The sequence below is a fragment of the Thiopseudomonas denitrificans genome (assembly GCF_002866065.1).
Classification (GTDB): Bacteria; Pseudomonadota; Gammaproteobacteria; order Pseudomonadales; family Pseudomonadaceae; genus Thiopseudomonas; species Thiopseudomonas denitrificans.
Window position 1 is genome coordinate 115,344 of sequence record NZ_LNJZ01000007.1, and the last position, 112,767, is coordinate 228,110.

Consider the following 112,767-nt stretch of genomic DNA (forward strand, 5'->3'; position numbering starts at 1 on the left):
TTTGCCCTGGCTTTTCTGGGTAGCCAGTTCATTGGCAAACAACCGCTGATCCAGCGCATGATGGGCCATGCCCTGTCGTTGCCCGAGCCTGTATGGCGCAAGCTCAACATGGCCTGGGTCCTGTTTTTCATTGTGGCCGGTGCCGCCAACCTGTTTGTTGCCTTCACCTTCCATGACATCTGGGTCGATTTCAAGGTCTTCGGCAGCCTCGGCATGACCGTGCTGTTCCTGATTGGCCAGGGCTTTTACATTGCCCGCCACATCCAGACCCCGCCCGAAACACCTTCCCAAGGAGCCTGAACATGTTGTATGCAATTTTTGCCACTGACGTGAGCGATAGCCTGGAGCGACGCCTCGCTGCCCGCCCGGCCCACCTCGAGCGCCTGGAAAGCCTGCAGGAGCAAGGCCGTCTGGTACTGGCCGGGCCCACGCCGGCAATCGACAGTGTTGCGCCTGGCGATGCCGGCTTTAGCGGCAGCCTGGTGGTGGCCGAGTTCGCTTCGCTGGAGGCCGCACAGGCATGGGCGGATACCGATCCCTATGTTGCCGCCGGTGTTTACGCAGGCGTTCAGGTTCGTCCGTTTCTCAAGGTCTTTCCGCGTTGACAGGTGTTGCTGCCATGAACCATGTATTGCTCGTGGATGATGACCAGGAGCTTTGCAGCCTGCTCGGAGCCTGGCTGGAGCAGGATGGTTTCCAGGTCGAAATCTTGCACGATACCGCCAGCGCCCTGCTGCGCCTTGACGACAGCCAGCTGCCGGACGCCGTTGTCCTCGACGTGATGCTGCCGGATGGCAATGGTCTCGAGCTATTGCGCACCTTGCGCACCCGTCACAAGGGCTTGCCAGTGGTGATGCTGTCGGCTCGCGGGGAGCCGACCGACCGAATTCTCGGGCTGGAACTGGGAGCGGATGACTATCTCTCCAAGCCTTGTGATCCGCGCGAACTGACCGCCCGCCTCAAGGCTGTTCTGCGTCGTAGCCAGACAGCCGGTGGAGAGACGGCCCCCCCTGCCCTGTTGCATTATGCCGACCTGGAGTACAGCCCGGCCCGTGGCACCGCCATCCTCAACGGAGAAGAGATCAGCCTGACGGTTTCCGAAGGCAGGATTCTCGAGGTGTTGCTCAGCCGGCCGGAAGAACCGATTGAAAAGCACGAGCTGACCGAGCGTGCGCTGGAACGCAAGCTGACGTTGTATGATCGCAGCATCGACATGCACATCAGCAACTTGCGCCGTAAACTGGGTCCAAACGCCAATGGCGAGCCGCGTATCGTATCGATTCGCGGCCGCGGCTACCTCTATACCACGGCTGCCAGCGTGCCCTGAGCAGCCTGCCGGCTTTACTTCGCCTTTACACTGGCCTGACTGCACTTTACTCCCGTCAGGTCATACTGTCTCCCAAGCCGGAACACCGGACCCCGCACACAGGAGATTATCCCATGCGTATCAAACTGACCGCCCTTGCCCTTGCTGCCGTCCTGCCTTTTGCCGGTGCCCATGCTGCCGACACCAATCAGCATGACCGCAATCACTGGCAGAAAAATGACCAGCGCCGACTGCAGGCACTGAACCTTGATGAACGCCAGCGCCAGCAATTCGAAGAAAAACGCCAGGCTCACCGGGCCGAACAGCAAAAGCATCACAAGGAAATGCAGCAGCGGCGTCTGGAACAAAGCGACGCACACCAGCGCCAGATGCAGGCACAGCGCGACCGCCATCATGCCGAACTGCGCAACCTGCTGACTCCCGAACAGCGCATGGCCTTTGACCGCCAGCAAGAGAAAATGCAGGCCGGCCACAATCAGCGCCTTGAACAGCACAGCAAGCGTGGCCCGATGCACAAGAACATGCAGCAAAAGCACAAACAACATGCCCGCCACGACAAACAGCGCATGCATGACAAGAAACATGGCACCAAGGCATACGCCAACCGGAAGCACATGAACAAAGGCATGCATGGCGGCCATGGCAAACAACATCAACACAGCCGTAATCTGCGTTGAAACATCATGCCCCGGGCTAAAGCGGCGAACGGATAACCTGCCGGCTACACGAGAACTGCAGCAGCACCGGAGCACTGGAAGTCCGCTGCTGCCGGCATAAAACCGGCACTTTCTTTCATGCTAAGATACATTCCGCTTTCTCCCTCCCTCGGGCCAGTCAGCAGACACAGCCACAACCGCCGGCCAGCAAGCCGGCGATTTGCCGTAAGGACACAAGCATGAGATCAATTTTCTGGCGCATTCTCGGCGTCCTCTGGCTGGCACTGATCCTGACCGGAGCCCTGACCTTCCTCGTCACCCGTCTTTTCAACCAGGACAGCTGGTTGCTGTCGCAGCATCCGGGCCTGAAAAACCTCTCGGCCCAGTGGCTCGAGCACTATAGCCGGGCCCAGCTGAAACCGGCACAGCAGGTGTTGCAGCAGGCCCGCCGCGCCCACCATATCGATGTGCAGGTCTTTGCCGAAGACGGCCAGATGATCGCCAGCAATGGCCGCATGCGCGGCAACGAAAGGGCCAATGAAATTGAGGAGCTGCATCGCTCGACCTGGCGCCGCCTGACACAGGAAGTCAGCCTCAACCCAGAACAGAACCTGCTGTTTGTTTACCGGATGCCGCCAATGGAAATCAGCAAATGGCAAAGAAGCCGCATCACCGGCCCCGGTGCCATGCTGATCATTGCCGTGCTGGTGATTACCCTGGCCAGCCTGCTGCTGACCCTGTCCATCACCCGCCCACTGACGCGCTTGCGCAATGCCGTCCACGAACTGGGCGAAACCGCCTACCAGCAGGACAGCCTGGCCAGGATGGCCAGGCGTCGTGACGAGTTTGGTGTACTGGCCAGAGACTTCAACCGTATGGGACAACGGCTGCAGGGCTTGCTCAGCAGCCAGAGGCAGCTGCTGCGGGATGTCTCACACGAACTGCGTTCGCCGCTGGCGCGCTTGCAGGTAGGCCTTGCCCTGACCGAGCGGGCCACCGAAGAAAAACGCAAAGAGCTATGGCCCAGGCTGCGTCTGGAGTGCGAGCGGCTCGACAGCCTGATCGATGAAATACTGACGCTTGCCCGCATCACCCGGGAGCAACCCAATCCCGAACAGGTACAGCTATTGCCCCTGCTGACCGGGCTGGTGGAAGACGCCAGACTGCTTGAGCCCGAACAGCAGATACAACTGGACTGTCCGGCCGGGCTGGAACTGCATACCGATGCGCGGACTCTCGAACGCGTGCTGGACAACCTGATGCGCAACGCCCTGCGTTTCAATCCGGTCGGCAAGGCGATCAGCCTCAGCGCAAGAATGCAACCCGACGGGCAAGGAATCCTGCTGCAGATCAGGGATCAAGGGCCCGGAGCGCCGGCGGATCTTCTGGATCGTCTTGCCGAGCCCTTTGTCCGCGCTGCCGGGCAATCCGCCAATGGCTATGGGCTGGGTCTGACCATAGCCCTGCGCTGTGTTGAGCAGCTAAAAGGCCGGCTGGAGCTTGGCAACCATATCGAAGGCGGCTTTGTTGCCAGCATCCATTTGCCGGCAGGCCGCATCGAATAATTGAATGAACGATTGAAACCGTATTGTTGACGGGCGTTTCAGGCCAGCAGTCAAGCCTGTGGCCGGGTGGGCTCCAGTCCAGGGGGCGGCCAATGGCCGACAAAGGCAGCCGGAGCCGGGCGCGAAGCCGGCTTGGCCGGCTGGGAGGGTGTTCCCAGATACATGAAACCAATCAGTTTTTCATTCTCTTGCAGGCCCAGCCCGTTAGCCACGACCGCGTTGTTGCAAAACTCGCCGGAACGCCAGAATGCTCCCAGCCCCATGGCCTGAGCCGCCAACAGAATGCCATGCCCGGCACAGCCAGCCGCGATGATCTGCTCAAACTCGGGCACCTTCGGGTGTTCCTGCAAACAGGCAATCAGGACGATAATCATCGGAGCCCGTAGCGGCATGGCCTGCGCGCGCCTGAGCTGCTCGGTGCTGGCAGCGGGGTTGTTCTGCAACAAGGCACTGGCATACAGTTCACCGAGTTCGACCAACCCCTGCCCTTCAACCACCAAAAAGCGCCACGGCCGGATCTGGCCATGATCGGGAGCGCACAGCGCAGCCCGGAACAATAACTCAAGCTGTTCCGCGCTGGGCGCGGGCTGCTGCAAGCGTGGACTGGACGTGCGTTCAAGAAGTAACTGTAGCGCCTGATTCATCGTTTCGACCCGAGTAAGACATGAAAACAAGATTGCACGGCAACTGCTGTTTGCACCTGCCAGTGATGACGCCAAAAGGTGGCTGCCCGTTTGTGGGGCTCGTCTCCGGCTACGTCCCTGATCCGCCCGCCTCTTGGCCTTGCAACCAAAGGAGCGTAGCATGTGGGCGCCTCGCCAAGTGTAACATCATGTAAAATCGGCGGCACTGTAGATTCGGACACATTACGGCCTGCTTGCAGTTGATAGAGTTCACATGAACAACAAACGATATAATTACGCCTTTCTTGCCAACTGGGGTCTTGTCCTGAACGGCGAGGGGCTGCAGCACAAGCATGGCAGCATGTACCTGCAACGGGTCATGGCATTTACCGGACTGGCGCTGGTCTTGCTTTGCGGCTGGCTGGAGCAAAGCTTTTCACAGAGTGCCACGTTCTTTGCCCTGTATCTGCTGCTATATCCCCACACCAGCCAGATTGCTGCCACCCTGATATGCCGGCGCGCGGGGAATATACCGGCCAACCCGGCCCTCCTGTCCGTTGATGCGTTGCATCTCGGCATCGCCATCAGCCTGTCCGGTTTTGCCCTGGTCCCTGCCCTAGCATCCGTTTGCCTGTTGTTTTTTTATCTCCTGCTGCGCCGTGAAGCATGGTATGCCCTGCCCGGATTGTTGCTGTTGATCCTCGGCAGCAGTAGCGGCTTGTTGCTGGCTGTGCCGGTCAACCTCGATACTCCCCCGCTCACCACCGCCCTGAGCATGGCACTGCTACTCCTGCAACTGGCTGTTTGTGCCCTGCTCTTGCAGCGACATGCCCAGAACATCCAGCTGTTACGCGAGGAAATGCAGGCAAGCCAGGACCGGCATGACAACCTGTCACGGGACCTGGCCAAATATCTGTCGCCCCAGGTATGGCATCTGGTTTTCAGGAAAAACAATACCCTGTCAGACCCCTTCAAAACCCAGCGCAAGAAACTGACCGTATTTTTTTCCGACATCAAGGGCTTCACCGACCTGTCCGAAGAAATGGAGCCCGAAGACCTGACCGACATACTCAACGGTTATCTGAGTGAAATGACGGCGATTGCCATCAAGCACGGCGGCACCGTGGACAAATTCATTGGTGACAGCATCATGGTATTCTTTGGCGACACCCGGTCCCGCGGGGCCCGGCACGATGCCATTTCTGCCGTATCGATGGCCATCGAAATGCGCAAGCACATGAGCACCCTGCGCCAGCGCTGGCAGGCCAAGGGTATCCACAAGCGCCTGGAAATCCGCATGGGGCTGAATACCGGCTATTGCACGGTTGGTACCTTTGGTGCCGAGTCACGCATGGATTACACCGTCATCGGGCGGGAGGTGAACCTGGCCAGCCGGCTGGAAAGCGCGGCCGGGGCCGATGAAATCCTGATTTCCGGTGAGACCTATACCCTGATCAAGGACAAGATCATGGGACGCGACAAGGGACAGATCCAGGTCAAGGGCTTTGCCCGCCCGGTTTCCATTTACCAGGTCATGGACTATCGCCGTGACCTGGGACCGGCCCGCAGCTACCTGGCACACGAGCTGCCGGGCTTTTCGATGCAACTGGACACTGCCAACCTGGAGCTGGAAAACATCGATCATGTGGTCCGGGTACTTAACGAGGCTCTGGCACAGTTACAGGAATGATCCGTCTGGCAATCGTCAGGCCGACAGCACCCGGGCCAGCACCTTGCCTACCTTTTCCATGCCGCCGGACAGTGCGCGCTCAATCTGGTGCATGCTGATCAGCCCCGCAGCCTTGCCGGCAGCCGGGTTGACAACCAGTGCCAGCGAGGCATAGCCCAGCCCCAGCTCGCGGGCCAGCGCGGCTTCCGGCATGCCGGTCATGCCGACAATGTCACAGCCGTCACGCTCCAGGCGCCGGATTTCAGCCACGGTCTCCAGGCGCGGCCCCTGGGTACAGCCATAGACTCCGTGGTTTTTACAGGCAAAACCATGGGCAGCAACGGCAGCGATCAGGCGCTTGCGCAGGTTCGCATCATAGGGATGGCTGAAGTCGATATGGGTGACTTGCTCCAGCTCATCCTCGAAAAACGTATGTTTGCGGCCCCAGGTGTAATCGATAATCTGGTCCGGCACGCAGAAATGCCCGGTTTCAAGCCCGGTGGCAATCGAGCCAACCGCATTGATCGCGATGATCTGGTCTGCACCGGCCTGGCGCAGGGCCCAGATATTGGCGCGATAATTGACCTGGTGGGGTGGAATCCGGTGAGGATGGCCATGACGGGCCAGAAACATGACCTGTCGGCCGGCATACTTGCCGGACAGGATGGCCGAAGAAGTTGGCCCGTAAGGAGTTTCAATCACTTCCGCATTGCGGATCACCAGCCCGTCCAGCCGGGTCAGCCCGGTGCCACCGATAATTGCGTAGGTTGTTGTCATTGTTGTGTTCCTTCTTTGCATGAATTTTTCTGGCTTGCCTGCACCTGCACGGGGCAACTCACCCTGCATCACGGCAACGCAGCCAACGCCGTGCAAACATCAAGCGGGTATTTTTTGTACCAGCTGGCGAGCCCGTGACCAGACAGGCCAGTCAATGGTTTCAGAATACAGCTGGCGAGCACGCATGCAGGCCAACCGGGCCGCCGGCAACGCTTTTTCCTGTTGCAGGCAGCTCAGGGACTGCTCGGCCCCGGCCCGGTCATTGCAGACCAGAATCATGTCGCAACCGGCACTGATTGCTGCCAAGGTCCTCTGGCGCATGTCACCAGCCACGTGGGCACCGGCCATCGACAGATCGTCACTGAAAATCACGCCCTTGAAGACCAGCTCCGCACGCAGGACCTGCTGCAGCCAGAAACGCGAGAAACCGGCGGGCTGCTCATCAACCTGAGAGTAAATGATGTGGGCCGGCATCACGCCGTCCATTCGCCCGACCAGACCTGCAAAGGTCTGCAGGTCGCTGGTACGGATGCTGGCAAGGCTGCGCTCGTCAACCGGAATGTCAAAGTGCGAGTCGGCCGCAACCCAGCCATGACCGGGAAAATGTTTGCCGACCGTTGCCATGCCGGCCCGGCGCATGCCGTCCATGAAGGCACCGCCAAGCCTGATGACTTGCGCGGGGTCCTTGCCAAAGGCACGATGACCGATCACGCTGTTGTGGCCATAGTCCAGATCAAGAACCGGTGCAAAACTGAAGTCGATGCCAACGGCCAGCACTTCTGCCGCCATCAGCCAGCCGGCCTGCAGGGCTGCGGTGACAGGATCATCGGCAGCGGCAATGGCATGCATTGATGGCAGCCGGGTAAAACCGCGGCGCAGGCGTTGTACCCGGCCACCCTCCTGGTCAACGGCAATCAGCATGTCGGGACGCAGCTGGCGAATGCTGCGGCACAGCTCGGCCACCTGCTGCGGATGTTCAATATTGCGGCTGAACAGGATGACGCCGCCAACTTGTGGCTGGCGCAGGATGGCACGGTCTTCGGCGGTCAGCCAGAAACCCTCGACATCCAGCATGAGGGAGCCCTGCATAGAATGTGTTTCCTTGCACGAATGCCGCAGGTGCAAGGTTACTCGCTGATGTGAACCAGGGTGCCTGCAGCAACTTGATTGAAGAGCTCTATCAGCTCGTGGTTATCCATGCGGATGCAGCCATGGGAGACCGGCTGCCCCAGCAACTCCAGTTCTGGCGTGCCATGGATATAAATATAACGTTGAAAGGTATCAACATCACCGAGGCGATTATGGCCCAGTTCGCAGCCGCTTAACCAGAGGATGCGCGTTAAAATCCAGTCCCGGTGCGGATTTTCCGCATAAACCCCAGCAGTACAGATTTCGCCAGTCCAGCGACGCCCCCTGAGAACCGCATTGACCGGCAAGCCCTGACCGACTTTCGCCCTGATGTAATGCTTTCCCCGTGGGGTACACCCGGAGTTTTTCTGCTCGCCGGGACCGGCCAGGGCAGTTGAAATCCGGTGTGTGCTGACCAGTCGCTCACCGTCATAGGCTGTCATGCGTTGCTGGCCAATGGACACAAACAACGCATCAACCTGCCCTTCTCCTGTCTCGTTACGATTACACGACATCTGTTTGTTCCGCTTCCCGGGGCGGCTGCCGGGTCAGTTCCAGGCCAGCTCCCGGAGCCTGCATGCCGGCAGCCAGGAAGGGCAGCATCAGGCGCATCACCTGCTCCGTGGAGACCCGGGTAGAAAAATCGGATTCACTGATGGCGCGCAGCGCCTTGATGCCGGACATGCTGAAAGCAACGGTACCGATCATGAAGTGTACCCGCCAGAACAGTTCGACCGGTGAAATCTGCGGCCCGGTCTGCTGCAGCAATCCCATGTAACGCCGCCAGGTGGTACCGTAACGCTCGTTGAGAAAACGCCGCAAGTGCCCCTGGCTTTCCGTAAAGGCCATGCCAAGCAGACGCATGAAAATGGACAGGTCGTGACCGCTGCGCGGCTTGAGCACCAGAGTCTGCTCTACCAACAACTGCAGCAGGGAGCCCAGCGTAATGGTTTCGCCATCCCCGTTCTGGTGCTGATCCAGGGCACTGTCCAGACTTGCACAGAACGGATCGAGAAAGCGGGCAAACACCGCTTGGATCAGTGATTTTTTCGATCCGAAATGATAGTTCACAGCCGCCAGGTTAACCTGTGCCTTGCCGGTTATCTGTCTGAGCGAAGTTTCAGCAAAGCCTTTTTCGGCAAACAGGCTTTCTGCCGCATCCAGGATGCGTTCAACGGTGTCGGGTTGCGCCATATGTAAGTCCTGACAGAAATTCAAACATTTGTTTGAACGCAATCTTACGTCAAATCTTCTGCGCGGTACAATCTGCCAGCATTTCAGTTTTCGATCAGGGCAAGGGCCATTTCCATCCGGTCCTCGATCGAGCCTTCCAGCTCGGCCAGCCGGTCGGTACGCAGGCATTTTTGCAGCGCGGGAATGGGCTGGTTCCTGAAGGCCCGATAACGCCCCTGGTCAGTCCCGTAATGCATCAGGTTGGCAGCCAGCACGACATCGATATAATCAGGAAGCTGCCCCGGACTGTCTCGCATGATCCGCTCATGATAAAACGCAATCTGGATCAGCACATCAGGCATGCTCCAGTGTTTGAGCAGGATGGCGCCTACATAAGGATGCAGGATCAGCTCGAATTGCAGGCGTTCATCCATGCTGAATTCAGGATTGCTGTACAGGTACTCGCGCAGCGGAAGCTTGCCGATATCGTGCAGCAGACCGCCCAGGGAGGCCAGTTCCGGGTCCAGATGGTCAAACTGGTCGGCAATTGAATGCGACAGCGAGCTGATGCGCAAACTGCTGGCAACAAAGCCTTCCAGCCGCCCGACATCACGACTCTTGCTCATGGTTTGCAGAATCGCCATTTGGGTCACCAGTGAACCGACCAGACTGAAGCCGAGGTTGACTATGGCATGATGCAGAGAGCTGACCTTGTTGCCGCGTGACATGATCGAACTGTTGGCGACCTTGAGCAAACGGGCAGCCATGGCGGCATCCTTGCTGATTTGCTGTTCCAGCGCGGTTATACTGCAATCCGCGTTGCCCAGCAGCTGGCGTACGCGCACGGCCACTTCCGGCAATGATGGCAGGATCATCCGGTTGGCAGCAATGTCATGTTCGATCTGCTTCAGCAGTTGCAATGCCCGTTCTTTCACGTGTAACTCCAGATCCTGGCGAACAAATCCCGCGAAACCGGCCACGGTTGCCTGCAACCGGTCATAGTGCACAGCACAAGCGCCCTCCAGCCCGGGCCTGATTCAGGGCGATGGTGCCCCGGAAGTTCTGGCAACAGTATAGACGAACTTCAACATCTTGATGTACAAAAGATTTTTCATTAGCCACGTTTATTTGACGTCAATAAACAGGGCCTGCTGTACACAGCAATACCAGTGGAGAAAATAATGCCCGAAATGATCAGACAGCGCACCGAGGAATGTTATGTTTTGGCAGAGCGTCATTATGGCCGCAGCTTTGAGCGCCCGGACATCTGCCTCGACCTGCGTGGCCAGTCAGCAGGCATGGCTTATCCGCAAGTCAACCGGCTGCGCTTCAACCCGCTGCTCTATCGTGAAAACAGCCGGCATTTCCTGCAACAGACGGTTGCCCACGAGGTGGCACACCTGCTTGCCTACCGGCTGCACGGCAAAAATATCCGGCCACATGGCACGCAATGGCAAAACATCATGCTGCAGGTATTCGGCCTGCCAGCGGAGCGCTGCCACAGTTACCGGCTACCACCTGCCTGGAAAACCCTGTACGCCTATGCCTGCCGTTGCCGTCAGCATGACTTCAGCGCCCAGCGGCATGCACGGGTCAGGAAAGGACAGTGCTATCTGTGCAAGGCCTGCAGGCAGCCGCTGGTATTCACCGGAAAGATGGAGCGCAAGTTAATTCAGCGGTAACAGGATACGGAAGCTGGCGCCACCCAGCGTCGACTCCTCAATCTGCAGCTGACCGTCATAGCTTTCGATGATGTCCTTGACCACTGCGGTACCTATTCCCTGCCCCGGATTCTGGGTATCCAGTCGCGCACCCCGTTGCAGGATGCGCTCACGCTGGCTGGCCGGCACACCGGGGCCGTCATCCTCGATAACCAGTTCATAATGGCTTCCGCTTTTGCCGGCGCTGATGCGGATATGCCCCAGACACAGGCGGTAGGCGTTTTCCAGCAGGTTGCCCAGCATCTCGTACAGGGCGCCCTGCTCGACCGGCATGCGCAGCTCTGCCGGATAGATCTGCTCCACCCGGATCTGCTTGTCGTGATAGACCTTGTTCAGGGCATCCAGCAGTGTCTGCACCACAGGAGCCAGCCGGACTCGGTGACGCAACAGGCCGCTTTTGCGCAAACTGGCCCGCTGCAGCTGATAACCGATCTGCTGACTCATGCGGCCGACCTGTGTTTGCAGGGTGCGGGCCTGCTCCGCATTGGCCGGTTGCTGTGACAATACCTCACCCACGCCCTGCAAGACCGCCAGCGGTGTTTTCAGGCTGTGCGCCAGGTCATCCAGCGAGTGCATGTATTTCTGGCTTTGCTGACGTTCGCTGTCGAGCAGCCGGTTGAGCGACCGGGTCAGGCGCAGCAACTCGTTGGGGTGCTCATCACTCAGCGCCTTGCGTTGGCCATTTTCAACTTCATCCAGTTCACGGCTCAGGTGACGCAAGCTGCGGGTACCCCAGCCCAGCCCCAGCCACAAAAAACCGAGCAGGAACACCAGCGAACCGGCCAGCCACACATACAGCTGGCGCTTCAGGCTCTTGTACATCGGACGGTAGTCGCGTACGGCCTGCATGGTGATGATGCTGTAGGCGGCACTGCTGCCGCGCAGCAAGTCTATTTCGACGTCATAGACAAAAAAAGCCTGTCCCTGCTGGTCCCAGGCACGGGTAAAGACATGACCACGCCCGTCATAGCGCGGCTGGTAGTCAACCTTGTGTTCACTGGCCGAGCGCGAACGCCAGACCAGCTGTCCCTGGCTGTCATAAATGAAGCCCAGCTGGCGGGCCGGCAACACCGGAAACTCCTCGTCGGGCAGCTTGTCGGGCATATGCAACTGGCCATCAACCACCCGGGCAGCGGAAATCAGCGCGCTGGCATCGGCCGCCAGCCGCTGTTCGACAGCCTGTTCCAGGGCGCGGGTAAAGATTTGCTGCAATGCCGGGTACAAACCGAGCAAAAACACAAACACCATGACAGTGGCGCCCAGCATCAGCCGGGCGCGCAGGGAGAATCCTTTGTTGCTGTCAGAGCTCATCGGCAAGGCTCGTTGAAGATATAGCCCTGCCCGCGTACCGTCTCAATCGGTTTGAAGCCACTGCCGCCTTCCAGTTTGCGCCGCAAACGGCCGACCAGCACCTCGACCACGTTGGCGTCGCGCTCCTCGTCGTTCGGGTACAGCTGTTCCATCAGGCGTTCCTTGGCGATCACCTGCTGGTGGTTACGCATCAGGTATTCCAGGATCCGGTATTCATAGGCGGTCAGTTGCAGGGGTTCGCCTTCGATGCTGGCCTGTTTGCGGTTCAGGTCAAGCTCCAGGATGCCGGCCTCAATGGTGGACTGGACAAAGCCCGACGAGCGGCGCAGCAAGGCATTGAGCCGCGCCTCCAGCTCTTCAAACTGGAAGGGCTTGACCACATAATCATCCGCGCCGGCCGCCAGACCCTCGACCTTGTGCTGCCAGTTGCCACGAGCGGTCAGGATCAGGACGGGAAAGCCGTGCCCCAGCCGGCGCAGCTCCCTGATCAGTGCCATGCCATCCATGCCCGGTAATCCGAGATCGACAATGGCCAGGTCATGATTGAATTCGGCAACCCGGAATAGCGCTTCCTCGGCATCCCCGACTGCATCAACCACGTGGCCCGCTTCAGTCAGGCGTGTATGCAGGTGATGGCGCAACAGTGCCTCATCTTCAACCACCAGCAACTTCATGTTCTTTCCACCTTAATTTTCCGGCTGTAATACAACAGCGTGTCGCCCGACGACAACAGCCCGGTTTTCAGGCCTGTCCCGCCACGGCAAACAGCCACAAAGCACCCGCAACATCATGCCAAAAAGCAACTGAACCCGTGCTGAACCGGTAACACTATTCGTCGCGACGCAGCTCGTCCGGTATCGGCAGGCTGTCACCCAGAGGACGCGGGCGCTTGCCCTTGCCGGCGTGGAACTGGCGCAACTGGTAGACATAGGCCAGCACCTGGGCCACCGCCATGTACAGCCCGGCGGGAATCTCCTCGTCCAGCTCTGTGGAATAGTACAGCGCCCGCGCCAGCGGGGGCGATTCAAGCACAATGATCTGGTGCTGGTTGGCAATCTCGCGGATTTTCAGTGCCAGGTTGTCGCCGCCCTTGGCCAGCAGCACCGGTGCCCGGTTGCCATCTTCGTCATACTTAAGGGCCACCGAGAAGTGAGTCGGGTTGGTGATTACCACGTCGGCTTCCGGCACCGCTTCCATCATGCGCCGCTGTGCCATTTCCATCTGCAGGCGACGGATGCGCCCCTTGACCTCGGGCTTGCCTTCAGAGTCCTTGTGTTCGTCCTTGACTTCCTGCTTGGTCATTTTCAGTTTCTGCTTGCTGTCCCACATCTGGAACGGCACATCGACCGCGGCAATCAGGATCATTGCGCAGGCCAGCCACAAGGAACACCAGCCAATGGTTTGCATGGCACTGAGGATGGCATGCTCCAGTGGCTGATGAGCCAGGGCAAACAACCCTTCCTGTGCCCTTGACAGCACCAGCAGCGCCACCATCAATACCACCAGGAATTTGGCCAATGCCTTGGCCAGCTCGACCAGCGACTTGACCGAAAACATGCGCTTGAGCCCGGATAGCGGATTCAAACGGCTGAACTTGGGCGTTAGCGGCTCCATGGTGAACAGGAAGCCGCCCAGGGCGACCGGGCCAATCACCGCTGCTGCCAGCAAGACCAGAAACAACGGCCACAATCCCTCAGCCGCACTCTTGGCCGCAAACAGCAGGTGCAGGGCCATGTATCTTTCGCTGTACAGCAGCTCGCGTGGCAAGTCGAAGTTGAGCTGCATCACCTCCAGCATCTTGGTGCCAAGATGGGCACCAAACAGCAGCATGCCGGCGGTCCCGCCTAGCAGGATGGCCAGCGTATTCAGCTCGCGCGAGCGGGCGATTTCCCCTTTTTCACGGGCCTGCTGTTTGCGCTTGGCCGTGGGGTCTTCGCTCTTTTCCGCACCGCTTTCGTTTTCTGCCATGTTTTACCCGTATACGGCTGCGACCATGCCGGCAAGCGGCTCAGCTGCGCACCAGCCCCCGCATCAGCAGCAGCGTTTCGCTGGTCATGCGCTCAAAGTGGGCCAGTATGTCGGCGGTGGAGATCCAGAAGATGATCATGCCCAGAATCAGGGTCATCGGAAAACCGATGGTAAAAATATTCAGCTGTGGTGCGGCCCGGGTCATCACGCCAAAGGCGATATTGATCACCAGCAAGGCGCTGATCGCCGGCAATGCCAGCAACAGCGCGGCGCCGATCACCCAGCTCAGGCGGCCGGCCAGCAGGGCAAAGTTGTCCAGTGGCAGACCGCTACCCACCGGCAAGGTGACAAAACTTTCGGCCAGCACTTCAAACACCACCAGATGCCCGTTCATGGCCAGAAACAGCAGAGTAACCAGCATCAGCAAAAACTGGCCCAGCACCGGTACCGAAACGCCGGTGGCCGGGTCCATCATCGATGCGAAGCCAAGCCCCATCTGCATCGAAACCAGCTGACCGGTAAAGACGAAGACATGAAACAGCAGCTGCAGGGAAAAACCCAGCAACGCCCCGATCAGGATCTGTTCGCCAATCAGCAAAACCACCTGCAGGCTGAGCGCTTCCACAGCCGGCATATCGGGCAACACCGGAGCCAGTGCCACTGTGATCGCCAGCGCCATGTACAGGCGCACCCGTGCCGGAACCATCTGGGTGCCGATTACCGGCATGACCATCAGCACACTGGCAATACGAAACAGCGGCAGCAAAAAACTGCTGATCCAGCCGCCTATTTCCGCACTGCCCAATTCGATCATTACTGCGCCCTAGCCGATCAGGTAAGGAATGTTTTCCATGATTTTCTGGGTGAAATCCAGCCAGCGCCCCACCAGCCAGGGCCCCATCACCATTAATGTGGCAAAGCTGACCAGCAAGCGCGGCAAGAAGCTCAGGGTCTGTTCGTTGATTTGCGTCGCTGCCTGGAACATGGCGACAAACAGGCCAATGATCAGGCTTGGCGTGATGATCACCGCCACCGCCATGGCCATCAGCCAGAGGCCTTCTCGAAACAGGTCTACCGCAATTTCGGGTGTCATGTCTTCGGTCTCCCTAGAGCGTGCCAAAGCTGTTGGCCAGCGTACCTATTATCAGCGTCCAGCCATCGACCAGCACAAACAGCATGATCTTGAACGGCAACGAAATGATCAGCGGCGACAACATCATCATGCCCATCGACATCAGGATACTGGCCACCACCACATCCACGATCAGGAACGGGATGAAAATCATGAAGCCGATCTGGAAGGCGGTTTTCAGCTCCGAGGTGACAAACGCCGGAATCAGGATGGTCAGTGGCGTGGCCTCGGCAGACTCGATATCGGTGCGTTTGGCAATGCGGATGAACAGCTCCAGATCGGTTTCCCGGGTTTGCGCCAGCATGAACGCCTTGATCGGAACTTCTGCCCGGTTCAGCGCCTCCTGTGCGCTGATCTGCTCGCTCATGTAAGGTTGCAGCGCCTCGTCATTGATGCGCTCGAATACCGGCGCCATGACGAAAATGGTCAGGAACATCGCCAGCCCGAGCAGGATCTGGTTGGAAGGCGTCTGCTGCAGACCCAGTGCCTGGCGCAAAATGGAGAACACGATGATGATGCGGGTGAAACTGGTCATCAGCATGACAAAAGCCGGGATGAAACCCAGCGCAGTCATGATCAGCAGGATTTGCAGACTGACCGAATACTCCTGCTGGCCCTGGGCATCAGTGCTCAGGGTGATGGCCGAGATCGCCAGCGGATTACCCTCGGCAGCCAAGCCCCAGGAACTGAATAGCAGCCCGCCCAGCAGGAAAACAGCATGTAACCAGCGTGTCATCAGGTTTCCTTGTCTTTGTCTGGCCCGCCCTGATGCAATGCCTGCTTCAGACGCCGGGCAAATTCGCCAACGGTTTGCGTGTCCTGAATGGCCGCCTCAACCGGTTCCTGCAACACATGCAAGGTTTCAATGCTGCCTGGGGTAAGCCCGAGCAACACTTGCTCCTTGCCGACCTGCACCAGCAACAGGCGCTCCCGCGGGCCGAGCGAACGGGTTGCCACCAGCTGGATGGTATCGCTGCCGTGACCACCGGGCAGCCGCTGCTGCACCCTGCGGGTCAGCCAGGCCAATAGAAAAATCAGCCCGATAACCAGCAACAAACCAAGCAACAACTGCAGCATCTGGCTGCCCATGTCTGCCGTGCCGGTTGTACGGCCCAGCACCACGGCCGGCTCGCGCAAGCCCTTGGCAGTGCTGCCAGCCTGCTCCGCCCACGCCTGCGGCCAGCATGCCAACATGCCGGACAGAACGGTCGTGTACTGCAGCAGACGATATTTCATGCCGGCCTCGACTCAACGCAAACGCTTGATGCGTTCGCTGGGGCTGATGACATCCGTCAGGCGGATACCGAACTTCTCGTTCACCACCACCACTTCGCCATGGGCGATCAGGGTACCGTTGACCAGTACATCCAGCGGCTCCCCGGCCAGGCGGTCCAGCTCGACCACCGATCCCTGGTTCAGCTGCAACAGGTTGCGAATGGTGATGTCGGTACTGCCGACTTCCATGGAAATGGCTACCGGGATATCCAGAATCACATCCAGATTGGGGCCATCCATGCTGACCGGTGCTTCGGCGTCTTCAGGCCCTTGGCCGAATTCCTGCATTGGTGCGGCAGCCGGCGCGGAAGCCTGGGCCAGCATGGCATCGATATCATCCTGGCTGGAATCTCCCGCCTCGGCCAGCGCGGCAGCCCATTCGTCAGCCAGCGCCTGTTCTTCGCTGGTTACTTCGTCATGTTCGTCTGTCATTCTCAACCTGCCTGTTCAATTCAGCGTGACCGTTCTACCGGTCCAAGTACCTGCAAAGCCAGATTGCCCTTGTGGGAACCCAGCTGCACCTTGAATGTAGGAACGCCATTGGCACGCAACAGCATGCGTTCAGGCATTTCCACGGGAATCACATCACCCGGCTGCATGGCCAGGATATCGCGCAGACGCAACTCGCTGCGCACCACGGTGGAACGGATGGGAACGCGCACGTCCAGTATGTCTTCACGGATCGACTTGCTCCAGCGCTCGTCGTGGCCATCCAGATCGGACTGGAAGCCCGCATCAAGCATTTCACGAATCGGCTCGATCATCGAATACGGAAAGGTGATCTGGATCTCGCCGCCGCCGCCATCCAGTTCGACATGGAAACTGGAAACCACCACCACCTCGCTCGGGTTGACGATGTTGGCCAGCGCCGGGTTGACCTCGGAGTTCATGTACTCGAAATCCACATCCAGCACCGCATGCCAGGCTTCCTTCAGGTCTACAAATGCCTGCTCCAGCACCATGCGCACCACCCGCAACTCGGTGGGCGTGAATTCTCGGCCCTCGATCTTGGCATGGCGGCCGTCACCACCAAAGAAGTTGTCCACCAGCTTGAACACCAGTCGCGAATCAAGCACGAACAGGCAGGTGCCGCGCAGCGGCTTCATTCGCACCAGGTTAAGGCTGGTCGGCACATACAGCGTATGAACATACTCGCCGAACTTCATTACCTGCACGCCGCCGACCGAAACATCCGCCGTGCGGCGCAACAGGTTGAACATGCTGATGCGGGTGTAGCGGGCAAAGCGCTCGTTGATCATTTCCAGCGTCGGCATGCGCCCACGGACAATCCGGTCCTGGCTGGTCAGATCATAGCTCTTGATGCCACCAACGCCGGTGTCCTCTTCCGTTTCCACCAGTCCGTCATCAACGCCGTGCAGCAGCGCATCGATTTCATCCTGTGACAACAGGTCCTGAACGGCCATAATTGCCTCCGCCTCTGCTTACTGCATGACAAAATTGGTAAATAGAACCTGCTCCACCACCGGAGCCCCGACTTCCCGCATCGCCAACGCCTGGACGGTGGCCGTTACCTTCTGTTTGAGCATGTCCAGCCCCAGCGGGGTATTGAGCTCGGCGAAATCCTGGCTGGAAAACAGCATCACCAACTGGTTGCGCAGCGCCGGCATGTGCACTTTCAGCATCGCCAGCTGCTCCGGGTTGCGCGCCATCAGCGCCAGGCTCACCTGCATGTAGCGGGTGCGTCCGTCGGCATGAAAATTGACGACAAACGGCGGCATCAGGTCTTCATAAAGTGCCGGCAGCCTTGGTGCGGCAGCCGGCTGGACAGCCGTCTCCTCCTGTACCGGGCGGTTCTTGCCAAGAAAGAACCAGGTCCCGGCGGCAGACAGCCCGATTGCCAGCAGCAACGCTACAGCAACGATAACAATCAGTTTCAGCCTGTTTTTCTTGGCTGGTGCCGCCTGATCTGCGGCTGCCCCGGACGCTTTGGCCATATCTTTGTTCCGTTATGCTCAATTCAGGAGGCTAGTGTACCCAAACACCAGCCTTTAACCATAAACCGCGGGCAAATCCGCTCGCGCTAAACATAATAGCTGACCAGCCCGGCATGGCCCTGCTCTTGTTGTTCCAGCTCACTGACCGCTACCAGCTCTTCTTCACCCGCTTCAGCACCATGGTCGGCAATCCGGCGGCTGCTCTCCTGCTGCTGATGCTGCTTTGACTGGTCCGCCACCTCGACATCCACATTATGCATGCCCTGCTGCTCGAGCATTTCCCGCAGGCGGTGCATCTGCCCGTCCAGCGAGTCACGCACTCCGGCATGAGCACTGTTGAACGTGATCTGCGTATGTTCCTGTCCGACCTGGACACGGATATCAAGGCGACCCAATTCGGCAGGGTTCAGCTTGATTTCCGCCGACTTCAGATTCTGTGATGACATCCACATCACCTTGTCGGTCAGTTCCTTGCTCCAGCCCGGTTGCTGCATGTTCAGGGGCTGGCCCTGCAGCTGGCGCGCCGCCTGCGCCGACTGGACCGCTTCACTGCGCATCAGCGTATCAGTACGGGTCTCACCCGCAGAAACACCACGCTCGGCGGCCTGAATCGTCGTGGCTCCAGTCTCCAGTCGCTCAGCTCTTGCCGCTGTACCGGCCAGTAACTGGCTGCCCGGCGACAATCCTTCCTCAAGCAAATCGGCAACAAGCTCTACCGCCTCCGTTTCGGCTCCGGTTTTCGTGGCAACTGCAGAAAGGTTGCCCCCTTCAGCAGCTCCCGCCCCCTGACGCAGAGTGCCCGCGTCAACTGACTGGGTAGTCGCCTCCTGTATCGTGCGGGCCTGTTGCGTCACCGCCAGCAGACTGCCTGCGGCCATGATACCCTCTGTAGCCTCCCCCACATCCTGCTTGAACACGGAGACTTCCTCACCCGACTGTTCTTGCGCCAGCAAAATTTGCTCCAGCAAGGGATCAAGCAAACCCGGCACCGCAAGAAAACCGTCATTATCTTCATCCACACCGGGAGCGGGGTCTGCTTCTTTGCCATCCCCGGTGGCGCCCCCGTCATCCTTTTGACGCAACCCCTCTTTGTCCCCAGGCTCGCCGGACACGGATACGGAAGCTTTTTCGCGCGAATCGCTTGCCGGCTCACGCACCGGCTCAGACTCATCACGGCGGTTTTCCGCACGCCGCTGTTCTGGCTGCCGGACGCTTTCGTCCCTGCTGCGCACCGGCGGAGCCGGCCTGACATCAGCGGCCTGGCGCTGTTGTACCAGAATACGGGTAAAGTCCTGGCCACCGGCTGGCGGACGTGAAATGGCGCTCGCACCGGTATCAGGCACGGCGGATCGTCCAGCGCCTTGCGTGGTTGCAGGCTGCAATAAGAAATCGGCCATCATGGTCATGATTTTTCCTCCTCTGACGGGTCAGGAACCATCAAGCAATTTCCAGGCCAGGCACTCAGATATTCATTGCATCAATGAAACGCGGAACCGCCTGCTCATCGATTTTCAGGCTGGTGAAATCGAACAGGCTGCGGTCGGCCAGCTGCGAGGGAATGACATTTTGCAGGGCGCGAAACATGACCTCGGTACGGCCGGGTGTTTTCTGCTCCCACTCCTGCAACATGGCCTTGACCACCTGACGCTGCAGATTCTCCTGTGAGCCGCACAGGTTGCACGGAATGATCGGGAACTCCTTTAGCCCGGCGTACTCGGCGATATCGCTTTCCTTGCAATAGGCCAGCGGACGAATCACCACGTTACGGCCGTCATCCGACAGCAGTTTGGGCGGCATGGCTTTCAGGGTGCCGCCGTAGAACAGGTTAAGGAAAAAGGTTTCCAGAATGTCGTCACGGTGATGACCAAGCGCCATCTTGGTCGCACCAATTTCGTCAGCAAAGGTATACAGGGTACCCCGGCGCAGGCGCGAGCACAGCGAACAGGTGGTCTTGCCCTCGGGGATCTTCTCTTTCACCACCGAGTAGGTATCTTTCTCTATGATGTGATAATCCACACCCAGCTCGCTCAAGTAACCCGGCAGCACATCTTCGGGAAAGCCGGGTTGTTTCTGGTCCAGGTTGACGGCCACCAGCTCGAATTTGACCGGCGCAACTTTTTGCAGATAGAGCAGGATGTCCAGCATCGCATAGCTGTCCTTGCCGCCGGACAGACAGACCATGACCTTGTCTCCGTCCTCGATCATGTTGAAATCGCCGACGGCCTCACCGGCCAGGCGGCGCAAGCGCTTTTGCAATTTGTTGTGTTTGACGGACAGGCTGCTCATGACCACATTCACCCAGAATGAAAACCGCGCATTTTACCCTGATTTGCCCGATTGGCCAGTACCTGTCGCGGCTTTCTTGTCTCTGGACAAAGCACACGCCAGCTGTTTTGATGACGCCATGAACCACCATGACAGCCTGCCCGGCTTTCTGCTGCAACAATTGCGTCTGCAACCAGAAGGACTGAGCGAATACCAATTGATCAACCTGCTGCGCCAACAGCAGTGGCCACTGTTTGCTGAAGCGGATCTGCGCGATCCGCTGAGCCTGTTTCGCACCCACTTCACCCTGTTCAACGCCCTGTACCGGCTGGATGAGCAACTGGTGGCAGATCAGCTGCAGCTGGACATCAGCCCGCTCTGCATCCGTCTGTTGCCACGCAGTGCCAGCCAGCCCGAGCTGACCAGAACAGACCCGCTGCGCAGCTACTACCTGGACCTGCAGCAGCTGAACGAAACCGACCGGGAGCAGGTAGCCGCCATGCTCGATGGCAGCTTCAGCCGTATCCATGAAAAGGACGAGCAAACTGCAGCACTGGCCTGCCTCGGTTTCGTTGGCGTCCAGCCGTTACCCACGACCGGCGAAATCAGGCAAGCCTATCGTCGGCTGGCCAGCCGGCACCACCCCGACCGGGGCGGTTGCAACCAGCGCCTGCAACAAATCAACCAGGCCATGGCACTGCTGAAAAGACATCAACTGGCCTGATGACAGTGCCAGCAGAGCACTCGATCACCCGGAACTCATATCCACAAGAGCTGTGGATAACCATGTGCACAACCTGAAAGCAAAGCGGTCTGCGCTGCTACAGTCATGCCCTTCAGTCAAATTGACCGCTTTTTGACCAGCCAGACTTTAACCCATACCAATCAATGAGTTATGAAAGTCAATATTTGATGACGACGAGTTTTCATGCACAGCATGCGACAAATTGCAAATAATTTGCCGCATGTGTACAACCTTCGCATGTCAAGGCTTTTTAGCAAGGTTTTTCGTGACTAATGGCCAATTCAGAGCGGGCCTGGATGAATTCCAGTTGCTGCAACAGCATCGCCACTTTCGGCATGTCGCCACCTGCTGTGCGAGCCGCCTGCAAGGGCGCACGATAAATGGCCTGCAACTCCAGCGTTTTGCCACCGGTATAGTCACCGTGCATGCTCGGGTAATAGTTATCCATCTGCCTGGTGCTCTTGAGCATGGCAGGCATCAGTTTTTCCGGCAGCACGTAGCCACAGGTTGCAGCAGCATCCACCACTTCCTGCATCAGGTCGGTAATCAGGGCCAGACAGGACGGATTGTCCATCATGCTGCTGGTGTTGGCATCCAGCACTACCGACAAGCCGTTGTAGGGCACGTTCCAGACCAGCTTTTGCCAGCGTGCCAGCTCAGCATCTGTCACTTCAGATGGCACCTTCGCGGCTGCAAACAGTTCCGCCAGTTCTGCAGCCAGTGCCGCACCCTGCTCTGCACTGGCTGCGCCACTGTGATAACCGATATTGATGGCGCCACCGCCCTGATGCCAGATCTGGCCGGGAGCGGTACGCCGCACCTGTATGAAGCACAGGCCGGCAAACAATGACATCTGTGCCGGCACCAGTGCCCGCATCTGCTCCTCGTTGCCATAGCCGTTCTGCAGCAAGACAACCTTGACTGCAGGATTGGGCAAGCGGTTGAGCAGCCGCGCAACCTCGGCATTGCCTGTGGTCTTGGTGCTTACCAGTATCCAGTCGCAACCATCGAGTTCTTCCACCTGGCTGCATACCTGCACCTGATGCTGTATATCACCAAGGCTTTCGCTGCGCAGGCTCATGCCATCACGGCGCAGCTCTTCCTGCCCGCTACGGACCAGAAAACGCACATCCAGTCCCGAGTTTTGCAGCATCAGGCCATAAAAACCGCCAATGCCGCCTGTTCCGATAACACCGATCCGGGGCTTGCTGGTATTTGTCATGCTGTCCTCCAGGGATATCTGTTGTTCACGCACCAGAGGTGCAAAATCAGTAAAACTGTCTGAAAAGCGTACCGGTTGGTCAGAAGGCCGTCACCAGCTTCAGCATCACCTTGTCACCACCAAAACGGTTGCGTACCTTGCTCTCGTGGTTCCACTGACCGGAAACCATCATGCCGCTTTTGGTGGTATAGCTGACCGTAGGGCCGTAGGAGAACACCTGGCCCTTGCGTCCCTTGCTCCAGGCCGGCGAGCTGGCCAGCGTGCTGCCGTCCACCTTGTCGTTGGTGGTCTGCTTCAGGTAATACCCGGACACGCCAACACCCCACTGGCCAATATGCTTGCCCAGCAGATAGTCCATATGGAATTCCTGACCGGACCTGTAATCCATCTTCGGCGCACCGGGTTCCGGACGGAAGTCCTTGTTCTTGGTCTTGATGTTGTACATGAACTTGCCTGAGGCTTCCCAACCATCATCATGCAGCCAGGTTACCGCCAACAGCGGCTCGAAGCTCCAGTAATTGGCACCGACACTGCGGCGTGCATCTTTGGAGTCATAGGCTCCGGTCGGCAGATTGATGTCCAGACCAAAGGCCCAGTGCAGATTGTCCCGGTGCCAGGCCAGGATCAGCGGGTTGATGGTGACGTCGCCCAGCGCGTTGCGCGACTTGGAAGCCCCGCCCAGGCGCAGATTCTGGTGAACCAGCGGCACGATCACGTGCCAGCCATAATCGGCACCAAAAATCTTCTTGTCAGTCATGTGGATGTAACGCTGGGCGGTAAACCATGCCCCCACCTTGGCACCGCTGACCTTCTTGCCACTGCCATCACGCAATTTGCCGCCATAATGGCCGGTGTAGTTGATGAAGTAATTCCCCTTGGGCGGAACCGCTCCGGCCATCCAGGTTTCGGCGCCATTGGGGTACTGGTCGCCGCCCTCTTTGGCATACGCCATCCCGGTGGCAATCATGCTGATTGCCGCTACGCAGCCCAGCAATGGTTTGACGTGACGTTTAGTCATTTCCTACTCCTGTATATTTTTTTGTTTTTATCCTACAGCTGCAAGCAGCTACCAGGCAGAGGCCCTGACAGTGGCTGAGTTGCTCAACGCACAGAGCAGCCCCCTGTCTAATGAAAATGCAATATGTGTGCCGTCCCCGGGCAAAGACATTCTATAGCAGCCAGAAAGCGGAAAGATGTCCGATCTTCGTACAAAACACAGGTTATTTGCCCGTCCGGGGATTCCGCAATACCCGCGCCCCGGTCCGGGAAACCCGACCAGCTTCAGCAAATGCTCAACCCGCATTGCAGCAGGCCAGCAAATGATCAAGACGACCGGCACGCAAAGCGCTGCACGGGTTTGTGAAAGATCGGAGAGGTTGAAGAAAAACCTGCAATATGGCACCGGCATTGCCGGGAGCGACCGGCAGCAACGAGAACGCCACATGAGCATCATCGCTCATGTGGACTGGATGGTTACCTAAAGATCAGAGGCTGACCAGTTGCTGGTCTGGCAGATAACGCTTGGCCTGCAGGTAGGCCTTGTTCCAGTACGGCGCATCAAGGCTGTCGATACGGACCTTGCCACCGGTGGATGGGGCATGCACGAAGCGATTGTCCCCGACATAGATGCCGGCATGGCTGACACGACGGCCACCATTGGTGGCAAAGAACACTATATCGCCACTGCGCAGGTTGTTCCGTGCAATGACCGGGGCTTTCACCTGCATCATCTCGGTGGTGCTGCGTGGCAGCTTGATGTTCATTGAGTGGTTGAACACATAACCGATCAGGCCACTGCAGTCGAAACCTGTCTGTGGCGAGCTGCCACCCCAGCGGTATGGCGTGCCGATTTGCGCCATGGCGCGCAGCAGCACGTCATCGGCCATTTGCGAGCGGGTAATCAGACTGTCCATTTCATCGGCAACCGAAGCAGTTTGCGGCGCAATCGCTACGGATTGCTGCCTGGCTTCAGCCGACGGGACGCTGGCTTGCTGCTGTGTGGCGCAGGCCGCCGTCAGCAACAGCGAGGAAACAACGGAAATGCGTAGGGACCAATGCATAGTTTTGTCTTCTTCTTATGGCGATACAAACGACTCAGGCAAAGTCGTCATGCTGCATTGCCAACAACCGGCTATGTGTCCTGCGAAAGGCAAATGACAGATAACCCTGTGTGTAAAGTTCGTCAAAAGGCACATTGGCCTCAACATAGACAGGGACTTTACCTTCATAGCATTCATCAATCAAGGCTATAAAGCGTCGCACTGCATCATCTTTGCGCGCCAATGAGGGTAAAACCCGGTCTCCGGCCACCACCCTGCTGGCGGCATCCTCGGTTCCACGGGCTATCTTTGCCGCCTGTTGTTCACCACCCAGCTCCGGTACCCTGCCCAGCAGCAAGCAGTCATAGCGCTGGCACAACTCGATGAAATCCTGGGCAAAAAACGGTTGTTCACACAGCTGGGCAAAGTCGCACCAGACTAGGCGTCCGGCCTGGCCACGTATGTGCAGCTGCCGTCCGTTCAACTCAATCGGACCGTCACTGTGCATCTGGTCACCAGCCAGCCTGGCAAACAGCGTGGGCATTGCTTCGGGCTGTCCTGGCGGACAATGCAGATAGCGCGGCAATTGCTGCATGTCCTGCAGGCCATGCAGACGGTGGTCCTGGCTGCCGTCAACCGCAAGCACCCGCATGTGGCGCCTGATCGCGGCAATCGTCGGCAGCAGTTGCTCGCGGTTGAAACCGTCGGGATACAGCTCTTCCGGCGGCTGGTTGGAGGTCATGACCACCGCCATGTCGCGCCTGAACAGTGCCTGCATCAGCGGACCCAGCAGCATGGCATCGGCAATGTCGCTGATGAAGAACTCATCAAAACAAAGCACCCTGATTTGCCCGGCCAACTCGTCTGCCACCCTCTCCAGCGGCTCTGCAGTGCCGGTCAGCTGGTGCAGGCGCCGGTGCAAGTCCCTCATGAAGTGATGGAAATGCTGGCGACGACCGGGAACCGGCAAGTTGACATAGAAGCAGTCCATCAGCCAGGTCTTGCCCCTCCCGACCGGGCCCCACAAGTAAACCCCGGCTCCGGCATAACGGCCTTCGCGGAGCGCCTGGTAGCTTTCCTGCAATCTGGCCACTGCCTGTTGCTGCGCAGCATCAGCAACAAAACCTTGCTCCAGTGCTTCTGCATACCACTGCCCGGGCGATCTGCTATCCGTCATATACTTCCTGCACTCCTTATCATTTCACTGCAATCATGCCCCGTCCGCTTGACCGAGCCATCAATACAGGGTCAAAACCATTCCCCACACCTGCCGCATTCTTTTATGCATCTGGTGGCAAGGCGCTGCAAAATCTTGCAAATTAAAATACACTCTGACGCTGCACGGGGTTGCACAGACATCCGGCGGCATGACAGCCGGCCAGTACAGCGGCCCGTTTTTCCAGTAGTTGCCAGCGAGATAACAATGAACAGCACAACCAGTTTTGCTGCCATGCCCGACGAACAGGGTTACTTCGGTGCCTATGGCGGCCAATATGTACCGCCTGAACTGAAACAGGTGATGGACGATATTAACAGTGCCTACGAAGAAATTCGCCAGATGCCCGAATTTCAGCAAGAGCTGGCCAGCCTGTTTGCCGACTACGTGGGCCGTCCCAGCCCGATTTTCCATGCCCGGCGTTTGTCCGAACAACTCGGTGGCGCGCAGATCCTGCTCAAGCGTGAAGACCTCAACCACACCGGCGCGCACAAGATCAACCACTGTCTGGGCGAAGCGCTGTTGGCCAAGCACATGGGCAAGAAAAAGGTCATTGCCGAAACCGGTGCCGGCCAACACGGTGTGGCACTGGCCACCGCCTGTGCACTGGTGGGCATCCCCTGCGAGATCCACATGGGCCAGGTGGATATCGAGAAAGAGCACCCCAACGTGGTCAAGATGAAAATCCTCGGTTGCGACCTGATTCCGGTTACCCGTGGTACCGCCACATTGAAAGATGCCGTCGACAGCGCTTTCGAGGAATACCTGAAAAACCCGCAGGACTTCATCTACGCTATCGGCTCTGTGGTCGGTCCGCATCCTTTTCCGAAAATGGTGCGGGACTTCCAGTCCATCATCGGCAACGAAGCACGCGAGCAGTGCCTGAACAAGTACAAGCGCCTGCCGGATGTGGTCACTGCCTGTGTCGGTGGCGGCTCCAATGCCATCGGCATGTTTACCGCTTTCCTCAATGATAGCCAGGTCAGGCTGGTCGGTGTGGAACCGGCCGGTGAAGGCCTGGATACCGACCGCCATGCGGCCACCCTGACCATGGGCAAGCCCGGTGTGATTCATGGCATGGCCTGTTACGTACTGGCCGACGAAGAAGGCAACCCCGACCCTGTGCACTCGATTGCCTCCGGCCTGGACTATCCCGGCATCGGACCACAGCACAGCTATCTGAAAGACCTGGGCCGGGTGCAGTATGACAGTGTCACCGACAAGGAAACCCTGGACGCCTTCATGCGTCTGTCACGGGTCGAGGGCATCATTCCCGCACTGGAAAGTGCCCACGCGGTGGCCTGGGCCATCCGCAGCGCCCCCACCCTGCAGCCGCACCAGCAGATTCTGGTCAACCTGTCCGGTCGTGGCGACAAGGATGTCGATTACGTGGCTGGCCTGCTGGGGCTGTAATTTCGTGATTGGCCGTACAGCAGTGCGGTCAATTGCTATCCCACTGCTCTTGCAGGTCCGAATTTATTCGGACAAGATTCGCCGCATCACCAAGCGGCGGGGGTTGTGTGCGAATGAATTCGCACCTACAAAAAGCGCACGGTGACAGAATCCAGGGGGTACAACTGCTTCTGTAGGTCCGAATTTATTCGGACAAGATTCGCCGCATCTCCAAGCGGCGGGGGTTGTGTGCGAATGAATTCGCACCTACAGGTGCTACTGTAGGTCCGGATTTATCCGGACAAGCCCGGCATGATCAGGCCCGGAAATACGTGTGCGAATGAATTCGCACCTACAAAAAGCGCACGGGGACAGAATCCAGGGGGTACAACTGCTTCTGTAGGGCCGAATTTATTCGGACAAGATTCGTCGCATCACCGAGCGGCGAGGGTTGTGTGCGAATGAATTCGCACCTACAAAAAGCGCACGGGGACAGAATCCAGGGGGTACAACTGCTTCTGTAGGTCCGAATTTATTCGGACAAGATTCGTCGCATCACCGAGCGGCGAGGGTTGTGTGCGAATGAATTCGCACCTACAAAAAGCGCACGGTTACAGGATGCAACGGACAGGCCAGGCGATCTTTAATCGTGGTTTACTGTCCATGCCAGCATGGCCGACAGCTGGCACAGGGGGCGGCCGCTGTCTCTATGCAGCTGGTTGAAGGCTGCCTGCACATCCCGCAGCGCGCCCTGGCTGGTCGGGTTACGATCAATCACGCCATGACCAACCAACGCAGCCACCACATCGGTGGTGATCAGGAAGGTATCCTTGCCGGCCATGCGCAGGAAGCCGGGGGTCGAGTAACCGCCCAGCTGGTAACCGCGCTTGCGCAACAAGAACCACAAACTGACAATATCATCAACCGGCCACTGCGCCAGAAAGCGGCCAAAGCCACCGTACTCACGGCTGATATCCAGCACCAGCTGGGCATTGTGCGGAATGCTGCGCAGCTTGCCCAGGTGACGAATCAATGCCTTGTTTTGCATGTGCTGCTCGATGTGCTCGGCGCTGAGCAGCACCATTTTTTCCGGATCGAAACCCCAGAAGGCCTCCTCGAATGCCGGCCAGCGGGCATCGACCATGGCATGGCGCAAACCGGCGCGGAAGATTCGCTGGGTCATCAGTGACAGGTAGCGACTATCGGGAACCGCGATCAGCTGTTCTTCGGTCAACGGGACCGGCAAGCTGTCTTCCAGCGCCTGGATGCTGCCTTTGCGGCGCAGCACATAGTCATACAGCCACTGATAACGGATCGTCATGATATGTCTCCGGGTTTGGGTCGATTGAGATGACCAGCGCGCGCCGCCATTTCGTCCATGGCTTTTTGCTCTTGCCGGTCAGCCATCTGCCTGGCCTGGTCATGATAGCGCTGTACCAGTTTTTTTAAACCCTCTAGCCGCGCGTAAGCCTGCCGCCACTGTTCGCGGGCTTTCTCCACATTGCGGGCATGCCACTGGACACTGCTGCGCTGCTGCTCGATGGCGGTTTCCAGCTGGGACAAAAAGCGCTGGTAATTCATCAGCCACTCGCCACTCACACCCGTCTGGCCACGAGTGATCCATTGCTGCTGGTAATCGTTGCGATATTGCTCAAGCCCGGCCAACTGTTGCTCGGCCTGTTGCAGCTGAACCTGGAGTTTGGCCAGCTTGGCCGCCGCGTCACGCTCGGCCTGCCCGGCCATTTCGACCACTGGTGCCAGGCGTCCGGCTTTTTTCAGCATGCCGGGTTAGCCCTGCTGTTGCGGTGCGGCAACAATTGCCGCCAGCCGCTCGACGCTGGTCGCCAGGTCTTCCGACTCCTGCAGCCCCTGACGCAGGAACTCCGACATCACCGGATAGCGCTCGATGGCCAGATCGGTATCAGGATCACCGCCCGGCACATAGGCACCGACACTGATCAGATCGCGGCTTTGCTGATAACGGGTCCACAGCTGCTTGAAGCGCTGGGCGTTTCTCATATGTTCGGGGCTGGTCACCTGTGGCATCACCCGACTGACCGAGGCACTGATGTCGATGGCCGGATAATGCCCTTCCTCGGCCAGCGTCCGCGATAGCACGAAGTGGCCGTCCAGCACCCCCCGCGCGGCATCGGCAATCGGGTCCTGCTGGTCATCACCCTCCGAGAGTACGGTATAAAAGGCGGTAATCGAGCCACCACCGGGCTCGGCATTACCGGCCCGCTCCACCAGCGCCGGCAGCTTGGCAAACACCGAGGGCGGATAGCCCTTGGTTGCAGGCGGCTCGCCAATGGCTAGGGCGATTTCCCGTTGCGCCTGGGCATAACGTGTCAGCGAGTCCATCAGCAAGAGAACGTTGTATTTCTTGTCACGAAAATATTCGGCAATGCGGGTGCAGTACATGGCGGCCCGCAGGCGTAACAGGGGCGCATCATCCGCCGGCGAAGCGACCACGACTGCCCGCTTGAGGTCATCTTCACCGAGAATGTCCTCGATGAATTCCTTGACCTCCCTGCCCCGTTCACCGATCAGGCCGACCACGACGATGTCGGCTTTGGTGAAGCGTGTCATCATGCCCAGCAGGACCGACTTGCCCACACCGGTACCGGCAAACAGACCCAGCCGCTGGCCACGGCCCACGGTCAGGGTGCTGTTGATGCAGCGCAAACCGACATCCAGCGGCTCGCTGATCGGGTTGCGCAGCAGCGGGTTGATGCTTGGCCCGATCATCGGCACCCAGTCGTCCGCCTTGATGCGCGGGCCGCCGTCCAGCGGGCGACCGGCACCGTCCAGTACCCGGCCGAGCATGTTGCCGCTCATTGGTACCATGTCGGTGCCTGCCATCGGCACCACCCGCGCGCCCGGCGCGATACCCTCGACACTGCCGACCGGCATCAGGAACACCTTGTCACCGGCAAAGCCCATCACCTCGGCCTCCACCTCGACAGCGTTATGGGTATCGGCATTGATCACCATGCAGCGGCTGCCGACCGCCGCGCGCAGGCCCTTGGCCTCCAGGGTCAGGCCGACCATGCGCAGCAGGCGTCCCTCAACCGGTGGCTGGACCGGCAGGCTCAGCGCCGGTTTGTAGGCTGCCAGCCGGCTGGCAATTGCGGTACGCTCAAGCTTCATCGCTGATTCCGTCCTGCCCGGCGTCAGCGGCTGGCAAAGCCTGCCCGGCAATTCGCTGGCCGCTTTCCGGCTCATCGCCGGCTGTCAGGTCAAAGTTTTGCTGCATGTCCGCTGGCACTGGCTCGGAACGCAACTGGCGTCGCTGCTCCAGCAGTTGCTGGATCAGGGTTTGCAAGCGGGTTTCGATGCTGGCATCGATCCGGCTATGCAGGGTTTCAACCCGGCAACCGCCGGGCAGCAGGTTGTCGTCTTCAAGAATCCGCCAGTCTTCCTCATGACGGTCACGCAAGCTCTTGATTTCGGCAAAATCCTGCGGGTTGACATGGATACGCACCTGGCCGTCATCCATTGGCAGCAGCTTCATGGCTTCACGCAACGCCCGGCCAATCTGGGCCGAGTCCATTTTCAACTCGCGCTGGATGACTTCCCGGCTGACGTGGCACACCAGGTCCAGCAACATGTGCTCAATCGCCTGGTCCTGCTGGCCGATCGGGTCAAACAGCTGTTGCATCAGGCTTTCCAGTGCCTGCAAGCGCGGTTTCAGGGCCGCTTCCGCTTCCTGCTGGGCACGCAGCTGGCCAGCGTGAAAGCCGTCTTTTTCGCCGGTACTGAAGCCTTCGTTGTAGGCATCCTGACGTACCGCCTCAACCTCTTCCAGCGTGAGCGGCTGCACCTCATCAAGCTCGACATCCTCGATCTCGACTTCAGGCTCCGCTTCAGCCCCTTCCTCATCATCAACCTCCGGAGCATCCGGATGCTGGATGACATTGGCCGCGTCATCATCAAAAGACGGCATCTGCCAGCGCGTGAACGCAGCGCCCTGCAGATCGCGAAGCAGCTCGCTGGACGGGTCTTTATTGCTCATGGCTTAAATCATCTCTTCGCCGCCCTTGCCGCCAAGCACGATTTCGCCGGCATCGGCCATGCGGCGGGCAATGGTAAGGATTTCTTTTTGTGCAGTTTCGACTTCACTGACACGCACCGGACCCTTGGCATCCAGGTCATCACGCAGCAACTCGGAAGCCCGTTTGGACATGTTGCGAAACACCTTTTCCTTGATCGCCTCATCGGCACCCTTGAGGGCCAGCACCAGGACATCCGAGGAGACTTCGCGCAACAACGACTGGATGCCACGATCATCGACATCGGCCAGGTTGTCGAAGACGAACATCAGGTCCTCGATCTGGCTGGACAGGTCACCATCCAGTTCACGGATGGAGTCGAGCAGCGGCCCTTCCACCGAGCTGTCAAGAAAGTTCATGATATCGGCGGCACGCTTGACGCCACCCATGGTGGTGCGACTGGTGTTGGCACTGCCGGAAAACTGTTTTTCCAGAATGGCGTTGAGTTCGTTGAGGGCGGCCGGCTGAATGGTGTTGAGGGCAGATACACGCAAGATGATGTCGAGACGAACCTTGTGGTCAAAATGCGACAACACCTCGCCGGCCTGGTCCGGGTCGAGATAAGCCACCACAATCGCCTGGATCTGCGGGTGCTCGTAGCGGATCACATCAGCCACCGCCCGCGGCTCCATCCATTTCAGGCTGTCCAGACCACTGGTGTTGCCTCCCAGCAGGATGCGGTCGATCAGGTTGCCGGCCTTGTCCTCGCCCAGCGCCTGGGTCAGCATCTTGCGGATATAGGCATCGGCGCCAACCCCAAGCCCGGTCTGCTCGCCCACCAGCTCGACGAATTCGCTCATCACTTGCTCGACCTGCTCGCGGTGCACGTTGGTCATTTGCGCCATCGCCAAACCGACCCGCTGTACTTCCTTGGGTCCCATGTGGCGCAGCACCTGGGCAGCATCAGCCTCGCCCAGCGACAGCAGCAGGATGGCAGCTTTTTCCACCTTGTTCAGCTTGGCTGTTGATTTGCTATCAGTCATCGCTATTGATCCATTCCTTGACGACCTGGGCCACGCGTCCCGGATCATCGGCTACCAGATTCTTGATGGCGCCAAGCTGCGCATCATAGCCTTCGCTCGGGCTGGGCAGCAGGATATGCTGCCCGTCGCTGCCAAGACTCAGTTTGTCATCGGACAGCTGGGCATCAATATCATCCAGACCACCGGCTTCACCCAGCCCGGTCCCGCCAACAGCCAGTTGCAGTTCTTTGGACTTGTTTATACCCAAAATATTGTTCATCAGCGGACGCAGCACACCAAACACCAGAATCACGATGAACAGTATGCCCAGCACCTGCTTCATGATATCCCAGAACCATGGCTGGCTATAGAAGGGCGGCTCCACATATTCAAGGTCAGGCAAGGGCACAAAAGGCGCATTGATCACGCTGACGCTGTCACCACGGCTGGCACTATAGCCGACGGCATCCTGTACCAGGCGGGTAAAGCGGTCCAGATCCTGGTCACTCCAGGGCAGGCGTACCACCTGCCCTTCGGCATCCAGAGTGACCCGGTCATCCACTACCACTGCCACCGACAGGCGCTGCAAACGCCCCTGGTCCTGCTTGACGTAACTGATGGAGCGGTCCACCTCGAAATTGCGGGTGGATTGCTCGCGCTTGTCGGCCGGGTATGGCGCCAGCATCGGCATGCCGGTAGCCGGATCGATGATTTGCTGCCCGTTGGCGTCCAGCAGCGGCTGACCGGCAGCCACCGGACCATCCGCCACGGCACCGGCAAGCGCCTGTTCGGGTGCTGTCGCAGCGCCCGGAGGCTGGTTGCTCAGGGCGCCGGGAATGCCTTGCGGTCCGAGACTGGAAGAGCGCTGTTCAACCAGCGATTGCTCGCTGCGTAACGCCTGCTGATCGGGGTTGAAGGTTTCAGAGGTGGACTCGACGGCGCTGAAATCGATATTGGCTGACACTTCCGCCTTGTAGCGGCCTTCGCCCAGCACCGGCTGCAGAATGTTGTGTACCCGCTGGGTGAACAGCGACTCCATGCGCCTGGTGTAATCGAACTGCTTGCCGGCACGGGTCATCTCGGACAGTTCCTGCTGGTCCGAGAGCAGGTTGCCCTTCTGGTCGACGACTGTGACCTGGTCTTTTTGCAGCTCGGGCACACTGGTGGCAACCAGGTTGATGATCGCCATCACCTGGCTCGGCTCAAGGCTGGCACCCTGCTGCAAATCGACCAGCACCGAAGCACTCGGCTTGCGTTCGTCACGCACGAACACCGAGCTTTTCGGAATCGCCAGGTGGACACGGGCATTGCGAACGTTATGCAGACTGGCCACAGTGCGTGCCAGTTCGCCTTCCAGTCCGCGCCGGAAACGGGCCGTTTCCATGAACTGGCTGGTACCCAGCCCCTGCTCCTGGTCAAGAATCTCGAAGCCCAGCGGCTTGCTGTCCGCGGTGACGCCGGCTGTGGCCAGACGCAGGCGAGCCTCACCCAGATCACCGGCCTTGACCAGCAGGGCACCCGAGCTCGGTTCCACCTTGTACTTGATGCCGGCCTGATTCAGGCTGTCGACCACGGCACCGGCATCCATGCCGCTCAGGTTGGTCAGCAGCGGACGATAGTCCGGCTCCTGTGACCAGAGCACCACGGCAAAGCCGATCGCCACACTGGCAGCCAGACCGATCATCAGGGCGACCTGACGCAGACCCGGCATGTGGATGAGATTGTCCATGAATGCCAGTCCGGGAACACTGGAGCGGCCCGGTGCGCCGTCTCGCGCTACCGGAGCGAGAGCATTATCAGTTGTGTCAACCATGATTTATCCGCCCTTAAACTGGCATTTGCATGATGTCTTGATAGGCCTGGACCAGCTTGTTGCGTACCTGTGTCATACCCTGGAAGGAGACGCTGGCCTTCTGCGATGCAATCATTACGTCCGTCAGGTCCACACCGCTTTCACCCATTTCGAAAGCCGTTGCCAGCTGGTTGGCGCTTTGCTGCACATCGTTGACCTTGTTGACCGCCTGACCCAGCAGCTCGGAAAAGCTTGGCCCCTTGACAACCGGAGCTTCGGCCGGCTGGGCAACGGGCTTCTGGCGGGCCATGGCTTCGGTCTGCATGGCACGCATTTCAAGCATCAAGCGATTGAATTCAACACCCTGGATCATTTCGGTACCTCGTCGTCTTTTTGACGCCTAGCGTCTCTTTGACTAGAGGAGAGCAATAACCGGGCCAACCTTCCCGGCGCGGCTCCAGGGCGGGCAATTCTAGCGGTAAACAGGGCACAGGGCTACCCTGCGCCAAGGATCGCCATTCATCCCTGCAACCCTGCCCGGCCAGCGTTCACTGCCGCATGCCGCGCCCGCTGATCAGCAACCGCGCACTAAATGCGTACAGTGCCACGGCTGTGGCCAGCATGAAGGCAATGGCAGTATCCGGTGCAATATCGGAAACACCCAGGATTCCGTAACGGAAGGCGTTCACCATGTGCAGGATCGGATTGGCCAACGACAGTTTCTGCCAGAACTCGCCCAGCAGGCTGATCGAGTAGAAGACCCCGCCAAGGTAGGTCAGCGGCGTGAGGACAAACGACGGCACGATCGATATATCATCAAAACTGCGGGCAAAAACCGCATTGATGAAGCCGCCAAGCGAAAACACCACCGCCGTCAGCGTAATGACAAACACCGTGATGCCCAGGTGGTGGACGGTCAGTTCGGTGAAAAATAGCGACAACAAGGTTACGATCACCGCCACCATCAGTCCGCGCATCACCCCGCCCATGACAAAGCCGATCAGGATGGTGTGCGGTGATACCGGTGAAACCAGAAGCTCCTCGATCGAACGCTGGAACTTGGCGCTGAAAAAGCTCGACACCACATTGCTGTAGGCGTTGGTGATCACTGACATCATGATCAGGCCGGGCACGATGTACTGCATGTAGCTAAAACCGTCCATCTCGCCGATGCGGCTGCCGATCAGGTTACCGAAGATGACAAAATACAGCACCATGGTGATCGCCGGCGGCAGCAGGGTTTGCGGCCAGATACGCAAAAACCGTCGGGCCTCGCGATGCACGATGGTGTACAGCGCCGTCAGGTTGGAAGCAAGCTCGTGACTCATCCCTGTTCTCCTTGCGGGCCGTTCTCGACCAGTGAGACAAACAGCTCCTCCAGACGATTGCTCTTGTTGCGCAGGCTCACCACTTCAACCCCCTGCCCGCTCAATTGGCTGAACAGTCCGGTCAGGCCGCGCTCCTTGTCCACCTGCACTTCCAGCGTGCAGTCATCAGGCTGTTGCGACGGATAGCCATCCAGCTCAAGCCTGGTCTGTACCGGCTGTTTCAGGTCCAGCACCAGGGTTTCCACCTGCAACTGGGCCAGCAGCTGGCGCATGCTGGTGTTTTCCACAATCTGGCCATGATCGATGATGGCGATATTGCGGCACAGCTGCTCGGCCTCTTCCAGGTAATGGGTGGTCAGGATGATGGTGGTGCCCTGCTCGTTGAGACGGGTCAGGTATTCCCACATGGAACGGCGCATTTCAATATCGACACCGGCGGTCGGCTCATCGAGAATCAGCAAGCGCGGCTGGTGCATCAGCGCCCGGGCAATCATCAGGCGGCGCTTCATGCCGCCTGACAGCAGACGCGCCTGGGTATGGCGCTTGTCCCACAGTTCCAGCTGCCTGAGCAGCTGTTCGGCACGGGCCAGAGCTTCCTTGCGCTTGATGCCGTAGTAACCGGCCTGTACCACCAGAATGTTCAGCACCAGTTCGAACTGGTTGAAGTTGAACTCCTGCGGCACAATGCCCAGGCAGCGCTTGAGCTGCAGCGGGTGGCTATCCAGATCGTGGCCAAACACCTCGACAGTGCCAGAGGTCTTGGTCACCAGCGTCGACAGGATGCCGATGGTAGTGGATTTGCCGGCCCCGTTGGGGCCCAAAAGGGCAAAGAAATCGCCTTCGCGTACGTGCAGGTCGATGCCCCGGAGGGCGACAAAACCATTGCGGTAGGTTTTGTTCAGCCCCTGGATGGATAATGCATAACTCATGAATTGATGAACTGCCCAGGGCACTTGACAATGCCCTGCCTTAATCTTGATGAATGTTAAACATGCAGTGCAAACAGCATCCCGCAGCTCAAAATGCCGGGGATGCTGTCGCTGTCCCCCGACTGCTCCAGCGCCATCTCGGCCAGCTGATAGAAATGGGAGCGCTGCAGCAGCATATACAGGCCGTCACGCACATGGATGCAAGGCACCGCCTCGGCATTGCCGGCAGGCCGGAAGCATAGCGGATGTTCAGACCCAAGCACTACCACATCGCCAACATTGCTGGTGACAACCACCTGTTGATGGGGGCCGGGATCACGAACTTCAAGCTGCCGGCTGACAAAGGGCAGCCCGTCGACGGTAATGGAATACTTCTCTACCGGCGTCACCAGGTAATAACAGCCTTGCTCCAGCCGCAAGATCCCGGCAAACAGCTTCACCAGTACCTCACGAACCATCGGTTCGCCCTGGTAAAACCAGTTGCCGTCACGGCCAATACACATGTCCAGATGTCCGCTCAGGGGCGGATTCCAGTCGGCTTCAGCCTTGCCTTTACCGGCAGGCAGCGCACCGGCCAGCGTATCGAGTTTGTCGGTCATTCTGCTTCCGTGAGTACTCTGTCAATGAGGGTAACCGCCAAGCCCCTGCAGACGACGGGCATAATCCAGCATGGGCTCACGCAGAAAATCTTCAGGCCTGTTGTGTCTTGACGTCAGCAAGCCCGAACGAACGGGAATATGCGCATTGTCCAACAGATAGGCGTGGGCACGGTCGTACAGCATGAACTGAATCACTGCCTTGTCCATCAGCTTGCGGTCTTGCGCCTGCGCCAGTCGTACATACAGCAGATAATCGGCACGTTCCTGTGCGGCTGCGGCAAAGGCCTCATCCAGCCCCAGGGGTACCGGAGAACGACGCATGCGCGGAAAATACTCGACAAAGGCCTTGTAGGTTTCCAGCGCCAGAATGTTGGCTTCAACCTCGTCAGGATCACGATCCACCGGTGGAAAATGACTCTGCACGATATAAATCAGCGCATCACGCTCGATCCGCAGATTATGCGCACGCTCGACATGATGCCTGTCCAGCAAACCGGCATCAGCCAGCTGATAACGGCCCTCATAAGCCAGATCACTGGTCTTCATGCAGCCGGTCAAAACCAGCAAAAACAACAGTATGACGGGCATCGGGCATTCTCCTGGGCGTCAAAAAACAACTGGTTCCAATACTCGGGAGTATTCAAGCAGTTTTTGCGCCAACTTCACTCATGCGTCGTCAGCTACGCGCGGAGCCTCATCACGCCGGCGCTTGTTGCCCATGCGCACGCCAATGTCCATGAGGAACTGGAAAAAGCCCTCCTGGTCTTCCAGCACGGAGCTCCAGAATGGCGAGTGATACAGTGCTACCGCACCGTGCACCAGTGCCCAGGCGGCACAGTAGTGAAAATAAGGCGGAACATCTTCCAGCTTGCCCTCACTGATGCGATCCTCGATCAAGCGGGTCAGGCGCTCGAAGTTCGAGGCGCGGATGCTGTGCAGCTGCTCGACCATTTCCGGTGCCTGGCGCCCTTTGACAATGCGTTCCTCAAGCCGGTCAAACAGGCGGTAACGCTCGGGATCACCCATGCGGAAGGCAAAATAAGCACGCGACAAGGCTTCCTTGTCCTTGGCCACACTGTCAGAGTGAAACAGCTGGTTGAGCTCACGCTCGTAGTCGAGCATCAGACGCAAGTAGATTTCCGTCTTTGACTTGAAGTGTTTGTAAATGGTGCCTTTGCCGATACCGACCGCATCGGCGATCATTTCCACCGTGACAGTATCCTCGCCCTGCTCAAGAAACAGCTGCAGCGCCGTATCGAGAATTTCCTGCTCGCGGCGGCGAAACTCACGAACTTTACGAGATTCTTTTTCCACTTTCAGACTCTCCGGTCAAATCAGGTAATCCATTATGCATTTTCTATCGAAAAAATACGACCTGAATACAAAAACCGTATTTTGACCCCGCCGGGGCAAGCCTGGCCACAAGCCGGACCTGTCTTGTACGAAAGGAAAGTAATTAGTTGCAAACCGTGCTGTACGCTACGCTCTTGCAGCTACGGCACGCGAAGGCGGAACGCCTGTTTGAGCAGCGACAAGTCAGTCGTACATCTGCTTCTTCTTCCACAAGTCTTCATCGTCCCCTGTCATCGACTCTGACAGCTCGCTGGCCTGGGCAGATGCCTTTTGATCGTGTTCCATCACGATCCGGTTGGTTTTTTCCAGCAGGGCCTGAAAACCCTGCAGGCGTTCCTTGAAAGGCTGCAGATTTTTCTGACGCTTGATCAGGCCGACTGCGCGCTCGAACACCAGCCTGGCCTGGCGGGGCAAGCCCCGTTGCAGGTGGTTCTGGCCGGCGGTGTGAAAGTAATCCAGATACAGGTTTACCAGCTGGTCCTGCAGATGGGACAGCCATTGCCGGGCATTTTCTGCTGGCAGCAGGCCCTCCTGATGCGCCCGGCGCAATTGGGCATACAGGCTTTCCAGCTGAAAACGAACCTCCTTGACCTGCTCTTCACTGTGCAGGGCGACGGTGGTGTTGGCCAGTTCATAAGCGGCCCCCTCGGCGATACGCTCACGCAAGGCTTCTTCGCGTGTGCGCATTTTCTTGTCATCAGGAACCTCTTTCAGGAATTCCTTGATAAAGCCCAGTTCAAGCTCGTGTAGCCCCTGTTTGAGGGAAACATTGAGGTACTGTCCCGGCAAGGTATCAGACAGACTGGCCAGTCGCGCTTGTCTCTCGGCCAGAGTGGAACGGCGCCGGGCGCGCTCCAGTTTGTTTTTTTCATGCTGGTTGCTCAGATAACCCACCAGCAGCAAGGCAAAAATTCCGCCAATAACCAGGGCAATAATGAAAGCAGATGACATCAGCAGATCCTGTTCATGACTGGCAAAGCAGCCTGGGTTTGGGCCTTGCCGGGATTATCCGGCCTCAACTGCGCAACAGTTGCAGCACATCCTCCAGCTCGACAATCATTTGCCGGATGACAAGTTTGTAGCGCGTATTTTCTTCGCCCGTCTGTTCACTACTCAGGCGCTGCCGTGCACCGCCGATCGTGAAGCCCTGATCATAAAGCAGGCTGCGGATCTGGCGAATCATCATTACGTCGTGATGCTGATAATAACGGCGGTTGCCACGGCGCTTGACCGGCGTCAGCTGCTCGAACTCCTGTTCCCAGTAACGCAGCACATGCGGCTTGACGGCACACAGCTCGCTGACTTCGCCAATGGTGAAATAGCGCTTGCCCGGAATCGGGGGCAGCTCGTTGTTATGACTGGCTTCCAGCATGGCTATCCACCCGCTCCCTCAGTTTCTGGCCTGGACGGAAAGTCACCACACGACGCGCGCTGATCGGCACTTCCTCGCCTGTCTTCGGGTTACGGCCGGGGCGCTGGCGCTTGTCACGCAACTCGAAATTGCCGAAACCGGAGATTTTCACCGGTTCGTTATTCTCCAGGGAAACGCGGATCTCCTCAAAAAACAGGTCGACCAGCTCTTTGGCCTCCCGCTTGTTGAGTCCCAGTTCAAAAAACAGGTTTTCAGCCATGCCTGCTTTGGTTAGCGCGCTCATCGATATCACTTCCTTAGGGTTGCCCCGAATTCGTCACTCAAGCCTTGCAGCATCCGCTCGACGGTCGAGTTGACCTCATCGTCGGTAAGAGTGCGTGATGGATGTTGCCAGGTCAAGCCCAAGGCCATGCTTTTGCAGCCTGGCTCAATACCTTGCCCTTGGTAGACATCGAACAGACGCAGATCGTTCAACCATTCGCCGGCCCGCTCACGCATACAACCGACAATCGCCGCTGCCGACACCCCGGCATCCACTACCAACGCAAAGTCGCGACGCACCTCGGGGAATTTCGACAGCTCGCTGAACTGCGGCAGGCGGCCGGCAGTAGCTGCTTCCAGTTCCAGCTCGAACATGAATACACTTTGGTCGATATCCATGGCCGCTGCGGTTTGCGGATGCAGTGCACCCAGATGGCCGATAACCTTGCCGTCACGCTCAATGGCAGCGCACTGGCCCGGATGGAAGCCCGCTTTTTGTGCCGGCACAAAGCTGAACGCATCCAGACTGCCGGCAGCACCCAGCAACGCCTCGACATCGGCTTTCAGGTCATAGAAGTCCACCTTGTCCTTGCCGTGCGCCCAGCCTTCGGGCAGACGCAGGCCGGTCATCACACCAGCCAGCATTGGCTCCTGTTTCAGCTCGCCCAACTGGCCGACAAAACGCAGGCCGCTTTCAAACAGGCGCACACGGGTTTGCTGGCGATTGAGGTTGTGCGCCAGCGCCTTGAGCAGGCCCGGCAGCAAGGATGAACGCATACAAGACAGGTCAGCCGAAATCGGGTTGGCCAGTTTCAGCGGTGCCTGTTGCGGGCTGAACAGGGCAAAGCTATCTTCGTCGATAAAGCTATAAGTGACCGCTTCCTGATAGCCACGGGCGACCAGCAGGCGGCGCAGCGCCGGCAGTTCGGCACGGGCTTCGGCTTTTTTCTGCGGTGCCAGACGCGCGGCTGGATAGCGCACCGGCAGGCGGTCGTAGTCGTACAGGCGACCGACTTCTTCAATCAGATCGACCTCGATGCCCAGATCAAAGCGGTGGCTGGGGATTTGCACCTGCCACTGCCCTGCTCCCTGTGCGTTGAGTTGCAAACCCAGCGGCTTAAGCAGGGTTTCAATCTCGCTGTCGCCTAGTTCCAGACCGAACATGCTGTTGACCCGGTCGGCACGCAGATTCACTTCAGCGGTTTTCGGCATGGCTTCGCTATTGCAGGCATCAATCACCGGTCCGGCTTCGCCGCCGACGATGTCCAGCAGCAGCTCGGTGGCGCGCTGAATGGCACGCTCGGCCAGCTGCCAGTCCACGCCACGCTCAAAACGGTGCGAGGCATCGGTATGCAGGCCATAGCTACGCGCCTTGCCGGCCACGGCGATGGTGTCGAAGAAGGCGCTTTCCAGGAACAGGTCTTGAGTGGTTTCCACATTAACGCCGCTGTCTTCACCGCCCATCACACCGGCAATCGCCAGCGCCCGTTCGTGGTCGGCAATCACCAGCGTATCGCTGTTCAGTTTGACTTGCTGGCCATCCAGCAGGGTCAAAGGCTCGTCCTGCTGCGCCATGCGCACCCGGATTCCACCACGAATCTTTGCCAGATCAAAGGCATGCATCGGCTGGCCCAGCTCCAGCATGACATAGTTGGTCACGTCTACAGCGGGGTCGATACTGCGCACACCGCTTCGCTCCAGACGGGTTTTCATCCAGTCCGGAGTTGGGCGGCTCAGATCAACATTGCGGATCACGCGGCCAACATAGCGTGGGCAGGCTTGCGGAGCTTGCAGCTCGACGCTCAGGGTTTGCTCATGACTGGCGGCAATCTCATTGATCTGTGGATAACTGACCGGCACGTTGTACAGCGCACCCACTTCACGCGCCAGACCTACCAGAGACAGGCAGTCGCCACGGTTGGGGGTCAGATCAACCTCGATGGCCACGTCGTTAAGGTTCAGGTATTCACGCAGGCACTGGCCCACTGGCGCATCCGCAGGCAGCTCGATAATGCCGCTGTGGTCGTCGCTGATTTTCAGCTCGCTGTTGGAGCACAGCATGCCGAACGACTCGACACCACGCAGCTTGGCTTTCTTGATCTTGAAATCGCCGGGCAGCACTGCGCCGACTTTGGCAAAGGCCACTTTCAGGCCGGCACGGGCGTTAGGCGCACCACAGACCACATTGACCTGCTGCTCGCCATCGCTGACCACACACAGGCTGAGCTTGTCGGCATCCGGGTGCTGACCGCATTCCACAACCTCGCCCACGACCACGCCGCTAAACTCGCCGGCTACCGGCTCGACCGCATCCACTTCCAGACCGGCCATGGACAGGCGGGCAACCAACTGGTCACGGTTTACGTTAGGGTTAACCAGGCTACGCAGCCACTGTTCACTGAATTTCATGCTGTTCTCCTTGGGCCTGAATTAACGGAATTGCGCCAGAAAGCGCAGGTCATTGTCGAAGAACAGACGCAAGTCGTTCACCCCGTAACGCAGCATGGCCAGCCGCTCCACGCCCATACCAAAGGCAAAACCACGGTATTTTTCGGTGTCTATGCCGCTCATGCGCAGCACATTTGGATGCACCATGCCGCAGCCCATGACTTCCAGCCAGCCGGTTTGCTTACACACACGGCAACCGTCGCCGTTACACATCACACACTGCATGTCGACTTCGGCGGACGGCTCGGTGAACGGGAAGAACGACGGACGGAAACGCACCGCCAGATCTTTCTCGAAGAACACGCGCAGGAACTCTTCGATGGTGCCCTTGAGGTCGGCAAAGTTGACATCTTCGTCAATCAGCAGGCCTTCCACCTGGTGGAACATCGGCGAGTGGGTGATATCCGAGTCGCAGCGGTAAACGCGGCCCGGACAAACAATGCGGATGGGCGGTTGCTGGGCTTCCATGGTGCGGATCTGTACCGGCGAGGTATGGGTGCGCAACAGCATGTTGGCGTTGAAATAGAAGGTGTCATGCATGGCACGCGCCGGGTGATGATCCGGAATGTTCAGCGCTTCGAAGTTGTGGTAATCGTCTTCCACTTCCGGGCCTTCGGCCACGTCATAACCAATGCGGGTGAAGAACTGCTCGATACGCTCAAGGGTACGAGTGACCGGATGCAGGCCGCCGGACTGTTGACCACGGCCTGGCAGGGTTACGTCCAGAGTTTCACTGGCGAGTTTTTCATTCAGCGCAGCGTCTTCCAGCAGTTGCTTGCGACTGTTGAGCGCGTCCTGCACCTGCTCTTTGGCGGCGTTGATGATGGCGCCGGCCTTTGGGCGCTCTTCGGCAGACAGGCTGCCCAGTTGTTTCATCAGCAGGGTGAACTCGCCCTTCTTGCCCAGAAACTGCACGCGCAGTTGTTCCAGCGCCTGTACATTATCGGTTGCTGCAATGGCCGCCAGTGCCTGGCTGACCTGTTGATCAAGATTGTCCATGTTGGCTCCGTTGGAGATGCTTGCAAAGCGCTCTGTCTTGTTCTTTGCAAGCAGCTCTGGTTTTTTGCTTGGTACGGTGTTTGCGGCATAGGGGTGCAGGTTCCGCAGGGTCGCTGCAAGTACGTCCCTGTAAGCTCCATGTCGCATCTGACCGCCACGGATGGCGGAAATGCAGTTTTTGTCGGGAACAAAAAACTGCCTTGACGACAAGGCCCTGCTCCACCTGCACCCCTATGCCGCTATAAATCCTGTGCCGCCTTCATCTTTCCTTTAGCAACTAGCGATAACCGCGCTGCAAGGGTGGGGAAAGTGAGGGGGCTAAAACAAAATAAGGGAAGAGCCTAGGCCCTTCCCTTATCAAGCTATTCAGCGATATCGCCGGAAAGACCTTAGGCCAGGGAGGCTTTGGCTTTCTCGACAATGGCGGCGAATGCTGCTTTTTCGTTCACTGCCAGATCAGCCAGAACCTTGCGGTCGATTTCAATGGAAGCCTTTTTCAGGCCTGCAATGAAACGGCTGTAGGACAGGCCGTTGACACGGGCACCAGCGTTGATACGTGCAATCCACAGAGCGCGGAACTGACGCTTGCGCTGACGACGGTCACGGTAAGCGTACTGACCGGCCTTGATCACGGCTTGTTTGGCTACGCGGAATACGCGTGAACGCGCACCGTAGTAACCTTTAGCCAGTTTCAGAACTTTTTTGTGACGGGCACGTGCCTGTACACCACGTTTTACTCGAGCCATTCTCTATTCTCCTCGACCTGGATTAACGAACACGCAACATGCGTTCAACGTTGGCGACATCGGAAGGATGCACCTGGCTGCAACCGCGCAGCTGACGCTTACGCTTGGTGGTCATCTTGGTCAGGATGTGGCTCTTGAAAGCGTGCTTGTGCTTGAAGCCGTTGGCCGTAGCCTTGAAGCGCTTCTTGGCACCGCTTTTGGTTTTCATTTTTGACATGTTTGAACTCCGCATTCAAAGGTATAAACAACAGCGACCTTGGGGCCTGTCAATGCCCGGGCTGCAAGCAGCCTGTTGGGGTCACTTTTTCTTTTTGGGGGCGATGACCATGATCAGTTGGCGTCCTTCCATTTTCGGATGCTGTTCAACGGTGCCGTATTCGGCGAGGTCGTTTTCGACCTGCTTCAACAGTTCCATGCCCAGCTCCTGGTGAGCCATCTCGCGGCCGCGGAATCGCAAGGAAACCTTGGCCTTGTCCCCGTCTTCAAGGAAACGTATCAGGTTGCGTAGTTTTACCTGATAATCCCCTACGTCCGTCCCTGGGCGAAACTTGACTTCTTTCACCTGGATCTGCTTCTGGTTCTTGCGAGCCTGCGCCTGTTGTTTTTTCTTTTCAAACAGGTGCTTGCCGTAATCCATGATGCGGCAGACCGGTGGTTGTGCATCCGGAGAAATCTCAACCAGATCCAGCTTGGCCTCTTCGGCAGCGGCCAGTGCTTCGTCAATCGAGACGATCCCGACTTGTTCTCCGTCGGCGCCAATCAGGCGAACTTCACGGGCGGTAATGTTTTCATTAATCGGTGCCTTGGGGGCTGAACGTCTGTCTTGTCTCATATCTCGTTTGATGATTCCTCTCAGGATGTGGCTTGCGCCGAATTCATTGCAGCTTTCTTTCGTATCTGTCAGCCCTTGTCCGGGCGACATCCATTGGCAACTGCAATGCCTTGTTCTTGTTACACCTTGCCAACTTGCAGCAGCAAGCAAAGTGTCTTGTTAAAACTTGACTCGCGGATTCTATACATAAACAACGGACTACTCAAGCAGGAACGATAGCCGCCACAGTTTTTAATTGCGCTTTTACCCGCCACTTCCCGTTTCCGGCATTCGCCACCAGCTGCAAACACACTCATCGCAAGCTACCCCACCGGACACCGTAAAAGCTCCGATTCAAGCTTGCCGCCCACAACCCGATACATAGGCAATGACCTCCATACCGGGCCCTCGACCATGCAGATCAGCACCCGCTCTTTTCACGCCAGCTTTCTCCGCCTGCCAACAGCCACAAACCGGCCGCCTGATGACAACCAGAGCAGGCAGGGCAGCAGTGCCGGCCAGGTTTTGCATGAACGCCAGAAAAAGCGCATGCAGGACATGGAAGCCGGCATTGCAAAGCTGCAGGAAACAAAGAAAAGCACTTCTCCCAAAAAACTGGCAACCCAGCGCGCCGCCTTGCTCAAGCAACGTCTGGAAACCCTCAAGTCGGTCATGGCCAAGCTGCCGCCAGGCGACTACAAAATGTTGGCACAGGAGCTAAAACAGATCGCCAAGGAGCTGGCTGCACTGGGCAAGCAGCTGGGCGATGGCAGCCGCAGCGTCGTAGCCCTGCCCTCTCTTTCCTTTACTGCACAGAATGGCGCCAGCACCACCCCCGACGCGGAGGGCATGACAACAGCTGCCAGCTCTGCTGCAGCGGAGCCCGTTGCGTCTGTCGAATCAGCCCTTGCGGGGCTGGAATCCACGCAGGGCGGGCCACAACCAGAAATCCCGGAAGCAGCCGCCCTCTCAGCACAAGCCGAGGCCGGACAGATGGCGCTCGCGGCCGGGCAAAATGAAAAAGAGAACCCGTCCAGCTCCGGCAAACTGCGCCTGCCCGGCACACAGAGAGAAGATGACGATGATGACAAAGCGCTGCGCAGCGTACTTGCCGAAGCCAGAAAGCTCCTCAAGGAAACCCTCACCCTGCTGAAAATCAAACACCAGAACAGCGACGACAAGGAGTCACGAAAGCTTGTGGCCGACGCCGAGCGCGAACTTGAGCAGCTAGACAAGGAGCTATCCCGGGGCGGCATGGACTTGCCCGGCAACATCGCTGACATGCCGGCAGGCACTGGTGCAGCGGATACCAGCCCCGGCGGACTGGTTGACATCCAAGCCTGAGCAGCGATCCTTGCTTCACGCAGGCGCGTCCATGCAGACAGGGTCCGCCACCCCAGCCCTGCTCGCACAACATCAGTGTCGCAGCCAGGCCTGTCCTGCAATAAAAAAACCGGAAAAACCTTGCCCCGTCACTGCCATTGAGCAGCTTTAGGTTATATAATCGCGCTTTTTGACTCTTTGAAAATTGGCGCCATGTCAGAATCCCTGCAAACACCCTACTATCTTATCGACAAAGCCCTGTTGCTGCGCAACATGGAGAAGATGGCCTACGTGCGCGAGCATTCCGGCGCAAAGACCCTGCTGGCGCTCAAGTGCTTTGCCACCTGGTCGGTATTCGACCTGATGCGCGAATACATGGACGGTACCACCTCGTCCTCGCTGTACGAGGTCAAGCTGGGTTACGAGAAATTCGGCGGCGAAACCCATGCCTACAGCGTGGCCTATGCCGATGATGAAATCTCTGAAGTACTGGCTAACAGTGACAAGATCATCTTCAATTCAATCAGCCAGTTGCAGCGCTTTGCTGAAGCATCAAAAGAACATGTGCGTGGCCTGCGCATCAACCCGGGCCTGAGCACCTCCGAATTCCCGCTGGCCGATCCGGCCCGCCCACACAGCCGGCTGGGCGAGCATGATCCGGTCAAAATCGAGGCTGTACTGGATCAGGTGTCCGGCTTCATGCTGCACAACAACTGCGAGAACGCCAGTTTCGAACGCTTTGACCAGATTCTGACCACCATCGAAAACAAGTTCGGCCACCTGTTCCACAGGGTCGAATGGATCAGCCTTGGCGGCGGCATCCACTTTACCGGCAAGGATTACCCGCTGGACAAGTTCTGTGCCCGCCTCAAGACGTTTGCCGAAACCTACGGCGTGCAGGTGTATCTGGAGCCTGGCGAAGCCGCAATCACCAACAGCACCACACTGGAAGTCACGGTGCTGGACACCCTGTTCAACGGCAAGCATCTGGCGATCGTCGACTCGTCCATCGAGGCACACATGCTGGATCTGCTGATTTACCGCGAAACCGCCAAGCTGGCGCCCGATGCCGGCGAGCATGAATACATGGTGTGTGGCAAGTCCTGCCTGGCCGGTGACATCTTTGGCGAATTCCGCTTCGAGCGTCCGCTGCAGATTGGCGACCGCCTGTCCTTCCAGGATGCGGCCGGCTACACCATGGTGAAGAAAAACTGGTTCAACGGCGTGAAAATGCCGTCAATTGCTGTAAAGCAACTGGATGGCCGTATCGAGCTCATCAAGGAGTTTGGCTACGGCGACTTTGTCGATGGGCTCTCCTGAGCCCCTAACCCGGGAACCTGTTGAACGCTGGCCTGCCCTGCAGTGTTCAAGCAATGGTTCAACTTGACGTGGAGTCACAATGTAAATGAAGAAAAACGTTTTAATAATTGGTGCAGGGGGTGTTGCACAGGTAGTCGCACACAAATGTGCGCAAAACAACGTGGTTTTGGGTGAGATTTCCATCGCTTCACGCACGCTAGCCAAGTGTGAAGCCATTGCTGCCAGCGTGGAGGACAAACAAGCCTGGCAACAACCTGCAAAATTGCATTGTTACAAGCTGGACGCGCTGGATGTGGCCGCCACAGCCGAACTGATCCGTGCAACCAAGGCACAAATTGTTATTAACGTTGGCTCCGCTTTTCTCAACATGTCGGTGATGAGCGCCTGTATCGAAACCGGCGCGGCCTATATCGACACCGCCATTCACGAAGACCCGGCCAAGATCTGTGAAAATCCGCCCTGGTATGGCAACTACGAGTGGAAGCGCCTGCAAGAGTGCGCCGATGCCAAAGTTACCGCCATTCTCGGTGCAGGTTTTGACCCGGGCGTGGTCAATGCCTATGCCGCACTGGCCGCCAACCATTACTTCGATAAAATCGACTCCATTGACATCATCGACATCAACGGCGGTGATCACGGCCGTTATTTCGCCACCAACTTCGACCCGGAAATCAACTTCCGCGAGTTTACCGGCCGCGTCTGGACCTGGCAGAACAGCCAGTGGACGCAGAACAAGATGTTCGAGGTCAGTCGCACCGATGACCTGCCGGTGGTGGGCGAGCGCACCAGCTACCTGACCGGCCACGACGAGATCCACTCGCTGTCGAAGAACCTCAATGTGCCCAACATCCGCTTCTGGATGGGCTTTGGCGATCACTACATCAACGTGTTCAACGTGCTGAACAACCTGGGCCTGCTGTCCGAACAACCGGTGAAGACCGCCGAAGGGCTGGAAGTAGTGCCGCTGAAGGTGGTCAAGGCCGTATTGCCCGACCCGAACAGCCTGGCCGCCGGCTATACCGGCAACACCTGCATCGGTGATCTGGTCAAGGGCCAGAAAGACGGCCAGGAACGCGAAGTATTCATCTACAACGTCGCCTGCCACGAAGCGGCCTACAAGGAAGTCGGCACTCAGGGCATTTCCTATACCGCCGGCGTACCTGCAGTGGCTGCTGCCCTGCTGGTAGCCGATGGCCAGTGGGATGTCGAGCGCATGGTCAACGTCGAAGAACTCGACCCGCGCCCGTTCCTCAACCTGCTCAATAAAATCGGGCTGCCCACCAGCATCCGTGACGAGCAAGGCGAGCGTCCGCTGACTTTCGAGTAATACCCAGCCTCAAAGAAACCGCAGCCTGAGATATCAGGCTGCGGTTTTTAGCCAGTCCGCATCAGATGAAAAGCCTGCCGGTTACGGCCTGAGCCCCATCATCGGCAATGACGCAGCAATACACACGGGCAAGGCATAAGCACAGGCTGCTCCCCCCGTCACTACAGCAGCAGGACCCAGCAAACTGACCTTCTTGTTGTGACTGTCCACTACCGAAACACTATAACGACGGTCCAGTGCCTGATAATCAGCACTCTGCATATCTTCAGGCACGCCGTTAAGCAGTTTCCTGCCCGTCATGCTGATCGGCAAATAATAAACGCTGTCCAGAACCGTCGTATACTTCTCGGCATCGGCATCTGTCCAGCCGGCATAACGCATCATGCCCTCACCATCTTTCGCTATTTCGATACGCCCCTTCATCCAGTACTTTCTGCCATGAAAAAAGCCAAGGTTTTCGGCTTCCTGTATCAAATCCTCACGCTCCTGAAAGAATGAATCGGCCAGAATCAGATTGAAATGACCTTCCAGTGTTCCATCTTCATTGATATGAAACGCTGCGGAAGGATACGGAAACAAAAGGCTTATCCCTTCTTTCAGAGGTGACTGCATTGCCGCTGCCAGCGGGTCAGGGATGTCCAGTTCATAGCTTCGCTTGCTACCGCCCGTAACCAGAAGCTTCTTGTAATCAGGAGAAACGTACACTTCTGACAAGGTTTCATCATAGTGGCGGTGCAACATGCAGCCTGTCAAAAAAACCAGGCAGGCAATAAGCAGAATGATTGAGCGCATTATTCTTCCTTAAACAATTCGATAAACAGACAGGGCTGACGCTACAAAGAGCCTGGAGAATACGGTCTCTCCTGTTGGTTTGGCATTTAACCAAGGTAGCATCTGTACTTTCCGTGGTTTCAATTTCTTGCAGACGGCTGCCGACCGCTTTTCGCCGAAAATGAACCTTCACCCCGGGTTTTCAATCAAATATCCTGTTACTGCCCATGCATCAGGCAACATTTCATGTCATGCTGGCAATCACGAACTGATTCATCACAGGCACCCACCCGAGGAATAAATCATGGCAACTCAAACCAAATCAGACAAGGGTACCACGACCGAAGCGGTGGCCGAGGACACCATGGAACACCTGCAAGAGGCCAAAGAGCATCTGAAAGACGCTGCCAGTGCCGGCTGCAAGGCGGCAGCCGAAGCCCGCACCGCCGCTGGTGCCGAGATGGACGAGCTGCTCGACAAGGGGCGCGACATGCTCTGCGAGGCACAGGGGCTGATCCGCAAGCACCCGGTTGCCGCGTTTGGCGTGGCATTTGCTGCCGGATGGGTACTGGCCCGGCTGACACGCCGCTGATACGACATGCACACCCCGGATAACGACCCGCAGCGCGCGGAGCCCTTGCCCCTCGACGAGGCAGCACGGCGCATACTCGACGAAGGAACCGGGCTGGGTCGCCAGCTGGCCGCCCTCTGGCAGGCACACAGCGAGCTGTTCCGCGCCGAGCTGGCGCTGTCCCGCAGCACCCTGCTGCGCCTGGGGTTGTACGCGCTGGTGACGCTGGCTCTGGCAGGCTCCGCCTGGCTGTGCCTGCTGGCCGCCCTGATTGGCGGGTTGCTTGCACTGGGCTGCCCCGGCTGGCTTGCAGCCTTGCTGACGGCCTTGTTACTGCTCTCCGGCACCCTGATCTGCCTGCTGCTGGCACGGCGACTGCTGCCGGATCTGGGTTTTCGCCACAGTCGCGACGCCCTGCGCCAACTGGTGACAAAAGCCAACACCGAAACGGAGGCAAGGCAATGAGTCACGATGCCTGCCGGCAGCGCGTCATCCAGGCCAGGGCGCGGTTGGCCAGCCAGCTGGACAGCACACGGCAGCAGGCAGAGAATTTGCAGGAGACCGTCCGTCAGTCGACAAGCCCGATGCGAATATTGACAGCAGGTATCCTTGGCGGATTTACCGCTGGTATACTCAAAGCCGGGCAGCTGCCACACGGCACCCTGCCCAATGCCAGAACCCTCGGCAACCTGCTTTCCATCCTGAACACGGTGTTGCCGGCATGGCAACAGCTGCGGGCACCACAGGCATCCCCAACGCCGGCCCCTGCCACCCCGACAACCCGTGGCGAGCAACCACCCGCCGCACACTGAGCGCCAGCGGCGCCCTGCTGCAAAATACGTATATACAGCACCGGATTCACCCTCGCCGTCATAACGGAGGCCACCATGCTTTATTACGCAGCTTCGTTTCATCACTGTCATACCCGGCGGCGTACCCGGCATAGCTGGAACCCTCATACCGCTCCGGCAAGCCCCTGCAACCCCCCTTTCTCGCCAAATTCGTATCGTTCCTGCCGACCGGACACACCCCGCCCGCGCCTGCAACCTGCCACCACCGGGAGATCATCATGAGCCAGTCACACCACAACCCCGCCCCCCTGACCCTCGACGAAGCGGCGATCCGCCGCGCTGCCGAAACCAGCCATCTCAAGGAAGGTGCCGTCACACCCGGCATCCTGCCCTACGCGAAAGAGATTTGCGCCCTGCTGAACGACGCCCTGGCAACCGAGTGGGTGTGCGTGCTGCGCTACAAGCGCCACTACTTCACCGCCAGCGGCCTGACCTCAACCCCGATTGCCGATGAATTCCTGGTGCATGCCAACGAAGAGATGAGCCATGCCGACCGGCTTGCTGCACGTATCGTCCAGCTTGGCGGCGAGCCCCTGCTTGATCCGGCCGGATTCCATGCCCGCAGTCATGCCGACTATGATGACTCCACCGACCTGGACAGCATGATCCGCGCCAACCTGGTGGCCGAACGGGTCGCGGTGGAGGTCTACAGGCAAATGATCCAGGTCATCGGCGACAAGGACCCGACCACAACCCGGCTGCTGCAGGAAATCCTGACCGATGAAGAAGAGCACGCCGACGAACTGTCGGACTGGCTGGACCGTGCCTGAGCCCATGACGACCGTTCCGCAGCAGGCCGAATCCGGCCCGAGTCCGCCGGGTTCGGTGTTTTATACGCTGGGGCATTCCACCCTGGCGCTGGATGCATTTCTGGCATTACTGCACGATGCTGCCATTGGCTGCGTGGCTGATGTACGCCGCTTGCCCGGCTCCACCCGCTATCCGCAGTTCAATCAGGAGCCGCTACGTCAGGCACTGGCGGCTGCCGGCATCGGCTACCGTCACCTGACCGGTCTCGCCGGCCGCCGTGGCCGGCAACCGGTTGACCCGGCCGTCAACGCCGGCTGGATCAACCAGAGTTTTCACCACTATGCCGACTATAGCCTGCAGCCGGAGTTTGCCAGTGCCTTTGCCGGCTTGCTGGAACTTGGCCGGCAGCAGCGGGTGGCCATCCTCTGTGCTGAAGCCGTCTGGTGGCGTTGTCACCGGCGCATCATCAGCGATCACCTGCTGGCCGCTGGTCAGACCGTGCTGCACATCGTGGGCAACAGGACAGAACAGGCGCAGCTGACAGCGTTTGCCCGCATCAGCCCGGACGGAAGCCTCACCTACCCGGCAAAAGTCAGCCATTAACGGTATGCTGGTCCCCTCCCGGATGATGATGAAGCATACCATGCATGTACGTAACGTTTTTTCACTGCTGGCTCCACTGCTGCTGGCCACCTGGTTGCCTGGCTGTGGCAAGCAGGACCCGGGCTCGGCACTGGAGGCCGCAGCCAGTGCTCTTGAACAGGGCATCTCACAGCGTCAGCCCAAGTCCGTGATGCAATTGCTGCATCAGGATTTCAGCACCAGCCACGGACTGGACCGGCAATCGGCCCACCAGCAGATGCTGGCGCTGTTTCTGCGCTACAAGAATATCGGTGTGCTGGTCGTCAATCGTCAATGCGGGCTGGACAAGGGGTTTTATGATCGCGGGCACTGCAGCGCACAGGTCGGCATCAGTGGAGCCCAGGGACTGATTCCCGAGCGGGCCGAACTCTACCGTGTCAGCACCACCTGGCAGCTGGCCGGCAAGGACTGGAAATTGCTGGACATGAGCTGGGAATAAACCGCCCGGCCTGATTCGTCCACGGTGCTGGCTGACCGGCTTTCTGGCTTATCACCGGTTGATGGGTGACAATACCTGCCTTTTGCATGGACCCAATCTGGATGAACGCTGTAACTCCCGGTTTGAACCGCCGAATCTGGATGCTGGCCTGGCCACTGTTGCTATCCAACCTGACAGCCCCGCTGCTGAGCCTGGTCAATACCGCCGTGGTCGGTCACCTGGACTCGCCGCGCTATCTGGCGGCGGTGGCGATGGGCGGCAACTATTTCATGTTCCTGTACTTCTCTTTCAACTTCCTGCGCATGGGTACCACCGGCTTTGTCGCCCAGGCCCGCGGCGGTACGCAGTCAACCCTGATCGTCATCTGCCGAGCCCTGCTGCTGGCATTGGTACTGGGCAGCCTGCTGATTGCCGTAAACCCCTGGCTGCGTGACCTGGGGCTGCTGTTGCTCGGCGGCAGTGAAGAGGTGCAGACACTGGCGGCGCAGTACATCAATATCCGCATTCTCGGCGCGCCGGCAGCACTCGCCAACTTTGCCCTGATCGGCTTTGCCATTGGCGTACAGCAAACCCGCGTGCCGTTCAAGATGACCCTGCTGATGCACAGCTGCAATGCGGTACTCAGCTACAGCCTGGTCCATATCTGGAATTTCGATGTGCGCGGTGTGGCCGCTGCCAGCGCCACTGCCGATTATCTGGGGCTGGTCGCCGCGCTGTACTGGCTGCGCGGCGAGTTCAGTCCGCAGGCCCGTCGTGAGGCGCTTGAGCTGGGGCTGCTGCGTCTGAAGCCCATGCTGCAGCTGGTGGCGGTCAACCGTGACCTGTTCATCCGCAGCTTGGCCTTGCTCAGCGTGTTCTTCTTTTTCACCGCGCAGGGCGCACGCTTCGGCGACACCACCCTGGCCGCCAATGCCGTGCTGATCGCCTTTCTACTAATCCTGAGCAATCTGCTTGACGGCTTTGCCAATGCCGCCGAAGCGCTGGTGGGCGAAGCGGTCGGCGCCAAAGACACCCCGGCACTGCACAGCTCGGTCAAGGCTACCGGCCTGTGGTCGATCTATATTGCACTGGGCGCTTTTGTCGGCTTCTTGCTGCTGGGCGCACCGCTGATCAACCTGTTGACCGACCTGGCAAGCGTCCGTCATGAAGCCCGCCACTACCTGCCCTGGATGCTGGCCCTGCCCTTTACCGCCAGCCTGGGCTTCTGGCTTGATGGCGTGTTTGTCGGCGCCACCCGGGCCCATGAGATGCGCAACACCATGCTGGTGGCGGTGGCGATGTTCTTTCTGGTCTGGTGGCTCAGCCTGCCATTGGGCAACCACGGTCTGTGGCTGGCGATGAATGCCATGATGCTGACCCGCGGCCTGCTGATGGCGCTGGTCTGGCGCCATCACAGCCGGGCCACACAGCCCGGCTATTAAGGCGGTCTTTCACAACGGGCAGGCCGCCCCGGGCTTACCCACAACAGCTGTGGATAACTCTGTGCACGAGTTGCTGATAGATGGCGCCAGGGCACGGCTGCCTGCGGCTCTCCACGAATTGTCCAAAAAACGATCAGATAAAAATTAGCAAGGTAACTCAATGAGTTACAAGCAATAAAGAAAGGCAGGCTCACTTGCTGAATATAATTATCAAGCCACGCAAAGGCTTGACAGCGACTGTGCATAGATGCTTGTCAGCCATCAGCCCGGGCCGTTCAGACGCCACGCTCGTTGTTCCACACCAGCACGTGAAGTTGCGGCAGTATCCGGACGTCAAACCAGCGATCCTCGCTGATACGCTGCACCAGCCAGCGATAGCCGGCATTGAGCTGTTCCAGATCGGTCATGCGCTCCGGCTGCTGCGGGGTGGCAGCCTGCAGGTTACAGGGTTGCAGGCACAGTGGCAGCTGTGCAAAGTCCGCAGCCAGCTGCCTGGCCCATTGATAATCCTGCTCGTCGGCCACCACCAGTTTTAACTGCACTTGCGTGTCTTCGCCTGCCGCCTGTACGCACTCACGCAGGCGCCCGGCAGAGAAATGCATGCCGGACGAAGGCGGCTTGGGACTGAGCGTCAGATAATCCAGCTGAGCGAACCATGGCTGGACCTTGCTGGCCTGGGTCTCCATGGCAAAACGATAGCCCTGCTGTTTGCCCAGCTGCAACAGCGGAGCGAGCGGCTGCAGGGCCGGGTTGCCGCCCGACAGGGTGATCAGCAGCGGCACACCACCACTGAGCTGGTTAACCCGCTGCATGATGGCGGCGGCATCCATGGCCTGCCACTGCGTCTTGAATTGGGGTTCCACCGCGTACAAAGTGTCACACCAGTTGCAGCGGAAATCACAGCCGCCGGTGCGCACGAATACCGTCGGCATGCCGATCAGTGCACCCTCGCCCTGGACCGTGGGTCCGAAAATCTCGCTGATCAGGATCATGGCTGGTAACGGGCCCAGGTTTTCGGCGTTTCCGACACAGCCACCGCACACACCTGCGGCCAGCGGGCTTTGGCCCAGTCATGCAGATGTCTGGCCAGCAACTCTGCCGTTGGCAGGTCGCTATCCAGTACCTCGTTGAGATGACGATGATCGAACGCATCGTCGATATAGTCCTTGAACGCTTTGAGTGCGGTGTAGTCCACAACAAAACCGTATTGGTCCAGCTCCTCGCTGGCCAGTTCCAGCCGCACCACATAGTTATGGCCATGCAGACGGGCACAGGGGTGTCCCGCCGGCATGTTCACCAGCTGGTGTGATGCGCTGAAATGAAATTCCTTGCTGATCCGGTACATGCTCAGCCCTCCCCGTGCGCATAGCGGGTCGGGTCGTTGACGCCGGCCAGCGCCAGCGCCTCGATCCGCTCAAGGCAGGTGGCGCAGCGGCCGCAGTGCAGCTCGCCGCCCTCATAACAGGACCAGGTATCGGCAATGGGCACGTCATAACGGGCGGCATCACGGGCGATCGCGGTCTTGTCCGCCTCGACATAAGGCGCCAGCAGGCTGACCTGGTGCTGGTCCGCCAGTGCCAGGCGCTGCATGCCGGCCATGGCATCAATGAACTCCGGGCGGCAGTCGGCATAGACGAAGTGGTCGCCACCATGCACGGCAATGGCCACCGCTTCCAGCTTGCGGGCAGCTGCCACGCCAAAGGCGATGGTCAGCATGATGGCATTGCGATTCGGCACCACGGTCAGCTGCATGTTGTCCTGGCTATAAAACCCGTGGGGCACATCGACATCACCGGTCAGGGCCGAGCCAGACAGCTGCCGGCCGATGCTGCTGATATCAAGCAGAATAAAGGGTACATCAAGCCGCTGTGCGCACAGGCGGGCGGCGTCGATTTCTTTTTTATGGCGCTGGCCATAGTCGAAGCACAGCAATGCCGCCAACTGGCCGTGGGCATGCAGGCGATGGGCAAGCGTAACAGAGTCAAGTCCGCCGGAGCAGATCAGGAGGGTATTCATGCAGGAGTCCTTGTTTTGTTCGGGTAGGCTGCGACCGAGTAGGCGGCAATTTTAACGCCGAAGCAGCACAAACGCCAGAGCACGGGACCCTGCAAACACCGGCTCGCCGCCCTGTGCCGGCCCGTGGCTGATGCCAACAGGGCAGTCCAGCTGCCGGACGGCAATGCCGGAACAGTCAACAACGGAAAATCAGGTGATTTTCCCAGTCATCCTCCGGTACTTCTTCCTCGCTCAGCATACGGCCAAGCTGCGAAATTCCGGCGGCATGCACCGCGTTCTCGTCACCGCAGACCAGATGATGCCAGGGCGGTAACGGCTTGCCTTCGGCCAGCAGGCGGTAGGCACAGGTATGCGGCAACCAGGCGTAGGATGTGATGTCTCCCGGTTGCAGCTGAATACAGTCAGGCACGATTTTTTTGCGCTCGGGGTAATTGCTGCAACGCGCCGTGCCCAGGTCCAGCAGTTTGCAGGCAATCCGCGTGTAGTAGATGCTGTCCGGGTCTTCGGCATCTTCCAGCTTTTGCAGGCAGCACAGGCCACAGCTGTCACACAGGGACTCCCATTCATCCCGGCTCATCTGCTCCAGGGTTTTGCTTTCCCAGAAAGGTTTAACAATGGCCGCCATGCCTACCTCTTTCCCTTTGCCGGCTGACAACGCACATCGACCCGCATGCGGATCACCTGATGATTGAAACCTGCAGTGACATGGGATTTTTGGCCCGGCTCGATTCGCGCATTGCGACTGACCGGCACGCCCGGACCACTACGAAAACGCACATTGCACTGCGCCGCGTCTGAACCGTAGTTTTCCAGACTCACCGCTCCGGTATTATCCCCAAGATCCATGGTTTCGACCGCAATGTCCACACCCTTGATTTTTTCGGACACCTCAAACGGAAAACTCCACGCCGGAGCGACCATCAACAGGCCCGCCAGCATAAAACAGGTTCGCATCATACAAATAATCATCCACAACGATATGCCCGGCTTGCAGCCTCCCGGCAGCAAGCCTGAAAACAGGCATTCTAGCGCACTCTGCGGGATTTCTCCCTGATGCGGGCCAAAAGCGGCACCTGCGGCTACAGATCGAGATGTTCTTCCAGCTGCTCTTCGCTCAGGGCGTAGCGCTCGTCTACCCGCTCCATCTGGATGGTGACGCGCCGGTTGGCAGCGCGATTGGTCGCACTGTTGTTGGGCTTGGCCGGATAACGCTCACCGTGGAAACGTACGATAATCGCATCTTCGTCAAAACCGTTGGCGACCAGGTAATTCTTCACCACCAGCGCACGCCGGCGCGATACGTCCCGGTTAAGCAGGCGGTCACCGCTGCTGTCAGAGTAGCCGTCCAGCCGGATACGATTGACGCTTTTATCTTCACGCATGTAGTCGAGCAGGATATCCAGATGGGCAATGCTGCGTTCGTTCAGCTCGTAACCGCCCCCCTCAAAACGCACCTGGGTGAAATGAGCCTGATCAAAATTGACCGGCAGCAAGCCGGCTACACAATCAAGGTATTGCTGGTAAGCATCCCTGACGCTGACCGGTTGCAGGCGCACCTCAAGCTTGTCGCCGTATACGGTCCGGTGGCGCACCACCGGGGAGCGGCCCTCCAGCATACCGGTGAGCAGACGCCCGGCCTGGTCCTGGCTTGACTGGGCCGAGCGCTCGTTATTGGTAACCGGGATGCGGCCCAGCAGCATGTCACTGTCGCGGCTCTGCCAGTTGCTCGCTGCGGCATACAGCATTGCCTCACCACGCGCCAGCCAGGCCTCACGGGTGACGATGCGGAAGACCGGCTTCTCTCCCGCCCGGCGCACGAACTCGCCGTGGCCAAAGCCGGTCACGGGCTGAGTCAGGCGGCATTCGAAACGGTCACCCTCAACCGTCCATTTGACATCCTCGATGCGCTCCTGGAAGGTCACGCCATGCGCCAGAACAGGACAAGCCATGGCGATGGTCAGTAACAAGCGGCGCATGTGCATTCTCCCGACAAAACTGAGTATCCGGCGTATCGGCAGCGCGCGGACAAACTTGAAGGCAGGATGATAAATCGGCGATTTTACGGTAGGATTCCGTGCCAACCCATAGACAAGCCACCGGACCCCCGAACATGACCGATCGCCTGACCCTTCTTCGCCCCGACGACTGGCACATCCACTTGCGCGACGGCGCGGTACTGCAGCATACGGTTGCCGATGCCGCACGCATGTTTGCCCGGGCCATCATCATGCCGAACCTGGTTCCGCCGGCACGCAATGTTGTCGAAGCCGGCGAGTATCGCCAGCGCATCCTTGATGCGGTGCCGGCCGGCCGCTCGTTCGAGCCGTTGATGACCCTGTACCTGACCGACCAGACCAGCGCCGAAGATATCCGTGCGGCCAAGGCCAGCGGCTTCGTGCACGCTGCCAAGCTCTACCCGGCTGGCGCTACCACCAACTCCGATTCCGGCGTCACCGCCCTCGAGCATATTTATCCGGCGCTGGCAGCCATGGCCGAAGCCGGCATGCCGCTGCTGGTACACGGCGAGGTCACCCACGACTCGGTGGACATCTTCGACCGTGAAAAGCGCTTCATCGATGATCAGCTGACCGGCCTGGTGCAGCGCTTCCCCACCCTCAAGGTGGTCATGGAACACATCACCACCGCCGACGCCGTGCAGTTTGTCGAATCTGCCGGCAGCAATGTGGCCGCAACCATCACGCCGCACCACCTTTTGTTCAACCGCAACCACATGCTGGTCGGCGGTATCAAGCCACACTTCTATTGCCTGCCGATCCTCAAGCGCAACGTCCACCAGCAAGCCCTGCTCAAGGCGGCTACCAGCGGCAACCCGAAGTTTTTCCTCGGCACCGACTCGGCACCACATGCACAGCACACCAAGGAAGCGGCCTGTGGCTGCGCCGGCTGTTATAGCGCCTTTGCCGCCATCGAGCTATATGCAGCGGCATTCGAGCAGGAAAACGCGCTGGACAAACTGGAAGCCTTTGCCAGCCATTTTGGTGCCGACTTCTACGGTCTGCCACGCAACACCGAAACGGTGACACTGGTACGCGAGCCATGGCAAGTGCCTGCCGTGCTGCCGTTTGGCGACAACCAGGTGGTTCCGCTCTGTGCCGGCGATACCTTGCAGTGGCGCCTGCTGGAGAACCCGGCATGACTCGTGACTTCAGCGAATACGATGACTACGCAGACGCCGAAACCGGCCAGGAAAAAGCCAAAAGCAAACCGGCCTCACCCATGGCGCAGCGGTTTCGCGGCTATCTGCCAGTCGTGGTTGATGTGGAAACCGGCGGCTTCAACAACGCCACCGATGCCCTGCTGGAAATTGCCGCGGTGATTCCCGGCATGGACGATCGCGGCCTGCTGTATGCCGAGCACACCCTGTTCTTCCGCGTCGAGCCGTTCGAGGGTGCCAATATCGAACCGGCTGCACTGGAGTTCACCGGCATCAAACTGGATCACCCCTTGCGCATGGCGGTCAGTGAAGAACACGCACTGGGCGAGATTTTCAAGAGTGTGCGCAAGTCGATGAAAAGTGCCGGCTGCAAGCGGGCAATCCTGGTCGGACACAACAGCCATTTCGACCTGGGCTTTGTGCAGGCGGCGGCAGAGCGCTGCGGCATCAAACGCAACCCGTTTCATCCGTTTTCCAGCTTTGACACCGCAACCCTGGCCGGTCTGGCCTATGGTCAGACGGTACTGGCCAAGGCGTGCGAGGCCGCCGGCATCGAGTTCGACAACCGCGAGGCACACAACGCCCGTTACGATACCGAGAAAACTGCCGAGCTGTTCTTCGATATCGTCAACCGCTGGAAATCCATGGGCGGCTGGAACGACTTCTAAGCGTTTTCCGGATACAGGAACGCCCGCAATTGCGGGCGTTTCCATTACAACTTCGGCATTATTTGAAACGCCGTTCGATACCCTTGTCCACCAGGATCTTGGCGGAAATCTCTTCCACCGAGAAATGCGTGGTGTTGATGAACTTGATGTTCTCCCGGGCAAACAGGTTTTCCACTTCGCGCACTTCGTACTCGCATTGCGCGTAGCTGGAATACCGGCTGTTGGGCTTGCGTTCGTTACGGATCGCCGCCAGGCGATCGACATCAATGGTCAGGCCGAACAGCTTGCCGCGATGCTCCTGCAGGGACTTCGGCAGTTGCAGCATGTTGTCCATGTCATCTTCGGTCAGCGGATAGTTGGCAGCGCGGATGCCGTACTGCATGGCCATGTACAGACAGGTCGGTGTCTTGCCGCAGCGCGATACGCCAATCAGGATGATGTCGGCACTGTCGTAGTGACGGGTGCGACCGCCATCATCGTTGTCCAGCGCATAATGCACCGCATCGATACGCTCCATATAGTTGCGGCTGTGGGCAATGGAGTGGGACTTGCCGACAGAATAGCTGGAACGGATGGCCAGTTCCTCTTCCAGCGGCCCCAGATAACTGGCAAAAATATCCACCCGGAATGCATTGGCTTCTTCCAGGATGTCACGAATGCGGGTATCGATGATGGTATCCACCACAATCGGGCGCCCCTCCTCGTTGCCGGCAATGATGTTGATTTCCTCAACCAGCGCCCGTGCCTTTTCTTCCGTATCCACATAAGGGCGGGTCACATAGCGGAACTCCACACCGTCAAACTGTGCCAGCAGGCTTTGGCCCAGTGTCTCGGCCGTAATTCCGGTTCCATCTGAAATGAAAAGAGCAGTACGTTTCATGACAATAAAAATCCTAAGTGATAATTCGGGCACCACGCACAAAGCCGGCAGCATAACACGACACCCGGCAATGGCTGATCCGCAAGTGACAATAACTAGCCAAAATGCGACCGGCAACCGGCATTCCCGGTAAAACACACACTAGACCATGACAATCATTCCTGTTTGTTCTAAAATCTGGCGCTGGCCAGAAGGCCCATGAACATAAACGTGGAGAGATCACCTTGGTTGAATACGTAGTTTCCCTCGACAAGCTCGGCAATCACGACGTCGAGCGGGTGGGTGGCAAGAACGCCTCCCTTGGCGAAATGATCAGCAATCTGGCCGGCGCAGGCGTTAGTGTCCCGGGTGGTTTTGCCACGACTTCGCAGGCCTATCGCGATTTCATTGATCACAACAACCTCAACGAGCGCATTCACACGCTGCTCGACACCCTTGATGTGGATGACGTCAATGCCCTGGCCAAAGCCGGTGCCCAGATCCGTCAATGGGTGATGGAAGCCGATTTCCCTGCCCAGCTGGATGCAGACATCCGCAAGGCCTTTGCCGAAATGGCCCAGGGCAACGACAACATGGCGGTCGCGGTGCGCTCCTCCGCCACCGCCGAAGACCTGCCGGACGCCTCCTTTGCCGGCCAGCAGGAAACCTTCCTCAACATCCGTGGCGTGGACAACGTAATCCGTGCCGCCAAGGAAGTGTTTGCTTCCCTCTTCAACGACCGCGCCATCGCCTATCGCGTACACCAGGGCTTCGACCACCGTCTGGTCGCCCTGTCTGCCGGCGTACAGCGCATGGTGCGTTCCGAAACCGCCGCTGCCGGCGTGATGTTCACCCTGGATACCGAATCCGGTTTCCGTGACGTGGTCTTCATCACCGGCTCCTACGGCCTGGGTGAAACCGTGGTCCAGGGGGCGGTCAACCCAGACGAATTCTATGTACACAAGCCGACTCTCGAAGCCGGCCGCCCTGCCGTGCTGCGCCGCAACCTGGGCAGCAAGGCGATCAAGATGATCTACGGTGCCGAAGCCACTGCCGGCAAGTCCGTCGAGACCGTCGATGTCGATCCGGCCGAGCGTCAGCGCTTTGCCCTGACTGACGCCGAAGTCACCGAGCTGGCCAAGCAGGCCATGATCATCGAGAAACACTATGGCTGCCCGATGGACATCGAGTGGGCCAAAGACGGCGACGACGGCAAGCTGTACATCGTGCAGGCCCGCCCCGAAACCGTGAAAAGCCGTGCCAACGCCAACGTCATGGAGCGCTACCAGCTGCATGAAAAAGGCAAGGTGCTGGTTGAAGGCCGTGCCATCGGCCAGCGCATCGGCTCCGGCCCGGTGCGCGTGATCAACGACATCGCCCACATGGACAAGGTCCAGCCCGGTGACGTGCTGGTTTCCGACATGACCGACCCCGACTGGGAGCCGGTGATGAAGCGCGCCAGTGCCATTGTCACCAACCGTGGTGGCCGTACCTGTCACGCCGCCATCATCGCCCGCGAGCTGGGCATTCCTGCCGTGGTCGGTTGTGGTGATGCCACCGAAGCACTGGAAGACGGCCAGCTGGTCACTGTTTCCTGTGCTGAAGGCGATACCGGCTTCGTCTTTGACGGTGCCCTGAACTTCGATATCCGCACCAACGCCATCGACCAGATGCCCGAGCTGGACTTCAAGATCATGATGAACGTCGGCAACCCCGACCGTGCCTTCGATTTTGCCCAGCTGCCCAACGAGGGTATCGGTCTGGCCCGTCTGGAGTTCATCATCAACCGCATGGTTGGCGTGCACCCCAAGGCCCTGCTGAACTTCGAGCAAATGGCTCCCGACCTGAAAGACATCATCAGCAAGCGCATGGCCGGCTATGCCAGCCCGGTTGACTTCTATGTCGACAAGATCGCCGAAGGCGTCAGCACCCTGGCCGCCGCATTCTGGCCGAAGAAGGTCATCGTGCGCATGTCCGACTTCAAGTCCAACGAATATGCCAACCTGATCGGCGGCAAGCTGTTCGAACCACACGAAGAAAACCCGATGATCGGTTTCCGTGGTGCATCCCGCTACATCAGCGACAGCTTCCGTGACTGCTTCGAACTGGAATGCCGTGCCATGAAAAAGGTACGCAACGAAATGGGCCTGACCAACGTCGAGCTGATGATTCCATTCGTGCGCACTCCGGGCGAAGCCGCTCAAGTGGTTGACCTGCTGGGCGAGTTCGGCCTCAAACGTGGCGAGAACGGCCTGCGCCTGATCATGATGTGCGAACTGCCGTCCAACGCCCTGCTGGCTGACGATTTCCTGCAGTACTTCGACGGTTTCTCCATCGGTTCCAACGACATGACCCAGCTGACCCTGGGCCTGGACCGCGATTCCGGCATCATCGCCCACCTGTTTGACGAGCGCGATCCGGCAGTCAAGAAGATGCTGTCGATGGCCATCCAGGCCTGCCGCAAGGCCGGCAAGTATGTCGGCATCTGTGGCCAGGGTCCGTCCGACCATCCGGATCTGGCCCGCTGGCTGATGGACGAGGGTATCGATACCGTATCGCTCAACCCCGACTCGGTACTGGATACCTGGTTCTTCCTCGCGGAAAACAACTGAGTCATGCATCACCGGCTGTTGCCGGTGGTGTAACAGCAGCAATGAAAGACCCGGGCCTGTGCCCGGGTTTTTCATGTTTTCGTTATTCTTAATATATATAGAAAAGTTATTTTTAATTCCACGCAAGCTGTGTAAAAATGCCCCGCCTGATCCACAGCTGCCGAGGTTCCCATGCTTTCATTCATACGTTTTCTGGCTGTCTCCCTGTTGCTGGCTAGCAGCAGCCTGCTCGCCCAGCCACTGCTGGAAGCACACCAGGCCGCCGCCCTGCTGGCCGATGGCGAGCTGCAAGCCGTGGACATCCGCAGCCCCGAGCTGTACCAGCAAGAGCATATTCCCGGTGCCATTTCCGCACCCTACGGCCGCTGGCGCGGCCCGGCCAGTAATCCCGGCCAATTGCTCAGTCCGCATGACTTCGAGCAACTGGTGCAGGAGCTGGGCCTGACACCAGAGCAACATATCCTGGTGTATTCGACCGGCGATGACGAAACCGACTTCGGTGCCGCCGCCCGCGTGTACTGGACCCTGAAATACCTGGGGTTTGAGCGCCTCAGCGTACTGAACGGCGGCTTCAAATACTGGCTGGCCGGACAGGCCGGCAGCACCGAGCAGGCCGCCCGGCAACTCCCGGCCAGCCTGACCCGCATCCAGCTGCAGCCACAACTGGCTGTCGGCACTGACGAGCTGTTCGACAAGATCAGCCGTCAGCAAGGCGACTTCCAGCTGCTCGACTCCCGTCCGCCGGCCTTCTTCGAGGGAACCGTCAAGGCACCTACCGCCACGGTTGGCGGGACCATTGCCGGTGCCCGCAACCTGCCCTTCCAGCAGTGGTTCAATACCAACGACACCCGCATCCGTCCTGCCGCAGAGATCCGCCAGCTGGTGCGCGAGCAACAACTGACCGAGGCCGGTGAAACCCTGTCATTCTGCAATACCGGCCACTGGGCGGCAACCAACTGGTTTGTCCTGTCCGAGCTGGCCGGGCTGGACAATGTCCGCCTGTATCCCGGTTCCATGGCCGAGTGGACGCAAAACCCTGCTGCCCTGCCGATGGCCAACACTCCGGGCCGCTGGCAGCAGATCAAGGCCAAATTTCAACAACTGGTGCAATGATCCATGCTTAAACAACGTAGCGGGCTGATACTGGCCCTGATTGTCTTCACCCTGTTCCTGCTCTGGTTTGTCTCGATCCGCCAGAGCCTGCTGTTCGTGGTCGGCATTGGACTGGGACTGGTGCTGGCCGGCCTGCGCTTTGGTTTTACCACCGGCTGGCGCAACCTGATTGAACAGCGCGACGCCAGCGGCGCCTATGCCCAACTGCTGTTGCTGGCCATCGCGGCGGCCATATCCCTGCCCCTGCTGGCCGCGTTTCCCGGTGAACTGAGTGCCGCACTGGGTGCGCCCGGCATCAGCCTGCTGGTCGGCGCACTGGTATTTGGTGCCGCCATGCAAATTGCTGACGGCTGCGGCTCCGGCACCCTGTACAAGGCCGGCCTGGGCATTCCGCTCAACATGGCGATCTTGCCGGTTTTTGCACTGGGCAGCTTTCTCGGCTCGGCCCATCTGGGCTGGTGGCTCGATCTGGGCGCCATGCAGCCGGTTAGCCTGCTCGACAGCGCCGGCCTGGGCGGTGCACTGGCGCTGACCTTCGGCGGCCTGGCCGTGGTTGCCGGCCTGTGCTTCTGGTGGAGCAAGGGCGCGACAACACCCCGCCCCGCCTTCAGCAAGGGCCTGCTGCTGGGCGCCGTGCTGCTGGCGGTACTGGCGGTGCTCAACCTGGTGATTGCCGGCCAGCCCTGGGGCATCGTCTACAGTTTCGGTCTCTGGGGCGCCAAGATCGCCCAGGCCACCAGCCTGTTCGATCCGACCGTCAACGCCTTCTGGAGCCAATCGAGTAACGCCACCGCGCTACAGCAATCGGTGTTTCTGGATGTCACCACCATCACCAGCCTCGGCATTCTGGCCGGAGCGCTGCTGGTATTTGCCGGCAAAAAGAACGACAGCCAGCCAAAGCTGAATGCCACCCAGTGGATCGTAGGCATTGTGGCCGGCTTCCTGCTCGGCTACAGCTCGCGCCTGGCGTTCGGTTGCAACGTAGGCGCCATGGTCAGCGGCATTTCCACCGGCAGCCTGCACGGCTGGATCTGGGTGGCACTGGCCTTCATCGGTTCACTGGCGGGTGTTCGCATCCGCAAATATTACGGGTACTAAACCATGGCACAACTGAAAACCACACGCATCCTGGCTTTCTGGCTGGTGCTCTGCAGTTTTTTTGTCTGGGACTGGCTGCATTCGGCACCGGTCAACCTGCGCCTCGAGTCGGCGATCTTTGCCCTGGGCTCTGGCCAGGCGCCATCCGGCGGGCACTGCGCGTCTTTTGGAAAATGAACAAAGCCCCTCTTCGGAGGGGTTTTCATTGAGCATCACCGTGTAAAGACTAAAGTTGCATTTGGCTACCTGGCGGCCGGCCGATAATGACCTCATATCCCGTAACCCGCTGACTTGCAAGGCCTGCCATGACAACCAGACGCGTTCTCCTTCTATCTGCCACCATCCTCGCACTAGGTCTGCTTTTGCTGCTGGCATGGCAGGCAACATCGCCCTGGCTCTCGCCTCTGGTTTTGCTGCCTGTCCTGATCACCATACTCTGGCCGGAACACCGCAGCACAAGCTACCACCCCGACAATAGCCAGGCCACAGCCAACACCACCACCCGCCTGGCGCAAGAGCTGTCCCACGCCACCAGCCAGAATGCCATCACCGCCGCCGGCGTCAGTCATGCCGCCATCCAGCTCGGCAGCAAACTCGACTCCCTGGTAGCCGCCGCAACCCAGATTGAAAGCGGCGCCGAACAGATGATCGTGACTGAAGAGGAAACCGCCCGCCTGAGCGAAAGCGGCCTGGGCAGTGCCAGTGAGATGCGCGCCAACAGCGAATCCGGCCTCAACGGGCTAAACCAGACCATTGCCTGCATTCAGCGACTGGGCCGGCAGGCGACCAGCAACGGCGAGCTGGTGCAAAGCCTGAGCAAGCGCAGTGAAGAAATCCAGCAGGTCACCGCCGTGATCCAGAACATTGCCAGCCAGACCAACCTGCTGGCACTCAACGCTGCCATTGAAGCCGCCCGTGCCGGCGAAGCCGGTCGCGGCTTTGCCGTGGTCGCCGACGAGGTACGCGCGCTGGCCAGCCGCACCGCCAGCGCCACCGAAGAAGTGGAAGCCATGGTCAATGACATTCGCCTGCACACCAGTGAAGTCGCCAGCCAGCTGCAACAGCTGATGCTCGAGCTGACCGACAGCGTCGGGCTGGCTGAGCACGCCGGTGAGCAGCTGACCACCATCACCGGGCTGGCAACCAGTGTCGAACAGCAAATGGGGCAGATCGCCGCCGGCACACAAAGCAACCGCCAGCGTCTGGACGAACTCTTTCATGCCGTTGCCCAGATGCGCCAGGACCTGTCGGTCAGTGACAACCAGACCCAGCAACTGAGCCTGGCCGCCAGCGCGCTAGAAAGCCAGACCGAAAGCATTAGCGAGCGGTTGTCGGAAGTCAGCCTGTCCGATTACCACCAGGCGGTTTACGAACTGGCCCGCAACGCAGCCCAGGCCATCGGCGAGCGTTTCACTGCCGATATCGCCAAGGGAACCCTGCGCGAGCAGGAGCTGTTCGACCGCAAACTGACCCCCATTGCCGGGACCCATCCGCAAAAATACAGCAGCAGCTTCGACCGCTATACCGATACCGTCCTGCCCGAATACCAGGAGCCGGTCCTGCAGCATCCCGGGGTAGTGTTCGCCATCAGCATCACGCCGGAAGGCTACATCCCTACCCACAACACGCCTTACAGCCAGCCGCTGACCGGCAACGCCGAACAGGATTACCTGAACAACCGGACCAAGCGCCTGTTCAACGACAAGGTCGGCAGCCGTTGCGGCAGCCATGAAAAGCCCATGCTGCTGCAGACCTACATCCGCGAGACCGGCGAGCACATGCACGACCTGTCAGTACCCATTTATGTCAACGGCAAGCACTGGGGCGGTTTCCGTATCGGCTACCACCCGGAACACTAGGTAACCGGACATGAAAAAGCCCGTGGACACTCACATGCACACGGGCTTTTTTTGCTGCGGCAGAATCAGAGGCTGTCGCCAAAATCCTTGCGGAACTGAGCCAGCAGCTTCTGCTGCCAGTCGGAAACCGGCGCCAGGCGGCCATAGAAGAAGCGCAGGATCTCCGGCTCCTCGGTGAACTCCAGCCCGCCAATCAGGTGACGGTTGGCATACAGCCAGATGACCCGGTCAATCACATACTTGACCTGCGACAGGGTGAACACCCGGCGCGGCATGGCCAGGCGCACCAGTTCCATGTTGGCAAAGGTTTCGCTGCCGTCCGGCTCGCGCTGCTCGGAAATGGTGCCACGCTCCATACCCCGTGCCCCGCTGACCAGATATAGCGCAGACGCCAGCGCACCAGCCGGGTATTGCGATTGCGGAATGTGGTCGACAAACTGCATGGCGTTGATGTGGCAACCCAGACCGCCGGGCGGCGTAATCACCGGCACGCCGGCCTTGGCCAGCTCGTTGACCATGTACTCAATAAACAGCGGGCCCTGGCTGATCACGTCCTCGTCCATGGTCTCTTCCAGCCCCACGGTCATCGCCTCCATTTCGCGTACCGACATGCCGCCATAGGTCAGGAAGCCTTCATACAGCGGAATCAGGCCGCGCATCTTGTCGTACAGCTCCTTGCTGCGAATGCACATGCCGCCGCCACGAGCGCTGCCCAGCTTGCGTGCAGAAAAATACAGCACGTCACAGAGGTCGGCGATACGCCTGGTGATCTCGCGGATGCTCAGGTCCTTGCAGGTGGCTTCACGGGTCTTGTTGAAGTGCAGGTTGTCCTGCAGCAGGCTGGCATCCAGCACCAGCATCAGGTCGTGCTCGTCACAGACCTTGCGGATCTCTTCCAGGTTGGCCACCGAGATCGGCTGGCCGCCAATCAGGTTGGTACCGGCTTCCATGCGTACAAAAGCGATACGATCGGCACCGTACTCGTCAATGCACTGGCGCAGCTTGTCGATGTCCATGTCGCCCTTGAACGGCATGTCGCTGGTCACTTCCAGGCCGGCGTCGGCCACCAGCTCTTCCACGATACCGCCATTGAGCACGATGTGCGCCTTGGTGGTGGTGAAGTGGTAGTTCATCGGCACCACTGCACCTTCGGCGACCAGCACCTGACCGAGAATGTTCTCGCAGGCACGGCCCTGGTGTGCCGGCAGGAAATACGGCATGCCGAAAATCTCTTTCAGCTTGTTCTCCAGACGGGTATAGGTGGCGCTGCCGGCATAGCTGTCATCGGCGATCATCATCGCCGCCAGCTGCTGGTCGCTCATGGCGTTGACACCACTGTCAGTGAGCATGTCCATGAAGACATCCTCATTGCGCAACAGGAACGTGTTGTTGCCGGCCTCGGTAATGGCCTCCAGACGACGTTCGATCGGGGGCAGATTGAGCTTCTGTACGATGCGCACCTTGTGCATTTCCAGCGGAACCGGCTCTCCGCCAAAGAACTTCACGTTGGCCATGACGGCACTTCTCCTGTGTGGGAACAAAGTCAATTCGCCGGATGCTATCACAGGATATAGAGTGACAAAGTGATCTGGACCAAGGTTTGTCAAAACAGAAGCCGGTGCGCAAGCATTGAAAGGATTCCGGCCATGTGCGCTCATGCCATTTGCCTCACATCAAACTGACAAAACAGAATAAGCAGATTACCAATTAGTCTTTTTAAGAATATGTATTTTTGTCTAGAATCTGCGCCATTCATGCACCAAGACAAGGCAAGACCATGGCGTTACGTCCTTCTCCCGTCATCCCCGGTTTCAACCTGACCCTCGGCTACACCCTGGTATACCTGAGCTTGATCGTGCTGTTGCCGCTGGCCGGCATGCTGGTGTACGCAAGCAAGCTGAGCTGGCCGGAGTTCTATGCCATTGTCAGTCACGACCGGGTGCTGGCCGCTCTCAAGCTGAGTTTTGGTGCCGCGCTGGCCGCCGCCCTGCTCAACGGCCTGGTCGGCACCCTGCTGGCCTGGGTGCTGGTGCGTTACCGCTTTCCCGGCCGCAAGATCATCGATGCCCTGATCGACCTGCCCTTTGCCCTGCCAACGGCAGTGGCCGGCATTGCCCTGACCGCCCTGTATGCACCGCGTGGCTGGGTCGGCCAGTGGGCCAACGAGATCGCCCTGAAAATCGCCTACACCCCGCTGGGGATCATTCTGGCGCTGACCTTCGTCACCCTGCCCTTTGTCGTGCGCACCGTGCAGCCTGTGCTGGAAGACATTCCCCGCGAGCTGGAAGAAGCGGCCAGCTGCCTGGGTGCCAACAAGTTCCAGGTGCTACGTCACGTACTGATCCCGGCGCTGCTGCCGGCCTGGCTGACCGGTTTTACCCTGGCCTTTGCCCGTGCCGTTGGCGAGTACGGTTCGGTGATCTTCATTGCCGGCAACATGCCCGGCAAGACCGAAATCCTGCCCCTGCTGATCATGGTCAAGCTGGACCAGTACGATTACCTCGGGGCCACCGCCATTGGTGTGATGATGCTGGCTGTGTCCTTTGTCTTCCTGCTGCTGATCAACCTGCTGCAACGCCGGATCAGTCGCGGCTGACAACATTGTCCGGACAACCCGCATCCACATTGCAAGACCCTGCACAAACGGATTTTCACGTACCCGAACTGGAAAACGAAGCATGAGTACATTAGCCATCACCACCACCGGACTGGCCCGCGAGCGGCGCTGGGGCGCGATCAGCCTGATTGCCGCTGCCTGGCTGGCCTTCCTGTTTTTCCTGGTGCTACCGCTGGGCGTGGTATTGAGCGAAGCGCTGAAACAGGGCTACGCCAGCTTCTTCACCGCCGTCCTGGAGCCTGACGCCATTGCCGCGCTCAAGCTGACCTTGCTCGCTGTTGGTATTTCCGTGCCGCTGAACCTGGTGTTCGGCCTCGCAGCCGCCTGGTGCGTGAGCAAGTACGAGTTTCGCGGCAAGAGTCTGCTGGTCACCCTGATCGACCTGCCCTTTTCGGTATCGCCCATCGTCGCCGGCCTGATCTATGTATTGCTGTTCGGCGCCCAGGGCTTCTTTGGCGACTGGCTGGCCGAACACGACATCCAGATCATCTTTGCCGTACCCGGTATTGTGCTGGCTACATTGTTTGTCACAGTACCCTTTGTTGCCCGCGAGCTGATTCCGCTGATGCAGCAGCAGGGCACCCAGGAAGAGGAAGCCGCCCGCCTGCTCGGTGCTTCCGGCTGGCAGATGTTCTGGCATGTCACCCTGCCCAACATCCGCTGGGGCCTGATGTATGGCGTGGTGCTTTGCACCGCGCGGGCGCTGGGCGAATTTGGTGCGGTATCGGTGGTGTCCGGTCACATTCGCGGTTTTACCAACACACTGCCGCTGCATGTCGAGATTTTGTACAACGAATATAACCATGTCGCTGCGTTCAGCGTGGCAACGCTGCTGTTGCTGATGGCGCTGGTGATGTTGCTGGTCAAACAGTGGGTGCAGGAAAAGAAAGGGATGATTTGAGGCTGGGTTTTGTTTTTGGTGGTTACTGTTTGTGGTTTGGATTTGTGTGGGCGTCAGCGAGGTGCAGGTTACGCAGGGTCGCTGCAAGTACGTCCATGTAAGCTCCCTGTCGCCATCCATGGCGACAAAGCCCTGCTCCACCTGCACCCCACTGCCGCAAACACAGCCTGTGCATTTGTCACAAACAGCACTGAAATTTAGTGCAAGCCGCCTCAAATCGTGGAAGGGAAAGAAAAGTGAAAAGACAACCTCCCTCGATAATGGCTGCTTTATGAAGGTTTGTTGATTGCAGCTACAGCGCCTCCTGCCGGTTGCACGGATTTGGCAGTAGCGCCGGGGGATGGGTGGAGCAAACCCTCAACGCCATGGATGGCGTTGTGGAGCCTACATGGATGTACTTGCGGCGTGTTTGCGGAATCCATTCACCGGCGCTACAGACACCAAGACACCAAGACACCAGTTTTACGACACAACAGAATTCAAGTTACGGGAACAGAAAAATGAGCATCGAAGTCCAGCAAGTGAACAAGGCATTCGGCAATTTCAAGGCGCTGAACGAGATCAATCTGTCGATCCAGTCCGGTGAGCTGGTGGCGCTGCTGGGGCCGTCCGGCTGTGGCAAGACCACATTGCTGCGCATCATCGCCGGGCTGGAAAAGCCCGATAGCGGCCACATCATCTTCAATGGCGCCGACGTGTCGCGCCGTGACGTGCGCAAGCGCAATGTAGGCTTCGTGTTTCAGCACTATGCCCTGTTCCGCCACATGACCGTATTCGACAACGTCGCCTTCGGCCTGCGCATGAAGCCGCGCCGCCAGCGCCCGTCGGAAAGCGTCATTCACGACAAGGTGCTGGAGCTGCTGCGCATGGTGCAGCTGGACTGGCTGGCCGACCGTTATCCGGAGCAGCTGTCCGGCGGCCAGCGTCAGCGCATCGCCCTGGCCCGCGCCCTGGCGGTGGAGCCGGAAATCCTGCTGCTGGACGAGCCCTTTGGTGCGCTGGACGCCAAGGTGCGCAAGGAATTGCGCCGCTGGCTGGCCAACCTGCACGAAGAAATCAACCTGACCTCGGTGTTCGTCACCCACGACCAGGAAGAAGCCATGGAAGTGGCCGACCGCATCGTGGTGATGAACAAGGGCGTGATCGAGCAGATCGGTACTCCGGCCGAGGTCTATGAAAACCCGGCCAACGAGTTTGTCTACCACTTCCTTGGCGACTCCAACCAGCTGCAGCTGGACGACCAGCAGATCCAGTTCCGCCCGCACGAGGTGTTGTTGTCACGCCGGGCCGAACCCGAACACCGTGCCGGTGTCGTGCGTGATATCCGGCCGCTGGGTGCCATCACCCGCGTCACGCTGAAGGTCGAGGGCCAGGAGCTGCCAATCGAAGCCGAAGTGGTGCGTGATGATGCCAGCCTGAACGGTCTGCAGCGCGGCGAAACCCTGTATTTCAAACCCAAGGCCAGTTGACCGGTCTCTCTCGCGGCCAGGGATGGCCGCACCTTTTCCCCGTATTCTGAATGCACTGTCAACCTTGTTGCCACTCATCACCATCGCGGCATGGCAACGGCTTCAGCTACGCCAATACCGCTTATTCCACAACTGCGCAGGCTTGCCCAAGACATCCACAAACCCTGTGGATATCTTTGTGCATAACCTGGAGGAAACATCGGCAATCGCGCATGGTGCAAGGGGCATGCTCAGTTTGTACAAAATTCAAACAATACAGCAAAAGTATTTATTTTCAATGACTTGCAAGTGAATACAAAGAAAAATATCAGGTTTTTCAACTAATTCAACCTATCCTGCACAAGCAGGGTGACGATGTGCACAACTGTAAAAGTCAAGGAATTTTCACCCTTGACTTTGCCAGCATAATCTCTTAGTGGTCGCCCAAAAAACTGCTGAGAAAAGCCTTGGTGCGCTCTTCCCTGGGCTCAGTGAAGATTTCTTCCGGCCGGCCTTCCTCGACAAACTTGCCCTGATCGAAGAAACACACCCGGTCAGAAATCTGCCGGGCAAACTGCATCTCGTGGGTTACCAGCAAAATGGTCAGATCATGCTGGCTCGCCAGGTGTTCGATGACCTGCAGCACCTCCCCCACCAGCTCAGGGTCCAGTGCCGAAGTCGGCTCGTCAAACAACAGGATATTCGGATGCATTGCCAGTGCGCGGGCAATGCCAACCCGTTGTTGCTGTCCGCCGGACAGCTGACTGGGGAATTTGTCGGCATGTTCGGTCATGCCAACCAGATCCAGATATTTGAGCGCACGTTTTTTGGCCTTGTCCCGGCTCAAGCCAAGCACCTGCCTTGGAGCTTCAGTTACATTGCGCATCACCGTCATGTGCGGAAACAGGTTGAACTGCTGGAATACCATGCCCATTTCCTTGCGCATCATGCGCAAGTGGGCTTCCGACGCAGGCATCAGCTGGCCGTTTTTCTCTTCATGCCAGAGCGGTTTTCCGGCCACATGGATGACGCCGTCCTGAATGTCTTCCAGCGTCATAAGAATACGCAGCACTGTGGATTTTCCCGAACCGGACGGCCCGATAATGGTTACTTTTTCACCACGGCGCACACTGAAGTCCAGAGCATCCAGCACCACATGGTCCCCATAGCTCTTGGTAACGTTTTGAAACTCGATGATTTTGTCTGACTGGTTTGACTCACTCATTGCAAATGTATTCCTTCTTTGGGCAAGCGCTCGTCCAGCTTGCGCACGGCCCAGGCCGCTACCAGGGTCATCAGCAGATAAATCAGCCCGACCATGGAGAGCGGAATCATGTAATTGAAACTGCGGTCGCCAATGATTCTGGCCACATTGAGCACCTCAAGCACCGCTACCACCGACAAGATGGGCACATCTTTCATGATCGAAACCAGATAGTTGCCCAGCGCCGGAATGATGCGCGGTATCGCCTGTGGCAGGACAATGGCGAAAAAGGTACGTCCCGGCGTCAGGTCCAGCGCCCGTGCGGCTTCCAGTTGACCGGCCGGAACCGACTGAATGCCGGCCCGGTACACCTCCGATGTATAGGCACTGTACTGCAGGCCCAGCGCCAGGGCTCCGGTCATGAAGGCGGGCAAAACCAGCCCATAATCCGGCAGCACGTAGTACAGAAAAAACAGCTGCACCAGCAGGGGCGTATCACGCAAAAACTCGCTAAAGAAGCGGGCTGGCCAGGCAACCAGCCGGCTGCGCATGCCTTTCAGGCCAGCCAGCACCAGGCCAAACCCGGCCGCCAGCAAAAAACCGACAACGGTGGCCTGCAGTGTGACTAACAGGCCCTTGCCTAGAATCGGCAGGATGGATACGGCAAACGCCCAGTGACTGCTGGTATCCCATTCAATTCCAAACAGCATCAGACACTGCCTCCCGCACGCCAGCGGCAGGCGTAGCGCTCTGCCAGTTTCATCAGCCCGGCCACCACCAGTGCCATGCCGAAATACATCAGCAGCAACAGGCTGTAAATGGTCGTACTGTCCTGGGTAAAGTTGCGCAGCTGTTCGGCCTTGTAGGCCAGATCAGCCAGGCTGATCAGCGACACCAGCGCGGTATCCTTGAGGTTCTGGATCGCCAGGTTGCCCAGGCTTGGCATCATTTCCGGCACTGCCTGCGGCACGATGATGCGCCACATGGTCTGTCTCGGGCTGAAATCCAGTGCCTTGGCCGCCTCATACTGTTCAGGGGCCACCGCCTGGATCGCACCACGCACCACCTCTGCCGCATAGGCACCTATGTTCAGCGCCAGCGCCAAGGTGCCCACCAGCATCGGCGGAAAGCGCCAGTCATAGCCAAGCGTCTGACCAATCATCGGCAGGGCGAAATACAGCCAGAACAACTGCACCAGCAGTGAGGTGCCACGAAAAAACTCGATAATGCCCGCACTCAGGCCATGCACAAAAGGGTTGTCTGAAACCCTCCCGACACCGAGTACAAAAGCAAAAAACAACCCCAGCACACTGGAGTAGAGAGTCAGTTGTACGGTAATCCAGGCACCGGAAAGCAAATGACCGCTATAGGTTAGAATATCCATGATCAAGATTGGCAACAGTTCGCTAGAAGGCCCGGGGCGGGCCTGCTGTTGTGTAGAGCCGGCGTACCGGCCGGTCTTCATGCAGACCGGCCTCTGCTGTCACTACGCTTGCGCTGTAAACGGGGCGGCCAAAAAAGGCTGTTGCCCCGACCTGTTAGCCGTCACACAGCTCCTGTGTGGTTTTCTTGAATGACTCCTCGCGGTCATGGGCAACAAAGCCGTTGCGTTCCATGATTTCTTCCCACTCGGGAGTCTGCTTGAAACGGGCCAGCTCTTCGCTGATGGCATCGCGCAGCGCATCCGAGCCCTGGGCAAAAGTAAAGCCGCCCCAACTGCGTACGGTTTCACCGTTGATCACGGGATCGGTAAAGTCTTCTACCACTTCAACCTTGTTGCTTTGTGCTGCCAGTCCGGCAGCCGTCTGGCCGGTCGCCGCATAGGCATCGGCCCGACCGGTAGCCACAGTGGAAATGGCATCCGAATTGGTGGCGATGGTGACCATGCGTGATTCATCCATGCCCAGCGCCTGCATCATTTCCAGCTGGTCGGCACCGGCCATGATCGCCAGCTTGTAGCTGCCCTCGACAAAGTCATCGTAACCTTTCAGGCCTTTCGGGTTGCCGGCTGGCACCAGCAGGCCCTCACCGTAGGAGCTGTTGGGCTCGGAAAACAATACGGTTGTGCAGCGCTGGGGCAAAATGGCCATTTCCGCTGCCACCATGTCAAAACGATCGGCTTTCAATCCCGGAATCAATGAGCTGAAGTTGGTTACCTGCCATTCGATCTTGTCGATGCCGATATTTTTCAATACCTGTGCAGCCACTTCAGGCCCGGCCCCTTTCACATCGCCATTGAGGTCGGCATAGCCGTAAGGAATTTCATTGGCCACAGCGACTCGGATTACACCCTTGTCTTTCAGCTGGGCCAGGTCTGCCGCAAACAGGTTCGCACTGGTTATTGTTAGCGCTGCCGTAACAGCTGTGAGCACCATGGTTTTGCGTAGGTTTTTCATGTCAGTCCTTTTTAGTTTTCTAATCAGGACGAGCCATGCTACAGCAGGAAAAAAAACAGTTACAAATTTATTTTCGGCTTTACCGGACACTGCAGGCCCTTGCCCGGCAGTCGCAAGCACCTGTAGATAACACGAAAAAACCACCCAGAAACAGGCGCTTGAAAGAGCCTCAGCATCAGGCCAAAAGGCTTGGGCAACACCGGAAAATATTTTTCAGGCTGTACAAAAAACAACCACAGCGATAGTTGAAATCTACCGGGAAAACCTTTGTCCGGGCAAGCACCCCAGTAAAATCCCATGGTTTCCTTCGTCAGAAAGCCACAACTGACTGGAACTTTTTCAGGATGAAATACGGCGAAGATTGTCGCAAATGACTGCAGTGGCCACAGCTACATTCAGGGATTCGGCACCACCGAAAGAAGGAATGGTGATTCTTCTGGTCACAAAGGGTTCAAGGCCAGCATCAACACCGTGAGCTTCGCTACCCATCAGCAAGACACCGCCCCGCAGGCTACCCGGCAACTGGTGCACCGAATTACCGTTCAGATAGGCACCCAGCACCTCTGTTTCTGCAGGCAGCCGGGCAAGCCAGTCATGCAAATCAAGGTAAGTTACAGCAATACGCAGAAAAGACCCCATGCTGGCATTGATCACCTTGGGGTTGTACAGATCCACGGTGTCGGTCGTGCAGACCAGCTGGCGGATGCCGTACCAGTCGGCAATGCGCAGCAGGGTGCCGAGATTGCCCGGATCATTGACGCGGTCCAGCGCCAGTACCCATTGCCCGGGAGAAATTTCCGGTACGGTGCTGCCCGGCATGCGGACAATGGCAATTGCATCACGGTTGCTGACCAGGGTTCCAGCGGCCGCCAGCTCGTCGCTACTGCAGTACGTTACCGGCACGCCGCTGCCGGCCAGTGCCACTGCTTGTGCAGCAGCAAAGTCGTCGCTGACATACAGACTGTGCAACGGCCAGCCGGATTCCAGCAACTCGCTGACGATCTTGCCGCCCTCGACCAGAAACAGGCCTTGCTCCTGGCGATTTTTCTTGCGCTGCAGGCTGCGCAGCAATTTGCTCTGGTTTTTCGACAGCATCAGGTGTTCCTGACAGGAAAGCGATTAGAGTTCCATGGCCTTGCGCCCGGCCAGCGCATGGGTCAGAGTACCGCCATCGACCGTATCCAGCTCGCCGCCCAGCGGCATGCCATGGGCCAGACGGGACACCAGAATGCCATTGTCCTGCAGGCTCTGGGCAATGTAATGGGCGGTGGCCTCGCCTTCCACGGTCGGGTTGGTGGCCAGGATCACCTCGGCAAAGCCTTCATCGGCGATGCGCTGCAGCAATTGCGGAATACCGATACTCTCCGGTCCCAGTCCGTCCAGCGGCGACAGCAGGCCACGCAGGACAAAATAACGGCCGCGATAACCGGTCTGCTCGATGGCGAAAATATCCTGCGGCCCCTGCACCACGCACAGCTGGCTGTTGTCCCGACGTTCATCAAGGCAAAGTGCACAGATCTCGTCCTCGCTCAGGGCGCGGCAACGCTGGCAGTGCCCGACGCGGTCAAGCGCGCTCTGGATCGCCTGCGCCATGCGCTGGCCACCGACGCGGTTACGCTCGAGCAAGTGCAGCGCCATGCGCTGGGCACTCTTCTGGCCGACACCGGGCAGTACGCGCAGAGCGTCCATCAGCTCACGCATCAGCGGACTGAACGCCATGCTTAAAACGGCATCTTGAAGCCGGGGGGCAACTGCAGGCCGGCAGTCATGCTGGCCATGTTGTCCTGGCTGTTTTTTTCGATCTTGCGCACGGCATCATTCACCGCTGCGGCAATCAGGTCTTCGAGGATTTCCTTGTCTTCCTGCATCAGGCTGTCGTCGATGCTGACACGGCGCACATCGTGACGGCCGGTCATCACCACACTGACCATGCCGGCGCCGGATTCACCGGTCACCTCGGCGTTGGCCAGTTCTTCCTGCATTTTCTGCATTTTTTCCTGCATCATCTGTGCCTGTTTCATCAGGCCTGCCATGCCACCTTTCATTGGGTAAGTCCTCTGTTATCTATTTAAACGGGATTGAGCGGACGAATGCTGTCAGGCAGCACCCGGGCATCCAGCTCCTTGATCAGGCTCTGCACCAGCGGATCCTGTTCGATCGAGACTACCGCGTCAGCCTGTTGCCGCGCACGGCGGCGGGCAAGTGCCAGCGCCGGGGTTTCCGCCTGCGGCGTCCTGATCTCGATGTGCAGCTCGATGCTGCGCTCCAGTATCTGATTGATGCTGTCGTTAATGCGCTTTTGCTGGTTGGCGTTAAACAGCGCGCTATGCTGCGGGTCCAGGTGCAACAACCAGCTGTCACCATCATCGGCCACCAATGTGGTCTGGCGGACGATATTCCCGGTCATGCCGGTCAGGGCCATCCGCTCGCACAGCTCGATCCAGCGTGCCGCCGGCCCGCTGGCGGCAGGGATGTCCGGTTTCAGGTCGACGTCGCCGTCCTCCTGCTCCTGCTGCAGTTCGTGCAGCTCATCGGCGGCGGGTTGCCAGCTGGCATAGGCTGCCATCTGGTCCTGCAAGTCGGCCAGCTCCTCGTCATCGTCATCATCGTCATCCCCTGCCTGTTCCGGCACAACGGGTGCAGCCACGGCACTGGCCGAAACCGGCTCTACCGGCTGTGCGTCAGGTGCCGCAACAAGCGTCTCTGCGGCTGTTCCCGTCTCCGTAACACCGCTTTGTACAGCGCCGGTTGCTGCGGGCAGAACCTGCTCTTCACCTGTAGCCGTCGGCTCTTTCTCGCTCACCACGGGCCCTGTTGCCGGAGCCGCAGATGCCGGCTGAGGCACAGGCTGCGGATCAACCGGCGGCAGTCCGGCAGCCGGTGTTGCCACTTTGGTTTCAACCGCCTCTTCCCACGGCGCGGGCTCGTCTGCTGCAGGTTCTGCGGCAGACCCGGATGCCGACGGTGACGGTGACTGTTGTTGTTCAGCCCCGGCCACAGGTGGCAGGGTGGAGGCCGGCGACACAGCAGCCCTGGCAGGTTGTTCTTCGGTTGCATCTCCACGTGCCGGAGTTGCAAAGCTCACAGGTGCGCGCGGCGCACCCGGCAGGCTGGCCGGACGAAAGGCCAGCATGCGCAGCATGACCATCTCGAAGCCGTCACGGGCATCCGGTGCCAGCGGCAAATCGCGCCGGCCCAGCAGCGCCACCTGGTAATAGAACTGGACATCTTCCGGCGGCAGGGCCCCGGCCAGCTGCAGAATCTGCTCCCGGTCACCCTGGGAGTTGTCCACCGCATCGGGCAGCATCTGTGCCACCGTGGTGCGGTGCAGTACACCCAGCACCTCGCCCAGCACCCCCATCCAGTCCGGACCATGGTCGGCCAGCTGGCGGATGGCCTGCAGCATGGCGGCAGCATCGGCAGCCACCAATGCCTGCAATACACCAAACACCTGGCCCTGATCCAGCGTACCCAGCATCGCACGCACATCTTCGGCCAGCACCTTGCCTTCGCCAAAGGCCACCGCCTGATCGGTCAGGCTCATGGCATCACGCATCGAGCCATCGGCAGCGCGGCCAAGCAGCCAGAGCGCCTGTTCCTCAAAAGGAATGTTTTCACTGCCCAGTACATGGGACAGATGCCCCACCACAGACTCGGGCGGCATGTTCTTCAAAGAAAATTGCAAGCAGCGCGACAGCACGGTTGCCGGCAACTTTTGCGGGTCGGTAGTGGCCAGCAGGAACTTGACGTGCTCCGGCGGCTCCTCCAGCGTCTTCAACAAGGCATTGAACGAACTGGTCGACAGCATGTGCACTTCGTCAATCAGGTAGACCTTGTAACGCCCACGACTGGGCATGTATTGCACATTGTCGAGCAGCTCGCGGGTGTCTTCCACCTTGGTCTTGCTGGCGGCATCCACCTCGATCAGGTCGACGAAGCGCCCCTCATCAATCTCGCGACATACGGAGCACTCGCCACAGGGCGTCGATGTGATGCCCTGCTCACAGTTCAGGCATTTGGCCATGATCCGGGCGATGGTGGTCTTGCCGACCCCCCGGGTGCCGGTAAACAGATAGGCATGGTGCAGGCGGCCGGTATCCAGTGCACTGATCAGGGCTTTGAGCACATGGGTCTGACCCACCATCTCGCGAAACGAGCGGGGCCGCCATTTGCGTGCCAGTACTTGATAACTCATCAGGATCCCATGCCGGTAATTCAGAAGGGCTACATGCTAAGGAAAAGACGCCTGCTTGTCCATGGAACGAGCCACGACACAGCAGCAGATGAGGCAATTTTGCCAGGCAGAAATGGAGGCGGCCCTGCCAGCCACACCCCGGCACACAATGTCACCGCTGCGGCTGCTCCCTTCCGGGCCTGACCGGGTTCACGGTTAATCGTTGCGAGGGGACCAACAGAGCCGCCATCGAGAACCGTCCGGAACCGGACGTGGCGGCCATTATACGGATTTCCCGGCTGATTGCAAGTCAAACGCCACGGCACCATAAAAAACAAACCCCGTACAGCCGGTAAACCGTACGGGGTTTTGCATTCACGGGATGGCGACCGCCCGAAAAATCAGCGTGCTCCCCGGGCGGGACGGTCAATGACCAGCTCCAGTGCCTTGCCGCTTTCCACCTCGGCAGCCAGGCTTGCGCTGACCCATTCAGGCTCGCTGGCATTGCCATCACTGGAAATGCTGGCCTGAACCTCAACACTGCCGGCTTTTGACAGCTGCAATTCGGTCATTACCGCATCAGCATCACTCAGCTCAATGGTTGCCGGCAAGCCGGCCACACTCAGACGCTGTGCGGCAATCGGAATCTGGCCAGACTCGGGCGAGCGGGCAAACACGAACACCGTGGCCGCCGGATCAACACTGGCCGCCAGCTCGTCGCTCAGGCTGATTTCCAGCAGAACACGGCCGGACTGGCTCAGGGCGCTCGGTTCGGGCAGCGGCGGCAATACCGGGCCGCGCACTGCCTGCGGGTTGTTCTCGCCAAATTCTTCAATCGCCTTTTCCGCACGCTCGACACCGGTCAGGACCGCCTGGGCGGAAGGGTCACGCGGATCCATGAAACCGAGCAGGCGGTTCCAGGAATCTCGCGCCACATTGAAGTTTCCGGTCTCGAAGCCGGCAATGCCGATCAGTCCCAGCGTAGTGGCATCCTGCGGATCGGCTTCAAGCACTTCCTCGACTGCCTGTTGCAACTCATCATTCCATTGGCTGTCATTGGCAAAGAACTGTGCCTGTACCCACTGCGCCAGAATTTCCGGCTGGCGGCCGGCGGCATCCATGGCGCGCGAATAGGCATGTGCGGCATCCGCCACACGCTGGTCATTCATGTAGCTGCGGCCGAGGAAGAACCAGACATCAGCGGCCTCAGGTTGCATGCGCACGATGTTTTCCAGGCGGGCAATCAGCTCGGACATGGCTTGTTCACGGGCCTGTGGTTCCTGAATGGCCGGAATGCGCGACATCAGTGCATCAACCGCCTGCTGCTCCTGCATCAAGGGGACCTGCTCCAGGGTCATGGCGACCTGGTCACCAGCCCCCCAGACCATGTACAGCCCGGCGCCGGCTACCGGCAGCAGCAAAGTTGCGATCAGCGGCAATGCAATGCCCAGCCGGGCCTTCTGTTGCGGCGCGCCCTGGGCGGTATCTTCCAGCAATTCGCGTTCGGCCTCCAGACGGCCCTCTTCGAACAGCTCCTTGCTCAGGGTGCCCTGGTCGAACTGTCCTTGCAGTTCGTTCAGGCGTTCCTGATACAGGGCCACGTTGAGTGCGGTGCGGTCTTCTTCAGCCTGGAGCTTGCGTACATTAAGCACCGGCCACAACATCAGCAGCATGGCGCTGACCAGCAGTACCAGGGCCAGTAACCAGAAAGTAATCATTTGTCTGCAGATTCCCGTGTTTGATTCAATAATTCGTTCAGGCGCTGCTGCTCATCGCCAGACAGCTGCTGACCGGCAGCATCGCTGTCACCACCCTTGCGACGGCGCACAATGATCAGCGCCAGCATCAGCATGCCCAGCCCCAGCAGGGTGAAAGGGCCATACCAGAGCACCAGGGTGCGCTTGTCCACCGGTGGTTTGTAGCGAACAAAATCGCCATAACGCTCGACCAGAAACTCGACAATCTGATCATCGCTCAGACCCTCTTCCGTCATCAGGCGATAGGTTTCCTCGCGCAAATCCAGCGAAATCGGCGCATCGGAGTCGGCAATGTTCTGGTTCTGGCACTTCGGGCAGCGCAGTTCTTCCGTCAGCTTGCGATAACGGTCACGCTCGGCCTGGGTATCAAACTCGTGAGTATCAATGGCAGCCAAAGCCGGAGCAGCCAGCCACAGGCCGCATACCAATGTCAGCAATGCTTTTTTCATGGTTTCAGCAACCCTTCATACACCGGAGCCATTTTTTCCTTCCATACCCAGTCGTCCACCGCCCCCACATACTTGAAGCGGATCACACCCTCGCTGTCGATAATGAACGTCTCGGGTGCGCCATAGACACCCAGATTCATGCCCAGTGCACCACGTGGATCACTAATATTGAGCACATAGGGATCTTTCAGGTCGTGCAGCCATTTTTTTGCCTTGGCTTCATCATCCTTGTAGTTGATGCCGTAAATCGGCACCCCGCTCGCGGCCAGCTTGTTGAAGTAGGCATGCTCGGCACGACACGTCGGGCACCAGGTAGCCCAGACGTTGACCAGTGCCGGCTTGCCAAGCAGATCCTTGCGGGTCAGCAATCGCTCAGGCTCGCCCAGCATCGGCTGCGAGAACTCCGGGAACGGCTTGTCAAGCAATGCTGAAGGCAGTTCGCGCGGGTCATTGTGCAAGCCGTAAATCGACATCCAGGCAAAACCGGCAACACCGGCCAGCACCGCCAGCACCGCCAGCAAGCGTCCTTTAGCCATTGTTTTTCTCCTGTCCGGTAGTCAGGGTGTCACGCACTTTTTGCCGGACACGGGAGCGGTAACGCGGATCCCATGCCGACAGGCAGGCACCCAGCGCCATCATCAGACCACCCAGCCAGATCCAGCGAACAAAAGGTTTGACCTGCAAGCGTACCGCCCAGGCGCCGTTTTCCAGCGGTTCACCCAGAGCCACATACAGGTCGCGGGTAAAGCCCGGATCGATGCCGGCCTCGGTCATGGGCATCTGCTGTACCACATACAGGCGTTTTTCAGGGTGCAATACACTAATTTCACGGCCGTTTTTCAGCGCACGTATCGTGCCCCGGTCTGAAATGTAGTTGGGCCCTTCGTGGTGTTCCGCACCTTCAAACACAAAGCTGTAAGCACCCAGCTGAACACTGTCGCCAATATTCATTTTCAGGTCTCGCTCGACGCTGTAATGGCTCGACAGCACCACGCCGATGGCACAGACCACCAGCCCCAGATGTCCCATCTGCATGCCCCAGTAGCTGCGCGTCATCATGCGCAAGCCACGGAAAAAGCCGCGATGACGGGTCTTGTCCAGCAAGTCACGCAAGCTGGACAGTACTACCCAGAAACTGAGGAAATACACCACCAGTACCGCACCGTTGAACTCGTCGGCCAGGAAGGTCAGCGCCAGACTGATTGCCGCACTGGCCAGCAGTACCGGCCCGACCATCTTCAGCAGCCAGTTGCCCGGCGTACTCTTCCAGCGCAGTACCACACCCACACCCAGTGCCAGCATCAGGGCACCAATCAGCGGGTTGAACAGGGCGTTGAAGTAAGGCGGGCCCACCGACAGTTTGGAGCCGGTCAGCGAATCGAGGATCAGCGGATACAGGGTGCCGATCAGGATCATCGCGGTCACCACCACCAGCACGATGTTGTTGATCAGCAGCAGGGTTTCCCGCGACCAGAAGCCGAAGCCGACCTTGCTCTTGACCGAAGGCGCACGCAGCACGAACAGTGTCAGCGAGGCACCCACAGTGACCAGCAGGAAGGCGAGGATGAACAGCCCGCGATCAGGATCGGAAGCAAAGGCATGCACCGAAGTCAGCACGCCGGAACGTACCAGGAAGGTACCCAGCAGACTGAGCGAGAAGGCGGCAATCGCCAGCAGTACGGTCCAGTTCTTGAACAGGCCGCGCTTTTCAGTAACGGCCAGCGAGTGGATCAGTGCGGTACCGACCAGCCACGGCATGAAAGAGGCGTTTTCGACCGGGTCCCAAAACCACCAGCCACCCCAGCCCAGCTCGTAATAGGCCCACCAGGAGCCGAGGGTGATGCCCACGCCGAGAAAGGCCCAGGCCACCAGCGTCCAGGGGCGTGACCAGCGGGCCCAGGCAGCATCCATCTTGCCGCCCAGCAAGGCGGCAATGGCAAAGGCAAAGGCCACGGAAAAGCCGACATAGCCCATGTACAACATGGGCGGATGCACCACCAGGCCAAAGTCCTGCAACAGCGGGTTGAGGTCACGGCCGTCGGCAGGAATGTTCGGCAGCATGCGCTCGAACGGGTTGGAAGTGACGATCAGGAACAGCAGAAAGCCGATGCTGACCATGCCCATCACCGACAGGACGCGAGCCAGCATTTCTTCCGGCAACTGGCGGGAGAAAATTGCCACGGCAAAAGACCAGCCTGCCAGGGTCAGCGCCCACAGCAGCAGGGAGCCCTCGTGGGCACCCCACACCGCGCTGATCTTGTAGTACCAGGGCAGCATGCTGTTGGAGTTGTTGGCGGCATAGGCCACGCTGAAGTCATCGATGACAAACGACCAAGTCAGGGCCAGAAACGAAAGCAGCAAGAAGACGAACTGCCCCCAGGCCGCCGGCTGGCCGAGGCTCATCCAGTGATGATCACCCTTCCAGGCACCCACCATGGGAAAAAACGCCTGCACGACGGCAAAGCACAAAGCCAGGATCATGGCCAGATGCCCGAGCTCGGGCATAAACAGGATCAAACTCATTTCTTGCTTTCCTGTGTCGCTTCGTAGTGCTTGAGCATGCCGGTTTTTTCCAGCGCATCACTCACTTCGGGCGGCATGTAGTTTTCATCGTGCTTGGCCAGAACCTCGTCCGACACCAGCACACCCTGCGCGTTGAGGCGGCCCAGTGCAACGATGCCCTGCCCTTCGCGGAACAGGTCGGGCAGGATGCCCCGGTACTCGATGGTGACATCGGCATCGCCGTCAGTGACGACAAAACGCACGGTCAGGGCGTCTTCGTTGCGTTGCACCGAGCCTTCCTTGACCAGACCACCAGCACGGATGCGGGCGTCGGCCGGAACCTTGCCGGCGGCAATCTCGGTGGGCGTATAGAACAGGTTGATGTTCTCGCTCAGGGCAAACACCGCCAACCCTACGGTAGCGGCCATCCCTGACAGAATCGCCAAGATGATTATCAGGCGTTTTTTACGAACCGGATTCATTTTGTGCCTCCCAACGCAAACGTCGAATTTCCTGGTTTAGATATTTTTTCCGCGCCAGCCATGGCAGGGCCACATTCAGGAGCATGATCGCCAGAGTCACGCCAAAGCACAGCCAGACATAGAAGCCGTGCTTGCCCATGGCCAGAAACTCGGCAAACGAATTGAATGCAAAGATCGAGTCGGTCATTTTTTCCTGCCTGTCAGTCGCGTCACTTCGGCCCGTACCCAGCTGGTACGCGATTCACGACGCAGAATTTCCAAACGCATGCGCATCAGCAGCACAACCGTGTAAAAACAGTAGAAGCCCAGCACCATCAGCAGCAACGGCACCCACATCGAGGCCGGCATTGCCGGTTTTTCGGTCAGGGTGAAGCTGGCCGGCTGGTGCAGCGTGTTCCACCACTCTACCGAATACTTAATGATTGGAATATTAATGACACCCACAACCGCCAATACGGCACAGGCGCGTGCCGCGCTGTCACGGTTGCTGATCGCCTGTCCCAGCGCAATCACGCCAAAATACAGGAACAGCAGAATCAGCATCGCGGTGAGGCGGGCATCCCACACCCAGTACGCGCCCCAGGTCGGCTTGCCCCAGATCGCGCCGGTCAGCAGGGAGACAAAGGCCATCCAGGCACCAATGGGTGCCGACTGCTGCAGTGCCACATCGGCGATCTTCATTTTCCACACCAGCCCGACCACACCACAGATGGCCATCGAGATGTAGATCGACTGCGCCAGGAACGAGGCCGGCACATGGATGTACATGATGCGGAAGCTGTTGCCCTGCTGGTAATCCGCCGGCGCAATCGCCAGGCCCCAGACCAAGCCCGCGCAGACCAGCAGCACAGTGGCTGCGATCAGCAACGGCAGCCAGCGTCCGCTAATGCCATAAAACCATTTGGGCGAGCCCAGACGGTGAAACCATGTCCAGTTCATGCAGTTATCCGCTTCTTGTCAAACACAATCCGATACCTACTCGCCAACACTGATCTTGATGCCGGCGGCAATGGCCAGCGGCGTCAGGGTGATGGCCAGTGTCAGCATGCTGCCCATCCACAACAGGTAGCCTGCTGTCGGCAGCCCCTGCAATGCAGCCTGCAGCACCCCGCTGCCCAAAATGAGCACGGGAATATATAGAGGTAAAATGAGCAAAGTCAACAAAATGCCACCACGCTTGAGCCCGACGGTCAGTGCCGCACCCACCGCGCCCAGCAGGCTGAGAATGGGTGTACCCAGCAGCAATGAAGCCAGCAGTACCGGAATGCGGTCGGCCGGCAACCCCAGCATCAGCGCCAGCACCGGCGACAACAGCACCAGCGGCAAGCCGGAGAACAGCCAGTGTGCCAGCACCTTGGCCAGAACCAGTACACCCAGCGGGTGCGGCGAAACGACCCACTGCTCCAGCGAACCGTCCTCAAAATCGCTGCGAAACAGTCCGTCCAGCGACAGCAGCACCGCCAGCAGTGCGGCAACCCACACCAGACCCGGCGACAGCGTGCGCAGCAGCTGGGTTTCCGGACCAACCGCCAGCGGAAACAGGCAAATCACGATGGCAAAAAACACCAGCGGATTGACCAGTTCGCCGGGACGCCGGAACATCAGGCGGGCTTCACGCACCAGCAACAAGAAAAACACCCGGTTCATGCGCTTTGCTGCCCCAGTTCCAGTTCGAAGAAATTGGCCGGACGCTGTTGCAGCTCGTGGTGAGTGGTAAAGATCACCATGCCGCCCCGCTCGCAATGTGCGGCCAGATGCCCTTCCAGCTGGGCAACGGCTTTCTTGTCCAGCGCGGTGAAGGGTTCGTCGAGAATCCACAGGGCGGGTGCCTGCGGCAGATGCAAACGGGCCAGTCCGACCCGGCGCTGCTGTCCCGCCGACAGGGTGTGACAGGGAACATCTTCAAAACCCTTCAGCCCCACCGCTTCCAGCGCTTGCGCGATGGCATCGGTCGAAGCGCCATATTGCAGCGCAGTCAGCCAGGCAAGGTTTTCTTCGGGTGTCAGCAAACCCTTGATACCGGCGGCATGGCCGATCCACAGGCTGTGCCGTGCCAGCTCGTGCCGCTGGCGACCCAGTGGAGTACCCTGATAGAGAATTTCGCCTTCGGTCGGCTGCATCAGGCCGGCCAGCAGTCGCAGCAGGCTGGTCTTGCCGCTGCCGTTGGGGCCGGATACCTGCAGCATCTGCCCGCGGCGCAGCTGCAAATCCAGTTCGCTAAACAGCACACGCCAGTCTCGTTCGCAGGTCAGCCCGCGGGTTTGCAAAAAAACATCGGTCACACAGTGGCCTTATTCAGTAAAACCCGGCGTAACCGGCCAGCAGCCGATCACACTTGAAATATGTGTCGATTATACACAGACAACAGCAGACTGAGGAAACCCGTCGCACAAACAGGCTGCTCAAATCAAGAAAATACCAGCACCACGGACTTATCGGCAATTGTGTGTTCTGGATCAATACTGCACTCAAACACGCCCGGCTCTCGGCAGCGCGACCCTCAAGCCCCCTGAGCATCTCTCGCACAGGACTCGATGGCCTCGCGCAGCCCGCTGTGACGCTCCACCTGCCGGCCAATGGCCTGTTCCAGCACACCGGTCACCGGCGTCAGCAACGACAACTGCCGGCGTGCCCGGGTAATGCCGGTATACAGCAGCTCCTTGGTCAGGACCGGACTGAAGGCGTCCGGCAGCACCAGCGCGCAATGATCAAACTCAGAGCCCTGGGACTTGTGCACCGTCATCGCAAACACGGTTTCCACCGCCGTCAGCCGGCTGGGCAGCACCAGTCGCACGCCGCCACTGCCGTCATTGCGCGGAAATACCACCCGTAACACCGTCTCATCGGCCTCGATGACCTGCACGGCAATACCGATATCGCCGTTCATCAGCCCCAGCGCATAGTCGTTGCGCGTGACCATCACCGGCCGTCCCGGATACCAGGGGCTGTCGGCAGGCACATTCAGCACATCTGCCAGGTTCTGCGCAGCCAGCCGGTTCAGACCCTCGACACCCCAGTCGCCCCGGCGCAGGGCACACAGCAGGCGAAAGCCGTCAAACGCCTGCAACAGTGCTCCCGCCCATGCCATGAAACCCTCATCCGTGGCCACGCAGCCGGGTTGCCGGCCCAGCAGCTCAAGATAGGGGGCAAAACCGTTGCGGATCAGCTCCGGCAGCACGCCGCGCACGGCTCTGGGCCAGTGTACATCCGGCAGCGGCTGACTCAGCAGCGCCAGCGTACCGGCGACATCCATGGCATTGACTGCCGCCGCCAGCCGTCCAACCCCCGAATCTCCGGCAAAGCGGCGGGAATGGCGCAACATGACGGTACGCTGCTCCAGCGGGTTTGCCTGCACGCCCCCCTGTTGCAGTCCGGTCAGGTCTGCCGGGGCAGCGCCCGCCTGTTCCAGGCGTGCCAGCGTTTCCGGCGCATAATGGCCGCCAGCCGCTTGCAGGCACAGCTCGCCCAGCACCGAACCGGCCTCCACTGAAGCCAGCTGGTCCTTGTCACCCAACAGAATCAGACGGGCATGGGCCGGCAGCGCCTGCAACAGGTTATCCATCATTTCCAGATCGATCATTGAGGCCTCATCCACCACCAGCACGTCAAGCAGCAGCGGATTGCCGGCGTGGTGACGGAAACGGCGGGTATCCGGCAGGCTGCCCAGCAGCCGGTGCAGCGTACCGACCTGCTCGGGAATCTGCTTGCGCACCGCCTCACCGACCGGTAGCGCGGCAATCTGGCCGGCAATCGACTCGCTCAATCGCGCCGCCGCCTTGCCGGTCGGGGCTGCCAGCCGGATATGCAGCGGTGCCCGCCCCTGCTCCAGCGCCTGCTGCTGTAACAATGCCAGCAAGCGCACCACTGTAGTGGTCTTGCCTGTACCGGGGCCGCCGGTAATCAGGGTGAAACCGCCCAGTGCCGCCATGGCGCAAGCGATCTTCTGCCAGTCATTGCCGGCGCCCTGCGCCGGAAACAGCTGTTGCAGCTGTTCGGCAAAGCCCGCATCCGGTTGCATGTCCTGCCGCAAGCGCCCGGCCACCTGCTGCGCCACTCCCGCCTCGTGTTGCCACATGCGGTACAGATACAGCCGCCGGTTCTGCAGCACCAGCGGGGCCTTTTGGGTGTACGGAGACAGCGTAACCAGCGGGCTGTGCTGCAGCAGCTCCAGCCACTGCGCCAGTGAACGCCGCACCCACCAATCCACCGGCCCGGGCTGCCCATGCGATTCGCCAAGCATGGTCAGCTCGTGGCGCAGCAGCTCCAGCCGCAGGCATACATGCCCGTCCTGCAGCTGGCGACTGAGCAGAGCCGCCAGGGTAGCGACAGCATGCTCGCCGGGTGCCAGCTGCAGGCAGAAATCCGCCAGTGCATAATCCAGCGGCCGGATCAGGCCTGCCTGCAGCCAGGCCTGCACAGCATCCGGGCCATCGACGTCGGCCACAGCCGGACGCTCCAGTTCAGTCCAGAAATCCAGTTGCATCGCCTGTGCTCCCTTTTGTTGACCCGATATTCATTGAGTGTCACCTGTTCGTGCCGGCAAGAAATTTCCACCCGCCACGTCGCACAGCTCCGGTATAGCGCAAAATTCCTGTTCTGCAGATGCGGGGACAATGCCCGGCTAGCCCGCTTTAAGCTCGGCCAGCAAACTCAACGCCCGCAGCCTGTGCTCAAGCTCGTACAGATCACAGGTGAAGATCAGCTCGTCAGCCCCGGTATGTTCCAGCAATACCTGTAAGCGCTGACGGGCCGTTTCCGGGCTGCCAATCACCGCCATCGACAGGAAGTCCAACACACCCCGTTCCTCGCTGGCACTCCACAATCCGTCCATGGACCTGACTGGCGGCCGCATCAGCATGCTGTGTCCACGAAACAGGGCGAGAATGCGCTGGTAGGTGGTCGTGGCAAGATAGCCCGCCTCCTCATCGGTCGGCGCCAGCACCAGCGGTACACCGAGCATCACGCAAGGCTGGTCGAGCCGGGCTGAAGGCTTGAAGTGACTGCGATACAGCTCGATCGCCGGCATCATCATGCGCGGCGCAAAGTGTGAGGCAAACGAGTACGGCAAGCCCAGTTCGGCGGCCAGCTGCGCACTGAACAGGCTGGAGCCGAGCAGCCAGACGGGCACATTGCTGTCCATGCCCGGCATGGCGACAATCGTCTGCCCCGGCGTGCGTGGCCCCAGCAGTCGCTGCAACTCCCGTACGTCATCCGGAAAGCTGTCAGCATTGATGTCCAGGTTACGGCGCAGCGCCCGCATGGTGGCCTGATCGCTGCCCGGCGCCCGCCCCAACCCAAGGTCAATACGCCCTGGATACAGGCTGGCCAACGTACCGATCTGCTCGGCCACTACCAGTGGTGCATGGTTTGGCAGCATGATGCCGCCCGAACCGATCCGGATACGCGACGTACCACCAGCCAGATAGCCCATCAGGACACTGGTGGCCGAGCTGGCAATGGCATCCATGTTGTGATGCTCTGCCACCCAGAAACGGGTAAAGCCCAGCGCCTCGACGTGCCGTGCGGTGTCCAGGGCGCGTTCCAGTGCGGCAGCCGGTCCCGCATCAACATCCCTCATGGATGCCAGCTCCAGCATGGAAAAATCGACACCATCAAACTGACTCATCATGCTCCTCCAGAAAATCAGCAAGCCTGCAACATGGCTAACCCTTGTCATTTAATACAGGAAGCAGCCTGTCTGGCAAATCGGCAACACCCCCACTCTTGAATCCTTTTTGGCAAACAGGGAATATTTTCTTCTGCATCAGGGTATTAGGCATACAAAAACCCTCCCGCCCCCCGGTTCACTGCTCCCGCCTCCGGTTGTGTTAGGATTGCCAGCTTTCACAGCTGACATTTGCCACATGCCGAACCCCGCTTCCGTTTCCAGTACCCGGTCTGATGGCATCAGCCTGGGTCGCCGCCTGTTTTCCATGACCTGGCCCATGCTGGCCGGCGTCGTCGCCCTGATGAGTTTTCAGCTGGCCGACAGCGTATTCATCGGCATGCTGGGTACCGCCCCACTGGCGGCGATGGGCTTCACCATGCCGGTCAACCAGCTGATGATCGGGGTCCAGATCGGTACCGGCATTGCCGCCACAGCGCTGATTTCCCGCTCGATCGGTGCGGGCAATACCGATTATGCCCGGCGGCTGTCAACACTGGTGCTGATGACGGGTAGCGGCCTTATGGGTGTGCTGGCGCTGGCCGTGTTTTTTCTCAAGCAGCCAATCCTGCAGGCCCTGGGTGCCAGCGCAGAGTTGTTTCCCCATACCGACAGCTACTGGCTGCCATGGCTGATCAGCTCGTGGAGCCATGCCTTCCTGTACTTCGGCAACAGCCTGTGCCGCGCTCACGGCAACACGCGCCTGCCCGGGCTGGTCATGGTCGCTACCAGCCTGCTCAATATCGTTCTTGATCCTCTGTTCATCTTCATCCTTGGCTGGGGTTTGCCCGGCGCTGCGCTGGCGACCACTGTCTCCTGCGCCATCGGCAGTGCCATCATTTTTTCACGCGTCTTCAGGCATCGCTGGCTGGCCTTTGATCTTCGCCAGCTTGAAATCCGGCGGGCACTGGCCAGTGTGGCCACCATCAGCTTGCCAGCAATGCTCAGCCAGCTGATGCCGGGCATGGCCGCCCTGCTGGCAACCCGTATCGTGGCCTCTTTCGGTGCCACGGCCATTGCCGCCTGGGCGCTGGGCACCCGGCTGGAAACCTTTTCCATCGTGATCATCCTGGCCCTGACCATGTCCATGCCGCCAATGCTGGGCCGGATGCTGGGCGCCCGCGACCTGACCCAGGTCCATAAGCTGATCTGGCTGGCGGTGCGTTTCATTCTGGTGCTGCAAGCGGTTATCGCCCTGTTCTGGCTGCTGATACGCCCCCTGATGGTCGGTCTGGTCGCACCTGAGGCAGCCACGGCAAGCTATCTGAGCAGCTACATGCTGATTGTACCCATCAGTTACAGCATGCTCGGGGTGTGCATCCTGCTGGTTTCCAGCTGCAATGCGCTCGGTATGCCGCTACGGGCGGTAATGATTTCGATGATCCGGCTGTTTGCCTGCTACCTGCCCTGTGTCGCTACCGGTGCTTGGCTGGGCGGCATGACAGGGCTGTATCTGGGTGTGCTGTGTGGCAACAGCATCGCCGGCCTGCTGGCCTGGTTGCTGTATCGGCGCGGCTTCGCCAGGCTGAAACGGGACTTCGCTGCCGCCGCACAATGATGACAGTTGTGAACCAACCTGCTGGCACAAAAAAGCCCTGCAGCTCAGACTGCAGGGCTTTTTCCCGGGGCGCTATCAGTCCAGCCGGCCGCGCCTGGCAATGGCCGCATCCAGCGTCGCCACAAACTCGTCCAGGCTGATGGAGCCAAGATCCTGGCCGCAGCGGGTACGTACCGCCACCTTGTTGTTTTCCACTTCCTTGTCGCCCACCACCAGCAGGTAGGGAACTTTCTGCAGGGTATGCTCGCGGATCTTGAAGCCGATCTTCTCGTTGCGCAAGTCGGTCTTGACCCGGTAACCGCGCTCTTGCAGGGTCTTCTGCACGTCACGCACGAAATCGCTCTGCTTTTCGCTGATGTTCATCACCACCGCCTGTACCGGTGCCAGCCAGGCGGGGAATGCACCCTCGTAGTGCTCGATCAAGATGCCGATGAAGCGCTCGAACGAGCCCAGAATGGCGCGGTGCAGCATCACCGGATGGGCACGGCTGTTGTCTTCGGTCACAAACTCGGCACCCAGACGCACCGGCAGGTTGAAGTCCAGCTGCAATGTACCACACTGCCAGACCCGGCCCAGGCTGTCACGCAGCGAGAACTCGATCTTCGGACCATAGAAGGCGCCCTCACCCGGCTGCAGTTCATAGGCCAGGCCGGCTTCTTTCAGGGCTTCTTCCAGCGCCTTTTCCGCACGATCCCACTGGTCATCAGAACCAATGCGCTGTTCCGGGCGGGTGGACAGCTTCAGCTCGATGTCATCAAAGCCGAAGTCACGGTACACCTGCCGGGTCAGCCTGATGAAAGCCGCCGATTCAGCCTGCATCTGCTCTTCGGTACAGAAGATATGAGCATCATCCTGGGTAAAGCCACGCACCCGCATGATGCCGTGTAGCGCTCCGGACGGCTCGTTGCGGTGGCAGGAGCCGAACTCGGCCAGACGCAATGGCAGCTCGCGGTAACTCTTCAGGCCCTGGTTGTACACCTGCACGTGGCACGGGCAGTTCATCGGCTTGATCGCGTAGTCACGGGCCTCGGATTCGGTGACGAACATGTTGTCCGCATAGTTGGTCCAGTGACCGGACTTTTCCCACAGGATACGGTCGACGATCTGCGGCGTACGAATTTCCTGGTAGCCGTTGTCGTTCTGCACCTTGCGCATGTACTGCTCCAGCACCTGATACAGGGTCCAGCCCTTCGGATGCCAGAACACCATGCCGGCGGCCTCTTCCTGGGTGTGGAACAGGTCCAGACGCTTGCCCAGCTTGCGGTGGTCACGCTTCTCGGCTTCCTCGATGCGCTTGATGTATTCGGCCAGCTGCTTCTTGTCAGCCCAGGCGGTACCGTAGATGCGCTGCAGCTGCTCATTCTTGGAGTCGCCACGCCAGTAGGCACCGGAGAAACGGGTCAGCTTGAAATGCTTGAGAAAACGGGTGTTGGGCACGTGCGGACCACGGCACATGTCCACATATTCCTGGTGATAGTACAGGCCCATTTCGGTTTCTTCGGGCATGTCGTCGATCAGGCGCAGCTTGTAGTCCTCGCCACGCTCGGTGAAGGTCTTGATCACCTCGGCACGCGGAGTCAGCTTCTTGATGACGTCGTAATCCTGGGCAATCAGCTCGCGCATGCGCTTGTCGATGGCTTCCAGGTCTTCCGGGGTGAAGGGGCGTTCACTGTAGACGTCGTAATAGAAGCCTTCCTCGATCACCGGACCGATCACCATCTTGGTATCAGGATACAGCTGCTTGATGGCATGGCCGATCAGGTGCGCACAGGAGTGGCGAATGATTTCCAGTCCTTCCTGATCCTTGGGGGTAATGATCTGCAGTTCGGCATCATCGGTGATCAGGTCACAGGCATCCAGCAAGCGGCCATTGACGCGACCGGCAACCGTGGCCTTGGCCAGACCGGCACCGATCGACTCGGCAACCTGCATGATGGATACGGGATGATCGAAACTGCGCTGACTTCCGTCAGGAAGGGTAATAACGGGCATTGGCGCCTCCTCTCCTAGTGGTGACCCCTACCAAAGGTCACATGGGTTGGGATGAGCCAGCAAGATCGGCCTGCGGGTCACCTGCCTTACAGTGGCAGACGGGACCAGCCCTGACGTGACAGGCCGGAGTTACTGGAATGCAGCACGGCAACGGCTGCAAAGACAAATCAAAAAGGCCGCGCGGTGCGGCCTGACAGGGATTATCCGTTTTCTGCACCCATTGTCAAGAAAAACAACAGCCTGGCAAGCAGGTACAACTTTACGCCAGAACTTTGACATAGCCACTCCAGCAGACAACAGCAATCATCTGCCGGCGTCTGCTGACGGATATTTCAGGACAATCAGGGTTGATAGCGCACCACGAAGCAATCCTGCTTGTCGCGGGACTTGAGCTGTTTGCACATGGCAACCGCCTCGGCTTCACGAATTAGCGGACCGATCAGCACCTTGTGCATGCCATCGGCGCTGCGCACATAGGCGGTGTAGTGCTTGGCGCGATAGGCATCACGCAATCTCTCGGCGTTTTCCAGGCTGCCCAGGCTCGCCAGCTGGATCGACCAGGAAACCGGCAGATTATTACGGTCGATGCCCGGCGCCGCGACCGGCTTGCGTGCGGGTGTCTCTGCCGGCTTCGGTGGTGTGGTCGTCTGCGCGGGCTTGGCCGGCTGAGCCGGTGGCGACACCGGTTTGTCAACCGGCGGCGGTGTCACTGGCTGTACTTCTGCCACCGGTGGCTGCGGCTGCTCCGGGGCCGGTTGTACCGGCGGCGTGTCCGGCGTGGTTTCAATCAATACAAACTCCGGCTCGGCTTCGACCACAGGCTCATACACAGCATCCTGTTCCGGCTCGGGTTCAGGGAGCCGGACCGGCTGGACCTGAACATCCGGCACAGGAGGAATGGCCGGCGGCGGCGGGGTATGCACTTCAACCCGGGGCAACGGGTGTTCATCCTTGCTGGAAAACAGCATCGGCAGAAAAATGATCGCCAGCGCAACCAGCACCAGCGCACCAACGATGCGTTGCTTGAATTTATTGTCAGTTTCACTCATTTGCATTTACCTGAATGGGATCAATCACGATAGCTGCCGCCCCGGCGGCATCCCCGGGATGCGCCGAGTCCAGACCAGACCGGCACTTGCAGCAGTTCAAGCACCCGGGCAACAGTGAAGAAAGAACCGAACACAAGAATTTCGTCATCCGCTGTGCTTTGTTCAAGACAGCCCTGCAGGGCATCAGCGATATCATCATGGGTTACGAAGTCGGCTCCGGCCTGTTGCAAATGCTGCTGCAAATCGGCCAGGGAAAAACTGCGTGGCGTCGGCAATGCGGCAATATGCCAGCGGTCAAACACGCCCTGCATGGCCGCCAGCACGCCATCCACATCCTTGTCGGCCAGTGCTCCGAATACCGCAAGCCGTCGCCCGCCAAGCGGGCGCTGACGCAAACGGCCGGCAACATAGGCGGCAGCCTGCGGGTTATGTGCAACATCCAGGATCAGGGTGCGTTCACCATCAACCTGCGGCAGTTTTATCACCTGTAGCCTGCCTGTCAGTTGTGTGTCCTGCAGCACGACCCCAGTCTCTTCTGCCGTCAGAGGCAGCTCCAGCAAGGCGCACACCTGCAAGGCTACTGCCGCATTTTCGACAGGCAGGGACGGCTGCGGCATGGCATCAAGAACCAGGGAAGAGCCCTGCCCGCTTTTGCCTTGCCAGCACCAGCTGTTGCCGGTTATCGCCAGGTCAAAGTCCCGGCCACGCAGATAAAGCGGAGTACCAAGGATGGTGGCCTGATCGAGCAAGCTCTGCGGCGGATCAAGGTCTCCACACACCGCCGGAATGCCGGCGCGGAAAATGCCGGCCTTCTCCCGGGCAACCTCTTCACGGGTATTGCCCAGCCAGTCACCATGATCCAGTGCAATGCCGGTCACCACGGCCACGTCCGGATCGACAATATTCACCGCATCAAGACGGCCGCCCAGCCCCACTTCGAGAATGGCCACGTCCAGCCCGGAGCGGGCAAAGATCCACAACGCCGCAAGAGTGCCCATTTCAAAATAGGTCAGGCTGATCTCTCCCCGCACCTGTTCGATGGCACTGAAGGCCTGACAGATCAGCTCGTCGCTGACCGCTTCGCCTGCTATCTGGATGCGTTCGTTGTAGCGCAAAAAGTGCGGCGAGCTGTATACCCCGGTACGCAAACCCTGCGCCTGGCATATCGCCGCAACAAACGCGCAGGTCGAGCCCTTGCCATTGGTACCGGTGACCGTCACTACACGCTGTGCCGGCCGGGACAGCCCCAGCCGGTCGGCAACATCACGAATGCGTTGCAAGCCAAGCTCGATTTCGCTGGGATGCAGCTGCTCCAGCCAGCTCAGCCACTGCCCGAGACTGCGCTCAGTCATTCGGCAGGCTGCTCCTGCTGCTCGGGAACCTCACGCAGGATCGGACGCACCTGCATGGGTGCCTTGGCCAGCTTGCGCAAAATGGCACCGATACGCGGGCGCAGCTCGGGACGCGGGATGATCATGTCGATGGCACCATGCTCCAGCAGGAATTCGCTGCGCTGGAAGCCTTCGGGCAGTTTTTCACGCACGGTCTGCTCGATCACGCGCGGGCCGGCAAAGCCGATCAGCGCCTTGGGCTCGCCAATGATGATGTCACCGAGCATTGCCAGGCTGGCTGATACACCGCCATACACCGGGTCGGTCAGCACAGAGACGAAAGGAATGCCTTCTTCGCGCAGACGCGCAATCACTGCCGAGGTTTTTGCCATCTGCATCAGTGACAACAGGGCTTCCTGCATGCGAGCACCACCTGAGGCGGAGAAGCAGATCATCGGGCAGCGTTTTTCCAGCGCCACATTGGCTGCCTGCACGAAACGCTCACCGACCACCGCACCCATGGAGCCACCCATGAAGGAAAATTCGAACGCCGCCGCCACTACCGGCATGCCCTCCAGGGTACCGCTCATGGCGATCAGGGCGTCATTTTCGCCAGTCTGCTTTTGCGCCGCTTTCAGGCGGTCACTGTAACGTTTGCTGTCGCGGAACTTGAGACGATCCACCGGCTCCAGGTCTTCGGCGATTTCCTCGCGCCCGTCTTCGTCCAGAAAAATGTCCAGCCGCGTGCGGGCATCAATGCGCATGTGGTGCTCGCACTTGGTGCACACATCCAGCGCCTTTTCCAGCTCGGGCTTGTACAGTACGGCATCACAGGCAGGGCACTTGTGCCACAGGCCTTCCGGAATATTACTTTTCTTGACCTCGGAACGCATAATCGAGGGAATAAATTTGTCAACCAGCCAGTTACTCATCCGTTCAATACTCCTCGTATCACCCTGCACGCCTTTTGCATGCCGGTGTCGTCCTGCCGGAATCCGGGCAGGATTTCTCTTGTTTGAAAAACACAATATGAGACGGCCGCTGACAGAGTACCGTCACACCTGAATTATCAGCCGTTGCTCCTGTCGCGCACCCGCTGCATGAAGGTACGCACTTTCTCGGCATCCTTGATGCCCCGCCCTGCTTCCACACCGCCACTTACATCGACAGCCCAGGGCCGCACTTGTTCGATTGCCAGACGGACATTATCTACATCCAGCCCGCCGGCGAGTATCAGCGGTTTGGCTAAGGTGGCGGGAATCGCTTCCCAGTCGAATACCTGGCCGGTACCGCCGGGCACTCCGGCCACATAGGCGTCGAGCAGAATGCCGCGAGCATCCGCATGGGCAGCCGCCTGACCGGCTATATCCAGCCCTGGCTGCATGCGCAGGGCCTTGATGTAGGGACGGCCAAAGGATGCGCAATACTCGGGGGATTCGTCTCCGTGAAACTGCAGCAAATCCAGCGCAACCTGGTCCAGAACCTCGCGCACAAGCGACTCGGGCGCATTGACGAACAACCCGGTGCTGGTCACAAAAGCCGGCAGCTGTCGAATGATGTCAGCTGCCCGTGCCGGCTCCACATTGCGCGGACTGGGCGGGTAAAACACGAAGCCCAAAGCGTCGGCGCCCGCCGCCGCAGCCACCAGCGCATCCTCAAGGCGGGTGATACCGCAAATCTTGACCCGGGTATTCATGCATCCTCCGCAAACACATCCGGCATCGCCGACAGGAACAATGGCCCCAGCGGTTGCCGCGGTAGCTCGAATTCTTCAGGGTATTCGACCTGCACCAGATACAGGCCATAGGGTGGCGCAGTGACGCCTGCCACTTCGCGCCTTCTCGCCTGCAACACCTGCCGCATCCATTCGACCGGCTTGTCGCCGGCTCCGATCCTCATCAGGGTTCCGGCTATATTACGCACCATGTGATGCAGAAATGCCGAGGCACGGATATCCAGCACAATGAAGCGCCCATATTGCGTCAGGCGGATGCCGTCCAGCGTCTTGACCGGAGATTTTGCCTGGCAGTCACTGTCGCGGAACGAACTGAAATCATGGGTGCCCAGCAAAAACCGCGCCGCCTGGTTCATCTTGCACACATCCAGCTGCTTGTGTGTCCAGGTCACGCCATCACGCAGCAGGGCCGGCCGTACCGGATCGGAATGAATGACATAGCGGTAGCGGCGACGCTTGGCACTGAAGCGGGCGTGGAACTGCTCCGGTACCTGTTTGACCCAGACCACGCTGATATCCCTTGGCAGATAGCGGTTGCTGCCAAACAGCCAGGCTGCCGGCTTACGCACCACAGGGGTGTCAAAATGCAGAACCTGCTCGCAGGCATGCACACCGGCATCAGTCCGCCCGGCACAGACCAGCCGTACCGGCTCGCCACCGGCCACCGTGGTCAATGCCCGCTCAAGTTCGCCCTGCAACGTTGGCAGATCATTGTTCTGCAACTGGAAGCCGTAATAAGCCGTGCCGTTGTACTCAACACCCAGGGCTATCCTGGAAACGGCTGCGGCAGTCATATCGACTGCCGCAGTAGGGTCATGCATGAAACTCATGGACTATCCGAGCCTGGCCAGCAACTCGCGTGCCTGCTCCCGGTGCTCGGGGGCACCTTCACGGATGACTTCATCCAGAATGTCACGGGCACCCTCAATGTCTCCCATGTCGGTCAGAGCGCTGGCCAGGTCAAGCTTGGTTTTATCTTCATCATCCCCTTGCAGGAAGCTGAAGTCATCATCAAGCTCTTCGGCCAGCTCTGCCAGTACTTCATCACCGGCAGAAGCACCTTCTGCAAGTTCCGGTGTGGCCAGATCAAAGCCGCCAGCAAGCTCCACTTCCGGCTCGATTGCCAGGGCTGGCTCCTGCAGCGGGTCATCATTGCCCTGCAGGACGGCATGCACCTCATTCTGCAGTTCGTCAAAGCCTGTTTCCAGGGTTTCCAGACCAGCTTCGAGAGCCCCCGTTTCCAGTTCTGTCAGTCCCTGTTCTGTCGCGTCTTCAAGCGGAAAGGACAGATCGAGATCCAGATCAAAATCCATTGCCGATGCATCGGCAGGCTGCTCCGCTCCGATGCCGTCACGAGCTTCAAAATCCTCGAACTGCAAATCTTCCAGCTTCAGATCATCAGTCAGTGACAGACTGTCCGGTTCCTCGATGGAAGGCAGGTCCAGATCGTCCAGTTTAATGTCTTCGAGATCAGGCAGCTCGAAATCCTCTGCCACACTTCCGGCAGCATCGGCCACGGCATCCGCTGCAGGTGACACAGGCGCAAAGTCGATCCCCATGTCTGCATCAAGCTCTGTACCGACCGCATCCAGCAAACTGGACAGCTCATCCTGCTCGTCACCAGAGTCTTCAGCAACATCTGACACGGCCAGCAGGTCGTCCAGTCCCGGAATGTCATCCGCCAGAATGTCGCTGTCACCTGCAGGGCTTGAAGCAGCGTCGCCGGTCAGGTCTGGCAAATCAAGCATGATGTCATCCAGCGACAAGCCACCTTCGTCCTCGCCCATCAGATGCGGGAAACGCTGACGCAGCTCATCCAGCTTGACCTGGGACACGCCCATGGCATTCAGCTCGTCAACCTGCTGCAAAAATGCGTTGCGGTCCTCGAGATCGGCATAGACCTCCAGCAGTTTGAAACGCAGTTCCTCCCGCTGCGGATCCGCATCGATCGCTTTCAGCAGCACATCGACCGCCTGGTTGAAACGGCCAAATGAAATATAGTTCTCTGCCTCGGTTACCGGATCAGAAACCGCTGACTCCGCGGTCGCAGGAACATCGATAAATTCTGTCGGCTCTTCAAGCTCACCGGCAAGATCATCCAGCACGCCATCAAGGACGTCAAGGTCCTCATCCAGCTCTTGGTGACCGGCAAAGGCTGTTCCCGGTCCCTGTTCATCAAACTGATCAGCCGCCAGCTCCTCCTGTTTTGCCTTGTTGCGGCGCGAAACCAGCAACAGCAACAACAAAAGGGCGACACCTGCTCCGGCTCCGGGCAGGAACAGCGGGTTTTCCATCAGTTCGTCGACAAAACCCTTCGGCTCGGGCGGCGGCTCAAAGGCCACTGATGCAGGCTTGGGTGCCGCAGGAGCGGTCACAGGCTCGGCCGGCCGGGCCGGCTCTTCAACAACAGCCTGCACGGCAACCGCTGTTTCCTCTGCGGTTTCCGCAACTGAGGCCACCTCACCGGCAGCTTCCTGTGTTGTTTCAGGCTCTACAGCTTCCTGCTGGTCTTCAGCAGCACCTGCTTCTACCTGCTCAGGCAAAGCGACAGCATCCTGCCCGGCTACTTCTTCCGTCACCGTTTCAACAGCTTCGCCTGCAGTTTCTTCAGAAGCGGCAACGGCAGCATCCAGCTCCTCGTCGGTCATGTTCTGTAGATTGGCCAGCTGGGTGTTTTTCAACTCCAGCAGACGCTGCAATTTTTCAACCTGGCTATTCAGCTCTTCCACACGGCTGCTCAGATCTTCATTCTGCAGCAGGGCCGAATCCAGTTGCTCCCTGGTTTGCGCCAACTGGTCATTGACCGCTTTTCCGCTTACACCGCTATCGCTACCAGTGCTGGCCTCGCCGGTCTCGGCGGCCACCAATCGCAGGCTATCGCCCTGCTCTGCCCTAGCTGGCGCTGCAGCAGCCGTTTCACGACGGCGGGCGTCCAGCTGGCGCTCAACCGGACCACCGGATCGCCATGCATCCACCTGCCCCTGGAATTCCGTAGCAGCCTGGCTGCGGCTACGCCGGGTAATTTGCCCGGCATCAGGCAGCTTCAGCACCTGGCCGGTTTTCAACCTGTTGATATTGCCGTCAATGAAGGCATCCGGATTAAGGTCCTGGATGGCCAGCATGACCTGATGCACCGAACCACCGCCACGGTTGGCACGCAAGGCAATTTCCCACAGGGTATCGTTTTGTTGTACACGATACTGGTCACCCTGCAAGGCTGGCGCGGCAGTGGCCGCAGCTACCGGTTGACGACGCGCCGGTGCAACCGCACTGGCCGGACGCACCGGCGCCTGGCTGGCAACAGGTGCCGTAACCGGCGCACTGCGGTATACCAACTCTTGCGGTGTGTACATGGGCGGGTCAAGCAGCAGGGTGTATTCCTTCAATACCCGTCCGGCCGGCCAGTACACTTCAAGCAAGAAATTCAAAAAAGGTTCGCGAACCGCCTGGTTGCTGGTCACCCGGACAAAGCTCTTGCCATTACTGCCGACCACCGGAGTGAACTTCAGGTTGTTCAGGAAAAACTGCCGGTCCACACCCGCACGACTGAAATCCTCAGGAGAAGCCAGCCTGGACCTGATGTCTTCAGCACTCAAGCCCCTAGCATCAAGCAGTTCGATTTCAGCCACCAATGGCTCATTCAGTGCCGACTTGACGGAAACCTCACCCAGTCCGAGCGCATGCGCCATTCCCGAAGCCATCGAAGTAGCAGCGGCTACTGCCAATACCAGTTTGCGAACCTGAAGCATATAGCATTTCCCTTATTTTCTCGGAGACTCCAGCCCTGCTCGCACCATCAAGAATGGTGGAGCCGGATATTGCTTTGGGTGCCTGTCGCCCGGCGCAACCCATGGCCAACTAGAATCATCCTTCAATTGACAGCGTAAGTATCTTTGACCGTTCGGCTTTTAGCAACTGAAAAACCGGATTATTCGACTTAAGGGCTGCACGCATTGCCCCGTTTTTGACCTGGAGCACAGTTCGGGCTCCATCATGCCGGGAGCAGGCCACAAACAAAAAGGCTGCCATGCAAGCGGCAGCCTTTTCTTTGCTTCTAGCGTTCCAGCAGGATGCGCAGCATGCGCCGCAGCGGCTCCGCCGCACCCCACAACAGCTGGTCGCCAACGGTGAAGGCACCCAGATAATGAGAACCCATGTTCAGCTTGCGCAACCGGCCGACCGGAATGTTCAGGGTACCGGTCACCGCCGTCGGTGTCAGCTCCTGCACGGTCTGCTCACGGCTGTTGGGTACCAGTTTGACCCAGGGATTGTGCTGGCTGATCAGGTTTTCGATATCGGTTAGCGGCACATCCTTGTTCAGCTTGATGGTCAGCGCCTGGCTGTGGCAGCGCATGGCACCGACACGCACACAGATACCGTCAATGTGGATCGGGTTCTTGAAGCGACCGAGGATCTTGTTGGTTTCGGCCTGTGCTTTCCACTCTTCACGGCTCTGGCCATTGGGCAGCGCGCTGTCGATCCACGGAATCAGGCTGCCGGCCAATGGCACGCCAAAGTGTTCCGCTGGAATCTCGTCGCTACGCTGGGCGGCAGCGACCTTGCGGTCGATATCCAGAATGGCGGACGCCGGATCGGCCAGTTCGCCAGCCACCGCATCGCGCAGATAGCCCATCTGATTGAGCAATTCGCGCATGTTTTGCGCACCCGAACCACTGGCTGCCTGATAGGTCATGGCACTCATCCACTCGACCAGGCCAGCCTCGAACAGCCCGCCCAGCCCCATCAGCATCAGGCTGACGGTGCAGTTGCCGCCGACGTAGATCTTCACGCCGCTGTCCAGCCCCTGATCGACCACCTTGCGGTTGACCGGGTCCAGCACGATGATCGCGTCATCCTGCATGCGCAGGCCTGAGGCCGCGTCAATCCAGTAACCATCCCAGCCGGCTTCACGCAGTTTGGGGAAAACCTCGTTGGTGTAGTCGCTGCCCTGACAGGTCAGGATCACGTCCAGCCCTTTCAGGGTGTTGATGTCGTAGGCATCCTTGAGCGCGGGCGTATCCTTGCCGATCGCCGGACCCTGGCCACCCACATTGGAGGTGGTAAAAAAGACCGGCTCAATCAGTTCGAAATCCCGCTCTTCCAGCATGCGCTGCATCAGCACGGAACCAACCATGCCGCGCCAGCCTACAAATCCAACTCGTTTCATCTAACTACACCTTTATTAATGATGGTTTGCACGACAACAGGTCGTGCAAACCGGGTCAATATCCCTTACAGCTGTTGCAGGGCGGCAACAACGGCATCGCCCATCTCGGCAGTGCCCACTTTGCGCATGCCCTCGGACATGATGTCGCCAGTACGCAACCCCTGGTCGAGAACGTCGCTCACCGCCTGCTCGATGGCATCGGCAGCACCAGCCTGGCTGAAGCTGTAACGCAGCATCATCGATACGGACAGAATGGTTGCCAACGGGTTGGCCAGCCCCTTGCCTGCGATGTCCGGAGCGGAACCGTGGCAGGGCTCGTACATGCCCTTGTTGTTGGAATCCAGGGATGCGGAAGGCAACATACCGATTGAGCCCGTCAGCATGGACGCTTCGTCCGACAGGATATCACCAAACATGTTGTCGGTGACAACCACATCAAACTGTTTTGGCGCACGCACCAGTTGCATGGCGGCATTGTCCACATACATGTGGCTCAGCTCCACTTCAGGGTAGTCTTTGGCCACCTCTTCCACAACCTCGCGCCACAGCTGGCTGGAAGCCAGGACGTTGGCCTTGTCCACGGAGCACAGTTTTTTATTGCGCACCATGGCCATATCGAAGCCGACCCGGGCAATGCGGCGGATCTCGCTTTCGGAGTACGGCAGAGTATCAAATGCCTTGCGCTCGCCGTTCTCCAGCACCACCTGGTCACGCGGGGTGCCGAAGTAGATGCCGCCGGTCAGCTCGCGCACGATCAGGATGTCCAGACCGGACACCACTTCGGGCTTGAGACTGGAGGCATCAGCCAGCTGCGGATACAGGATGGCAGGACGCAGGTTGGCAAACAGGCCCAATTCGGAGCGTATCTTCAGCAGGCCACGTTCGGGACGGATGCTCTTCTCGATGGTGTCCCACTTGGGGCCACCTACTGCACCCAGCAGGACGGCATCCACCTCACGCGCCAGCGCCAGGGTGGAGTCAGCCAGTGGCACGCCATGCTTGTCGATGGCCGCACCACCCAGTTCGCCCTCGACCAGCTCAAGGTCAAGGTTGTATTTTTCATTGGCCAGATTCAGCACCTTGACCGCTTCGGCAATGATTTCCGGACCGATACCGTCGCCGGGAAGAACAAGAACTTTTTTACTCATGGCTTTTCTCTTTTTAATTGCAAATGTTTTATTGCATGAAAGGGGCTTCTGAATCTGTGTCTGCATCGGCGGGAGGGGCGAAGGGGTAGGTGCGAATTCATTCGCACATTCCCACCCTGCGACCCAGCACCGAAACTGCGAATGTCCGAATAAATTCGGACCTACAGTCAATGCACAATCCCAACCAAGACGGGCGACAGCAGGCGGGCAACGCCCGCCCTCTCTCTCACCGTTTGCACGGAGTTTGAGGCTGGTGTTTGCATGGTGGGCAAAGTGTGGGCAGCAAGGATGCTGCCCTCAAGCCTACATGGACGTATTCACAGCGTCTTTGCAGCACCATGAAAACACCAGCCCACGCAGCTGCAAACAAAAAATCAACCTGTTAATGCCCCAAACAACCACGGATACTTCTGCTTGTACCCGGCCTCAAACGAGCGAATCACATCCTCGTCCTGCAGGGTCAGGCCGATATCGTCTAGGCCATTGAGCAGGCAGTGCTTGCGGAAGGCATCCACCTCGAAGTCGTAGCTGACGCCATCAGCGCGGATTACCTTCTGCTGCGCCAGGTCAACGGTCAGCTGATAGCCTTCGTTATCCACGGTCAGCTTCATCAGCTCGTCCACCGCAGCCTGCGGCAGGATGATCGGCAGCAGGCCGTTCTTGAAGCTGTTGTTGTAGAAGATGTCGGCAAAGCTCGGCGCGATGATGGCGCGGAAACCGTATTCGTCCAGCGCCCAGGGCGCGTGCTCACGGCTGGAGCCGCAACCAAAGTTTTCCTGCGCCAGCAGGATGCTGGCACCCTGATAACGCGGCTGGTTGAGTACGAACTCGGTATTCACCGGACGCTTGCTGTTGTCCTGACCAGGCTGGCCCTCGTCCAGATAACGCCACTCGTCAAACAGGTTCTCGCCAAAGCCGGTACGCTTGATCGACTTCAGAAACTGCTTGGGGATGATCTGGTCGGTGTCGACGTTGGCACGATCCAGCGGAGCCACCAGACCCTGATGTTGTGTAAAGGCTTTCATTTAGTTGGCTCCTTGCATGAGTTCACGTACGTCAACAAAGTGACCTGTTACCGCGGCAGCAGCGGCCATTGCCGGGCTGACCAGGTGGGTGCGCCCGCCATTGCCCTGACGACCCTCGAAGTTGCGGTTGGAGGTGGAGGCACAGTGCTCGCCGCTGCCCAGCTTGTCCGGGTTCATCGCCAGACACATGGAGCAACCCGGCTCACGCCATTCAAAGCCGGCCTCGATGAAGATCTTGTCCAGACCTTCCTCTTCCGCCTGCTTCTTCACCAGACCGGAACCCGGTACCACCATCGCCTGAATGATGTTGTCGGCAACCTTGCGGCCCTTGGCCACTTCGGCGGCAGCACGCAGGTCCTCGATGCGCGAGTTGGTGCAGGAACCGATGAAAACGCGGTCCAGCTTGATATCGGTGATCGCCTGATTGGCTTCAAGCCCCATGTACTTGAGTGCGCGCTCGATGGAGTCCTTCTTGACCGGATCGCTCTCTTTAGCCGGATCAGGCACATTGGCATCCACCGGCAATACCATCTCGGGTGAAGTGCCCCAGCTGACCTGCGGCTTGATGTCTTCGGCGCGCATCTCGATCACTGTGTCAAAGTGTGCATCTTCGTCGGACACCAGAGTTTCCCACAGTGCCACGGCGGTATCCCAGTCAGCACCTTTTGGCGCGTACGGGCGGCCCTTGACGTATTCGATGGTTTTCTCGTCCACTGCCACCATGCCGACACGGGCACCGGCTTCGATGGACATGTTGCAGATGGTCATGCGGCCTTCCATGGACAGGTCACGGATGGCGCTGCCGGCAAACTCCAGCGCATGGCCGTTGCCGCCCGCGGTACCGATCTTGCCGATGATGGCCAGCACTATGTCCTTGGCAGTGACGCCGGCACCCAGCTTGCCCTCGACACGCACCTGCATGTTCTTCATCTTCTTGGCTACCAAGCACTGGGTGGCCAGCACGTGCTCGACCTCGGAGGTGCCGATACCGTGCGCCAGCGCACCAAAGGCGCCGTGGGTAGAAGTGTGTGAGTCACCACAGACGATGGTCATGCCCGGCAGGGTTGCGCCCTGCTCCGGCCCGATCACGTGCACGATACCCTGACGGATATCGTTCATCGGGAACTGCAGGATGCCAAAATCGATACAGTTGTCGTCCAGAGTCTGGACCTGGATACGGGATACTTCATCCTTAATCGCATTAATGCCGCCGGCGCGCTCGGCCTTGGTGGTCGGCACGTTATGGTCTGGGGTGGCGATGTTGGCATCGATGCGCCACGGCTGACGACCGGCCAGACGCAGGCCTTCAAATGCCTGGGGCGAAGTCACTTCGTGCAAAATGTGGCGGTCAATGTAGATCAGCGAAGAGCCGTCATCGCGGCGCTTCACTTCGTGCATTTCCCACAGCTTGTCGTAAAGGGTTTTACCAGCCATTGGAGTTCCTCATCAGGTTGGGGAAACGCCGGGGCAAATACCCTGCCCGCAGGGATGCCGTACGGAGTTACCCGGTAATCTTCTTTATTAATATAGTGCTGCCACGCCTGCCACCGGTCAGGAACGCTTATACTGCATTGCACTGGCAGCCGGAACTGGCACGACGGTCATGCAGGCATGGTAGATATTTCGCCAATATAACTCAAATTGAATTTTATCATATTCTGCATTACCGAAAGGAATGAGCTTATTGTGTTGCAATTGGCCAACCTGCTGTAGGCTATCCACAACACGCGCTTTTCTACAAAATCAATGACGGAAATCAAGTCCTGGCAAGCCGATTGCAACACTTGCCGCGTTCACGTCAGTATCCGGTCCCTCATTGAGGTATGCCATGAGCAAACGCATTCCATTACCGGTTATCGACCAGGAAGTCCTCTACGACGAGCACGAGCAACTGGTCTCAACCACAGACCTGAAAGGCAAGATTACCTACTCCAACCCTGTGTTCTGCCAGGTTGCCGGCTATACACTGGAGGAAATGCTTGGCAAGCCGCACAATCTGGTGCGCCATCCGGACATGCCCAAAGCAGCCTTTCATGAGCTCTGGAGCCATATCCGGGCCGGGAAATCCTGGCGCGGCGCGGTCAAGAACCGCTGCAGCGACGGCCGCTACTACTGGGTGGATGCCTATGTCACACCCATTCTCAAAGACGGAAAAATTACCGGCTTCCAGTCGGTCCGTACCCGGCTGGCTCCCGGGGACAGAAAGCGGGCCGAGAAGCTCTACCGCAAGCTCAAGCAGCAAGAACGGTCAGCCGGCTCCCGCAAAAACACTTCGGGCCGCTTCCGTCCGGCAACCGCCCCGCCCCGGCTGGCCCTGTTGCCGATAGCCTTTCTGCCACTTGCAGCAGCATTGTTCAGCGGATGGCAGGCCGCCTTGTGGAGCGGCGGAATGCTTGCTGTGTGCTCCCTGCTTTTCGCCCCTGCCCTGCTCGACAGCCTTCGCTACTTCAGCCGCCTGAGCAAGGACTATGACAGCATTTCACGACTGGTTTACTCAGGCAGCGCTCCGCACTCGGTTGCCGACTTCCACATGGGACTGCAACACTCACGTATCCGCACCATCCTCGGGCGCGTGACCGATGCATCCTCAAGCCTGACAAGTACCGCCCTTCATTTACAAACCATCATGGGCCATGCCCGGGAAGGTATCCGGACCCAGAATATCGACAGCGAAAACATCACTCTGGCCATTGCCAGCCTGTCGGAACAGGCCCGCGAAATCAGTGAGCGAACGTGTACCGCCGCCCACAACACCACCACGGCAAGAGAACATTGCCTGTTTACCCACGAGCAGCTGGGCAAGACGGCGCACCATGTGCAGAACCTGTCCGAAGATGCCCAGAAGGCGGTCAGTGCAACACGGCAGGTCTCTGCTGAAACCGACAACGTCATACGCTGGCTGGCAGAAATCCAGGGTATAGCCGAACAAACCAACCTGCTGGCCCTCAATGCATCCATTGAAGCGGCACGCGCCGGCGAGCATGGCCGGGGCTTTGCAGTGGTCGCCGGCGAAGTACGCAGCCTGTCGATGCGCACCCACGAAATCAGCAGCAATATCCAGGCCTGCACCAACAGCATTCACAGCGCCATGACCAACCTTCACCACCTGATGGACAACAATCTCGCGCAGAGCCGTCATTGCGTGGAGGAGGCGCGCAGCGGTCAGGAAATACTGTCTGCCGTTATCGAAGAGGTCAGCCAGGTTGCGGCCACCACGGCGGCCATTTCCGAATCTGCCCAACAACAGGAACTGCTGGTCGGTGATATCGGCAACAGCCTGCAGCAGATACGCACGACGTGTGCCGACAATATGGAAATCATTCTGGATGCCGACAACACCAGCCAGGCCCTGCTGAACAATGCAAGCGCCATGAACGACATGACACGCACCTTTGCCTGAGCCATCGGCCGCAGCACTCAACCATAACGCACAGACACGACAACCATGGACTTAGCCAACCTGCAAACCTTCATCGCCATCGCCGAGCATGGCAGCTTTTCGCTGGCTGGCGAGACGCTGCACATTACCCAGCCAGCGGTCAGCAAACGTCTGGCCGCTCTGGAAGAGCAGCTTGGAGCACGCCTGTTTGACCGGCTCGGCCGGGAAACTCGCCTGACCCAGGCAGGTGAGGCCCTGTTGCCGCGCGCCTACCGTATCGTCAACGAACTGGAAGACAGCAAGCGCGTCCTGCAAAACCTTGAGCGAACCGTCAGTGGGCGTCTGCGCCTAGCTACCAGCCATCATATCGGCCTGCACCGCTTGCCGCCGGTGCTGCGCCACTACACCCGGGCATTCCCCGAAGTGGTGCTGGACATCCGCTTTCTGGACTCCGAGGTAGCATACAACGACGTGGTGCACGGACGTTGCGAACTGGCACTGATCACCCTGTCTCCACAGGAGATGTCATCCATCCTCAGCGTACCGGTCTGGCATGATGAGCTGGTGTTCGTTGCCGCTCCCGAGCATCCGCTCAGCCGGCAGAAGTCGATGCAACTGCAAGACCTGTGCAACTGGCCGGCGGTCTTTCCCGGCAGTCAGACCTTTACCAGCAGAATCATCCTGGAACTGTTCAGCCAGGCCGCACTGACACCCAACATCCACATGCATACCAACTATCTGGAAACCATCAAGATGATGGTTTCCATCGGTCTTGCCTGGAGCGTGCTGCCACGCAGCATGGTTGATCACGAGGTGGTCGAACTACAGGTCCCCGGCGTGAAACTCGGCCGTGACCTGGGTTACATCCTGCACCCGGAGCGCACCCTGTCCAATGCCGCACAGGCTTTCATCAACACACTCGGAAATGCGGCTTCTGCCGGCAAATCCTGAACCGCCGGCCATGCCTGCTTGCAGGCAGGCAGCCTGACGGGAATCACCCATGCAATCCGGCCTGCATTCAAACAGATACAGGGATAACAGAGAAAACGTCAGTTATCCGACACAAAAACGTCACGAATAACAACCATCACCCCACAACAGACATAACCCGTTGTTTATATTGTAAATATAAATAATGGCACGATTATCGCTTTACTGTACCTGCAAGATACATCACCAGGTACATAGCCATGAATTCCAGCCAAGCTTCCAATCTTCTCGCCTTCCCCGGTTTCCACTCCGGGAAAAGCCAGCTTTTATCTCACGAAGCCCTGGAGCAGCTCCGCCCGTCCCACTCGGAAGTCGGCCAGCAGCTGCGCAACCAGCTACAGACATCCCTGGAGATCAACGAACTGCTGCACATGTTCTTTGCCGCCAGCCAGCGCCTGCTGGACTTCCAGGGGCTGTCATTTCGCAACGCGGCACAGCGCATCAACCTGTCGCTGGGCGAGAATAACGGTGCCTTTCGTATCGACTATCAGCTTGAACTGGAAGGTGAGCTGCTCGGTGTACTGAGCGCACATAACGCTGATGCACTCGACGAGCAGGCCCTGTCCAGCCTGGAAAGCCTGACTTCCGCCCTGGTGTTTCCACTGCGCAACGCCCTAAAGTATCACGCGGTGCTGCACGCTTCCCTGCATGATCCGCTGACTGGTGTACGCAACCGTGCCGGCATGGCCGAGTTGCTGGAGCGTGACCTGCAGTCGGCTCGCCGTACCGGCACCCCATTGTCCGTACTGATGGTTGATATCGACCACTTCAAAATGGTCAATGACCAGTATGGCCACGCCGGTGGCGATGCCGCCCTGATTGCCGTGGCACAGCAACTGGAAGAGAATCTGCGCACTGTCGATGCCGTGTTCCGCTTTGGCGGCGAAGAATTCATGGTGGTCCTGCCCAACACTGACATGCCCTACCTGCTGCAGGTTGCCGAGCGTTTGCGCAAATCCGTGGAGGATATGGTGGTCGTACATGAAGGCCAGCGTATCAAACTGAGCCTGAGCTTCGGTGCCGCCATCGTCAGAAAAGACGAAAGCCAGCATCAGCTGCTGCAGCGTGCCGACGCAGCGCTGTACATGGCCAAGGAAAATGGCCGTAACCGTGTTTGCCTGGCCGACTAAGCCTTATTGTCCTGTTCAAAAAAAGAGCCTGTCGAATTGACAGGCTCTTCGGTTTACAGCTGAAAGATCAACGCTTGCCGCGCGGCTTGTCGGCCCCGGGCTTGCGCTGCGGCCTGCGTGGCGCGGCACCCGGCTTGCTCAGGCGTCTTTCCTGGCGATCGATCTTCTCTTTGGTCTTGGGCTTGATATCCGGCAAAGCCACCGGCTCCAGGCCACACTCCTTGCTCAGAATATTCACTTCCGCCTGGTTCAGTTCGCGCCAGCGGCCCACGCTCAGTGCCGAGGTCAGAAACACCGGCCCGAAACGCACGCGCTTCAAGCGGCTGACTACCAGCCCCTGGGACTCCCACAAGCGGCGCACCTCACGGTTGCGACCTTCCATCACCACGCAGTGATACCAGCGGTTGAAACCGTCACCCTCCGGCGCAGCCTGGATGTCGGTGAATTTGGCCGGGCCATCTTCCAGCACCACACCGTTTTTCAGGTTCTCGATCATTTCCTCGGTGACTTCACCGCGCACGCGCACGGCATATTCCCGGTCCATGTTGTAGGACGGGTGCATCATGCGGTTGGCCAGCTCGCCATCGGTGGTGAAAATCAGCAGCCCGGTGGTATTGATGTCCAGCCGGCCAATGTTGATCCAGCGACCGCTTTTCAGTCGTGGCAGACGCTCGAATACCGTCGGGCGGCCTTCCGGGTCGCGGCGGGTGCAGACTTCGCCTTCCGGCTTGTTATACAGGATCACCCGGCGCAGCGTTGCGGCTTCCTTGTCCTGTTTGACCGTTTCACCATCGACACTGATAGTGTCACGCGGTGTCACACGCATGCCCAGATTGGCCACCAGGCCATTGACCTTGATGCGGCCATCCTTGATCCACTGTTCGGAATCACGGCGTGAGGCCACACCCAGACGCGCCAGTACCTTTTGCAGCTTTTCGCCAGCTGGCGGGGTGTTTTCTTCGGTTGTTTGTTGCTCATCGATTGTAGTGTTCATGTCACCTCCCGGCGGGATAAAAATAGGCGCCTAGTATAGCCTGCCCGT

Annotated in this window: 116 protein-coding genes, 1 other RNA gene and 1 pseudogene (1 of these 118 cut by a window edge); 33 read left to right on the plus strand and 85 right to left on the minus strand. The window is 59.0% G+C overall.

The genetic code is table 11. The features are described 5' to 3' along the window. The 3 genes in view from AR306_RS06435 to AR306_RS06445 are tightly spaced (at most 14 nt apart) and all read left to right on the plus strand, a layout consistent with a single transcriptional unit that may run on beyond the window. Positions 1-300: the 3' portion of a septation protein A gene (locus AR306_RS06435; protein WP_101496981.1), read on the plus strand. It extends 294 nt beyond the left edge of the window; 300 of the gene's 594 nt are visible here — the last part of the coding sequence; its start codon lies off the left edge, out of view; its stop codon occupies positions 298-300. Between the two features lie 2 nt (positions 301-302). Next, positions 303-605, plus strand: coding sequence for a YciI family protein (locus AR306_RS06440; RefSeq protein ID WP_101496742.1), 303 nt, complete (start codon positions 303-305; stop codon positions 603-605). A gap of 14 nt (positions 606-619) precedes the next feature. Beyond that, a complete protein-coding gene (locus AR306_RS06445; RefSeq protein WP_101496743.1) occupies positions 620-1,327 on the plus strand; it encodes a response regulator transcription factor in 708 nt (235 codons plus the stop codon). Between the two features lie 14 nt (positions 1,328-1,341). On the opposite strand, the gene AR306_RS13160 is transcribed toward AR306_RS06445, so the two are convergent. Beyond that, a complete protein-coding gene (locus tag AR306_RS13160; RefSeq protein ID WP_146002282.1) occupies positions 1,342-1,980 on the minus strand; it encodes a hypothetical protein in 639 nt (212 codons plus the stop codon). Positions 1,981-2,222: 242 nt separating this feature from the next. Here AR306_RS13160 and AR306_RS06455 point away from each other — a divergent pair, with 242 nt between their 5' ends. Continuing rightward, entirely contained in the window at positions 2,223-3,548 is a 1,326-nt protein-coding gene (locus tag AR306_RS06455; protein WP_101496745.1) for a sensor histidine kinase, read from the plus strand. 50 nt (positions 3,549-3,598) lie between these two features. Here the strand turns inward: AR306_RS06455 and AR306_RS06460 are convergent, their stop codons facing one another. After that, positions 3,599-4,192 carry a nitroreductase family protein gene (locus AR306_RS06460; RefSeq protein ID WP_101496746.1) on the minus strand — a complete coding sequence of 198 codons (594 nt, stop codon included), beginning with the start codon at positions 4,190-4,192 and terminating at the stop codon, positions 3,599-3,601. 340 nt (positions 4,193-4,532) lie between these two features. Here AR306_RS06460 and AR306_RS06465 point away from each other — a divergent pair, with 340 nt between their 5' ends. Then, positions 4,533-5,861: an adenylate/guanylate cyclase domain-containing protein gene (locus tag AR306_RS06465; protein ID WP_407071193.1), complete on the plus strand. Its 1,329-nt coding sequence runs from the start codon at positions 4,533-4,535 to the stop codon at positions 5,859-5,861. A gap of 15 nt (positions 5,862-5,876) precedes the next feature. On the opposite strand, the gene AR306_RS06470 is transcribed toward AR306_RS06465, so the two are convergent. The 5 genes from AR306_RS06470 to AR306_RS06490 all read right to left on the minus strand — a co-directional run bounded on the left by AR306_RS06470 (position 5,877) and on the right by AR306_RS06490 (position 9,853). Next, positions 5,877-6,617 (minus strand): S-methyl-5'-thioinosine phosphorylase, encoded by a 741-nt coding sequence (locus AR306_RS06470; protein WP_101496748.1) that lies wholly within the window; start codon positions 6,615-6,617, stop codon positions 5,877-5,879. A 99-nt stretch (positions 6,618-6,716) separates the two neighbouring features. Then, the gene (gene nagZ / locus AR306_RS06475; protein ID WP_101496749.1) at positions 6,717-7,706 is read right to left on the minus strand and encodes a beta-N-acetylhexosaminidase; all 990 of its coding nucleotides are present in this window, start codon (positions 7,704-7,706) and stop codon (positions 6,717-6,719) included. Between the two features lie 38 nt (positions 7,707-7,744). Continuing rightward, positions 7,745-8,260 (minus strand): L,D-transpeptidase, encoded by a 516-nt coding sequence (locus AR306_RS06480; RefSeq protein WP_101496750.1) that lies wholly within the window; start codon positions 8,258-8,260, stop codon positions 7,745-7,747. Continuing rightward, on the minus strand, positions 8,250-8,939 hold the full coding sequence (locus tag AR306_RS06485) for a TetR/AcrR family transcriptional regulator (RefSeq protein WP_101496751.1): 690 nt from the start codon (positions 8,937-8,939) through the stop codon (positions 8,250-8,252). The genes AR306_RS06480 and AR306_RS06485 overlap by 11 nt, the downstream gene beginning before the upstream one ends. Before the next feature lie 83 nt (positions 8,940-9,022). After that, entirely contained in the window at positions 9,023-9,853 is an 831-nt protein-coding gene (locus AR306_RS06490) for an HDOD domain-containing protein (protein ID WP_133539580.1), read from the minus strand. 246 nt (positions 9,854-10,099) lie between these two features. Here AR306_RS06490 and AR306_RS06495 point away from each other — a divergent pair, with 246 nt between their 5' ends. Then, on the plus strand, positions 10,100-10,600 hold the full coding sequence (locus AR306_RS06495; protein WP_101496753.1) for a SprT family zinc-dependent metalloprotease: 501 nt from the start codon (positions 10,100-10,102) through the stop codon (positions 10,598-10,600). On the opposite strand, the gene AR306_RS06500 is transcribed toward AR306_RS06495, so the two are convergent. The 12 genes from AR306_RS06500 to ttcA all read right to left on the minus strand — a co-directional run bounded on the left by AR306_RS06500 (position 10,586) and on the right by ttcA (position 20,566). Further along, positions 10,586-11,950, minus strand: coding sequence for an ATP-binding protein (locus AR306_RS06500; protein ID WP_101496754.1), 1,365 nt, complete (start codon positions 11,948-11,950; stop codon positions 10,586-10,588). The two genes, AR306_RS06495 and AR306_RS06500, sit on opposite strands and share 15 nt — an antisense overlap. Continuing rightward, positions 11,947-12,624, minus strand: coding sequence for a response regulator (locus AR306_RS06505; RefSeq protein ID WP_101496755.1), 678 nt, complete (start codon positions 12,622-12,624; stop codon positions 11,947-11,949). The genes AR306_RS06500 and AR306_RS06505 overlap by 4 nt, the downstream gene beginning before the upstream one ends. A gap of 154 nt (positions 12,625-12,778) precedes the next feature. After that, positions 12,779-13,918, minus strand: a complete 1,140-nt coding sequence (flhB, locus tag AR306_RS06510; protein ID WP_101496756.1) for a flagellar biosynthesis protein FlhB — start codon at positions 13,916-13,918, stop codon at positions 12,779-12,781. Between the two features lie 40 nt (positions 13,919-13,958). Further along, positions 13,959-14,732, minus strand: coding sequence for a flagellar biosynthetic protein FliR (gene fliR / locus AR306_RS06515; protein WP_101496757.1), 774 nt, complete (start codon positions 14,730-14,732; stop codon positions 13,959-13,961). Positions 14,733-14,741: 9 nt separating this feature from the next. Further along, positions 14,742-15,011 (minus strand): flagellar biosynthesis protein FliQ, encoded by a 270-nt coding sequence (gene fliQ / locus AR306_RS06520; RefSeq protein ID WP_101496758.1) that lies wholly within the window; start codon positions 15,009-15,011, stop codon positions 14,742-14,744. Between the two features lie 13 nt (positions 15,012-15,024). Next, positions 15,025-15,786: a flagellar type III secretion system pore protein FliP gene (gene fliP, locus AR306_RS06525; RefSeq protein WP_101496759.1), complete on the minus strand. Its 762-nt coding sequence runs from the start codon at positions 15,784-15,786 to the stop codon at positions 15,025-15,027. Beyond that, the gene (gene fliO / locus AR306_RS06530; RefSeq protein ID WP_240622502.1) at positions 15,786-16,286 is read right to left on the minus strand and encodes a flagellar biosynthetic protein FliO; all 501 of its coding nucleotides are present in this window, start codon (positions 16,284-16,286) and stop codon (positions 15,786-15,788) included. The genes fliP and fliO overlap by 1 nt, the downstream gene beginning before the upstream one ends. Positions 16,287-16,298: 12 nt before the next feature. Beyond that, on the minus strand, positions 16,299-16,757 hold the full coding sequence (gene fliN / locus AR306_RS06535; protein WP_101496760.1) for a flagellar motor switch protein FliN: 459 nt from the start codon (positions 16,755-16,757) through the stop codon (positions 16,299-16,301). Between the two features lie 20 nt (positions 16,758-16,777). Further along, a complete protein-coding gene (gene fliM, locus AR306_RS06540) occupies positions 16,778-17,749 on the minus strand; it encodes a flagellar motor switch protein FliM (protein ID WP_101496761.1) in 972 nt (323 codons plus the stop codon). Positions 17,750-17,767: 18 nt separating this feature from the next. Next, complete coding sequence (locus tag AR306_RS06545) at positions 17,768-18,280, minus strand: flagellar basal body-associated FliL family protein (protein WP_101496762.1); 513 nt, start codon at positions 18,278-18,280, stop codon at positions 17,768-17,770. An 86-nt stretch (positions 18,281-18,366) separates the two neighbouring features. Next, the gene (locus tag AR306_RS06550) at positions 18,367-19,686 is read right to left on the minus strand and encodes a flagellar hook-length control protein FliK (RefSeq protein WP_101496763.1); all 1,320 of its coding nucleotides are present in this window, start codon (positions 19,684-19,686) and stop codon (positions 18,367-18,369) included. A gap of 55 nt (positions 19,687-19,741) precedes the next feature. Next, on the minus strand, positions 19,742-20,566 hold the full coding sequence (gene ttcA / locus AR306_RS06555; RefSeq protein WP_101496764.1) for a tRNA 2-thiocytidine(32) synthetase TtcA: 825 nt from the start codon (positions 20,564-20,566) through the stop codon (positions 19,742-19,744). Here ttcA and AR306_RS06560 point away from each other — a divergent pair. Next, a complete protein-coding gene (locus AR306_RS06560) occupies positions 20,565-21,269 on the plus strand; it encodes a DNA-J related domain-containing protein (protein WP_240622503.1) in 705 nt (234 codons plus the stop codon). The genes ttcA and AR306_RS06560 overlap by 2 nt on opposite strands. A 271-nt stretch (positions 21,270-21,540) precedes the next feature. Here the strand turns inward: AR306_RS06560 and AR306_RS06565 are convergent, their stop codons facing one another. Both AR306_RS06565 and AR306_RS06570 read right to left on the minus strand, forming a co-directional pair. Then, on the minus strand, positions 21,541-22,512 hold the full coding sequence (locus AR306_RS06565; RefSeq protein ID WP_101496765.1) for a putative 2-dehydropantoate 2-reductase: 972 nt from the start codon (positions 22,510-22,512) through the stop codon (positions 21,541-21,543). 79 nt (positions 22,513-22,591) lie between these two features. Further along, on the minus strand, positions 22,592-23,530 hold the full coding sequence (locus tag AR306_RS06570; RefSeq protein ID WP_101496766.1) for a SphA family protein: 939 nt from the start codon (positions 23,528-23,530) through the stop codon (positions 22,592-22,594). Positions 23,531-23,831: 301 nt separating this feature from the next. Between AR306_RS06570 and AR306_RS13370 the strand changes: the two genes are divergently transcribed. After that, on the plus strand, positions 23,832-23,993 hold the full coding sequence (locus AR306_RS13370; RefSeq protein WP_166627812.1) for a hypothetical protein: 162 nt from the start codon (positions 23,832-23,834) through the stop codon (positions 23,991-23,993). A gap of 3 nt (positions 23,994-23,996) precedes the next feature. Here AR306_RS13370 and AR306_RS06575 read toward each other — a convergent pair whose 3' ends face one another. Beyond that, the gene (locus AR306_RS06575; RefSeq protein ID WP_101496767.1) at positions 23,997-24,572 is read right to left on the minus strand and encodes a C40 family peptidase; all 576 of its coding nucleotides are present in this window, start codon (positions 24,570-24,572) and stop codon (positions 23,997-23,999) included. Between the two features lie 34 nt (positions 24,573-24,606). After that, positions 24,607-25,728, minus strand: a complete 1,122-nt coding sequence (zapE, locus tag AR306_RS06580) for a cell division protein ZapE (protein ID WP_101496768.1) — start codon at positions 25,726-25,728, stop codon at positions 24,607-24,609. A gap of 246 nt (positions 25,729-25,974) precedes the next feature. Here zapE and trpB point away from each other — a divergent pair, with 246 nt between their 5' ends. Continuing rightward, entirely contained in the window at positions 25,975-27,180 is a 1,206-nt protein-coding gene (trpB, locus tag AR306_RS06585) for a tryptophan synthase subunit beta (RefSeq protein WP_101496769.1), read from the plus strand. Positions 27,181-27,802: 622 nt separating this feature from the next. Here the strand turns inward: trpB and AR306_RS06590 are convergent. The 20 genes from AR306_RS06590 to infC all read right to left on the minus strand — a co-directional run bounded on the left by AR306_RS06590 (position 27,803) and on the right by infC (position 44,832). Then, on the minus strand, positions 27,803-28,480 hold the full coding sequence (locus AR306_RS06590; protein WP_407071186.1) for a DNA-3-methyladenine glycosylase I: 678 nt from the start codon (positions 28,478-28,480) through the stop codon (positions 27,803-27,805). Then, complete coding sequence (gene fliJ / locus AR306_RS06595) at positions 28,477-28,941, minus strand: flagellar export protein FliJ (protein WP_101496770.1); 465 nt, start codon at positions 28,939-28,941, stop codon at positions 28,477-28,479. The genes AR306_RS06590 and fliJ overlap by 4 nt, the downstream gene beginning before the upstream one ends. 6 nt (positions 28,942-28,947) lie before the next feature. Further along, on the minus strand, positions 28,948-30,309 hold the full coding sequence (fliI, locus tag AR306_RS06600; RefSeq protein WP_101496771.1) for a flagellar protein export ATPase FliI: 1,362 nt from the start codon (positions 30,307-30,309) through the stop codon (positions 28,948-28,950). Next, on the minus strand, positions 30,299-31,174 hold the full coding sequence (gene fliH, locus AR306_RS06605; protein ID WP_101496772.1) for a flagellar assembly protein FliH: 876 nt from the start codon (positions 31,172-31,174) through the stop codon (positions 30,299-30,301). Before fliH ends, fliI begins: the two co-directional genes overlap by 11 nt. A 3-nt stretch (positions 31,175-31,177) precedes the next feature. Further along, the gene (fliG, locus tag AR306_RS06610; RefSeq protein ID WP_101496773.1) at positions 31,178-32,194 is read right to left on the minus strand and encodes a flagellar motor switch protein FliG; all 1,017 of its coding nucleotides are present in this window, start codon (positions 32,192-32,194) and stop codon (positions 31,178-31,180) included. Then, positions 32,187-33,986: a flagellar basal-body MS-ring/collar protein FliF gene (fliF, locus tag AR306_RS06615; protein WP_101496774.1), complete on the minus strand. Its 1,800-nt coding sequence runs from the start codon at positions 33,984-33,986 to the stop codon at positions 32,187-32,189. Before fliF ends, fliG begins: the two co-directional genes overlap by 8 nt. Positions 33,987-33,999: 13 nt before the next feature. Beyond that, positions 34,000-34,338, minus strand: coding sequence for a flagellar hook-basal body complex protein FliE (fliE, locus tag AR306_RS06620; RefSeq protein ID WP_101496775.1), 339 nt, complete (start codon positions 34,336-34,338; stop codon positions 34,000-34,002). Between the two features lie 175 nt (positions 34,339-34,513). Then, positions 34,514-35,293 carry an ABC transporter permease gene (locus AR306_RS06625; RefSeq protein WP_101496776.1) on the minus strand — a complete coding sequence of 260 codons (780 nt, stop codon included), beginning with the start codon at positions 35,291-35,293 and terminating at the stop codon, positions 34,514-34,516. Continuing rightward, positions 35,290-36,222, minus strand: a complete 933-nt coding sequence (locus AR306_RS06630) for an ABC transporter ATP-binding protein (protein ID WP_101496777.1) — start codon at positions 36,220-36,222, stop codon at positions 35,290-35,292. The genes AR306_RS06625 and AR306_RS06630 overlap by 4 nt, the downstream gene beginning before the upstream one ends. Before the next feature lie 56 nt (positions 36,223-36,278). Beyond that, positions 36,279-36,821, minus strand: coding sequence for a DUF1285 domain-containing protein (locus AR306_RS06635; RefSeq protein WP_101496778.1), 543 nt, complete (start codon positions 36,819-36,821; stop codon positions 36,279-36,281). A gap of 21 nt (positions 36,822-36,842) precedes the next feature. Continuing rightward, positions 36,843-37,409 carry a DUF4823 domain-containing protein gene (locus tag AR306_RS06640; RefSeq protein WP_101496779.1) on the minus strand — a complete coding sequence of 189 codons (567 nt, stop codon included), beginning with the start codon at positions 37,407-37,409 and terminating at the stop codon, positions 36,843-36,845. Between the two features lie 78 nt (positions 37,410-37,487). Next, positions 37,488-38,135 carry a TetR/AcrR family transcriptional regulator gene (locus AR306_RS06645; RefSeq protein WP_101496780.1) on the minus strand — a complete coding sequence of 216 codons (648 nt, stop codon included), beginning with the start codon at positions 38,133-38,135 and terminating at the stop codon, positions 37,488-37,490. A 222-nt stretch (positions 38,136-38,357) separates the two neighbouring features. Continuing rightward, on the minus strand, positions 38,358-39,125 hold the full coding sequence (locus AR306_RS06650) for a hypothetical protein (protein ID WP_101496781.1): 768 nt from the start codon (positions 39,123-39,125) through the stop codon (positions 38,358-38,360). Between the two features lie 64 nt (positions 39,126-39,189). Further along, the gene (locus tag AR306_RS06655; RefSeq protein WP_101496782.1) at positions 39,190-39,546 is read right to left on the minus strand and encodes a MerR family transcriptional regulator; all 357 of its coding nucleotides are present in this window, start codon (positions 39,544-39,546) and stop codon (positions 39,190-39,192) included. Then, on the minus strand, positions 39,527-39,829 hold the full coding sequence (gene ihfA / locus AR306_RS06660; RefSeq protein WP_101496783.1) for an integration host factor subunit alpha: 303 nt from the start codon (positions 39,827-39,829) through the stop codon (positions 39,527-39,529). Before ihfA ends, AR306_RS06655 begins: the two co-directional genes overlap by 20 nt. A gap of 5 nt (positions 39,830-39,834) precedes the next feature. Further along, on the minus strand, positions 39,835-42,216 hold the full coding sequence (pheT, locus tag AR306_RS06665) for a phenylalanine--tRNA ligase subunit beta (RefSeq protein WP_101496784.1): 2,382 nt from the start codon (positions 42,214-42,216) through the stop codon (positions 39,835-39,837). A gap of 21 nt (positions 42,217-42,237) precedes the next feature. Continuing rightward, on the minus strand, positions 42,238-43,254 hold the full coding sequence (pheS, locus tag AR306_RS06670) for a phenylalanine--tRNA ligase subunit alpha (RefSeq protein ID WP_101496985.1): 1,017 nt from the start codon (positions 43,252-43,254) through the stop codon (positions 42,238-42,240). A gap of 389 nt (positions 43,255-43,643) precedes the next feature. After that, complete coding sequence (gene rplT / locus AR306_RS06675; protein WP_101496785.1) at positions 43,644-44,000, minus strand: 50S ribosomal protein L20; 357 nt, start codon at positions 43,998-44,000, stop codon at positions 43,644-43,646. Between the two features lie 22 nt (positions 44,001-44,022). Further along, complete coding sequence (gene rpmI, locus AR306_RS06680) at positions 44,023-44,217, minus strand: 50S ribosomal protein L35 (RefSeq protein ID WP_101496786.1); 195 nt, start codon at positions 44,215-44,217, stop codon at positions 44,023-44,025. Positions 44,218-44,298: 81 nt separating this feature from the next. After that, positions 44,299-44,832, minus strand: coding sequence for a translation initiation factor IF-3 (gene infC / locus AR306_RS06685; protein ID WP_101496787.1), 534 nt, complete (start codon positions 44,830-44,832; stop codon positions 44,299-44,301). Positions 44,833-45,369: 537 nt separating this feature from the next. Here infC and AR306_RS06690 point away from each other — a divergent pair. From AR306_RS06690 to AR306_RS06700, 3 genes are all read left to right on the plus strand, one after another. After that, positions 45,370-46,155 carry a hypothetical protein gene (locus tag AR306_RS06690; protein WP_146002283.1) on the plus strand — a complete coding sequence of 262 codons (786 nt, stop codon included), beginning with the start codon at positions 45,370-45,372 and terminating at the stop codon, positions 46,153-46,155. 192 nt (positions 46,156-46,347) lie between these two features. Further along, positions 46,348-47,454, plus strand: coding sequence for a carboxynorspermidine decarboxylase (gene nspC / locus AR306_RS06695; RefSeq protein WP_101496986.1), 1,107 nt, complete (start codon positions 46,348-46,350; stop codon positions 47,452-47,454). Between the two features lie 85 nt (positions 47,455-47,539). Further along, a complete protein-coding gene (locus tag AR306_RS06700) occupies positions 47,540-48,781 on the plus strand; it encodes a saccharopine dehydrogenase family protein (RefSeq protein WP_101496789.1) in 1,242 nt (413 codons plus the stop codon). 81 nt (positions 48,782-48,862) lie between these two features. On the opposite strand, the gene AR306_RS06705 is transcribed toward AR306_RS06700, so the two are convergent. Next, complete coding sequence (locus tag AR306_RS06705; protein ID WP_101496790.1) at positions 48,863-49,573, minus strand: hypothetical protein; 711 nt, start codon at positions 49,571-49,573, stop codon at positions 48,863-48,865. Positions 49,574-49,856: 283 nt separating this feature from the next. Between AR306_RS06705 and AR306_RS06710 the strand changes: the two genes are divergently transcribed. The 7 genes from AR306_RS06710 to AR306_RS06740 all read left to right on the plus strand — a co-directional run bounded on the left by AR306_RS06710 (position 49,857) and on the right by AR306_RS06740 (position 54,226). Continuing rightward, entirely contained in the window at positions 49,857-50,144 is a 288-nt protein-coding gene (locus AR306_RS06710; RefSeq protein ID WP_206167975.1) for a hypothetical protein, read from the plus strand. A 6-nt stretch (positions 50,145-50,150) separates the two neighbouring features. After that, the gene (locus tag AR306_RS06715; RefSeq protein ID WP_101496791.1) at positions 50,151-50,588 is read left to right on the plus strand and encodes a phage holin family protein; all 438 of its coding nucleotides are present in this window, start codon (positions 50,151-50,153) and stop codon (positions 50,586-50,588) included. Then, positions 50,585-50,935 (plus strand): hypothetical protein, encoded by a 351-nt coding sequence (locus AR306_RS06720; protein WP_101496792.1) that lies wholly within the window; start codon positions 50,585-50,587, stop codon positions 50,933-50,935. The genes AR306_RS06715 and AR306_RS06720 overlap by 4 nt, the downstream gene beginning before the upstream one ends. 257 nt (positions 50,936-51,192) lie before the next feature. Next, positions 51,193-51,744, plus strand: a complete 552-nt coding sequence (locus tag AR306_RS06725) for a demethoxyubiquinone hydroxylase family protein (protein WP_101496793.1) — start codon at positions 51,193-51,195, stop codon at positions 51,742-51,744. Positions 51,745-51,748: 4 nt separating this feature from the next. Then, complete coding sequence (locus AR306_RS06730) at positions 51,749-52,327, plus strand: DUF488 domain-containing protein (protein ID WP_101496794.1); 579 nt, start codon at positions 51,749-51,751, stop codon at positions 52,325-52,327. A gap of 40 nt (positions 52,328-52,367) precedes the next feature. Next, the gene (locus tag AR306_RS06735; protein ID WP_166627813.1) at positions 52,368-52,805 is read left to right on the plus strand and encodes a hypothetical protein; all 438 of its coding nucleotides are present in this window, start codon (positions 52,368-52,370) and stop codon (positions 52,803-52,805) included. 101 nt (positions 52,806-52,906) lie between these two features. Next, complete coding sequence (locus AR306_RS06740; RefSeq protein WP_101496796.1) at positions 52,907-54,226, plus strand: MATE family efflux transporter; 1,320 nt, start codon at positions 52,907-52,909, stop codon at positions 54,224-54,226. A 275-nt stretch (positions 54,227-54,501) separates the two neighbouring features. Here the strand turns inward: AR306_RS06740 and queE are convergent, their stop codons facing one another. The 6 genes from queE to AR306_RS06770 all read right to left on the minus strand — a co-directional run bounded on the left by queE (position 54,502) and on the right by AR306_RS06770 (position 58,218). Further along, a complete protein-coding gene (gene queE, locus AR306_RS06745; RefSeq protein WP_101496797.1) occupies positions 54,502-55,218 on the minus strand; it encodes a 7-carboxy-7-deazaguanine synthase QueE in 717 nt (238 codons plus the stop codon). Then, positions 55,215-55,571 carry a 6-carboxytetrahydropterin synthase QueD gene (queD, locus tag AR306_RS06750; RefSeq protein WP_101496798.1) on the minus strand — a complete coding sequence of 119 codons (357 nt, stop codon included), beginning with the start codon at positions 55,569-55,571 and terminating at the stop codon, positions 55,215-55,217. The genes queE and queD overlap by 4 nt, the downstream gene beginning before the upstream one ends. A gap of 2 nt (positions 55,572-55,573) precedes the next feature. Continuing rightward, the gene (gene queC / locus AR306_RS06755) at positions 55,574-56,242 is read right to left on the minus strand and encodes a 7-cyano-7-deazaguanine synthase QueC (protein ID WP_101496799.1); all 669 of its coding nucleotides are present in this window, start codon (positions 56,240-56,242) and stop codon (positions 55,574-55,576) included. Between the two features lie 175 nt (positions 56,243-56,417). Beyond that, positions 56,418-56,867, minus strand: a complete 450-nt coding sequence (locus tag AR306_RS06760) for a YcgN family cysteine cluster protein (RefSeq protein WP_101496800.1) — start codon at positions 56,865-56,867, stop codon at positions 56,418-56,420. A gap of 2 nt (positions 56,868-56,869) precedes the next feature. Beyond that, positions 56,870-57,217: a hypothetical protein gene (locus AR306_RS06765; protein WP_133539584.1), complete on the minus strand. Its 348-nt coding sequence runs from the start codon at positions 57,215-57,217 to the stop codon at positions 56,870-56,872. Positions 57,218-57,321: 104 nt separating this feature from the next. After that, on the minus strand, positions 57,322-58,218 hold the full coding sequence (locus tag AR306_RS06770; RefSeq protein ID WP_240622504.1) for a flagellar protein MotY: 897 nt from the start codon (positions 58,216-58,218) through the stop codon (positions 57,322-57,324). 134 nt (positions 58,219-58,352) lie between these two features. Here AR306_RS06770 and pyrC point away from each other — a divergent pair, with 134 nt between their 5' ends. After that, complete coding sequence (pyrC, locus tag AR306_RS06775) at positions 58,353-59,399, plus strand: dihydroorotase (protein ID WP_101496803.1); 1,047 nt, start codon at positions 58,353-58,355, stop codon at positions 59,397-59,399. Between the two features lie 80 nt (positions 59,400-59,479). Beyond that, positions 59,480-60,085 carry a ribonuclease T gene (rnt, locus tag AR306_RS06780; RefSeq protein ID WP_240622516.1) on the plus strand — a complete coding sequence of 202 codons (606 nt, stop codon included), beginning with the start codon at positions 59,480-59,482 and terminating at the stop codon, positions 60,083-60,085. A gap of 58 nt (positions 60,086-60,143) precedes the next feature. Here the strand turns inward: rnt and ppsR are convergent, their stop codons facing one another. After that, entirely contained in the window at positions 60,144-60,965 is an 822-nt protein-coding gene (ppsR, locus tag AR306_RS06785; protein ID WP_101496805.1) for a posphoenolpyruvate synthetase regulatory kinase/phosphorylase PpsR, read from the minus strand. Positions 60,966-61,189: 224 nt separating this feature from the next. Between ppsR and ppsA the strand changes: the two genes are divergently transcribed. From ppsA to AR306_RS06805, 5 genes are all read left to right on the plus strand, one after another. Then, positions 61,190-63,556: a phosphoenolpyruvate synthase gene (gene ppsA, locus AR306_RS06790; protein WP_101496806.1), complete on the plus strand. Its 2,367-nt coding sequence runs from the start codon at positions 61,190-61,192 to the stop codon at positions 63,554-63,556. Between the two features lie 171 nt (positions 63,557-63,727). Beyond that, entirely contained in the window at positions 63,728-64,669 is a 942-nt protein-coding gene (locus AR306_RS06795) for a sulfurtransferase (protein WP_101496807.1), read from the plus strand. Between the two features lie 3 nt (positions 64,670-64,672). Then, positions 64,673-65,767: a YeeE/YedE thiosulfate transporter family protein gene (locus AR306_RS06800; RefSeq protein ID WP_101496808.1), complete on the plus strand. Its 1,095-nt coding sequence runs from the start codon at positions 64,673-64,675 to the stop codon at positions 65,765-65,767. Between the two features lie 3 nt (positions 65,768-65,770). Next, a complete protein-coding gene (locus tag AR306_RS13375) occupies positions 65,771-65,944 on the plus strand; it encodes a hypothetical protein (protein WP_166627814.1) in 174 nt (57 codons plus the stop codon). Positions 65,945-66,072: 128 nt separating this feature from the next. Then, a complete protein-coding gene (locus tag AR306_RS06805) occupies positions 66,073-67,626 on the plus strand; it encodes a methyl-accepting chemotaxis protein (RefSeq protein WP_101496809.1) in 1,554 nt (517 codons plus the stop codon). Between the two features lie 65 nt (positions 67,627-67,691). Here the strand turns inward: AR306_RS06805 and AR306_RS06810 are convergent, their stop codons facing one another. Next, positions 67,692-69,140 (minus strand): tryptophanase, encoded by a 1,449-nt coding sequence (locus tag AR306_RS06810; RefSeq protein WP_101496810.1) that lies wholly within the window; start codon positions 69,138-69,140, stop codon positions 67,692-67,694. 263 nt (positions 69,141-69,403) lie between these two features. Between AR306_RS06810 and cysT the strand changes: the two genes are divergently transcribed. The 3 genes from cysT (at position 69,404) to AR306_RS06825 (ending at position 72,613) form a co-directional block, all read left to right on the plus strand. Next, on the plus strand, positions 69,404-70,222 hold the full coding sequence (gene cysT, locus AR306_RS06815) for a sulfate ABC transporter permease subunit CysT (protein ID WP_101496811.1): 819 nt from the start codon (positions 69,404-69,406) through the stop codon (positions 70,220-70,222). Positions 70,223-70,304: 82 nt separating this feature from the next. Beyond that, on the plus strand, positions 70,305-71,144 hold the full coding sequence (gene cysW / locus AR306_RS06820; protein ID WP_101496812.1) for a sulfate ABC transporter permease subunit CysW: 840 nt from the start codon (positions 70,305-70,307) through the stop codon (positions 71,142-71,144). A 500-nt stretch (positions 71,145-71,644) separates the two neighbouring features. Then, the gene (locus tag AR306_RS06825) at positions 71,645-72,613 is read left to right on the plus strand and encodes a sulfate/molybdate ABC transporter ATP-binding protein (RefSeq protein WP_101496813.1); all 969 of its coding nucleotides are present in this window, start codon (positions 71,645-71,647) and stop codon (positions 72,611-72,613) included. Positions 72,614-73,025: 412 nt separating this feature from the next. Here the strand turns inward: AR306_RS06825 and ehuA are convergent, their stop codons facing one another. The 21 genes from ehuA to AR306_RS06930 all read right to left on the minus strand — a co-directional run bounded on the left by ehuA (position 73,026) and on the right by AR306_RS06930 (position 91,182). Further along, on the minus strand, positions 73,026-73,817 hold the full coding sequence (ehuA, locus tag AR306_RS06830) for an ectoine/hydroxyectoine ABC transporter ATP-binding protein EhuA (protein WP_101496814.1): 792 nt from the start codon (positions 73,815-73,817) through the stop codon (positions 73,026-73,028). Continuing rightward, on the minus strand, positions 73,814-74,506 hold the full coding sequence (gene ehuD, locus AR306_RS06835; RefSeq protein ID WP_101496815.1) for an ectoine/hydroxyectoine ABC transporter permease subunit EhuD: 693 nt from the start codon (positions 74,504-74,506) through the stop codon (positions 73,814-73,816). Before ehuD ends, ehuA begins: the two co-directional genes overlap by 4 nt. Further along, a complete protein-coding gene (ehuC, locus tag AR306_RS06840) occupies positions 74,506-75,180 on the minus strand; it encodes an ectoine/hydroxyectoine ABC transporter permease subunit EhuC (RefSeq protein WP_101496988.1) in 675 nt (224 codons plus the stop codon). Before ehuC ends, ehuD begins: the two co-directional genes overlap by 1 nt. 154 nt (positions 75,181-75,334) lie before the next feature. Continuing rightward, a complete protein-coding gene (ehuB, locus tag AR306_RS06845; protein WP_101496816.1) occupies positions 75,335-76,192 on the minus strand; it encodes an ectoine/hydroxyectoine ABC transporter substrate-binding protein EhuB in 858 nt (285 codons plus the stop codon). A gap of 59 nt (positions 76,193-76,251) precedes the next feature. Further along, on the minus strand, positions 76,252-76,491 hold the full coding sequence (locus tag AR306_RS13165; RefSeq protein WP_146002284.1) for a hypothetical protein: 240 nt from the start codon (positions 76,489-76,491) through the stop codon (positions 76,252-76,254). A 40-nt stretch (positions 76,492-76,531) separates the two neighbouring features. Next, a complete protein-coding gene (locus AR306_RS06855; RefSeq protein ID WP_101496818.1) occupies positions 76,532-77,287 on the minus strand; it encodes a TrmH family RNA methyltransferase in 756 nt (251 codons plus the stop codon). Positions 77,288-77,311: 24 nt separating this feature from the next. After that, positions 77,312-77,911 carry a recombination mediator RecR gene (gene recR / locus AR306_RS06860; protein WP_101496819.1) on the minus strand — a complete coding sequence of 200 codons (600 nt, stop codon included), beginning with the start codon at positions 77,909-77,911 and terminating at the stop codon, positions 77,312-77,314. 2 nt (positions 77,912-77,913) lie between these two features. Further along, positions 77,914-78,237, minus strand: coding sequence for a YbaB/EbfC family nucleoid-associated protein (locus AR306_RS06865; protein ID WP_101496820.1), 324 nt, complete (start codon positions 78,235-78,237; stop codon positions 77,914-77,916). Between the two features lie 23 nt (positions 78,238-78,260). After that, positions 78,261-80,387 (minus strand): DNA polymerase III subunit gamma/tau, encoded by a 2,127-nt coding sequence (gene dnaX, locus AR306_RS06870; RefSeq protein ID WP_101496821.1) that lies wholly within the window; start codon positions 80,385-80,387, stop codon positions 78,261-78,263. Positions 80,388-80,509: 122 nt separating this feature from the next. Beyond that, positions 80,510-80,606: signal recognition particle sRNA small type (gene ffs, locus AR306_RS06875), an RNA gene on the minus strand. Positions 80,607-80,767: 161 nt separating this feature from the next. Further along, complete coding sequence (gene ccmI / locus AR306_RS06880; RefSeq protein WP_101496822.1) at positions 80,768-82,084, minus strand: c-type cytochrome biogenesis protein CcmI; 1,317 nt, start codon at positions 82,082-82,084, stop codon at positions 80,768-80,770. Next, entirely contained in the window at positions 82,081-82,572 is a 492-nt protein-coding gene (locus tag AR306_RS06885; protein WP_101496823.1) for a cytochrome c-type biogenesis protein, read from the minus strand. Before AR306_RS06885 ends, ccmI begins: the two co-directional genes overlap by 4 nt. Further along, positions 82,569-83,108: a DsbE family thiol:disulfide interchange protein gene (locus AR306_RS06890; protein ID WP_101496824.1), complete on the minus strand. Its 540-nt coding sequence runs from the start codon at positions 83,106-83,108 to the stop codon at positions 82,569-82,571. Before AR306_RS06890 ends, AR306_RS06885 begins: the two co-directional genes overlap by 4 nt. Then, positions 83,101-85,077, minus strand: a complete 1,977-nt coding sequence (locus AR306_RS06895; protein ID WP_240622518.1) for a heme lyase CcmF/NrfE family subunit — start codon at positions 85,075-85,077, stop codon at positions 83,101-83,103. The genes AR306_RS06890 and AR306_RS06895 overlap by 8 nt, the downstream gene beginning before the upstream one ends. Before the next feature lie 14 nt (positions 85,078-85,091). Then, positions 85,092-85,556 (minus strand): cytochrome c maturation protein CcmE, encoded by a 465-nt coding sequence (ccmE, locus tag AR306_RS06900; RefSeq protein ID WP_101496826.1) that lies wholly within the window; start codon positions 85,554-85,556, stop codon positions 85,092-85,094. Further along, positions 85,540-85,743, minus strand: coding sequence for a heme exporter protein CcmD (gene ccmD, locus AR306_RS06905; protein ID WP_101496827.1), 204 nt, complete (start codon positions 85,741-85,743; stop codon positions 85,540-85,542). The genes ccmE and ccmD overlap by 17 nt, the downstream gene beginning before the upstream one ends. Beyond that, complete coding sequence (locus AR306_RS06910; protein WP_101496828.1) at positions 85,740-86,495, minus strand: heme ABC transporter permease; 756 nt, start codon at positions 86,493-86,495, stop codon at positions 85,740-85,742. The genes ccmD and AR306_RS06910 overlap by 4 nt, the downstream gene beginning before the upstream one ends. Positions 86,496-86,531: 36 nt before the next feature. Continuing rightward, positions 86,532-87,203 carry a heme exporter protein CcmB gene (gene ccmB, locus AR306_RS06915; protein ID WP_101496829.1) on the minus strand — a complete coding sequence of 224 codons (672 nt, stop codon included), beginning with the start codon at positions 87,201-87,203 and terminating at the stop codon, positions 86,532-86,534. Next, the gene (gene ccmA, locus AR306_RS06920; protein WP_101496830.1) at positions 87,200-87,838 is read right to left on the minus strand and encodes a cytochrome c biogenesis heme-transporting ATPase CcmA; all 639 of its coding nucleotides are present in this window, start codon (positions 87,836-87,838) and stop codon (positions 87,200-87,202) included. Before ccmA ends, ccmB begins: the two co-directional genes overlap by 4 nt. A gap of 218 nt (positions 87,839-88,056) precedes the next feature. Further along, positions 88,057-90,039 carry an exodeoxyribonuclease V subunit alpha gene (gene recD / locus AR306_RS06925; RefSeq protein WP_101496831.1) on the minus strand — a complete coding sequence of 661 codons (1,983 nt, stop codon included), beginning with the start codon at positions 90,037-90,039 and terminating at the stop codon, positions 88,057-88,059. A gap of 138 nt (positions 90,040-90,177) precedes the next feature. Next, the gene (locus AR306_RS06930) at positions 90,178-91,182 is read right to left on the minus strand and encodes an LLM class flavin-dependent oxidoreductase (RefSeq protein WP_101496832.1); all 1,005 of its coding nucleotides are present in this window, start codon (positions 91,180-91,182) and stop codon (positions 90,178-90,180) included. 238 nt (positions 91,183-91,420) lie between these two features. Between AR306_RS06930 and AR306_RS06935 the strand changes: the two genes are divergently transcribed. Beyond that, positions 91,421-92,779: an MATE family efflux transporter gene (locus AR306_RS06935; protein ID WP_206167976.1), complete on the plus strand. Its 1,359-nt coding sequence runs from the start codon at positions 91,421-91,423 to the stop codon at positions 92,777-92,779. Between the two features lie 75 nt (positions 92,780-92,854). On the opposite strand, the gene thrS is transcribed toward AR306_RS06935, so the two are convergent. The 11 genes from thrS to leuC form a co-directional block, all read right to left on the minus strand. Beyond that, positions 92,855-94,771 (minus strand): threonine--tRNA ligase, encoded by a 1,917-nt coding sequence (gene thrS / locus AR306_RS06940; RefSeq protein WP_101496833.1) that lies wholly within the window; start codon positions 94,769-94,771, stop codon positions 92,855-92,857. 341 nt (positions 94,772-95,112) lie between these two features. After that, positions 95,113-95,820 (minus strand): SPOR domain-containing protein, encoded by a 708-nt coding sequence (locus AR306_RS06945; RefSeq protein ID WP_101496834.1) that lies wholly within the window; start codon positions 95,818-95,820, stop codon positions 95,113-95,115. Between the two features lie 20 nt (positions 95,821-95,840). Beyond that, the gene (gene folC, locus AR306_RS06950; RefSeq protein ID WP_101496835.1) at positions 95,841-97,172 is read right to left on the minus strand and encodes a bifunctional tetrahydrofolate synthase/dihydrofolate synthase; all 1,332 of its coding nucleotides are present in this window, start codon (positions 97,170-97,172) and stop codon (positions 95,841-95,843) included. Further along, positions 97,169-98,083 carry an acetyl-CoA carboxylase, carboxyltransferase subunit beta gene (accD, locus tag AR306_RS06955; protein ID WP_101496836.1) on the minus strand — a complete coding sequence of 305 codons (915 nt, stop codon included), beginning with the start codon at positions 98,081-98,083 and terminating at the stop codon, positions 97,169-97,171. The genes folC and accD overlap by 4 nt, the downstream gene beginning before the upstream one ends. Positions 98,084-98,220: 137 nt before the next feature. After that, positions 98,221-98,847 carry a phosphoribosylanthranilate isomerase gene (locus tag AR306_RS06960; RefSeq protein ID WP_101496837.1) on the minus strand — a complete coding sequence of 209 codons (627 nt, stop codon included), beginning with the start codon at positions 98,845-98,847 and terminating at the stop codon, positions 98,221-98,223. Then, positions 98,844-99,716: a tRNA pseudouridine(38-40) synthase TruA gene (truA, locus tag AR306_RS06965; protein ID WP_407071187.1), complete on the minus strand. Its 873-nt coding sequence runs from the start codon at positions 99,714-99,716 to the stop codon at positions 98,844-98,846. The genes AR306_RS06960 and truA overlap by 4 nt, the downstream gene beginning before the upstream one ends. A gap of 3 nt (positions 99,717-99,719) precedes the next feature. Beyond that, positions 99,720-102,635: a FimV/HubP family polar landmark protein gene (locus tag AR306_RS06970; protein WP_101496838.1), complete on the minus strand. Its 2,916-nt coding sequence runs from the start codon at positions 102,633-102,635 to the stop codon at positions 99,720-99,722. 305 nt (positions 102,636-102,940) lie between these two features. Next, entirely contained in the window at positions 102,941-104,053 is a 1,113-nt protein-coding gene (gene asd, locus AR306_RS06975; protein ID WP_101496839.1) for an aspartate-semialdehyde dehydrogenase, read from the minus strand. A 65-nt stretch (positions 104,054-104,118) separates the two neighbouring features. Continuing rightward, a complete protein-coding gene (gene leuB / locus AR306_RS06980; RefSeq protein ID WP_101496840.1) occupies positions 104,119-105,201 on the minus strand; it encodes a 3-isopropylmalate dehydrogenase in 1,083 nt (360 codons plus the stop codon). Positions 105,202-105,575: 374 nt separating this feature from the next. Continuing rightward, positions 105,576-106,226, minus strand: coding sequence for a 3-isopropylmalate dehydratase small subunit (gene leuD, locus AR306_RS06985; RefSeq protein WP_101496841.1), 651 nt, complete (start codon positions 106,224-106,226; stop codon positions 105,576-105,578). Next, positions 106,227-107,660 carry a 3-isopropylmalate dehydratase large subunit gene (leuC, locus tag AR306_RS06990; RefSeq protein ID WP_101496842.1) on the minus strand — a complete coding sequence of 478 codons (1,434 nt, stop codon included), beginning with the start codon at positions 107,658-107,660 and terminating at the stop codon, positions 106,227-106,229. It abuts the gene before it with no gap. Between the two features lie 394 nt (positions 107,661-108,054). Here leuC and AR306_RS06995 point away from each other — a divergent pair, with 394 nt between their 5' ends. The 3 genes from AR306_RS06995 to AR306_RS07005 all read left to right on the plus strand — a co-directional run bounded on the left by AR306_RS06995 (position 108,055) and on the right by AR306_RS07005 (position 111,725). Then, positions 108,055-109,626: a methyl-accepting chemotaxis protein gene (locus AR306_RS06995; RefSeq protein ID WP_101496843.1), complete on the plus strand. Its 1,572-nt coding sequence runs from the start codon at positions 108,055-108,057 to the stop codon at positions 109,624-109,626. Positions 109,627-109,671: 45 nt separating this feature from the next. Next, positions 109,672-110,556 carry a LysR family transcriptional regulator gene (locus AR306_RS07000; protein ID WP_101496844.1) on the plus strand — a complete coding sequence of 295 codons (885 nt, stop codon included), beginning with the start codon at positions 109,672-109,674 and terminating at the stop codon, positions 110,554-110,556. Positions 110,557-110,795: 239 nt separating this feature from the next. Next, a complete protein-coding gene (locus AR306_RS07005; protein ID WP_101496845.1) occupies positions 110,796-111,725 on the plus strand; it encodes a GGDEF domain-containing protein in 930 nt (309 codons plus the stop codon). A gap of 70 nt (positions 111,726-111,795) precedes the next feature. Here AR306_RS07005 and rluB read toward each other — a convergent pair. Next, positions 111,796-112,719: pseudogene (gene rluB / locus AR306_RS07010) on the minus strand (23S rRNA pseudouridine(2605) synthase RluB); the annotation flags it as partial. Positions 112,720-112,767: the final 48 nt, after the last annotated feature.

Bases quoted from the DNA above. Each gene is read 5' to 3' on its own strand.
- queC (WP_101496799.1), bottom strand. From the start codon at position 56,242: ATGAATACCCTCCTGATCTGCTCCGGCGGACTTGACTCTGTTACGCTT.
- AR306_RS06795 (WP_101496807.1), top strand. From the start codon at position 63,728: ATGCTTTCATTCATACGTTTTCTGGCTGTCTCCCTGTTGCTGGCTAGC.
- AR306_RS06560 (WP_240622503.1), top strand. From the start codon at position 20,565: ATGACCACATTCACCCAGAATGAAAACCGCGCATTTTACCCTGATTTG.
- flhB (WP_101496756.1), bottom strand. From the start codon at position 13,918: ATGGCAGAAAACGAAAGCGGTGCGGAAAAGAGCGAAGACCCCACGGCC.
- AR306_RS06885 (WP_101496823.1), bottom strand. From the start codon at position 82,572: ATGAAAAAAGCATTGCTGACATTGGTATGCGGCCTGTGGCTGGCTGCT.
- AR306_RS06760 (WP_101496800.1), bottom strand. From the start codon at position 56,867: ATGGCGGCCATTGTTAAACCTTTCTGGGAAAGCAAAACCCTGGAGCAG.
- ttcA (WP_101496764.1), bottom strand. From the start codon at position 20,566: ATGAGCAGCCTGTCCGTCAAACACAACAAATTGCAAAAGCGCTTGCGC.
- fliE (WP_101496775.1), bottom strand. From the start codon at position 34,338: ATGATCCAGGGTGTTGAATTCAATCGCTTGATGCTTGAAATGCGTGCC.
- AR306_RS06640 (WP_101496779.1), bottom strand. From the start codon at position 37,409: ATGCCCGTCATACTGTTGTTTTTGCTGGTTTTGACCGGCTGCATGAAG.
- AR306_RS06720 (WP_101496792.1), top strand. From the start codon at position 50,585: ATGAGTCACGATGCCTGCCGGCAGCGCGTCATCCAGGCCAGGGCGCGG.
- rnt (WP_240622516.1), top strand. From the start codon at position 59,480: ATGGCGCAGCGGTTTCGCGGCTATCTGCCAGTCGTGGTTGATGTGGAA.
- leuC (WP_101496842.1), bottom strand. From the start codon at position 107,660: ATGGCTGGTAAAACCCTTTACGACAAGCTGTGGGAAATGCACGAAGTG.
- AR306_RS06910 (WP_101496828.1), bottom strand. From the start codon at position 86,495: ATGAACTGGACATGGTTTCACCGTCTGGGCTCGCCCAAATGGTTTTAT.
- AR306_RS06625 (WP_101496776.1), bottom strand. From the start codon at position 35,293: ATGAGTCACGAGCTTGCTTCCAACCTGACGGCGCTGTACACCATCGTG.
- AR306_RS06460 (WP_101496746.1), bottom strand. From the start codon at position 4,192: ATGAATCAGGCGCTACAGTTACTTCTTGAACGCACGTCCAGTCCACGC.
- fliO (WP_240622502.1), bottom strand. From the start codon at position 16,286: ATGAAATATCGTCTGCTGCAGTACACGACCGTTCTGTCCGGCATGTTG.
- AR306_RS06895 (WP_240622518.1), bottom strand. From the start codon at position 85,077: ATGCCCGAGCTCGGGCATCTGGCCATGATCCTGGCTTTGTGCTTTGCC.
- AR306_RS06805 (WP_101496809.1), top strand. From the start codon at position 66,073: ATGACAACCAGACGCGTTCTCCTTCTATCTGCCACCATCCTCGCACTA.
- pheS (WP_101496985.1), bottom strand. From the start codon at position 43,254: ATGGACAATCTTGATCAACAGGTCAGCCAGGCACTGGCGGCCATTGCA.
- AR306_RS06730 (WP_101496794.1), top strand. From the start codon at position 51,749: ATGACGACCGTTCCGCAGCAGGCCGAATCCGGCCCGAGTCCGCCGGGT.
- leuB (WP_101496840.1), bottom strand. From the start codon at position 105,201: ATGAGTAAAAAAGTTCTTGTTCTTCCCGGCGACGGTATCGGTCCGGAA.
- AR306_RS06505 (WP_101496755.1), bottom strand. From the start codon at position 12,624: ATGAAGTTGCTGGTGGTTGAAGATGAGGCACTGTTGCGCCATCACCTG.
- fliG (WP_101496773.1), bottom strand. From the start codon at position 32,194: ATGACTGATAGCAAATCAACAGCCAAGCTGAACAAGGTGGAAAAAGCT.
- fliR (WP_101496757.1), bottom strand. From the start codon at position 14,732: ATGATCGAATTGGGCAGTGCGGAAATAGGCGGCTGGATCAGCAGTTTT.
- AR306_RS06635 (WP_101496778.1), bottom strand. From the start codon at position 36,821: ATGACCGACAAACTCGATACGCTGGCCGGTGCGCTGCCTGCCGGTAAA.
- AR306_RS06630 (WP_101496777.1), bottom strand. From the start codon at position 36,222: ATGAGTTATGCATTATCCATCCAGGGGCTGAACAAAACCTACCGCAAT.
- AR306_RS06935 (WP_206167976.1), top strand. From the start codon at position 91,421: ATGCCGAACCCCGCTTCCGTTTCCAGTACCCGGTCTGATGGCATCAGC.
- thrS (WP_101496833.1), bottom strand. From the start codon at position 94,771: ATGCCCGTTATTACCCTTCCTGACGGAAGTCAGCGCAGTTTCGATCAT.
- fliH (WP_101496772.1), bottom strand. From the start codon at position 31,174: ATGAGCAATAAAGACCCGTCCAGCGAGCTGCTTCGCGATCTGCAGGGC.
- AR306_RS06465 (WP_407071193.1), top strand. From the start codon at position 4,533: ATGTACCTGCAACGGGTCATGGCATTTACCGGACTGGCGCTGGTCTTG.
- AR306_RS06890 (WP_101496824.1), bottom strand. From the start codon at position 83,108: ATGGCTAAAGGACGCTTGCTGGCGGTGCTGGCGGTGCTGGCCGGTGTT.
- AR306_RS06740 (WP_101496796.1), top strand. From the start codon at position 52,907: ATGAACGCTGTAACTCCCGGTTTGAACCGCCGAATCTGGATGCTGGCC.
- rplT (WP_101496785.1), bottom strand. From the start codon at position 44,000: ATGGCTCGAGTAAAACGTGGTGTACAGGCACGTGCCCGTCACAAAAAA.
- nagZ (WP_101496749.1), bottom strand. From the start codon at position 7,706: ATGCAGGGCTCCCTCATGCTGGATGTCGAGGGTTTCTGGCTGACCGCC.
- ehuC (WP_101496988.1), bottom strand. From the start codon at position 75,180: ATGGATATTCTAACCTATAGCGGTCATTTGCTTTCCGGTGCCTGGATT.
- asd (WP_101496839.1), bottom strand. From the start codon at position 104,053: ATGAAACGAGTTGGATTTGTAGGCTGGCGCGGCATGGTTGGTTCCGTG.
- rpmI (WP_101496786.1), bottom strand. From the start codon at position 44,217: ATGTCAAAAATGAAAACCAAAAGCGGTGCCAAGAAGCGCTTCAAGGCT.
- AR306_RS06735 (WP_166627813.1), top strand. From the start codon at position 52,368: ATGCATGTACGTAACGTTTTTTCACTGCTGGCTCCACTGCTGCTGGCC.
- AR306_RS06770 (WP_240622504.1), bottom strand. From the start codon at position 58,218: ATGCGCCGCTTGTTACTGACCATCGCCATGGCTTGTCCTGTTCTGGCG.
- AR306_RS06855 (WP_101496818.1), bottom strand. From the start codon at position 77,287: ATGCTGTCGAAAAACCAGAGCAAATTGCTGCGCAGCCTGCAGCGCAAG.
- AR306_RS06705 (WP_101496790.1), bottom strand. From the start codon at position 49,573: ATGCGCTCAATCATTCTGCTTATTGCCTGCCTGGTTTTTTTGACAGGC.
- recR (WP_101496819.1), bottom strand. From the start codon at position 77,911: ATGGCGTTCAGTCCGCTGATGCGTGAGCTGATGGACGCTCTGCGCGTA.
- dnaX (WP_101496821.1), bottom strand. From the start codon at position 80,387: ATGAGTTATCAAGTACTGGCACGCAAATGGCGGCCCCGCTCGTTTCGC.
- fliF (WP_101496774.1), bottom strand. From the start codon at position 33,986: ATGGTTGACACAACTGATAATGCTCTCGCTCCGGTAGCGCGAGACGGC.
- AR306_RS06445 (WP_101496743.1), top strand. From the start codon at position 620: ATGAACCATGTATTGCTCGTGGATGATGACCAGGAGCTTTGCAGCCTG.
- AR306_RS06960 (WP_101496837.1), bottom strand. From the start codon at position 98,847: ATGAATACCCGGGTCAAGATTTGCGGTATCACCCGCCTTGAGGATGCG.
- AR306_RS06825 (WP_101496813.1), top strand. From the start codon at position 71,645: ATGAGCATCGAAGTCCAGCAAGTGAACAAGGCATTCGGCAATTTCAAG.
- AR306_RS13160 (WP_146002282.1), bottom strand. From the start codon at position 1,980: ATGTTGTTTGCCATGGCCGCCATGCATGCCTTTGTTCATGTGCTTCCG.
- ccmD (WP_101496827.1), bottom strand. From the start codon at position 85,743: ATGACCGACTCGATCTTTGCATTCAATTCGTTTGCCGAGTTTCTGGCC.
- AR306_RS13375 (WP_166627814.1), top strand. From the start codon at position 65,771: ATGGCACAACTGAAAACCACACGCATCCTGGCTTTCTGGCTGGTGCTC.
- pyrC (WP_101496803.1), top strand. From the start codon at position 58,353: ATGACCGATCGCCTGACCCTTCTTCGCCCCGACGACTGGCACATCCAC.
- AR306_RS06570 (WP_101496766.1), bottom strand. From the start codon at position 23,530: ATGACTAAACGTCACGTCAAACCATTGCTGGGCTGCGTAGCGGCAATC.
- AR306_RS07000 (WP_101496844.1), top strand. From the start codon at position 109,672: ATGGACTTAGCCAACCTGCAAACCTTCATCGCCATCGCCGAGCATGGC.
- pheT (WP_101496784.1), bottom strand. From the start codon at position 42,216: ATGAAATTCAGTGAACAGTGGCTGCGTAGCCTGGTTAACCCTAACGTA.
- leuD (WP_101496841.1), bottom strand. From the start codon at position 106,226: ATGAAAGCCTTTACACAACATCAGGGTCTGGTGGCTCCGCTGGATCGT.
- AR306_RS06480 (WP_101496750.1), bottom strand. From the start codon at position 8,260: ATGTCGTGTAATCGTAACGAGACAGGAGAAGGGCAGGTTGATGCGTTG.
- ccmI (WP_101496822.1), bottom strand. From the start codon at position 82,084: ATGATTACTTTCTGGTTACTGGCCCTGGTACTGCTGGTCAGCGCCATG.
- AR306_RS06550 (WP_101496763.1), bottom strand. From the start codon at position 19,686: ATGACCATGATGGCCGATTTCTTATTGCAGCCTGCAACCACGCAAGGC.
- AR306_RS06810 (WP_101496810.1), bottom strand. From the start codon at position 69,140: ATGGCCAACGTGAAGTTCTTTGGCGGAGAGCCGGTTCCGCTGGAAATG.
- AR306_RS06700 (WP_101496789.1), top strand. From the start codon at position 47,540: ATGAAGAAAAACGTTTTAATAATTGGTGCAGGGGGTGTTGCACAGGTA.
- AR306_RS06865 (WP_101496820.1), bottom strand. From the start codon at position 78,237: ATGAAAGGTGGCATGGCAGGCCTGATGAAACAGGCACAGATGATGCAG.
- fliP (WP_101496759.1), bottom strand. From the start codon at position 15,786: ATGACACGCTGGTTACATGCTGTTTTCCTGCTGGGCGGGCTGCTATTC.
- cysT (WP_101496811.1), top strand. From the start codon at position 69,404: ATGGCGTTACGTCCTTCTCCCGTCATCCCCGGTTTCAACCTGACCCTC.
- AR306_RS06440 (WP_101496742.1), top strand. From the start codon at position 303: ATGTTGTATGCAATTTTTGCCACTGACGTGAGCGATAGCCTGGAGCGA.
- AR306_RS06715 (WP_101496791.1), top strand. From the start codon at position 50,151: ATGCACACCCCGGATAACGACCCGCAGCGCGCGGAGCCCTTGCCCCTC.
- queE (WP_101496797.1), bottom strand. From the start codon at position 55,218: ATGATCCTGATCAGCGAGATTTTCGGACCCACGGTCCAGGGCGAGGGT.
- infC (WP_101496787.1), bottom strand. From the start codon at position 44,832: ATGAGACAAGACAGACGTTCAGCCCCCAAGGCACCGATTAATGAAAAC.
- folC (WP_101496835.1), bottom strand. From the start codon at position 97,172: ATGACTGAGCGCAGTCTCGGGCAGTGGCTGAGCTGGCTGGAGCAGCTG.
- recD (WP_101496831.1), bottom strand. From the start codon at position 90,039: ATGCAACTGGATTTCTGGACTGAACTGGAGCGTCCGGCTGTGGCCGAC.
- AR306_RS06655 (WP_101496782.1), bottom strand. From the start codon at position 39,546: ATGCTGGAAGCCAGTCATAACAACGAGCTGCCCCCGATTCCGGGCAAG.
- AR306_RS06945 (WP_101496834.1), bottom strand. From the start codon at position 95,820: ATGAGTGAAACTGACAATAAATTCAAGCAACGCATCGTTGGTGCGCTG.
- fliJ (WP_101496770.1), bottom strand. From the start codon at position 28,941: ATGCTGAAAAAAGCCGGACGCCTGGCACCAGTGGTCGAAATGGCCGGG.
- queD (WP_101496798.1), bottom strand. From the start codon at position 55,571: ATGTACCGGATCAGCAAGGAATTTCATTTCAGCGCATCACACCAGCTG.
- AR306_RS06690 (WP_146002283.1), top strand. From the start codon at position 45,370: ATGGAAGCCGGCATTGCAAAGCTGCAGGAAACAAAGAAAAGCACTTCT.
- ehuA (WP_101496814.1), bottom strand. From the start codon at position 73,817: ATGAGTGAGTCAAACCAGTCAGACAAAATCATCGAGTTTCAAAACGTT.
- AR306_RS06800 (WP_101496808.1), top strand. From the start codon at position 64,673: ATGCTTAAACAACGTAGCGGGCTGATACTGGCCCTGATTGTCTTCACC.
- ccmE (WP_101496826.1), bottom strand. From the start codon at position 85,556: ATGAATCCGGTTCGTAAAAAACGCCTGATAATCATCTTGGCGATTCTG.
- AR306_RS06455 (WP_101496745.1), top strand. From the start codon at position 2,223: ATGAGATCAATTTTCTGGCGCATTCTCGGCGTCCTCTGGCTGGCACTG.
- fliN (WP_101496760.1), bottom strand. From the start codon at position 16,757: ATGACAGACGAACATGACGAAGTAACCAGCGAAGAACAGGCGCTGGCT.
- fliQ (WP_101496758.1), bottom strand. From the start codon at position 15,011: ATGACACCCGAAATTGCGGTAGACCTGTTTCGAGAAGGCCTCTGGCTG.
- AR306_RS06470 (WP_101496748.1), bottom strand. From the start codon at position 6,617: ATGACAACAACCTACGCAATTATCGGTGGCACCGGGCTGACCCGGCTG.
- AR306_RS06500 (WP_101496754.1), bottom strand. From the start codon at position 11,950: ATGAGCTCTGACAGCAACAAAGGATTCTCCCTGCGCGCCCGGCTGATG.
- ppsR (WP_101496805.1), bottom strand. From the start codon at position 60,965: ATGAAACGTACTGCTCTTTTCATTTCAGATGGAACCGGAATTACGGCC.
- cysW (WP_101496812.1), top strand. From the start codon at position 70,305: ATGAGTACATTAGCCATCACCACCACCGGACTGGCCCGCGAGCGGCGC.
- trpB (WP_101496769.1), top strand. From the start codon at position 25,975: ATGAACAGCACAACCAGTTTTGCTGCCATGCCCGACGAACAGGGTTAC.
- ihfA (WP_101496783.1), bottom strand. From the start codon at position 39,829: ATGAGCGCGCTAACCAAAGCAGGCATGGCTGAAAACCTGTTTTTTGAA.
- AR306_RS06995 (WP_101496843.1), top strand. From the start codon at position 108,055: ATGAGCAAACGCATTCCATTACCGGTTATCGACCAGGAAGTCCTCTAC.
- AR306_RS06710 (WP_206167975.1), top strand. From the start codon at position 49,857: ATGGCAACTCAAACCAAATCAGACAAGGGTACCACGACCGAAGCGGTG.
- fliM (WP_101496761.1), bottom strand. From the start codon at position 17,749: ATGGCCGTTCAGGACCTGTTGTCACAGGATGAAATCGATGCGCTGCTG.
- AR306_RS06495 (WP_101496753.1), top strand. From the start codon at position 10,100: ATGCCCGAAATGATCAGACAGCGCACCGAGGAATGTTATGTTTTGGCA.
- fliI (WP_101496771.1), bottom strand. From the start codon at position 30,309: ATGAAGCTTGAGCGTACCGCAATTGCCAGCCGGCTGGCAGCCTACAAA.
- AR306_RS07005 (WP_101496845.1), top strand. From the start codon at position 110,796: ATGAATTCCAGCCAAGCTTCCAATCTTCTCGCCTTCCCCGGTTTCCAC.
- ehuB (WP_101496816.1), bottom strand. From the start codon at position 76,192: ATGAAAAACCTACGCAAAACCATGGTGCTCACAGCTGTTACGGCAGCG.
- AR306_RS06575 (WP_101496767.1), bottom strand. From the start codon at position 24,572: ATGCATTGGTCCCTACGCATTTCCGTTGTTTCCTCGCTGTTGCTGACG.
- AR306_RS06725 (WP_101496793.1), top strand. From the start codon at position 51,193: ATGAGCCAGTCACACCACAACCCCGCCCCCCTGACCCTCGACGAAGCG.
- AR306_RS06970 (WP_101496838.1), bottom strand. From the start codon at position 102,635: ATGCTTCAGGTTCGCAAACTGGTATTGGCAGTAGCCGCTGCTACTTCG.
- nspC (WP_101496986.1), top strand. From the start codon at position 46,348: ATGTCAGAATCCCTGCAAACACCCTACTATCTTATCGACAAAGCCCTG.
- AR306_RS06930 (WP_101496832.1), bottom strand. From the start codon at position 91,182: ATGAGTCAGTTTGATGGTGTCGATTTTTCCATGCTGGAGCTGGCATCC.
- AR306_RS06650 (WP_101496781.1), bottom strand. From the start codon at position 39,125: ATGTCATCTGCTTTCATTATTGCCCTGGTTATTGGCGGAATTTTTGCC.
- accD (WP_101496836.1), bottom strand. From the start codon at position 98,083: ATGAGTAACTGGCTGGTTGACAAATTTATTCCCTCGATTATGCGTTCC.
- ccmB (WP_101496829.1), bottom strand. From the start codon at position 87,203: ATGAACCGGGTGTTTTTCTTGTTGCTGGTGCGTGAAGCCCGCCTGATG.
- zapE (WP_101496768.1), bottom strand. From the start codon at position 25,728: ATGACGGATAGCAGATCGCCCGGGCAGTGGTATGCAGAAGCACTGGAG.
- AR306_RS13370 (WP_166627812.1), top strand. From the start codon at position 23,832: ATGATCAAGACGACCGGCACGCAAAGCGCTGCACGGGTTTGTGAAAGA.
- AR306_RS06565 (WP_101496765.1), bottom strand. From the start codon at position 22,512: ATGACAAATACCAGCAAGCCCCGGATCGGTGTTATCGGAACAGGCGGC.
- AR306_RS13165 (WP_146002284.1), bottom strand. From the start codon at position 76,491: ATGGGATTTTACTGGGGTGCTTGCCCGGACAAAGGTTTTCCCGGTAGA.
- AR306_RS06590 (WP_407071186.1), bottom strand. From the start codon at position 28,480: ATGACGATCCGTTATCAGTGGCTGTATGACTATGTGCTGCGCCGCAAA.
- truA (WP_407071187.1), bottom strand. From the start codon at position 99,716: ATGAGTTTCATGCATGACCCTACTGCGGCAGTCGATATGACTGCCGCA.
- AR306_RS06545 (WP_101496762.1), bottom strand. From the start codon at position 18,280: ATGGCCAAAGCGTCCGGGGCAGCCGCAGATCAGGCGGCACCAGCCAAG.
- ehuD (WP_101496815.1), bottom strand. From the start codon at position 74,506: ATGCTGTTTGGAATTGAATGGGATACCAGCAGTCACTGGGCGTTTGCC.
- AR306_RS06485 (WP_101496751.1), bottom strand. From the start codon at position 8,939: ATGGCGCAACCCGACACCGTTGAACGCATCCTGGATGCGGCAGAAAGC.